The following is a 115,343-nucleotide window of genomic DNA, read 5'->3' as shown; positions in this document are numbered from 1 at the left end:
TTCTGCTCTATAAGGATGGTGAAATGAAGGGTATTATTTTAGCTGGTGGTTCTGGTACACGTCTTTATCCCCTAACTCAAGTTGTCAGTAAACAGTTAATGTCTGTCTATGACAAACCGATGATTTACTATCCTTTATCGGTCTTAATGTTGGCTGGAATTAGGGAAATTCTGATTATTTCTACTCCCACAGATTTACCTCTTTTTCAGCGACTTCTTAAGGATGGTAGTCAATGGGGGCTAAAGTTTAGTTATGTGGAACAGCCGAAACCAGAAGGTTTAGCTCAAGCTTTTATATTGGGTAAAGATTTTATTAAGAATGAGCCAGTATGCTTGATCTTGGGAGATAACATATTTTATGGACACGGTTTTACTGAAGTCCTGACTCGTGCGGCTCAACTCCAACAGGGAGGGTTAGTTTTTGGTTATAAGGTGACACAACCTCAACAATATGGTGTGATTGAATTTGATGCTGATGGAAAAGCAATTAGTATCGAAGAAAAACCAAAATTTCCTAAATCAAAATACGCTGTACCTGGTATTTATTTTTATGATGCTCAAGTGACGGAGATTGCTGCTAGTCTTAAGCCTTCTCATCGTAACGAATTAGAAATTACTGATGTGAATTTAGCTTACCTATATCAAGGTGAATTACAAGTAGAAATTTTAGGACGAGGATATGCTTGGTTAGATACTGGTACACATGAATCTTTACATCAAGCTTCAAACTTTATCCAAACTTTGGAACAAAGACAGGGACTGAAAATAGCTTGTATTGAAGAAATTGCCTACCTTCAAGGATATATTGATTCTATTCAGTTGTCTTATTTAGCTGAATCTATGGGCAAAAGCAGTTATGGTCTTTATTTGCGGCAAATTCTAGAGGATGAGATTATTTCTGCTCTAGAAAAAACTGAATAATTTATTGATGCGAAAAGGATGAATTTATGAAGATTTTAAAAACGGATATTCCTGATGTGCTGATAATTGAGCCGCAACTTTTTGGAGATGAACGTGGCTTTTTTTATGAAAGTTATAACGAAAAAGCTTTTTTAGATAAGGTAGGAATATCATCTCACTTTGTCCAAGATAATCACTCTCTTTCTATTAAAAATGTTCTGCGTGGTTTGCATTACCAAATTGATCAGCCGCAAGGAAAACTTGTCAGAGTTGTGGTAGGTACTGTGTTTGATGTGGCTGTGGATTTGCGAAAAAGTTCTACAACTTTTGGTCAATGGGTTGGTGTGTATTTGTCATCTGAAAATAAACATCAATTGTGGATACCACCTGGTTTTGCTCACGGTTTTCTGGTGCTATCTGAATATGCTGAGTTCTTGTACAAAACTACTGATTATTATGCGCCGCAGTATGACCGCACTATTTTTTGGAATGATCCTGATTTAGCTATTTCTTGGCCTATTGAAGATGAACCAATTGTGTCTGCTAAAGATAAAGTTGGTAAGTTACTGCAAGAAGCTGAGGTTTACTCATGAAAATTCTATTAACTGGTGTTTCTGGCCAGGTAGGTTGGGAAATACAACGGACTTTGATGACTGTGGGTGATGTGATTTCTGTGGGGCGCAGTCAAATGGATCTAGCCCAACCAGACACAATTCGTGAGACCATTAGGGATGTAAAGCCCGATTTAATTGTGAATCCTGCTGCTTACACAGCGGTAGATCAGGCGGAGTCAGAACCAGATTTGGCTATGGCTATTAATGGTATTGCGCCTGGTGTAATTGCTGAGGAGGCCAAGCGTCTGGGTGCAGCTATGATTCACTATTCTACGGATTATGTTTTTGATGGTACTAAAAATACTCCTTATCAGGAAAATGATCAACCAAACCCCCAAAATATCTATGGAAAAACAAAGTTAGTGGGTGAGGAAGCGATCGCATCTGTAGGTGTTAATTATTTAATTTTTCGCACTAGTTGGGTTTATGGTTTACATGGTAAAAACTTTTTATTGACGATGCAAAGACTGGCGAAGGAACGAGAGGAAATTAGGGTAGTTGATGACCAAATTGGCGCACCTACTTGGAGTCGAATGATCGCAGAAATTACCGCCCAAATAGTTTCTCAGTCTCAGGAAAATACAACTGATTTTTTCGCTAGTAATGGTGGATTATACCATTTATCTGCAAGTGGAAAAACTAGCTGGTATGGTTTTGCTAAGGCGATTTTTGCCAAAGACATTTTTGAGCCTGATTTGCAGCAAAATCAACGCAAGTTACAGCGGTTAATTCCTATTACTTCTCAGGAGTATCCAACACCTGCAAGTAGACCGGCTTTTTCTTTATTAGACAATCAAAAATTATCTCATACTTTTAGTTTGGTGATGCCAGATTGGGAAAAGATGTTAAAGTTGGTGCTTGCTATTTCATAGATCCCCGACTTCTTTGAGAAGTCGGGGATCTGGTTATTCATCCTCTTCATCGTCGGTTTCTAAATCTATATCTTCCAAAGATTGATGGGGTATAGCAGCAATAATCGCATCTATGACTTTGGAAACTTGTAAAATTTCAATGTTAAGATCGGGAAATTTTTGTCCTTTGGGAACTATGGCGCGTTTAAATCCCAGTTTTGCTGCTTCTTTTAACCGTAGTTCCATTTGGGAAACCGATCGCACTTGTCCCCCTAAACCAACTTCTCCAATTAATACTGTGCCAGGATCAACTATTCTGTCACGGAAACTGGCTACAATGGCGATCGCTATTCCTAAATCTACTGCTGGTTCTTCTACGTTCAAACCCCCAGCTGATGCTACATAGGAATCTAATTTGGACATCGGTATCCCTACCCGCTTTTCTAATACTGCTAAAATCTGCACTAATCTGTTATAATCTATGCCTGTTCCTGCTCGACGGGGTGAAGGGTAACTAGTGGGACTAACTAAAGCTTGTAATTCTACTACTATTGGTCTTGTTCCTTCACAAGCTACAACAATAGCTGTACCTGGGGCGGGGTCGTCGCGGTTTCCCAGAAATAACTCTGAAGGATTGTCTACTTCCCGTAATCCTTCAGATACCATTTCAAATATACCAATTTCGTGGGTTGCTCCGAAACGGTTTTTAACAGTTCTTAATAATCGGTGGGATGCAAAGCGATCGCCTTCAAAATACAATACTGTATCTACTAAATGTTCTAATACCCTCGGTCCTGCGATTGTCCCTTCTTTGGTGACATGACCGACAATTAACATAGTAATATCTTCATGTTTTGCTACCTTCATCAAAGCTGCTGTACATTCCCGTACCTGTGCTACTGAACCGGGTGCAGATGTTAACGCCGGAAAGAATACTGTTTGTATACTATCGATCACTGCCAAATTTGGTTTGAGTGAGTCTATTTCCCGGAGAATTTCTTCTAAATCCGTTTCTGGCAAAACATATAAGTCGGCTCCGATACTGAGAGGATTTATTGGTTTATCTGTATCTTCTAGGAGGTTATCAGTTTCTCCTTCGTCATTTTCTTGACTTTTATTTTCTTCAGTAACTACATTTATAGGTTTGGACATTCCCAAACGAGAAGCGCGTAATTTTACCTGTTGTCCTGATTCTTCTCCTGTGACGTAAAGAATGCGGTATTTTTGCGCCAGTTGGTTGGATACTTGTAGCAATAAAGTAGATTTGCCTATACCGGGATCACCACCGATTAGCACCATCGAACCGGGGACAACTCCCCCACCGAGTACCCGATCTAATTCTCCATAACCAGATTCCCATCGAGCAATTTGGCGATCGCTGATTTGATCGAAAGTCAGAGAAGCCCTTGGTTTAGCTGGTTTAGTAGTAGATTTAGCACCAGTTTGAGCCGCGTGCCAGTTACCCACGCCGCCCCGACTAGGTATATCTACTCCAAAAGGTGTTGCATTTTGTTCTACCAAAGAGTCGTAAGTATCGCAATTTGAACACTTTCCAAACCATTGGGAGAATTCGGCGGCACATTTGCTACAAATGAAAACGGTTTTTGGCTTTGCCATGCTTAATTTTTATTTAAAAATCTTAATTCTTCCTTAAGTTTTACAAAAAACTAAAGTCGAATAAGAGTAGTAGTTACAGCTTTTTTCCAATTAACTGATGGAATGATATCTTAATATTATGGTATTAAAATTCATAATGTAAAATTTCAGTTAGGGAGCTTAGGGAAACTTGGAAAGTCATAAAGAAAAAATCCTGGTAGTAGACGACGAAGCCAGCATTCGCCGGATTTTGGAAACACGCCTTTCCATGATTGGCTACGATGTAGTAACTGCTGGTGATGGGGAAGAAGCTTTAGAAACTTTTCGCAAAGCTGAACCAGACCTGGTAGTTTTGGATGTGATGATGCCAAAGCTCGATGGCTATGGTGTTTGTCAAGAATTACGTAAAGAATCCGATGTCCCCATTATCATGCTAACAGCCTTGGGGGACGTAGCTGATCGCATCACTGGATTGGAATTGGGTGCTGATGACTATGTAGTTAAACCATTCTCCCCCAAAGAATTAGAAGCGCGGATTCGCTCAGTTTTACGACGAGTAGACAAAACCGGTGCAACTGGTATTCCTAGTTCTGGGGTGATTCATGTCGGAAATATCAGAATTGATACAAATAAGCGCCAAGTCTACAAAGGAGATGAGCGCATTCGCTTAACGGGTATGGAGTTTAGCTTACTGGAGTTATTAGTAAGTCGTTCTGGAGAAGCTTTTTCGCGGTCAGAAATTTTGCAAGAAGTTTGGGGATACACACCAGAACGCCATGTAGATACTCGCGTGGTGGATGTGCATATTTCCCGTTTACGGGCAAAATTAGAAGATGACCCCAGTAACCCAGAACTGATTCTCACAGCCAGAGGTACAGGTTATCTTTTTCAACGCATCCTAGAAGCAGGGGAAGAGTAAGAAGCAGGGGAGCAGGGGAGCAGGGGAGATTTACAATCCAATTACCCATTACTCATTACCCATTACCCATTACTAATGACTAAATCTGATCCTAATCGAGTTTTGCGGCGTTTACCCTTGGTAGTTGGGGGTTTAGGTGCTGTACTTTTGCTAATTAATCGGTTGTTAACACCGGAACTCACGAATTCTCAAGCACGGGGGGATGTGTTGGGAGTTATTTTGAGTGCGGTGTTAATTTTAACAGGTTTAATTTGGCAGCAAGTACAACCAAAAACGCCTGATACAGTAGAACTAATTGGAGAGGAAGGTTTTGTTTTAGCACCAGATTTACCAGAAACCGTGAAAACAGAATTAGCTTGGGCATCGCATTTATTATTGACGAATACAGTCACGCGATCGCTCATCGTTTATTACCAAGGTAAAGTTCTGTTACGTCGCGGTATTCTGGCATCTAAATCAGAAGTAATACCAGGAGCGATATTAAAAAGAGTTCTGGAAACACAAAAAGCAGTTTATCTAGTTGCGTTGTATGTATATCCAGGCAAAATTGAATTTGATTATTTACCAGAAAACACACAAGGAGTGATTTGTCAACCCATTGGTAAAGAAGGTGTTTTGATTTTAGGGGCTAATGCTCCCCGTAGTTACACCAAACAAGATGAAAATTGGATTGCGGGTATAGCTGATAAATTAGCTGTAACTCTTCAAGAGTAGGTTATAGGCAAGAAAATAAATTATTACGAATTACGAATTATGCAAATTCTATACTGGTTATTAATAGCTCTTATGCTCGTGGGAGTGATTGGATCTGTAGTTCCCGCCATCCCTGGAAGTAGCTTAATTTTAATTGCCATTATCATTTGGGGGATAGTCAGTAGTTCCTTTGCAGCGATTAAGATTCCCCTAATTATTACAGTTATTGTCCTACTGCTGAGTATGGCAGTGGATTTTTTAGCTGGCTACTTGGGAGCAAAACAAGCCGGTGCGAGTAAATGGGGTCAAATTGGCGCTTTTGTCGGTTTGTTAGTAGGCTTCTTCGGTTTATTGCCAGCATTACCATTTGGTGGTCCATTATTGGGAATGTTAATTGGTCCTCTTTTGGGCGCAATTATCGGTGAGTATATTTATCAACGAGACTTGGGTAAAGCTGTCAAAGCTGGGATAGGAATAACTGTAGGAACCTTGGTAGGGAATTTGCTTCAGGGTTTACTAGCAGTTGGGGCGGTGATAGTTTTTATCTGGACAACCTGGCCACAGGTATATGGGGGGTAGTGTTGTAAATATTTTCACTCCAAGTTATAGTTTCAATGGCAACTTCTTTATCATAACTTTACATAACTACAAACACTGTAAACTGGGTTTATTTAAGACTATTTACTTAGAATCACCGTTTACCAGATTGACCGATGCAAGAAAAACAACTAACTACTTGATGAAGATTCTATCAAGATAGTCAGTATATATTGCTAGTAAACCACTGACTATGTAATTATTCTAGTGTAGGGAACACACAAGGAACTCAAGCAAACAGCTACAGTCTCCTAACCGTGTTAAAACAGCAATCCTAGTCTAGTTTTTAAACAAAAACCAGAAACAACTTCATTTAGGGTATAATTGCATATTTATTGAAATGTTACACAATTTATAGGATTGCTGTACGACAAGCCAAATAATTATTTTTTTCTCAATTTCCTCACAGGAGCTAAGGAGTAAAATGTTCAACTTCAAATCTAAACTTTTAGGCGCTGCTGCTGTACTACCCATTGCTGTTGCTGGCTTCTTTACTTGCGCTGGTTCTGCTCAAGCATACGAGGGTGCATTTACATTTGATGGGGATGGAACTACAGCTACTATAGACAATACTGGTTTCGACTTTACTGCTCCAAATAAAATCGAACTAGGACTGACAGATGGTGATTTTTCGGGTGATACAAGTGGTAGTATTTTTGACATCTCATTTCCTGGATTACCTACACTGTTTATAGATATCGATGGTGCTGGTAAGCAACTTACTGTCAGCAGCTTTGCTAATCCTGTGTTTACTGCAATATCAGGTGGAGTAGACATTAGCTTTAACTTCATAGGTAGCTTTGAGGAAGGAAGTCAGGCAACAGGAAACATTGATTTCACTACTTTTGACTTTCCAGGAGTAAGCAAACTTGCTCCCGGTAACGCCACAGCAGCGCAAACTGCTTATAATGCAGGCAGCAACATTAACGCAGTATTCAAAGGTGTGACAGTAGCTACAGCTACCCAAGCAGTTCCTGAACCTACCACAATGCTAGGTTTAGGTTTAGTTGCTGCTGGAATGACCGTAGCTCGTCGTCGCAAACTTGTAAGAGCATAATTTGACAGACTGTTTCTAATATCAAAATTCTAATTTTCGATCTGGCTGGAATGCGACATTTTACCAACCAGGTCAATTTTTTTATTTGTAGAGATATTAAATGCAACGTCTCTACATTCTTTTTCAATGGATGTCTATTGCAAAGCTCTTTTTGCTTCTTTACCAATAGCTTCCACCTCATCATTAACCAGAGTTTCCAGAATAGATTTAGCTTCCGCACCACCTAAATTACCTAAAGCTTGGACAACTCTGTAACGTACTTGCCAATCTGGGTTAGTGCTGTATGGGACTAACAAAGAAACTGCTTGGACATCTCCCAACTCTCCCAGGGAGCTAATAGCCGCAGTTTGAATTAAGCCATTATCTGAAGAAAGTGCTTGTTTGAGTAATTCAAAACCCCGTGGATCACCTAATGCTCCCAATGTAGCAATGATGCTAAACTGCACCAACCATTCTGGGGTTCTATGATAAAGTTGCTCTAAATCTTCAAAAGCTGTGTGTAATTTGAGCGCACCTAAACAATCTGCTGCTGCTGCTTGCACATCTGCTTCAGGATCATTAAGTAGCTCCCGTAATATCCGTAAAGATAAATCTAAATCCTGACCTCCCAGGGTATCGAGTTGACTTACCGCAGAATAACGCACACGAGAATTTTTATCACTAATAGCGATTTGTAAGAATTCAAATGCGGTTTTGGGTTCCAGTCCTCGAATTTGGTTGACAGCACGCAAGCGATCGCCCAAATTTTCCGAACTCAGTAATTCTTTCACAGATTCAGCAGAAACACTCATGATAACTATCCTAATTTTTTAGTAGTCATTGGTAATAGGTAATGGGTGGTTATTTCTCCCTATCTCCCCTTGCTTTTCTGTCACCTGTCACCTCATCTTCTACTCAGCAGCCATAGCGCGAACAATATCACCACGAGTCAGAATACCAATGACTTTTCCTGTCCCATCAAGCACAGGTAAACGATGCACTTTATGTTCTTGGATAATTTTTGCAGCTTCTCTAAGGGGTTTATCAGGTGTAATAGTCAGAGGGTTTTTACTCATAACTTCCCCCACAGTTTGCCCTAAAGCCTTATGTAAATCCCGTTCATAAGCGCCAGGATTTTGTAAATAAATCACACTATCCAGAAACATGATGTAAGCAGGAGGTGTTACACCAGTTTCTTGCCACATCAAGTCAGTTTCTGATATAATTCCCACCACTTTACCCGCATTATCAATTACAGGTAAACCGCTAATTCGCTTTTCTGCCAAAATTTGTATAGCTTCTTTTAAGGGAGTTTCAGGATGAACCATAATCGGATCATGGCTCATCACGTCAGCAACGGTTTTAGGCATTTTTTTACTTACACCTTTTATAAAAGTCTTTTTAATTATTGTAGGTAATTGGGGGATAATAAATGAATATTTTTAATAGATTGTTACTTTTAATCTTTAAAATAAACGTTGTTTTTGTTGAAAAAGCACTTTTAGTAATGCCATTATACCGTAAAAGCCTAATTTTTTAATTAATTGTAACCATTCGACTAAGGAAGCAGATTTTTTTATATGTATTCTCACCAAATGCACACCAGCATCAGCAATAGTATTCATAGATTTGAGATTTTTACCTGTTTCTAACAACTCGGAAAAAGCATCAATAGCGTTATTCCAATTTTGTAAATATTCATCTATTCGCGCTTTATTTGCCAATATATTAGCTAATTTCTTCTCTTTAAAATCTATTTGTTCATAAAAATTTTCAGCTTTATTTAGATAAGTATATGCTGCTGAAACATCGTGTTTTTCACCTTTCATGGCAACAGCAGCAGCTAATAAATAAATATTACCTTTTGATTCAGGATATGCAGCTTCAATTGTTAAACTTGTTGATTAGACCTCTTGCAGAATCGTTTTTATGGTATGATGAGAGGTTTTACTTGAATACCAATGAGGTGGGATAATTGAAAAAGTTGATACCTGGGAGTTGGGTAGGAGCTATCGCCAAAAAAAGCAATTTTACTCAGGAAAGAAAAAACGTCATACCCTCAAAAGCCAACTGATTATTAATCAAGAGACAGGGGAAAGTATTTATACTTTTTTTGGTAAAGGTCGTTGCCACGATTTTTCCTTATTTAAAGCGAGTGGGATTCATTTTCATCCCGAAACACAAGGTTTATACGATAGTGGTTATCAAGGAATTGATCAATACCATAGCAACAGTTACACTCCCAAAAAGAAGCCTAAAAACAGAGAACTTTCTCTCTTAGAAAAAGACTATAATCGGGTTCTAGCAAAAGCGAGAATCAGCATTGAACACATTAATCGTCGCTTGAAGATTTTTAAAATATTTGGTGATAGATATCGTAATCGCCGTCGTCGTTATGGTCTGCGTTGTAACTTACTGGCCGCCATTTACAACTACGAGTTAAGTTTAGCCATACCAAAATCGCAAACCCCCACCATAACATAAAATCAATTTTGCAAGAGGTCTACTGATAATTAATCATTCATACCATCAAAATATTCATCTTTCTTCAAAGCAGCAATAATTTCCATATTCGCTTCTGGGAAAGTAAAATCATCTAACTCATTTAAACTTACCCAACGAATTTCTGCACACTCTATAGCTTGGGGAATACCTACTAAATGACGACAATGATGCACAGTCAAAGTTACTCGTAAATGAGTATAAGTATGGTCAACAGTAATCAAATGTTCTCCCACTTCAATTTTAATTCCTAACTCTTCTAAAATTTCCCTTTCTATACATTCTTCTATAGTTTCCCCTGATTCAATTTTTCCCCCAGGAAACTCCCATAAATTAGCCATTGTACCTTTGGGAAGACGACGATCAATTAAAATTTGCTTTGCTTCGTTCCAAATAACAGCAACACCAATGATTTTATGGGGTATAACAGATATTTCATTCATGACTATAACTATGACAATTAAAATCCGGTTCGTAGTTAGCACTTTATTACTGTAAATTCTGACATATACCGATAAATCGCTGACTACAAACCAAATTCTTATTTTACAATAAGAGATCCCCGACTTCTTGGTTAAGCTGGGGATCTCATTGATAATTAGGAAATAATAACATTTATTAAATAAAAAACACCAATTATTAAACTTCTGCTACTGTAATGATGGAGTTGGCAGAGAATTTATTTAACTGGCGTTAATTCATTTCTTTAATCAGCAATATCACTGCTGTTTGCTTCAGTGCCTTGTAAGGCCATATCGAAGTCCATTCTCTGTTCTGCGTTCCGCAAGAAATAACCGCTGATCATAGCAGAGGCCAATAACCGACCTAAACTTTCGCGGCTGGTGGTGATGGTAACACCAAAGTGTTCTGAAGGCAGATTTCCCAAAAGTCCAACTATATTACGTTCCATCACTTGAAAAACTTCCGAAGAAGTGGGTTTAGATAACTGAGTGACGGTTTCTGGACTTAAAGATTTAACGTACTGCCATAATAAGTTGCTATTTTCAGATTCACTGTTAAAAAATTCTGAGACTCGATTGGATTGGTTACTCACTTTTTATCTCCTTTACTACAACTACTAACTGTGTAATTGTGACTGAAATAATCAATAACCTGTTGTGTATTTGATGAAGACGAAAATTAATTGTGTATCCATGTCAACTAATGTAACAGGTTATTTCAGTCGAGGGAGTCGGTTTAACCGTACCAAAAGCAGCGTAGTTTTGCGAATAGGGAATAGGTGACAGGTGACAGAGGGTAAGAGTCAAGAGTCAAAAGTTGAAAGTTGATTAATTGTTCCCAGTCCCCAGTCCCCAGTCCCCAGTAACCTAACTAGCCAAATACTCATTAATGCTGGTTTTCGATTTGCGAAGTTTTGTTAAGGCTTCGCGTTCAATTTGTCGGACTCGTTCCCGGCTGATATTGAGGATTTCGCCTATTTTCGCTAGAGTCAAAGACTGCCCATCTAATAAACCAAACCGCAGCTTAATGACTTCTTTCTGCTGTGGGGTGAGTTCTGCCATCATTCGCTCTATGTCGTAAGATAGAGAAGATTGCATCACAAAATCTTCTGGTGATGCGCCTGTATCCTCCAACATTTCTCCCAGTTCGGTATCGTAATTATCTCCTAACCGTAAATCGAGAGATAAAGGCAGACGGGCTTTTTCTAAACACTCCCGCACCTGTTTGGTTGTTAATTCTAATTCTTGAGCCAGTTCGGAAACTGTGGGCGCACGTCCCAGTTCTTGGGAGAGTTGGCGTTGTGCTTTCTTAATTTTATTTAATTTTTCAGTAATATGAATAGGCAGCCGAATTGTGCGAGCCTTTTCGGCAATGGCGCGGGTAATAGCCTGACGTATCCACCAATAGGCATAGGTAGAAAATCTATACCCTTTCGTGGGGTCAAATTTTTCTACACCCCGTTGCATCCCAATACTACCTTCTTGGATTAAGTCGAGTAAATCGACATTGCGCTTAATGTACTTTTTGGCAACAGATACCACTAGACGTAGATTGGCTTCTACCATTTTACGTTTAGCAATTTCACCTTCAGCGATCGCTTCATTTAACTCTGCTGGTTCTAGCTGTGCTGCTGTTGCCCACTCTTCTAAACTTGGTTGACGATCTAACTGATTAGCAAGATTATCTCTCACCTCATACAATGCGGTACATTTTTGCACCTGTTTCCCATAACGAATTTCTTCTTCATGGGTGAGGAGTGGCACACGGCCAATCTCACGCAGGTAAGTCCGCACGAGGTCTGTGGGTGTCTGAGCCGTCTTCATGGCGCTACTCTTTGGTAATGATGGGTTTGCTGGTAGTGTCATTAGCTGATAAATGCCTTGGTAGGTTGCTATCCAGGTATGCTGGAAAACCACGCTAGGGTTTGGGATTTACACGCCCGATCAACTCGGCTGCTTATATTTAGTCAATATTAGGCTTCTTAACTGCTAGACGTTACAGTTGTTTCCTAGTAATTACAAGTACCGATAGTTAGATATAAGGTAGTATGTCGAACATTTTTGGTTTTATGAGAATATTAATAATTGTAACATTTATGAGAAACTTCTGACTACCGAAAAACCCGAATTTTCCTGGTCGCTTCAGGGGTCTTAATGCCGTAATTCTACTTAAAACCTTATGTGTGAAGCTCTTGGACTCAATTCTCTAGGGAAGAAATCGCTTCCTCATATTTGTTAAAATATCTCAATGTTAACTATAATGTTTCTCCTATAATAATTGCTTAATGTTTCGGGGGACTGGGGAGCAGAGGTGCAGGGGAGCAGGGGAGCAGAGGGGAAATTGTTTCTATTCCCAATCCCCAATCCCCAATCCCCAATCACCTAAGTCATGGGGCAGTATTCTTGAATGACTTTTACATCCAAGGTTGTGTTTTGCAAAGAACGGATAGCGGCGACTGTGGCTTTAGCGCCGGCGATAGTAGTAATGATGGGAATTTTGTAAGCTAAAGCTGTACGACGGATTAACCGCCCATCAGTATGAGCTTCTTCCCCAGAAGGTGTATTGATGATAATTTGGATTTGTTGGTTTTTGATAGCATCGAGGACGTGAGGACGACCTTCATGGAGTTTGAGGATTGACTCAATTTTTAACCCTTGTTCCTGAAGGACTTGGCGTGTACCTTGGGTAGCTATGATACTAAAACCAAGGGTGATAAATTCTTTGACTACATCTACGGCCAGGGCTTTATCGCGATCGCTCATGGAAACAAATACAGTACCCTTGAGAGGTAGCTTTTCTCCTGCACCCATTTCCGCTTTCGCAAAAGCGCGGCCAAAATCGCTATCAATCCCCATCACTTCCCCAGTTGAGCGCATTTCGGGTCCTAAGATGGTATCTGTACCGGGGAATTTACCAAAGGGTAAGACGGCTTCCTTCACCGCAATATGAGAGGGAATGACTTCTTGTGTAAAGTTCAATTCCTCTAAGGTTTTACCCGACATAATTAAGGATGCTAATTTTGCCAGTTGTACACCTGTGGCTTTAGAAACAAAAGGCACAGTGCGGGATGCTCTGGGGTTAGCTTCCAAAATGTACACTTGGGGAGAATAACCATTTGCACCCACGACTGCAAATTGAATATTCATCAAACCCACAACAGACAAAGCTTGTGCCAGTTGGATTGTCCAAGTGCGGATTTGATTTAGCACGGCTGGAGATAGGGAAATAGAAGGTAAGGAACAAGCCGAATCTCCTGAGTGAATACCCGCTTGTTCGATGTGTTCCATAATGCCACCGATTACGACTTTGCCAGTATGGTCAGCGATCGCATCGACATCAACTTCGATGGCATTTTCTAAGAACTTATCAATTAAAATCGGGTGATCCGGTTCCACCAGCACCGCAAAAGTCATGTAGCGTTCTAACTCAGCATCAGAATAGACGATTTCCATCGCCCTTCCTCCCAACACATAGCTAGGACGCACCACCACAGGATAACCAATACGTTTAGCGACAATTAAAGCATCTTCATAACTTCTGGCTATACCATTAGGAGGTTGAGCAATATTCAACTTGTTGAGAATCTTTTCAAATCGCTCCCGGTTTTCTGCCATGTCGATAGAATCGGGGGATGTACCCCAAATTTGGGGAATAGGGAAATCAGGACTAGGAACAGGACATTGGTAAATATCACCATTGGCTAGTTGCTCTAAATATTTCTGCAAAGGAACTGCTAATTTTAATGGTGTTTGTCCCCCAAACTGGACAATTATCCCCACCGGGTTTTCAGTGTCGATGATATTGAGAACGTCTTCTTTGGTTAACGGCTCAAAATACAAGCGATCGCTCGTATCATAATCTGTAGAAACCGTCTCAGGATTAGAATTGACCATAATTGTTTCATATCCTGCACCATGTAAAGCATAAGCAGCATGACAACAACAATAATCAAACTCAATTCCTTGCCCAATGCGGTTTGGTCCTCCACCCAAAATCATTACCTTGGGTTTCGTTGTGGCTAAAACTTCTGTTTCTTCTTCGTAGGTAGAATAGTAATAAGGCGTAAGAGCTTCAAACTCAGCCGCGCAAGTATCCACAGTTTTGTAAACTGGAATCACGCCTAAACTCTTGCGGTATGCCCGGACTTCATCTTCATTGGTTTTAGTAGCATAGGCTATTTGGCGATCGCTAAACCCGTCTCTCTTGATAGCGTACATTTGCTCTTTTGTCAACTGCTTTAAGGGCGTGCGTTTCAGGAATTTCTCGACTTCCAGCAGTTGCTGTAATTTATCTAAAAACCAGGGGTCAATAGCCGTCAGTTCATAGATTTCTTCATTACTCATCCCTAGTTGCATCGCATGACGCACAGAAAAGATGCGTTCTGGGTTTGGTGTCCGCAATTGGGCGCGAATTTGTTCACCACTGGGCAATTTTTCGGCTTTGTCACAACCCCACCCAGCGCGACCGGTTTCTAGAGAACGCAAGGCTTTTTGGAAAGATTCGTTAAATGTCCTTCCAATGGCCATTGCTTCCCCGACAGACTTCATTTGGGTAGTTAGTACAGGTTCAGAACCGGGGAATTTTTCAAATGCAAACCGGGGAATTTTGGTGACAACATAGTCAATTGTCGGTTCAAAGGAAGCGGGGGTTTTCTTGGTGATATCGTTTTGCAGTTCATTCAAGGTGTAACCCACAGCTAACTTAGCCGCTATTTTGGCAATGGGGAAACCTGTGGCTTTGGACGATAAAGCAGAACTGCGGGATACACGGGGGTTCATTTCAATGACGACTACATCCCCGTTAACGGGATTCACGGCAAACTGAATATTAGAACCGCCGGTTTCTACACCAATTTCGCGGATAATTTTAATTGCCATATCCCGCAACCGTTGATATTCTTTATCGGTGAGGGTTTGGGCAGGGGCAACAGTGATAGAATCGCCTGTATGAATCCCCATTGGGTCGAGGTTTTCAATGGAACAGATAATAACAACGTTATCTGCTAAGTCACGCATGACTTCTAATTCATACTCTTTCCAACCTAGCAAAGATTGGTCAATGAGAATCTGAGAAACGGGACTGGCATCAATCCCTACTTGTGCCATTTCTTCAAATTCTTCTTTGTTATAGGCAATACCGCCCCCAGTACCCCCCATTGTGAAGGCAGGACGGATAATGAGAGGATAAGAACCAATACGTTGTGCGATCGCTTTTGACTCTTCTAAAGTTGAGGCTGTACCACTGGGACACACAGCCACCCCAATCTTAGCCATTGCTTCGTTAAACAGTTTTCTGTCTTCGGCCTTTTCAATTGCTGGTAACTTAGCACCAATTAACTCAACGTTGTATTTTTCCAAAACACCATTTTTCGCTAAAGCTACAGCGAGGTTGAGGGCGGTTTGTCCTCCCATTGTTGGTAGTAGGGCATCAGGTCGCTCTTTAGCGATGACTTTTTCTACTATTTCTGGTGTCAGCGGCTCAATATAGGTGCGGTCTGCTGTTTCCGGGTCAGTCATAATGGTTGCAGGATTGGAGTTCACCAACACCACTTCATAGCCTTCTTCTCGTAAGGCTTTACAGGCTTGAGTTCCAGAGTAGTCAAATTCACAGGCTTGGCCAATTACAATTGGACCTGAACCTAACAGGAGAATTTTTCGGATATCTTGGCGACGAGGCATAGTTGTTACCTTGAAGTATAAAAATACAAATCTTGACTATTTTAAGGGTCTTTACCCTTGATCATCTTATTTATTATTAAGTTTTCCTGGTTCCGATGGCTGGGTAGGGTGTATAACGATTTTCCTGCTATGGAGATGTTGCGTTGGAATTTCTTCAGGACTTACGTTTCGCATGAGTTATGGAATATCTAACCGCAGAGAAGCCAGTGCGTTGGGGTTCCCCCCGTTGTAGCAACTGGCGCGACGCAGAGAACACTGAGGAATTAGAGTTTCGGAGAGTTTTTGTGTAATTCCTAGTCTATACAGACCACTGCTGTATAAGTTTGCAATTTACTAAATTGACAAATTTTCCTGCTGTATTTTACTCAAACAAAAGTTTATTTAATACTCATCAGAGTATATGCCGAAGCTTTTGGAAAATATTTCTATATATTTCTATTTACTGAATAATTTTAACTAAAATTAATTGTCAATAAGCAGTCGTTGGCGTTTTTTCATATCTCTATTAAGAGATTATATAAATAATATATTTATCAGTTGAATAAAAATTAATTTTCAGTTTTTAATGATAAATATTTTTATTAGTTAGTTATTTAAAATTTGATTTTAACATAAATGATCCCTATTGGCTGATATAAAAAATGGCAGACAGGCATAAACTTTCCTATCTGCCACAATTTGTTATTCTGATGTAGCCTATACAGCTAAATTTTGCATCAGTCTAAATGAAGAATTTGAGATGATGTGAAGTTTAGTTTTGAGCAGGTTGGACAAAACCCAATGTCAAACTATCCTTAGCCAAGAAGTGGGCTAAATGGTAAGCTCTTTCTTCAGTTTTTAACAGGATTTTTTCGTAGAGATAGCGTGTACCCCGGTCGCCCAAACTCTCGGCTTGAGCGGCTTGACGGCGAATTAAGTTAATCATAGCCTGTTCTGCAACTAGGTCATTTTCTATCATCTTCCGGGAAGAAAATGTCCCATCTGCTTCTGGTTCAAAGCAGCATAATTCGGCTAATTTGCTAAATGAAGCAGCGGGTACACCACCCAATCCATTTAAACGCTCACCAATCTCATGGATGTGATCTTGAACTTCTTGGTAGCTTTCGTTAAAAAATTCATGCAATGAATGAAATTCTGCACCCTCAACTACAAAATGGTGTTTTTGGTACTGTAAGTAAAGGGCTTGAAAACTAGCTAATGCAACGTTAAATCCTTCAACTACTGGAGCGGTAACACTGCGATCCAGCAATACAGGATTGTCATATACTTGACCAAAATTTTGTAACAGAGTTTGAGTATCGGACATTGTTCTCCTCGCTTTTTAGCAGTTACAGTTTTTAACCGCTTAATTCTTATATTTTAACATTGAAAAAAATCAATGCAAGTCTATTAAATCTTACAGAATTTTTAATTTTTAACTGCTGGGAGTGTCCATTTTTGTTCTCAGTCTGGTGCTAACTATTTAATTTATTGCTATTGGTTTCATATCATTCTTGACTAAAGTAACAAAATATGCTCAACCGTTGAAAAAAGTTTCCTGCAAATATTTTGCAAATTTAATGACAATTATTTGCACTTACGCTATTCTTATTTATGAGGTTCAACTCAGACAAACTCCCAAACACAGGGAGTTAATATCTTGTGTTTACTGCAAGTTTGTTGCACATTGAGGGCAATTCGCTTGAAATCTTCTAGTTCAGAAACAGGAATAAAGTACGTTGTTGAGGTTAATTGGGCAGACCGTTGGCAGGTTTATCAACGCTTAAACGAATTAGATATTCCTTGTCGCTGTGAGACTAACCAGCCATTACAGGTAGAAATTGCCAACCCTCAGATAGCTGTTCAACTTTGGAGTGTGGTGCGACAATTTACGGCTTCTCGTCAAGACTTAATTGGCAGTCTTGAAGATTGTTGGCGCAGTCGCTACCAAAAGTTTTAGTCATCTGAAAGCTTGTGTTGTTTAGAAATAGGTAAAAAAAATGAGTGGATATCCCAGTCTAGAAGTAGCGGAATTTTGCTTTGAGGGCAGGTTTTTAGATTTTGTGATTAAAGACGGCTATAAGCTCAAAGGCTTATTGTTAGCGACTGCTGAGGGTGAATACTATGTGAAGTTAGCTAAACATTTACGGGTAGCTTTTGATTTGCACCTACCGCGCGGAACTTGGTTACAAGTTGTAGGAACTAAAAAGTATGATTCTAAAAAGGAACAGGTGACACTAAAGGCTGAACAGGTAATGGCTGCACGTTCTCAGATGGGGGGAGTTTCACCATCTTCATCGTCAGGTAAACCTCAAGCTAAACCAGCGAAGACGCAAACTATATTAGTTTGTCAAAAGTCAGATTGTATGAAGCGCGGTGGTAAGGCGTTGTGTCAGGCTTTAGAATCTGAATTGAGCGATCGCGGTTTGCAAGATACAGTAAATATTCAAGGTACTGGCTGTATGAAAAATTGTAAGGCAGGACCAAATTTAGTAATGCCAGATAAAAACCGTTATAGTCGCATTCAAGCCCGACAAGTTCCAGCGTTGATAAATAAGCATTTTCCTGATCAAAGTCGGGAACAATCAAAAGATGTAGAGGTAAATATATCTCACTTTGCTGAAGTTTAGCGAATAGTTATGAAACGAATCAAAATAATACTTTAACATCACTACATTATAAGCCTTAATGTGCAAGCTTCTTGTGGAGACGTTGTATATAACGTCTCTATATTTTTTTCTATCCTAAACTATGCCAAAATAAATACCCTTATTAAGTAAAGGTAAAAAATGGTGCTTTATTATGGACAGGTTTGATTAGGGGGAACTGCGGGTCATAAAAACCCTGAGACAAGAAATTTTGGTTCTTCCGTACCTAATATACAAAATCTAGACAAAAAAATCTCAGGAAGCTTAGTATGTATAGGAACTAAACCATAATTTTTAACATTAGGGAAAAATATTGTCTCTTCCCCCTGTTCCCTGTTCCCTGTTCCCTGTTCCCTTTATACACAATTGGTAATTTAGCATAACAAGTACCGAAGAACCGAAATTTTCAACCGTCCAGATTGGATACAACATCAAGATAAATTAAAAATAACATCCAACTACTCACCTTTTAACTTCAAAGCTTCAATTGTTGACATCCCCTCGCTCTGAAGACCAAAATACGATAAAGCCGTACCAGCTTCAGCGCGAGTCACAGCTTTTTTAGGTTGAAAAAGTGTCGTATAACCAAACACTCTTCTAATATTTGACTGTTCAGCATTTTGAAAATCAGCTAAGATTGCTCTTAATGCCTTGGGGTCGATTTTTTCTGTATCTTGAAAACCCCAGGTTTGCTTGACTGCTTCCAAATTGGCCGCAGGTAAGGCTTGGCGAGTATCTAAAGGCACTTTCCACATTAGCAACTGTTCCCGTGTTAGAGGTGCATCAGGACGAAATAAAACGGCTGTAGCATCTCCAGACAAACTACTAGGAATTAATCCCGCTTCTGCTAATCCTTGAATAGCTGGAAAATCAGGATCTTTAGGTAAAACGTCTCTAAAAGTCGGGTTAATGCTTGCTGATGCCAAACGAATTTTTTTAGCTGGATTATTAGCATACATAACATTATTAGCAGCTACTAACCAACGAGCATATTCTCTGCGGGTAATGATTTTATCTGGTTCAAATTGATTGTTTCTAACATTAGTAGAATTATTGTTAATTGGCTGTGATTCAATTGATAAAACACCCAATTTTGCTAAATTTTCAATCTGTTTTCGCCATTCTGGTGGTACTTTATTCAAGTCGTTAAATTCTTGAGATTCTGATATTTCAACTCCGCTATTTGGCTGTTTGAGGACATTAACACCGGGTGACACAGGACCAAGAGATTGAGGATCAACTGATGGGGAAACTGTACCAGAATTTGTATTTAAGTTAGGTTGATTTGTGGCAACAGTATTCGGTGTATATTCAATTAGCAATTCTGTTGCTGTTTGCGGTTGATTGGGTGCAGATTTGGTGACTGTTTTTGGGTTAATGGCTACCTTCAATAACAAATCATTACGCTGCACTTCAAAAGCGCCTTCTACATCATCTTTTGGTTGTTGTAAAACTTGCCATTTGTTAGATTGAAACTGGCTGCGATAAAAACTGGCAATAATATTGCTGGGGTCAGAACTTTGCCAACGAGTTAAAATTTTATTGTCTGAATTATTAGCACGTTTAATTTCTTCTAATTTGGCATTAGGATATATAGGAATTTCTTGAGGAAATTCAGCAGGTAATTGAATTTTAGGTGCAGTTGATATTTCTTGATTCTTGGTTGCACCCAAAACCGCAGGGTTACTTTGTAGTAAGGGATCTGCCGCTAAAGACTGTTCTAAATTTTTAGCAGCAGAGCCGTTAGTACAGGCTGTTAAGGAAGAGAGTAAAACAGCCATACTGAGAAAGATAACTGGACGTTTAAAAAGCACCACAGGAAATCACAAATCTATTTACTGTCAATTTCTACCCTAGCATTTCAGGGAGCAGGTGACTGGGGATTGGGTACTGGGGACTGGGGACTGGGGAGATTGATTCTTTTCCATTACAAAGTACATACATATTTTCAAGGATTAATTTCCCAATCACCAATCACCAATCAATCACCTATCACATAATTCTCTAAATCTTCAATTTGCGGTGCGGGTAACTTGTGGAGAACTCGCCACAGAATAGTGTAGCTGCCATCTGGACGGCGACGCACGGCGCGGAAGGCTATGATGTTATCACTACTATGCACTTCTGTTAATTGCTGTCTAATACGGCTATTTTGGCGGGAGATGGGTTGACGATTTAAAATGATTTCTGGGAGTTGGAATTGGAGCGATCGCACCAGGTAAGTATGATTTAACTTGGCTCTAGCACTACTTAAGTAAATTTGCGACTGCTGCCAATTTTGGTTTTTACCTGTGATCAAACGTCGTCTGTCTATTTGTAAGGCTTTTAACTCTTTCGGTGGCTGGTAGTTGAGAAAAAAGTCTCGTGTGGATGAATTCACAGCTTGTAGTCTAGCATCCAATTTTTCCAAGGGTATATCACCTATATTGATGATGAAGCCATAATTTATTCCTTGAGGGACTAACTGGAAGTTATCATCAATCATCTTCAGTGCTAAACTAGGAATGAAATTTCCCTTAACGTCACCCACAGAGGGAAAAGGATATCGCTCACTAACACTGGGTTGTAGTCGATTCTGGAGAGTATTCGGCTGACGACGATAGGCTGAATCAGGTAACACTCGAAAAATTCCCGTGTTAGGCAAGTGCAAAAACTGAGCGTAAATTTGTTTTTCTTGGGAATCAATGTCGTAAGCAAAACGGTCAAGACTCGCTGCGTCTTCCTGTGGATTGATAAATTTAATGTTAGCGGGAAATGCTGCTTGGGCTGTTTGCAAGATTTGATCAGCAGTTTTCAGCGTAGTGATAGCTTCCTCTGGTGGTGCGATCGCAGGCTGCATGGACGGTCTATAATTAGTTATGGCTGTTTTCGCAGGGCTGCCAACTACTGGTAATGGGGATGAATTTAAATTTGGTTCTCTACTGGCATAAGGTGTTGATGGTTTACCAAGATCAGGACGCTGTAAAGGTGCAATGGAAATTACAGGATCTGACTGTCGTTCTCCAGAAACTAAGGGTAACGGTTTCACCAAGGCTAACTCACCTCGTCGAGACAACAACCGATCTATAACTGGGGATAATTTTAATAATTCCTGGCTAGAAGCATACAAAGAGCAGTAAATTTGTAATTGAGCATCAGTTAACTGCAAAGGTAAAGCAGACTGTGGGGATAACTCTCCTTTTTCAGTACACAAAGTTTTCGGACTTGGGTGCTGACGCTTGAGAAAAGTTTCTACAGAATGCGTATGAACAATTAATTGTCCGCCAACGGATCTCATTTTGTTGGCATCTGGACTGGTCAAAGCTTGCTCAAGTCGAGCAATTAAATAAATCTGCTGCTGTATAAGCCGCATGGTTGTGGTATAAAATATATTGTTTCCTTCTACTGAATCAAGACTTTGACTCAGGTCTAAAGTCGACTTATATTCCTTAGCTAAGGCAAAGCTGGGAGTAAAAGTTAGTGTCAAAGGAAGCAAAAATCCCAAAAAGATTTTTCTCATGTCAAAAATGCCGATTTGATGGGTGTATGAAAAATCTAAAATAGATATTAAATTGGAAGAAAACAACGACCATCGACAAACGTCAGTCTATTTTATTTTCTGCAAAGCGTCGCCAGGTTGTTACCAGTGCTGAAACACGATTACATGCAAGTTTCCCAGGATCAGCCTATCTATTCTGAGGCTCCACTCCAGCTGTTACTGTTTGTCGATGGACGGCCAAAGTCCCGGCAACAAGTACAGCGAATACGCTCTTATTTAAGAGAATTAGAAGCAGAGTATACTTTTGAACTGCAAATTATTGATGTCGGGCAACAACCGTATTTAGCGGAACATTTTAAATTGGTAGCAACGCCCGCTTTGATCAAAATCCATCCAGAACCTCAACAGACTCTGGCTGGAAGTAATATCATAGCCCAATTGCAAAACTGGTGGCCTCGTTGGCAAATATCTGTAAGTGCTTGCTTAAAGTTACAGGAAGACTTACAAGAAGTTAGAGAAGACTTACAAGAAGTCAGAGATGAGAATGTTCGGGTAACATCACCCACATCTACAATACATTCTGTCGCTGTTTCTGTGGAGTTGATTAAGCTTTCAGATGAAATTTTTAACTTGAAGCAGGAAAAAGAGAAACTTCAAGAACAGTTACAATTTAAAGATCGGGTGATGGCAATGTTAGCACATGATCTCCGCAATCCTTTAACTGCTGCTTCAATAGCCATAGAAACGCTTCAAGCTAACTATAATCCGGAAAAAGGAGAATTTCAACGTTTAAAACCAGCAATGGCGGAACATTTATTAAAACAAGCCCGTAGTCAAACACGGATAATTGATCGCATGATTGCCGACCTGCTGCAAGTCGGGCGTGGTAATGATACAGAATTCCCGATTATACCTCAAAAGCTGGAATTAGGTAAACTCACTTATGAAGTATTGGAAGAATTACGCGCTCGCTATCTTGCCAAAGCTCAAAAAATAGAAACAGATATCCCCCAAGACTTACCCTCTGTATATGCAGATCCAGAACGCATCCGCCAAGTTTTGGTGAATTTGTTGGATAATGCTATTAAATACACACCTGCAGGTGGCATCATTAGTCTAGCTGGACTGCACCGTACTACCCAAAAAGTGCAGTTTAGTATTGGTGATACTGGTCCTGGTATTCCCCAAGAAAACCGCGATCGCATCTTTGAAAATCATTTCCGTCTACAACGTGATCAAGGAACCGATGGTTATGGAATTGGGTTGGCTTTATGCCAGCGTATTATCCTAGCGCACTATGGTCAAATTTGGGTAGACTCAACCCCTCAAGGTGGCGCATGGTTTCATTTTACTTTACCAGTTTATCCATCTTAGGTAAGCTATCAGCTTTTAAATCCTCTCACAAATTAAACTAATCTTTAATTAGCAAATTAATAAATGCCACATCCATTAATGTATGAACAAGACAACTTTGTTGTTCTAGAAACAAACCAACCAGAACGATTTCTGACAACATCAGAGTTATTAGAAAAGTTGGCAAATACTTTGCAGCAACTTACATTTGATGACTTGCCTCCTGATGTGCAGAAATTTCAGTCAGTCACAGAGCAAGCACAATATTTAATTAATACCAGTTGTGAGTTAGATGTTGGTGCTGGAAAATATTTACAGTGGTATGCAGTGCGATTAGAAAAGTAAGCAATTGGGGATTGGTAATTGGTAATTGGGAAAAAAAATTTATTACCTATTACCTATTACCAGCAACTACTGTTGAGTAGTAATTAACTCCAGTTCAATTCTATCTTCAGCGGGCTGGGTGATTTTCACCTCAACATTAGGAGCAAAGTATTTGGTCATTTTCTCCAGCTTTTTTTGCCAAATATCCAGAGGAATGAGAGGCGAATCAAATTCTAAAATTAAGGCATAAGCGCCCTGAACCTCTGTTTCTCTTAAGCCAGTCACTACTGGACGTTCTTCATCGCTGGGACTCAGACCCAAGTAAGCCAGCGCCCGATCTAAATGAGCTTCTTGACCGTAGCAAAATCGTGTGATGTCCTTGCGGATTTTATTTTGAGTCACAGTTGCTTGCTGTGTTCTGAGCGCCAATACTGATGGTGTAGTAGCTTGGCTAAAGGGTATGGGCTTGAGTTCATTGGCTTTGAGTGCTAGACCTCCCAACAAGAGAGGAAAGCCATAAAAAAAGCCGACCAGGTTGAGAGTCGCATTATCAGCAGCATAAGCCACAAAGCCGACTATGGTTAATATGCTACCCAAGGTTAAACCGAGTGTTCCCAAAGAAATGATGCCCAGCATGATTTGAAGTATGTATAATTTCTTAAGATCTTAGTTTTATTATCATGGTTAATTGGCAATAGGATCATCTATGCCTTACTAATACCCAGAACCCCGATTTTTCCAAGAATTCTGGTATCTATCTCCTTACTTATGGGATTCAGACCATTTTGCGTTAAGTTTAATTAAGAATAATCAAAGATGGGAATAAAATAATGGATTTGCAAACAATCAAACAAAGAATTGCCTCAGTCCAAAGTAAACGTGAATACCTGCTAAGTCTGTTGGAGCAACCCAATTTAGGCACTTTGAGAGTTGACGTAAATCAAGCCTTGGAAGAATTAGATGATTTAATTGATGAATTTAGACGCACTATTCCAGAGCCAGAAGCTAATTAAGCCGAAATGAAGCTAACATACAGCAGGAGTCAGGAGTCAGGAGTCAGGAGTAAAACGGGCTTTGTGTATAGGTTTCAATTTAGATTCTGTACATCATTGATCTGCAATCTGCTGTAATAACATACATCGGCAACCGTTAAATTACGGTTATATTATATTTGGCTAATCAAGCATGATGAAGAGACGCTGTATGCAACGTCTCTTCATTGATCCGCAATTTTTTATCAGACATGATATAAACAGGCGCTGATTATAATTCAGCCTATAACAGAATTTTCAGCAGCACGCTGGCCTAGCTGTCTAACTAAAGCAATGAGTTCATTTGTAGGTGCATCTTTTGTGCAAACTTCATCAAAACTAGACATTGCCTTTGTCTGCTGTAAATGTGCATCTTCTACTGAAGAATAAGCCAGGATTTGAGTATTTGGAGATATGGACTTAATATAACCGGAAGCTCGCCAACCATCCATAACTGGCATATGTAAATCCAGAACTACTACATCAGGTTGGAAACATTTGACCATTTCTATAGCTTCTTGACCATTACGGGCTAAACCTACCACATGCATATTTTCTTGGCAAGAAAAAGCTAATTGTAGGCTTAAACGAGTTAGGTCGTGATCATCGACCAATAGAACGCTCAAGGAAGAAGGCTCACAGGACAACATCAACATTTCTGGAAACACAACATTACATATAAATCTTTCTATAGTGTATGGGAATAAGTGCCGTTCTTAACTCTATCCTACGGTTGAATAGGTGGTGTTTTCTGATGAAGTAATGATGAAGTAATGATGAAGTAATGAGTAAAAGTTCCCGAAAAAATAAAATTTTATAAAGAAAACCAATTTGATGCACATTTTAAGGTATTACAATGCTAAATCTTGTGTGAACAGTGACGATCCCCAACTTTTACAAGAAGCTGGGGATCTTAATGATGAAAGTAATGAGATTTTAGGTCATGCTTGTGGAACGCAATGCCATAGACATGAGAATTTTTTGGGAATTAGCTTCTGAACAATCATCGCAGGGTCGTCTTTGAATATAACTACCATCAGGTTGTAAATCCCAAGCTTGACGGTTATCTGCCAACATAATTCCCAGAATTTCTTGCAAATCTTTAGCAATATCTTGGTCTTTAATGGGAGTGATAACTTCGACTCGGCGATCTAAATTACGACGCATCCAGTCAGCACTGCCAATATATATTTCTTCTTGGCTATTGTTGTAGAAGTAAAAAATGCGAGAGTGTTCTAAAAATCGGCCAATAATGCTGATGATGCGAATATTTTCACTGATGTCTTTGAGTCCAGGACGTAAGCAGCATATACCCCGGATAATTAGATCAATCTGCACACCAGCGCGGGAAGCGGCATATAAAGTGGCGATAATTTCCGGATCGACAAGGGCATTCATCTTGGCAACAATGCGCCCAGAAAATCCATTTTGGGCATTTTCAATTTCTCGCTTAATAAGTTCGAGAAAGCGATCGCGCATATTCACAGGTGCAACTAATATTTCTCGATAAGTTTTTTGGCGAGAATATCCCGTCAAGAAGTTAAACACATCTGTTAAATCTGCACCCAATTCTTCCCGACAACTCAACAATCCTAAATCTGTATATAGTCGTGCTGTTTTCGGGTTATAATTTCCAGTTCCAATATGCACATAACGGCGCATCCGATCTTTTTCTCGCCGTACCACCATGACAATTTTGCTATGGGTTTTCAGACCGACTAAACCATAAACAACATGAACCCCAACTCTTTCTAAACGTCTAGCCCAGTAAATATTATTTTCCTCATCAAACCGTGCCTTTAATTCCACTAACACAGAAACTTGTTTACCATTTTCTGCTGCGGCAATTAAAGCATTAACAATGGGTGAATCACCAGAAGTCCGGTAAAGAGTCATTTTGATAGCTAGTACATTCGGGTCCCAAGCAGCGTGGGTAATAAAACGTTCTACTGTGCCGGAGAATGATTGATAGGGATGATGTACCAGCAGATCTTTTTCACGAATTACAGAGAAAAAGTCCTTTCCTTCTTCTACTTCCAAGACATCTGGATCTATACAGGGTTCTTTAAGGCGTTGTAAGCGGGAAGGGACTACAGACTGACGTGGTGGTTCTTTGAGTTCTGGCAATGGTAAAGCCATAAAATACATCAAGTCTCGCAGTCCCAATAAACCATCTACTTGATAAACGTCGTTTTCGGTTAATTCCAAATCTTGCAATAACCGCGATCGCAAAATTTCTGGTGTTTGGGAGCGAATTTCTAGCCGGACTGGAGTTCCACCCATGCGCCGTTTACGCAGTTCTTGTTCAATGGCTAATAACAAGTCATCGGCTTCGTCTTCCTCTAGTTCTAAGTCAGCATCGCGAGTAATGCGGAAGGGGTGATATTCCTGAATATTCATCCCTGGAAACAGATATTCTAGATTGTGAGCGATCGCCTGTTCCAAAGGCACTCCTATCCAGTTAATCGGTTTTCCGTTGTTTTGAATTCCTAACTCTGATGGTAAAGGTATAAATCGGGGTAAAACACTGGGAACTTTGACTCTGGCAAAAAATTCTTCTTCCGTATCTGGGTTTTTCACCACAACAGCCAGATTCAAGCTGAGATTAGAGATGTAGGGAAAAGGATGACTGGGGTCAACAGCTAAAGGAGTCAGTACCGGAAAGATTTGTTCTTTAAAGTAGTTATCTAGATAACTCCGCTGTTTCGCATTCATTTCTATGTATTTAATGATATGAATACCGTGATTTGCTAACAGCGGTTGTAGAACCTGCTCAAACTGTTGGTTGTGTTTTGTTACCAAAGGATTTAGGTGCAACCGAATATCATCTAGCTGTTGTTGCGGTGTGCGACCATCAGGAGTTAAGAGGTTGACTTTAGCTTCTACCTGTTGCTTTAAAGCTGCAACCCGCACCATGAAGAACTCATCTAAGTTAGAACTGAAAATAGCCAAAAATTTGAGGCGTTCCAGTAGTGGGGTGCGCTCATCACAAGCCTCATGCAACACTCTACTATTAAACTCTAACCAGCTTAACTCGCGGTTGATATAGTATTGTGGATCACTGAGATTAATGGTAGGGTTGCTCTTTTTGGTTTTTGGCATGATTACTTAAAGGCTAGTAGATGTCGCGCAGCAAACTGGAGAAGACTTACAGCAGAATTAATTCAGGAGTCAGGAGTAAAACCCCTTTGATACTTAATTTTTGATGGAAATTTTGTACTTCATTTACCTGCAATGTGCTGTAACTTAATTAAATTAATTTAATTAATATAGTAAGTTTTGGTTAAGAGATATTTAACAATGCGGAAATAATGTTTCAAGCCACTCGTCGCCGTCTTGCCCTTTGGTACACTGCTGTTACTGCTATCTTACTACTCTTATTTGCCACTGGTGTGTATTTATATGTTCGTAGTACACTTGTAGAACGGGTGGATGATACTTTAAATCATGTGGTGGAAGTTGTAGAGCGTTCATTAGTCATTGAACCCGTTAATTTTCAACCTAATAAACTCCGCGTCAATGTAGAAGCTAGTTTTCGCAATAATGCTGATGCAGCCGAAGATGACCACATTGACCTAGAATGGTTCAGCCCTACTGGTGAATTACGGTGGTCAACTTTTTCCGAACCTTTAGATATTCCTATTCATGGTAATCGCATTGGTGAAACTGTGCGTGTCGTGGGGATGGGGGGATGGGGAGACTCAGAACTGCTATTGCGACAAGTTACCCATCGGGTTGAAATGGGAAGACAGGTTTTAGGCTATCTGCGCGTCAGTCATCCTTGGTTTGAAGTCACTAAACCCAGTCGTCAGTTGATTTTTGATTTGGCTTTGGGTACATGGTTAATGGTGCTGTCGGTAGCTGCGAGTGGTTGGTTTCTGTCAGGTAAAGCTATGGAACCGGTGGGGGAGTCTTATCAACGTCTCAAGCAATTTACAGCTGATGCTTCCCATGAGTTAAGAAGTCCGATTGCTTTGATTCAAACTAATGTGCAAGTGGCGCTGGCTGATTTAGACTTGGAAACTAATAGTATTTCTCATTATCGCCAACAATTAAAATTAGTGGAACGACTCACCCAGCGTTTGGGTAGGTTGGTGAATGATTTATTGTTTCTCGCACGACAGGATAGTGGTATTAGCAAGGTTGTATTTTCACCTTGTCCTGTAGATGCTTTGTTGATGGAAGTTTTGGAAGAACAACAACTTTTAGCTACAGAAAAGCAAATTACTCTAACTCTGAGTATAGTTGATCCGCCGGGGGAAATTGACCCAGAGTTACAGGAAAATTGGTTTACTTTGATGGGTAACTGGGATGAACTGGTACGGTTATCTACGAATTTGATTGGCAATGCTTTGCAATATACACCAACTCAGGGAAATGTGCAGGTGGAGTTAGCAAGGCTTTCGGGAATTCGTTATGGTGTTGCTTCTTTACAAATTAAAATCACTGATTCGGGAGTTGGTATTCCTTCAGAGTCTTTACCACGACTGTTTGATAGATTTTATCGTGTAGATCCAGCGCGTACTCATCAGAGTCGGGAAACTACCACTGGTTCAGGATTGGGATTAGCGATCGCTCAAGCTATTGTTGAACATCATCAAGGCCAAATTCAAGTTGAAAGTGTTGTCGGTAAAGGTTCTACCTTCATCGTCATTTTACCAATCAGTCTTGAGTATTAAATTGTAGATTAAATATTTATGCAAAATTCCTGGAAATTTAGGCAACGTTTGTTTCTTGTGATAGATGAAGAACGCTAATTACATTATTTATTATTGATTTGTAGTGATAAGCAAAATGCCGCAAATCTGATTAGCACAGGCAAATTCACCTGTGTGTAATCAAAATTATGCCAATAAATAATTTAATTAAATTATTTTCCATTAATGATTTCCAATTTTTTCTAGAAAATTAATTGGTTCAGTAAATTTTATTTCATATAGTTATGGGTTTAAATGCCTGTTGCTATGAATTTCTGCTCGTTCATACATAGGATTCTGGAGGATGAGATGCCGATTACAATCAGACAAGATGTTACTTACACTTTACTCAAGAAAATTAACGAAACCGGACAGGGAATGCACGAAGTTCACTTTAATGAATCTGACTTTCCTGGTCATAGAATTACAGTATCTGAATTTTTGGGACATTTAGATTACTTGAATCAAAATCATTATATCAATGCTGAGTTTACAGGCAATACTTACGCTACTCAAGAAGATGTTCCTGATTTAATTCATCCCCAGGAATTCGATTTGCGGATTGCTAATACTCTTGGCGCACCGGATGGACCTTTACCGCATTTGATTACTTTCAAAAAAGCGGAAATGACGCAGAAAGGACAGCAGCTATTAGAGAAGTTAGAAGTTAATCCCCCAACAGTAGCCCCGGAAAAACAATCAGTAACTATTGCTGACAAAGATTTACCTTTTCTAGAAAGGGTTATGGCTAAAAGTGGGTTGACAGACGTTTTTGATGCGAGGGATTTAACGGAAGTAGTCTTTCGGGTGATGCGGGATTTAATGACAACAGCCGCTGCTGACAGAGTTGAGGCGGAATTGCATGAAGCAGCAGAGATAACTAAAGATAAATCCCTGCAACTAGAAATTGCAGATTTGTGGCACGATACCAACCCAATTGTTGCATTTTTAAGTCGAGTCCGTCAACCTTTGCAACCGACAGGGATTTTTAGAGGAATTGATAGTGATCGCTTTTTATTTCGAGTTGCTAATGAAGGCGGAATGCCGCCCAATGCAAATGCAGAACAAGTAGTTAAGGCTGTATTTTCTGCCACAAAAGAGGAATTATCACCAGCACGAATTCAAGAAATTTCTACCTGGTTGCCTAATAAAATTCGCCAACTTTGGGAAGAAGCATAATCAGGTGACAGGTAACAGGTAACAGAAGTTATTTAGTTTTGACTTTTGACTTTTAACTTGTTACCTATTCTTAATATTTTCACAGGAGCAAAAATGATGAATCTTCAAAAATCTGTTCAATTTATTGGGACTGTTTGTAGCGGTTTACTGATTAGTTTACCAGCCATTCCCCAAGTTGTAATGGCACAAGCAACGACTTCTAAAATTAACCCTTGTCCCAGTATTTTCTACGAAGAACCACATAACAATCGGATATTAGCTCCTGCTGGATGTCCTCCCAATGCTTTAACTCTTAAACTTATGGAAGTAGGAATCATCCCACTCCCTATCAGTCCATCGTCATCTCTAAGCAGTTCAGGTGTTGATGCTGAAGCATCCTCAGCACTTAATCCCAATCCTACTATTCTGAATGAACCGCCTTATAATCGTGCCGAACGGAGGCTTCAGACAGGAGATTCTACACAAACACTCCCAAGTAGCACCCCATCCAGTAGCGTACAATCACCACAACAAGGACAAAATCGCAGTACCATGGGAGAAGATTCTACACAAACACTCCCAAGTAGCACCCCATCCAGTAGCGTACAATCACCACAACAAGGACAAAATCGCAGTACCATGGGAGAAGATTCTACACAAACACTCCCAAGTAGCACCCCATCCAGTAGCGTACAATCACCACAACAAGGACAAAATCGCAGCACCATGGGAGAAAACTCTACACAAACACTCCCAAGTAGCACCCCATCCAGTAGCGTACAATCACCACAACAAGGACAAAATCGCAGCACCATGGGAGAAAATTCTACACAAACACTCCCAAGTAGCACCCCATCCAGTAGCGTACAATCACCACAACAAGGACAAGATGGCACTACAAGAATTGCTCTCGCAAATGGCAAAGCAAATATCAGGTTGATGAATGAGACAGGGGCAATTATCACTTATCAAGTAATTGGCGATACAGCCCCACGCACATTACAAGGTAAATCAGATATAACTCTACAAGGTTTAAGCGCACCCGTAACGATAACATTTCAACGCCAAGACGCTGGACTTTTGATGGTGACACCGAAACCTGGTGAAGAAGGAGGAAGTTTAGAGGTGACATTAAAAGAAACCACTAATGTCAACCAGGATAGAAGTGCAATGAGAATTGAACCAAACGGATCAGTTTTCTTTAATTAGTCATTAGTTAAATATAGCAGTGGACAGGGTGGTTAGGACATCTATTGATAGTAAAACTCTGAGTACAACAGGGTTTTACTCCTGCCTCCTGATTCCTGATTCCTGAATTTTTACAAAAAAAGGGAACAGGGAACAGGGAACAGGGAACGGATAATAAAGTTTAGTTATGAGTTTAAAGCTCAGTCAAAAAAAAGACGTTTTTTTGAGATGCGTTGCCAGAAAAAAGACAGTGTCATTATTTCACTCTCATGTTTTTAAACATGATTTTTTTCTGTTAAGAGTTGCCCGTTCCCTGCTCCCTATGAAAACTTAACGTCCTTTCAATTCGTTAAGATTATTGAGCAATTTTGCTTCTTGTTTGATGTCTCCTAATTTTCGTGCTAGAGAAAGAGCCTGTTGGTAAAAACTACGTGCTTTCCCATAATCCTGGAGTTTTTCATAAAGTTCACCAGACGATACTAAATATTTTAATTCTTCCCTGGGGTCATTTAAAAATTTTGCGATCGCAAATCGTTGTTCTAGTAATTCTAAAGCACGTTCATAACGACCAACAGCAGTATGAGCCGTCACTAAACCATCAATTGCTCGTAATTGGTTAGGGCGATTAAAATTGATTTTAGCTAAACGCATTGCTGCCCCATAATTACCTATAGTATTTTCATAATCTCCTGCTAGAAGGTAGGCATCACCTAAATTATTGAGAGTATTTATTTCACCAATCGCATCACCTGTTTTCCGGCGAAAATCTAAGGAAGTTTGAGCTAATTTAATGGCTCGGTTATAATCACCCAATCGTGTATATACAAGACTTAAATTACTGAGTGAAAGTCCTTGTCCTTCAATATTTTCAAGATTGCGAGCCATGACTAGGGCATCTTGAATAGTCTGTCCTGCGGCTTTTGGTTCGCCTTTTTGCAGAAACAGAGTACCAAGATTATTGAGGGCAAAAATCTGATTTTGAAAATCTTGATTATCACGAGCTATACCTAATCGACGGCGAATAGCATCTTCTGCATCTTTGAGATTACCTAATTGCAGATAAGCACCAGCCAGCAAATCATAAGTTAAACCCTGTGCTTTCATATCACCAAGAGAGTGATAAATCTCTAGTGCTTGTAATCCAGATTCAATGGTTTTATCTACAGTTCCAGAGGCATATTGTTGTTTACCTAGACGCAGTAATCTATCAGCTTCTTCCCTAGTTTGTCTGGTATTTAATTGTTTGCCGATAGGATGATTTAAAGGATTATGGATTTGTTTGGTAATATCAATAGCATTGGCCGCTGTAGGTATGAAAAAATAAGTAAATAATAGGCTGTATACAATCCCTTGTGGCAATTTACTAAATTGCCGTAAAATCAGGAAAAAATTTAAATTGAAAATAGTAGAATGCGATAAAAAAAGCGGCTGTTTCATAACACTTAACCGTGAAATTTTGGATCTAAATCAAAGGTGTAAGCAAGAAGGTTAATTTTTAGGTACAAAATAGATAATTTCACGTTGATACTTAAGTTTAACTTAAACAGTATCTTCACCTAAGTAAATAGCGCGAATATCAGCTGGTAATTTGTCTTCTAGCATACGATAACCTTCTTGGAGAAAATTGGCTACTTCGTCAGGAGAAATTTTTTCGCCTTCAGCTTGCAGATAAGCAGCAATTCGAGTTTCGCTCCAGTGGAAAGTTTGAGCCATCAAGACAATTAAGCGTAATATTGGTGGTAGTTGGTCTAATCCCTGTTCTATATAACACCATAGCGGCGGAGAAGTGTCTGTGAGTGAATAATGAATAGCCTCTGTTGGCGGTAGTTTAATTTCATTAATGCAGAAAGCAGTCATGTTGATTAACCAGTTTTGCAGGGTTAATATTTCCTGTCCTGTTTCTGGGTTAGTTAAATAAAGTCCACCGAGTTCATAGTAAATATGTCGCCAAGTGAGCGCAAATAGATAATCTGCCTGGACAGGCGATCGCGCCGAATGTTGAATCAAGGTGTAGACTATAGGGCTATAACGGCAAAAAATGACTGTAAAATATTTGCCATGATCGGGATAGCGCCTAAACAGATTCAGTAGTTCTTGGTCACTGTTATGAAACAGCGACTGCACCAGAGGGTGGTTAGCTTCAGGAAAGGAAGGAATTTGCACAAGCTTTTTAGTAGATTTTTTTAAAATATACAGAGTAATGGCTGGTAAACAGTAATTGGTAATGGGTAATTGGTAATTGGTGATTGGTGATTGCTAAAAACTCTTAACTGTCACCTGTCACCTGTCACCTGTCACCTGTTCCCTGTTCCCTGTTCCCTGTTCCCTGTTCCTGCGATAAACTGAAGAAGATGACAGTATGCTAGTCTTTATCGACAATACTAAAAGCGGCTCCCTTATACAATCTTTGTTTATTCATGGTTATAGCAGCTAGTTTGATACCTTTTCTGCTGAGTCCATTTACATTAGGCTCTTTTTTACCTTCCCTGCCTTTAGATAGTCTTTTCTCCACCCAAGGCATAATGATTATGCTGTTGGCTGCTTATGCTGGCGCTATGTGGATGTTTCTGACCAGCGCCCCCAAAGTCTACACTGTGATGGTGTCAGATTTGGAAATTGCCCGACAGTTGTATGAAGGGTTGCTAGATTTGCCAGCAGCAGAAGTACCTTTGCACTATTACTACAACTACGAACAAACCATTGGTGCAACAGGGATTGACCCGCTTTATATGTCATCTAGTCCCAGTTGGTCCAATAAGATGATGAGTAATGCCAACGATGGACTGTGGTATCAATTAAAGAAAAATACTCAACTGCACATCATTACTGGTGCGAGTATTGGTACTAAAAATCAACAGCGTCATGTTTGTTTTGACCATGACTGCTTGGAGTTAATTTTAATGCGTGTGGAAACACGGGGTTTGAAGTTTAAGATTCGCAATCAAAAGCCTTTGAATTTTTTGGTTAAGGATTATGAAGGGCGCGTGATTGAATTGGCTGAAGTTGCGAATTAGTTATTGCTTATTAGTCGTTAGGGTGTGTTGGGATTTTTCCTGATGCACCCTAAATTTTTCAAATTTATTAATTACTCATACCAAATTGATATGAAGTTGCATAGAATAAGATATCAATAATAATTGACCGCAGATAAACGCAGATAAACACAGATAAAGATGGACAAGTCTATTGATGTCATCATTCTGTGCAGCCTCACATAAAATTGGTATAAGACTAAAAAACTCTGTACCTCACTAGCTTGGTAAATGCTATATGTAACCATTTAGAAGTTTTTTTAAAAGGACGCACCCTACAAGAGATATTTGATGTGACACTTGCGTAAGTCCTATTATTACTAAATCACCACTTCTAAAAATAATCCTATTGTTACAGCAGATTGCAGATCAATGAGGCTTCCGTGAGCGTCAGCCGATAGCTGGCGTGGCGTAGCCATACGGTACAGAATCTAAATTGAAACCTATACACAAAGCCCGTTTTACTCCTGACTCTTGACTCCTGACTCCTGACTCCTGCTGTATTATTGCCAGTTGCTCAAAATGCAAAAACTCCCACAACTGGCATAATTTATCATTGTCAATTCCTAAGTTTTATTTATGACTATCAATTAAGGCATGATGAGAAAAAATCCCCTTCAATTTCAAATTAGTAAAATCAATAGCAGCATTGATTAAATCCTGTTGTTCTGAACTTAAATTTAGTGCTTCTAGGGCTTGATTAAAGTCACTACCAGTATGCAAATTGTGAGCAAGTTGTTGACGTTGGGAAGAATCTAAAGCAGCAAGAATTTCCTTGTTGCGGCGCTGACGGACTGCTTGAAGTTTTTGGCGTTCCTGGGGAGTCAAATCATCCTCAGAAAAAGTAATTGTATCCTGAGTATCTTCGCCTGGTGAAGTGAAAATTACTTGAGGAGAACTAAAAAAATTATTTGCTGATGCTACCGTAATTTCTGGAAATAACAAGGTACAAGTAACAACAAGTACCAATGCAAGCAACCGTTTTGTCAATTGAATCATCATGTTGAGAAAAACCTAAATCAGATTTAAGGCTGGGGTATGGTCAAACCCTTATAATTTTCCTACCTATAGGTAATATCATTTCTCTTAAACCTTGATACATATCATTTATCTTGGCCTCTATTTTTCAGGAAGTAGGGACAATTTTATATGTTTCAAAGTAAAGGAAAATGGGTATAAGCTGATTAGACACTGGGTTAAATTTTACCAATAACCTATGACAATAACCAATAACCAGCCCTCAGACTGTCTCTATATTGGAGGTGAGGTCAAGGATATTATGTTTTCTCTATGACTAAACTCAGGAATTGATAATAAAGAAATATATATCAGACATATTAGAATTACATTCTTTTATATTTCCCAACTTGCCGCTATCATCAGAGTCATTGCCAAAGGAGATAGTCATGAGTGAACAGGTTTTGAAAACAGCAGCATTTACTACCATTACCCAAGATAGCGAAATCGATTTAGAGGCAGCTTTTCAGGAATCTCATATCCAAGACATTCTCGATAAGTTAGACCAGGAGTTAGTCGGTTTAAAGTCCGTCAAAAACAAAATTAAGGAAATGGCCGCCTTGTTGTTGGTTGACCGTATCCGGAAAAGTTTGGGTTTAACTGCTGGTGCGCCAAGCTTGCACATGACTTTTTTAGGCAACCCAGGTATGGGTAAAACCACTGTAGCCATGCGGATGGCAGAAATTCTCTATCGTTTGGAATACATCCGCAAAGAAAATGTCATGTTGGTAACACGAGATGATTTAGTTGGGCAGGGGATCGGACAAACAGCACCGAAAACTAGAGAAGTTTTAAATAATGCCATGGGTGGTGTTTTATTAGTTGATGAAGCTTATACTTTATACCGCCCAGATCATCCAGGAGATTTTGGGTTAGAAGCAATTGAAATTCTTATGCAGGTAATGGAAAACCAGCGTGATGATTTAGTTGTCATTCTAGCTGGTTATAAAACCCAAATGGAGCATTTTTTCCACAGTAACCCTGGTATGAATTCGCGCATTGGAATTCACATTGAATTCAACGATTACAGCGTTGATAATTTGCTGATTATTGCCCAATCTATAGTCAAAGCCCAAAACTATTGTTTCAGCCCAGATGCAGAAACAGCTTTCCGCGAGTATTTAATTAGACGTAAGACAATGCCTCATTTTGCTAATGCTCGTAGTGTCCGTAATGCCATAGACAGAGCGCGTTTGCGTCAAGCTAATCGTTTATTGAGCAGTGGCAAAAAGTTAAATAAACAAGATTTAATTACCATCGAAGCAGTAGATATTCTCGCTAGTCGAGTATTTAGAGAAGGTGTTCCCGACTGTGAACCGGAAAGCTGATTGGGAAGCAAGGGAGCAGGGGGGCAGAGGAGCAGAGGGGAAATTTATTCTCCTGTCTTCTGCCTCTTGCCTTTTGCCTATTCTGACTTTTTCATTCTGTCAATTTCTTTTTGTAATTCTTCAATTTGTTGTCGTAGTTTTTCTGCTTCACTTTCCGGCGTTTCAACTTTGACATTCACTGCTCCGGTAGCTGGTGTTTTTTGATAGTTACCTTGGCGAATTTGCTGATATTCTTCTGATACTGCCCAAGTGCGTAAATAATGCAAGCGTTCAACGGGGAAAGGATGGGTAAGCATCATCCCTTGAGCGCCATTGTACATGAGAAATTTATATACTTGATTGAGTCCATCTTCATCCAGTGCTTGATACTTTTCTGACTGCTGGATAAATTCTTGTAAACTACATTCATTGGCATATTTGTTACTACCGCCAGAGATTTTCATCATTGATGACATGACTGGATTTAAGTCATCCATGACTAACAATGCTGCGCGATCTGCGGTTAGTTCAGCTTTACGCCGCCATTCAAAAAAGGCATAAATTAAAGCTTGACTGACAAAATTTCCCAAACCGAAGGTTAATTCGCCAATGGCGGAAGCGGCGCTCATTGCCCACATCGCCATTTGAATTAAAATAGTATGACCACATTTAATATGCCCCAGTTCATGGGCTAACACAGTCCGAATTTCGGCTTCATTGAGTAAGTCTAGTATGCCTGTGTTAACGACTATGTAAGGATTTTCTTGGCCCAAAGCGTAGCTGTTGGCTTGGGGGTTGTGTGAGATAAACAGTGTAGGTTCGGGGTAAATGTCCAAATCTCGCACACATTCCCGAAATATTTGGTAAATAGTGGAATATTGGCGCGGTCCGACTTGGATGCTGTTGCCCATTAAATAGACTAATTGAGGGCGTTCATAGACAAATTCCACAAATTTACGAGCGATTAAATCAAATCCTGGTAAACTTCGCAAAGCTTGCTCGGCTTGGCGATCTAGTGGATGCCTAAAGGCTTCGCTGGAGATTCCTTTGTAAGTTGGCATAATTTAAGGAAGTTGGTAAATGGTCATTGGGGACTGGGGACTGGGGACTGGGGACTGGTAAAAGGAGGAAGTTTACCAACTACCCATTACTAATTACCTATTACCAATCACCAATCACTAATGACAACATAATAGAAATGGGGAAGTTCGGAAAAAGTCACTTGTTATGGGATGAAAAGCGTGTGATTGAGGCAGAAGTTCATTTATCACTACATAACTTCCTGCGATCGCAGGCGGGTTTTCCAACTTGGCCGCATCATTTGACGATGGCACGGTTGGTAGCACGGGCTTTGCGGTTAGGACGTAGTGCTTTAATTCAAGTAGGGGCAGTTTGTGGCTACCAAGGGCGATATCGCACAAGTTTTATCGCATCTGCCTTGATGTGGCATGGACCTGTAATTATTGTGGCATCGGTAGATGTCCAGCAACGCTTACTAAATATAGAAATTCCCCGGTTACAGCAATGGTTATCAGCTAATAAACCGATCAGAACTGGTGAGGTTTGGCCTGGTTCTGATTTCCAAGGATTGCTGTTAACATCCCCGGAAGCTTGGTTGAAAGGTCAGTTGGCTGATAATGATAGTTTCCCCCCAAATATTCCCACTATTATTGATGGGGTTGATGATTTAGAAAATTGGGTACGTGATCAGCTAACCCAAGATATTCAACCTCATGACTGGGATCAACTTATGCTGGCTTGTCCCTACCAAGCTGAGGTTATTCGTGAAGCCAGGGTAAAACTGACACATGAATTATTCCAGCATCCAGAAAATCCATACCACTGCTATCTGATTTCTCAAACAGAGATAGAGATTTTACAAGGTCTGTATTCTAGTTTAGATTCCATCAGAGACTTACCAAAAACCTGGCAAAAATTTTGGCAGATGTTCCAAAACTTTGCAGATGATTTTCCCCCCGTCTCCCCATCTGCCCATCTGCCCATCTCTCCATCTCCTGCTCTCTTCTGGGCGACTATTTCCCGTCGTCAAGGGTTATTTTCTTTACATTATGCCCCGATTGAATTAGCCAAAAGACTGACACCAATTTGGCAGCGTCAACCTGTAGTATTGATTGGCAGTGCTTTAGAACCAGAAACGGAAGCTCCTTTATTCCGGGAGCGTTTGGGTTTGGATGATGTAACTTGTTTGAAGTTTTCCGCTGATCATCAGGGGGAGGCTATCCAACTGTATGCACCTTATAAGTTGCCTCTACCGAATACACCGGAATTTCAAGGGGCGTTTATTCACCAAGTCCGCACGCTGGTTTGTTTAAGTGCAACAGCACCAGGGATGACTGTGGTGTTGGTGGGGGATGTACCTCTCAAATCAAGAGTGGGGACAATTTTGGCTTCGGAGTTTGGTTCGCGGGTGCAGGTGGAAAAAACTTGTTTGGATGAAAATGGTATTTTGGTGACAGGTTGGGAATATTGGCGATCGCATCAAGGTGTTTTACCAGCACCCCGGTTGTTAATGATTGCGACTTTGCCTTTACCATCTTTGGAAAATCCTTTGGTGGCTGGTAGGGTAGCTCATTACAAGCGATCTCACCAAGATTGGTTTCGGTTATATTTATTACCCACTGCTTTGAATGAATTGCAACGAGCGATCGCTCCAGTCCGGGAAAATCAGGGTATTGTGGCTTTACTTGATAGTCGTGTTGTTAACCGGAGCTATGGCGCTCAAATTCTCACTGCCCTTAGTCCTCTAGCACGCTTAACCTATCTCGATCCCAGCTTGTTTTCTCAACCTAATGAAGAAAATTCTGCTTAATCACAGGCATCGGAACAATTCAACATTCAAAAACTTCTAGCTTGGAGCCTTCTAACTCCTGCCTCCTCTCTAAAATAGCCGTGATTCCTGCGAACATATATTAAGAACCTAAACCGAAATTTAAATTACTGATTATGGGTGAAGCAAAACGTCGTAAAACCACACTAGGAGAACAATACGGTCAAGATACTCGCATCTTACCCTGGATTCCCATCACCAAATCTCAAGCTGAACTATTTGTGAGTTTGACTACTCGTGGAGCCTGGATTGGCATTGGTGTTATGGTCGTAGCATGGGTGACGATCCGTTTTATCGGTCCTGCTTTTGGTTGGTGGCAAGTAGTCTTTTGAAGCAGGGTGTAGGGTGTATGGGGACTTTGAAGAATTTAGCTCCCCCTTTTTTAAGGGGGTTGTTATCAGGTTGAAACCTTAACCCAGGATTATTGCTTCTACTCCCCTGTTTCTGTTACTTATTCAATATCTCGAAACTATTGCCTAAATGGCTACCGCCCAATCCTCAATTCAGCTATGTTTTAGAGGATGTATGTAGGCTTGGGGTTTTCCCGGTTCAAGCATTCAGTATAAAATTTAGCAAAATTTATCTAACTCTGGCTGAATAAACATAAAAGCATTACAGGGAGAAGGTTTCAGCCTTTTTTATTTTCAAAAAGTGGCAAGTTTTTTGGGGTAAGAACTTCAAAACCGTGCTTTTGAGTCCTACTCAAAAGAAAATTTTTCCCTACTAAACACTTGAAACTGTTCCCTGTTAAGAGTTACCTGTTCCCTATCTCCACGACAAGACTTTTATGGCTTACGCCACGCTACGCTATCAGCAAACCCTATTTAAATTCTGGCATCGGTCTTAAGACTGAAATCTCCAACTTGCCGTTTTACAAGGCATGGCTGCTTTTTCTTGTGTGGCTATCAATACTAGACTAGATCAAAAATAGATTAACCAAAATAGAGATGGCAATAAAAAGGCGAAAAGTTACGCTAGAGTAAAGAAATACTGCTAATTCGGTTAACCACTACCTATAACAGTGTAATATGCAACTGTTCCCAGGTTGACTAGCAGGAGATTTGAGTTAGGCTGAAAGCTGATTGCTTACAAAACTAGGAGATTAGAGCTAAACATCTAAAGACAATATTAACTTTACTGGTTTGAACGGATATTTATATCTTGCAAATTGAATAGTTTGATACGACATACAGAATCGTTATCCACTACCCTAAGCAAGATAGCTAATTACAGACTTAACTATTTTTTGGGAATTGTAATGGATAGTTTACAATACCAAAGGATGGGAAAATCTAAAGAAAATATAAAATATACTCAAATGACTGTGGTGTCTGGAGGAAAAAAGTGTTTCTGAGACTGGCACATCAACATAGACAATTTGTCCAAGACTTGGTAATGAACCTACAAGCTTTGGCAATAGTACTGGAGCGGAACGGCTATCCAGCTTCCTGTTATACCTGTGGCGACCAAATGAACAGTGCTTCGTTTATGGTTAGCTTAGGAGACAATCATCTTATTCGCTTTTTGGTATCAGATTACGGAATCACGTGGACTGAAATGCGAGATGACCGCGAATTAATGAAATTAGAAGGTGCAGAAGCAATTAACCAATTGCAGGAACTGGCTAATCTTGTCAAGCAATCTATACAAACTTCTACAAGACATAAAACCCTTGTCAAGAAGTGATAACTTGCCCAAGACGAGGGCAAATATGGCCTTGTTTTTCGGTAATTGGTAATTGGTGATAGCGGCTTTGTTTGTTTAACGCTTAACACCTATTCACCATTACCGTAAATAGCTCGTCTTTGTACTGTTGTGTCAAGTGTTTCGCGGTGTCTGTTAAAATCTGATGGGTAACAATTAAAGTCAATACTCACAAGATTGAATATGACTCAAAAAACACCAAGCCAACCAAAACTACCACCAACTAGCGCCATTGATAAGGTGACAAGGGCTGAATTTGACAATTGGTTTGAATATCCTATCAGAGTGCAGCCTCACCACACGGATTATGCAGGAATTGTTTGGCACGGTACTTATTTAACTTGGATGGAAGAAGCGCGGGTAGAATGTTTGCGCTCTATAGGTATTGAATTTGCTGATTTAGTGGCTTTAGGTTGTGATTTGCCAGTTGTAGAATTGTCAGTACGCTATCATCGTTCACTTCAATTAGGGATGATGGCGCTGGTAAAAACCCGGATGTTGGAAGTAACGGGTGTCCGCATTAACTGGGATTATAAAATTGTTTCCACGGATGATCAAGAATTATATGTCACTGCTCAGGTGACACTAGTGGCATTAGACAGGGAAAGAGGTAAAATCATGCGTCAGCTACCTCCTGCTGTTAAAGATGCACTGGCTAAAATTTCGGCATCCAACAAGTAATACCAAATTGATATGAAGTTGCATAGAATAAGATATCAAGAATAATTGACCGCAGATAAACGCAGATAAACACAGATAAAGATGGACAAGTCTATTAGACCTCTCCGGAAATATGGTAGAGACGTTCCGCCGGAACGTCTCTACAAGGGTTTCAAACCACGCACATTTAATTACCACCAGATGTCTATTGATGTCATCATTCTGTGCAGCCTCACATAAAATTGGTATAAGATGATGAGATGGGGAAGTGGGGAGCAGGAGAGAAAATCAATGATTACGAATTACGAATTACTTACCAGCTGGTGTTTGTGAGAAGGTTTGGGCAAATTGAGTGACTTGATGCAAAATATCTTGGGGTGTAATCCCAAAACCAAAGTATAATAAAACCACTATAGCTGCAAAAGTCACGGCAGTTTTGATGGTGGTTTTTACTAATTTCCACAGAATGACAAATATTATCCACGCGACTAATAAAGTAATGATCATGACATCTGATGCTTAAAAATCATGGTTGTTAAATAAGCTATCTATTATATTTTAAAATGACAATATAGTTGTTTTTTTTAATAAAATTTAAATAAGAATATGAAAATTATTTCACTGAAACTCAAGAATCATTTTTTAGGTTGGGATTTTGATGAAGTTGATTTTGGATCTTTAAATTAAAAAAAATCAAAAAAATCATTTGACATCTGATGTGAAAGTATATAATTTAGAATTTTTGACTGCTTTACTAAATTTTAAGTTATTAGATTGGAGATTTAATCTAACTAGCACAAACAATAATATCAATGGTTATGAAATTAAATCTCTACCAGTTCCTAAAATATTCTTTACAACTCCCCCAGAAAAACGTCAAGAATATCTACAAAATCTCATTAATATTTACCAACAATATCAAATCAATCATAACCCTAATATCCTACTTACCCAAATTGATCACCACCTTAACCAACAACCATCTCAAGCGGATGTAATTCATGATTTATTAGCATATTTAGCGGAATAAATGATAGAATTAAATAAACAAAAACAAACAGAAATCAAAGGATTTATCACATGGTTAGAAAGATTTATTGGTACTGATATTGATAACCTAACCAATAAATCAAAAATTCAGAATTATTTAGGTGATTATCATAAACAAAAACAAGGAGATAATCATTTAACATTAGATGAATTAATCGATATTCTCAAGAACAATAAGAAGAAAATCAAAATTGATATTACCACCAGAAAAGAACAGGAAACATTAGGTAAAGAATATCAATCAAGTTTAAATATTCTCTTACCAATCAAACAGCAACTGCAAAGATGTGATTGTTTAATTGATGAAATAGTTTATTTGTTGTATGGGTTAACAGAAGCAGAAAAAGCGATCATTGAGGGTAATCTGTAGGTTTTGCATCTGCAAGTGATAAGTTATTGATTGTTACCATAAGCTTTTTCTAATAAGTTAACAGGAGCATCCCAGCGACGTATAATTTGATAGGGTGATACTGTGCGTCTTTGTTCAATAATTCCCAAGGATTCTATACTATTTAGATGTTGCTGTAATGTTTCTGGTTGAATACCTAAAACCGGGACAATTCCCATTTTTTGATTGATGATATCGTCTGTTAAAACAGAAGTTTGTTTATTAAAATCTCGTTCCCAAAGTTTAGCTAGGAAATAACCAATTAAATGAGAATTGGGAAGTTTGGCTTTTCCTGTTTGATAGGTGTTTGTTTTGATTTCTTGGATAATTTGACAATTAGCTAATGCTTGCGGTTCGGTATAAGCTCTTAAAATATATTTGAATCTTTCAGGAATTACTTTAGCTGGTTCTTCAAATATAGGAATACTATTTTGAAATAAGTTATCTTTAGTAAAAGTGGGATTTTCTGGCAAAAATATATAAATAAAATAAGTCCATCCTCCCCATTCAGAAGGATTTTCTGGTATTTGCTTTAAACCTTCATTACCAAAGCTTAAATAAAAGTGCATTAACCAATCGGTAATGATTGATTGTAAATAAGGATCATGTTTTAATACTATTCTTCCCTCTGGACTTAAATAATTGTCTTTGACTAAACCAGATCTAATTGCCCAACTTTTGATTTTGCCAACTTTGGCATTACCTAAACCTGTTTTTGTCATTAGGTTTTCTAAGGTGTCTTTTAAACCTTTTTCTCCTGATGCTGCTTCTAGTATTCTTTTAATTTCTTCTTTTTTGAGGGAGAAGTTACCGTTGAAATGCAGTTGCATTTTAGCCATAGTTTATCAAGTAGCGAATAATTGTAATTTTTCAGTGTTTTTACTTAACGCAAATCAATTGCACTCGCAAATAAAAACTGCTATTTCATTGTGACTGAGGTTTGAATATTCCCAGACTTGTTTGAGTGCTTATGCTGATTTTATTATAGTGTATAATATCACGTGATCAGAGTTTAAGATCCCCGACTTCTGACATAGTTGAAAATTTTTTGACAATAGCAAAGATGAAGTCGGGGATCTAGTCCTAACGTACAGAAATAACTTGCGGCTGAGTTGCTAACTTTTCAGTAGCTGTGAAAACTTCTTGTCTAGCCCATTGATCTGCTGCCAAAATGTCATCTAAAGAGGGATTTTCTTTGTTATGATTTTGATGGCGATCGCACACCCATTCAATACACCGAGCAATATCCAAATAGCTAATTTTCTCTTCTAAAAATAGCGCCACAGCTTGCTCATTAGCAGCATTTAAAACCGCTGGCATAGAACCGCCGGCTCTACCTGCAGCATAAGCCAAGCCCATACAAGGATATTTTTGATGATCTGGCTCACGAAAGGTTAAATCACCAGATTTTACTAAATTCAGTCTTTCCCAATTTGTGTAAATTCGCTCTGGCCAAGATAAAGCATAAAGCAAAGGTAAACGCATATCTGGCCAACCGAGTTGAGCTAAAACTGAAGTATCTTGTAACTCAATTAAAGAGTGAATTATACTTTGAGGATGAATGACAATTTCGATATCATCATAATCCACCCCAAACAAATAATGAGCTTCAATTACTTCCAAACCCTTATTCATCAAAGTTGCAGAATCTACGGTGATTTTTCGCCCCATTGACCAGTTAGGATGTTTAATAGCATCAGCAACTTTTACTTGCGGTAAATTTTCCACAGGCCAATCTCGAAAAGCACCACCAGAAGCAGTCAGTAATATCTTTTTTAAACCACCTTTAGGAACACCTTGCAAACATTGAAAAATCGCCGAATGTTCGGAATCTGCGGGTAATAGTTTCACCCCGTATTTTTCTACCAAAGGTAACACCACAGGAGCGCCGGCAATGATAGTTTCTTTATTTGCTAAAGCAATGTCTTTACCCGCTTCAATAGCAGCGATAGTGGGAAGTAAACCCGCGCAACCCACAATACCAGTAACAACCGTTTCCGCATCGCCATACCGTGCAACTTCTATCACTCCCGCTTCTCCAGCCAGTAAAATAGGTTGAGGGTTGAGGTCTTTAATTGCTTCCTGAAGTTCTGGTAACTTATCCGCCGCAGAAATTGCGGCAATTTGGGGGCGAAACTGGCGAATTTGCGCCGCGAACAACTCCACATTGCGTCCAGCAGCCAGACCAACTATGCGAAACTTATCAGGGTGTTCAGAGACGATATCTAAAGTCTGAGTACCAATAGAGCCGGTAGAACCAACAAGAGTAATAGCTTTCACAATGATTTAACAATTTACGCTTACTCTTAACTATAAATTGTTGAGGACTCACTCTTGACACTCACCACGCTCAAGGATCAAGGATTTTTTCGTCCAAAGGCGCACTTTTGTGGAATTTTTGCTGTTAAATTTGATATTTCAAACTGATTTGATTCTAATTTTCACAAAAATAATTAATCAAAAATGATTTTCAAAAAATGGATAAATCTATGGTAAAATCGCAGATTCTAAATATAACAAAATTCTTTTGTAAAGATCATATATATTTTCCAGCCGCAGTATGGTTAGGTAGTCGCATTCTAATTTTTATAGCTATGTTTTTGATTACACCAAAATTGGTATTAGCAAATCAAGAAGTTACCAATTTTGGCTTTGGTACTTTTAATGTTTGGGATAGTATACATTATCAAATGATAGTGACTTCTGGTTATGAATTTGTCAATGACGGTAAACAGCATAATATTGCTTTTTTCCCTCTGTTTCCTGTGAGTATTTGGATATTCATGAAATTAGGTTTATCCTTTGAAAAAGCAGGTGTATTAATCAATAATTTAGCATTTGGCGGCGCACTTTACTTTCTGTATTTTTGGTTAAAAAAACATTATGGAACAAAAACAGCACAATGGGCAACTTCTGTACTTTCTTTTTCTCCCATGTCCATTTTTACAGGCATAATTTACACAGAAGGATTATATTTATTTTTGAGTATAGCCGCTTTGCGTGCCTTTGATAATAAACAATATGGTGGGACTGCCCTTTGGGGGGCTATGGCCACAGCCACACGTCCCACAGGAATGGCACTAATCCCCGCCTTTTTACTAGCTGCATGGAAGCAAAATAAACCACCAATTGCCTATATTGCAGGTTTAGTAGCTACCACCGGACTATTACTATTTAGTTTATATTGTGCCATTACTTTTAATGATCCTTTAGCTTTTATAGCTGCTCAAAAAGGATGGCGAACCTCATTAGGTTTTGACTGGCAAGGTTGGTTAAATATGCTCTTGCAAATTCCTTTTGGTAGTAATTGGTCTGATGGTTGGGCAGCTAATAAAAATGGAGGTGTTTTAGATATTTGGCATCCTCTAATATTTAGTATCATTGTAATTAGTTATTTTTTTGTAAGGATGTTTCGTAACTATTCACATCCTGCGATTATCAATTTCATTATCTACGCGGGTTATGTTGCAGTCATAGTTGTATTAATACTAGCAGATCAACAGATAATCAATAACTTACTTAATGTTTTCATGGTTTTGGGTAGTAGCTATCTTTTGTGGAGATTTCGTCAGCAACTAACGCCTGTGATGGTAATTTATGGCTTTTGTGGAGTGGGTTTACTATTAGCTTCTGGGGCAACAATATCTTTAAGTCGTCTTGCTTACGGAATTGTGCCTTTAAATATTGCTATTGGTGTATGGTTATCTCGTTTTCCCCGTCAAGCCTATTTAATTCTTGGTTTATTTATGATCTTATTGATTAAGTTAGCAATAGGTTTTGCCCAGCATCATTGGGTAGGGTAAAGAAATGAATTTATTTTTATATGTTGTTTTCTGTTTTCGACCTAATAGGGATGATTTTTCCTTCAATATATTGGTTTTTATAGTCCGCAGTTGCTTTTAATTCCAGATATTCTTCTGGGGTGTAATATTGCTTTTCTGTTAGTTAATATTATAAAAACTTATTATTGGGTTGGGTTGCATATTAATTTTCTAATATCTCTAATTTGTTATATCTCTGATGCAACAGAAGTATGGTATCTGTTAATTACATTATCAGGGTAAAAATTTTAGCAAGTAGATGATGGTAATATATTACCTTACTTCTATTAGTAGAAAATTTACCAGGCTAGAATTATAAGTTTTATGATAATAACTGCAAACAAGAGATTATTAAAGTTAGTTAAACATAAGTTTGATAGGATTCTCAACTATCTGCGATCGCCAATTCCTAGATACTTATTTATTGGTATTATATTCGCTGTGATATTGAGATTAGTTTGTGTTCCTAATAAATCAGTAGATTATAAATATTTTTTAGATCCTTGGTATGATTTCATTGCCTCTCATGGCGGATTTAATGCCTTAAAATATAGTTTTGCTGATTATACCCCTTCCTACCTTTACTGGCTTGTAATTGCCTCTACCATGCTTTCTGGATTGCCGAAAATTCTGGCAATCAAACTTTTTGCTATGACTGTTGATTTTATTTGTGCATTTTTCACCTATAAAATTGTCAAACTAAAATATCCAGTAGGTAAAAGAGCAAATTGGGCATTTTTAGCAGTTATATTAAGTCCCACTGTAATTTATAATAGTTCTCTTTGGGGACAATGTGATGTTATTTATACAACAGGATTAATTGCTTGCATTTACTTTTTATCAATTCATAAACAAATTCCGGCATTAATTAGCTTTGGTATAGGAATTTGTTTTAAGTTGCAAGCCATGTTTTTATCACCTTTATTATTAATTTTATTGGTAAAAAAAAGAATATCTTGGTATTATTTACCAATAGTTCCGCTAGTATATATAGGGGCAATATTGCCAGCTTGGTTTGCTGGTAGACCTATGAAAGAATTGCTATTGGTGTATTTTGATCAAGCTAATAAATATAAAGAACTAGCTAAAAATGTACCTAATCTTTATCAATGGATTCCTAACGAGTTATATAATATTGTTGTGCCGATAGGTTTACTATTAACTGTATTTTCTATATTTTTGTTAGCATATCTTGTATATAGAAGTAACCTAGAAATAACTCAAGATAGACTCATATACTTAGGTACAATATCAGTTTTGTTTATGCCATATATCTTGCCTAAGATGCACAACAGATATTTCTATCCTGCTGATATTTTATCTATTATATTTGCCTTTTATTTTCCTCAATATCGTTGGGTTTCTATAGTTGTGCAAATGTCATCTTTTGTTAGTTATTTGGAAACACCTATCTATATAAAAATTGCTTCTATAATTTTAGGGTTAACAATTTTTGATGTTATGAGAAATTGTGAAATGATTTTTCCACAACCAATCTATAAAATCCCCTTAAATTTTAAATAATATTGTTATGATAATTGATATTAAAAAAATAATAGAAAACCTTCCAAATAATAACAGTTTAGCTTTAATTATTCCCATTAGTACATTGCTCTTATTTATATCTAGTATCCTCAGACATGAGTTATTTAATTCAGGTGGAGATTTAGCATTTTTTGATCAATGTGTTTACTTAATTAGTCAAGGTAAACAGCCAATTTCTTCTATACTCGGTTTTCATGTTTTAGCTGATCATGCTGCTTGGATTCTATATTTTTTGGCTTTATTGTACAAAATTTATCCTAGCGTTTATTGGCTATTTGCAGTCCAGTCTGCTGCTTTAGCTTTAGGTGCTTTACCTACATATTTTTTGGCATTGCAAGCGGGTTTGGAAAAAAGTCAAGCAATAGTAATGGTAACAGTGTACCTACTCTATCCTCTGATATATAATGCTAACTTACTTGAATTTCATCCAGATACAATAGCTGTTCCTGCACTTTTGACGGCTGTTTTAGCTGCAAGAACGAAAAAAATTGTTTGGTTTTGTGTAAGTGTTCTGATAGTGTTGGGATGTAAAGCTGTACTTTCCTTGACAGTAGTAGCTATGGGGGTTTGGTTGCTATTGTTTGAGAAGCGACGGTTATATGGTGTGATCGCTATTACGAGTGGTATAGCATGGTTTTTGATTGCTAACAAAATCATTATTCCTTTTTTTGGCAATGAGGCAGCATTAATTAACCGTCATCTTTATCGCTATAGCTATTTAGGAAAGTCATTTTATGAAACATTACAAATTATCCTGTTTCAACCAAAAATTGTTTTTAGTAACATTTTTACACTGATAAATTTAGAATATTTATTTTATTTATTAGTGCCTGTAATATGGGCTTTAAGACCCAAATATATGATAGCCTTGATAGGCGCAATTCCTTGTTTAGCTTTAAATTTGATTGCTGATCATCCCTCCCAAAAAAATTTGATCTGGCATTACTCGTTACCAATAATTCCATTTTTAATATTAGCCTTAATTTCCAGTCTAGCAGCAGGTAAGGCTTGGATACAAAAAAAAGCAATTATTTTATGGTCGTTATTTTGGTTCTTAGTATTAGGTAAATTTGGCTTTTTTACCTCAAAATATCTTAAAAATTTATATAATTGGCAAGCTACCAAGGAAGCAATATCTTTAATTAAAACTCAAGATAGTGTTTTAACTACAGATATTATTACTCCACATTTAACCCATAGAGAATTAATTACTTTTCACTATAATCTTAATGAATTAAATAAGTTTAATTACATATTGATAAATGTTCGTAACTCAGATCGGGCTGCAAGTGCAGAAGATTATGATAATTTAGTCAAGCAATTAAAAACAATTTCACTATTTGAATTAAAATTTAAAAAAGATGATGTATACTTATTTATACAAAAATAGAAACATCTGGAATTAAATTCATCCGCGAATGTGATTAAATGACATGAAACCTAAGTCTAAGATCAGTCCTATTAGTTTGATTATTGGCATAAGTGCCTTAGTTTTATTTATCTCTGGTAGTTTAAGACATGAATTGTTCAATTCCACTGCTTTTGATTTAGGAATTTTTGACCAAGCAATTTATTTAATTAGTCAGGGAAAAGAACCAATTACTACGATACAAGGATTTCACATTCTTGGTGATCATGCTGCTTGGGTTCATTATATTTTGGCAATACCCTACAAAATTTACCCTAGCGTCTATTGGCTATTTATTGTGCAAGCACTGGCTTTAGCTTTAGGTGCTTTACCTACATGGTATCTAGCTATTCAAGCAGGATTAAAAGAAAGTCAAGCTATAGCAGTTGCTACTGCTTACTTGTTGTATCCAGTGGTATTTAATACTAATTTATTTGATTTTCATCCTGAAGTTATTGCTGTACCATTGCTTTTATCCGCAGTTTTATTCGCACGATTGCAAAAATTAATTTGGTTTTGTGTATGTTTAATTTTCATTTTAGGATGTAAAGCCGTATTATCTTTAACAGTCGCAGCGATGGGACTGTGGTTGATCTTATTTGAAAAACGCCGTTGGTTTGGGTTATTAGCTATTATTCTTGGTGTGGCTTGGTTTATTATCGCAACTAAGTTAATTATCCCAGTTTTCAGTGGTGCCGAAGCAGCAGCCGTAGGACGTTATAGTTATTTAGGTAACTCTGTTTTTGAGATTGCTAAAAATTTAATCTTTCAGCCTGGATTAATATTCAGTAAAATCTTTTCTCTTGATAACTTGGGATACTTACTATTATTATCAGCACCAATAATATGGGGTTTATCTACTGCTAGTTTAATTCCCTTGGTTGGCGCTCTTCCTTGTGTAGCAATCAACTTAATAGCTGACTATCAACCTCAAAAAGATTTAGTTCATCAATATTCATTACCAGCTTTACCATTTTTGATATTGGCCGTCATTGCTAGTCTTGCTGTTGGTAAGGGATTGCTACAAAACAAACGTGGGATTATTATCTGGTCTTTAATTACATTTCTGTGTTTAGCTAAATTCACCCATTTTACAGGTAAATATTTAGAGTCTATAGATAATTGGCAAGCTACAAGAGAAGCAGTGTCTTTAGTAAAAAAACAAGGCAGTGTTTATACAACAGCGCAAATTACCCCACATTTAAGTAACAGGGATTTAATAAAATATACCAACGTTGGTTATCAAGAACAAGATTTAAATATTTTTGATTATGTTTTGTTAAATGTTCGTCATCCTGGATGGGCAAGTAATCAAGAATTTGCTCAAAGCTTAGTAAGTCAATTAAACAATAATTCAGAATTTAAATTGAAATATGAAAAGGATGATGTCTACTTATTTGAAAATCAATAAATCTTTGCATATATGTTGATATTCAAAAAGATTAATTTCACTACAAATGATTTATTTTTCATCATGGCAATGTGGCTATCTAGTAGACTTCTAATAGCTGTTGCTATGTTAATCATTGCTCCATTCTTTCCGACTCCATCAACTGGCGTTGCTGCCACTTTTAGTTGGGATGTTTTCCACGCTTGGGACAGTGTTTGGTATGAAAAAATTGTCACTAATGGCTACGATTTTTCTAGTGATGTAAAACAAATTCATACAGTAGCTTTTTTCCCGTTATTTCCATTGTTATGTCGTGTATTAATGACAACTGGTTTACCTTTTAAAGTGGCAAGCACTTTGGTGAATAACTTAGCATTTTTAGCTGCCTTGATACTACTTTATTTCTGGGTAGAGGAGCTTTACGGCACAAAGGCAGCAAGATGGGCAACAGCAACTCTAGCATGGTGTCCTTATTCTCTGTACGGGACTATCATTTACACTGAAGGTTTGTTTTTATTATGTACCACAGCCGCTTTACGATCTTTTGATCAAAAACAATATATTTGGGCAGCTTTCTGGGGTGCATTATCTACGGCAACAAGATTACCTGGAATTACACTCATACCGACTTTTTTGTTTGTTTCTTGGAAATATCACAGAGGTATAAAAGCCTATATTGCCAGTTTAACTACTGGACTAGGTATTATTCTTTATAGCTTATATTGTCACATTCAATTTGATGATGCTTTGGCTTTTATCCATGCACAACAAGCATGGAGAGGAGATGCAAAGGGTTTTGCTTTGCAAGGTTGGTGGCAAATGCTAATGCAAGTAGTTATAGGTTTCAATAATTGGAAGTATGGATATATTAAAGAACCTTGGCATCCATTATTTTTTTTAATAATTATTGTCAGTGCTTACTTATTATGGCGCTTTCGCTTACAGCTAGGCTTGATGAAAGTAGGTTATGGTTTTTATTTTCTGTGGTTATTAATTTGGTTGTTAGCTGGAGATGAATTGTTTAAAATTGTAATCATTTTCGGAGGAATATATTTACTCTGGTTTTTTCGGTCTAAAATTCCTCTTGTTACCTTTGTTTATGGGATGTGTTCCTATGGCTTAATTTTAAATACTGGAATTACTGTTTCTGCTGAACGATACGCTTACGGTATTGTATCCCTATCTATGGCCTTCGGTTTATTGCTTGAACGCTATCCTCGTCTAAGATACCCAGTTATGTGTTTTTTTGCAATACTAATGGTGACATTTTCTATACGATTTGCACGAGATTTATGGGTGGCTTAGAGGAGCAAATTAACTAAATATTATGGCTTATTTATTTTGTGATAAAATCAAAGTAAAATTTTCAGCATTACCTAAAACTTGACTCCCAGATAAATCTATTTTATCCAAACTCTCATTATCCACCAACAAATAAGACTTATTAGACAACATTTCCTGTAACACTGAAATAGGTACAGCCATAACTTTACAATCACTATAAAAATCTAAACTAGGACGATTATAAGCAAAAGAAGTATAGATTGTTGTTCCCGGTGGAATATGTTGACGAATTAATGCAGCAACTGGTTGAACTGGAAAAGTTTCGTTTAACTCCCAAATCCAAGATTTGGAATTCATTAACAGTAATAAAACTAGATACATCCCCGCAAATAAAACAGGGATAAATTTACGGTTACGCTGATTAATTAACCATGTTGTTATTCCCATCGTTATAGCTAAAACGATGCTCATTAAAACTAACAATAGCTGTTTTTCAACAATGCTAAAATAAACACAACCTCCTAAAGCCACTGTAGTTAAAAATGCAAAAAATCCCATCAGAAATTTTGTTTTAAAATTGCCTTTTTGCCAAAATAAACTTAAATTAGCCCCAATTGCTAAAGCTAAAAATGGATAGATAGGCATTACATACCAGGGCAGTTTCGTACTCATTAAAGACACTATGGCAAAATAAACAATTGCGCCAATTAGAGTTAAACAACCCCAAGCAGTATGACGGTTTTTCCAACTTAAATATAAACCTCCAGGTAGAAATAACAACCAGGGAAAACCATATTTTATTACCTCCAGTACATAATACCAAATAGGACCCGTATTACCTTCAACAGCTTTTCCTAGTCTATCAAAAGCTTGGGATTGAAAATGCACCTCTAAGAAAGTATTACCATAATGTTGCCATTGGGCGAAATACCAGCCAATAGCAGGTAAATTTCCTAAAAGCATTCCTATCCATAAAAATGGATTTTTTAATAGAGATAATTGTTTATTAGCAATTAAAAATAAACCTGCTATTCCTGCTAAAACTACCACTAACATTCCCTTAGTTAGAGTAATTAAACCCAAACAAAAACCTATACCAACAGAATATTTTTTATCATCACGGGTTTTGAGAACACAAAATAACAATAATAGAAAAAATGAAATACTCATACCATCTAACATTGCCAGTCTACCATGACGCACCACAGGCAATAATGTTAAATAAACCAAAGGAGATAATAAAGATGGTAAAGTTTCTGAAAAAACTAAACGCCCAATTAAGTAAAGTAAAGGAACTCCTAAAGCTGTTAAAAATGCTCCAGGAAATCTGGTAGTCAATTCCTGCACTCCTCCTATGTGATAGCAAACGGCAATTAACCATTGCATCAATGGTGGTTTTAATAAAAATGGCTCTCCTTGTAGAGTAGGATAAAGCCAGTTACCAGTTCGGTAAATTTCTCTAGCGACTATTGCATAAGTGCCTTCATCCCAGTCTCGTAAAGGTAAATTACCTAAACCTATCAGCCATAAAAACAGAGATGCTACCAATAACCTTAGTAACCATTGTTTATTGTGCATACTTAGAAATGAATTAAGGGCAGAAATTTCATGATATTTGTCACAGTTTTTAAGGTTTTTAATTCTGGTATATCTGGTTTTATTTGTTCTGCTATAACTAAATTTGCTTCAGCTTTTCTTGGTTGAAATTCATATAAATAGACAACCGCTAAGTAAACCCAAGTGTAAGGATTTTTAGCATCATATTTAGTTAATTCTGTTAAATTCTGAATCAAGTCTGGTGCTTTGCGCTGTAAAAGTTGTGATAAAACTAGAGTATAACGCCAATTAAGGTTATTTGGTTCGTATTGCAGGTAATAATTAGCTGCAAATTCAATTTGTTTTAAATAATCTTGCGTGGGATCATATTGATTAAAATTATCTATCTGCTCAAATATATTTTCTAACTTACCATTTCGCAATTCCGGTGCTAATTGTGATATGCGGGAAACTAAATCTAAAGGTGGTGAGTTTTCTATGTTTCCTTTATCTATCACATTCACAGTAATATTTTGAATATTTAAAGGTGTAATTTTACCACTTCTTCTATCTAAATAAAGTGCTGATAGTTGATATTTACCTAAAGGTAGTGTTTTAGGTACAAATGTGGATATATTTTCAATTACTCTAAAATTTCCTTGGGGATGACATTTAAAGCCACAGTATAAATTTCCTAATGCAATGGCATGATCATGATACCAAGAGCCTTGCGGATTTTGCCATTTTAATAGTAATAAACCATTTTGTAAATCATCCCATTTACCTGTCATTTGATAAATAACAGGGTTATTTTTTTCTCTAATTAATTCCTTGGCAATCTTAACTATTTCTAGAGTAAATGGTTCATTACTATAACTTAATTGTTTAATTACAACGTCAGAATTTTTCCGATGATATAATCGTAATTTATCATTATTCGGTAATTCCCAATCAGCCTGTAATTTTAAATCAGGAGAAGATTCGACTAAATATTTTAATTTGCGTTTAATTTCTCCTTTTTTTCCTGCTTGTTCTGGTTCATTATCTCTGGTGATGTACCAGGAAAAATAGTCTAAATCTTGGTTGACATCAGCTAGTTTTGTAGTTAATTTTCTCCCATGTACGCGAAAATCTGCTAATTTACCAAAATAGTCGAAAGTAAACTCGTTTATTTGCGGTGTCGAAACCGGAATTATGCCTAAAGTTGAGCGTAAATAAGGAGTTGTTTGGTTAATTTCCTCTATCAATTGAGAAAGTGGATATTTTTTAGCGTCATCATTGGGTAAATGCTTTCCTCCCCATGCTTGAATTAAGGGTAAAGGAAACAGGTTATTAAGTAAAACTATGATACTTAATACCAGACTCGCTAACCTTAGTTTATCAAACCTGATATTTTCTATGAGATTGAAAAAGTGAGACAAAATTAAACTAATTACAGGAAAGCAGGGGAGAATAAATCTAATATCTTTATTTGTACCAAGGGTGCAAAGTATATAACTGCTGACCAGAGAAATTAATAACCAATTTAATCCAGACTTTTGCAAACTGATTTTAATTGCATCTTGAGAAAAATCATGTTTAATGAGATAAACAAATAAAATGCCAAAACTCACAGATAATATTGGCAAACCGACAGTTTCGGGTATAAGTTGCGGATAAAATAACCATCCAGCAATAGTCGTAGCAGCAGGATCTCCTTCCCCTTTTCCGACACTGTTAGCATTTAAGGCAGAAGTGATAATTGTTAACCAATTTAAACTATACCAAGAACCACAAATTAACCAAGCTACAATTAAAGATAAACCTGATTGAATTAGTTTAATAAATTTCCGGTTTTTGATCAAGGTAATTAATGTCCAGATACCAGGAATTAAGATAAAAATAAATCCTGTTGGTTTTGCTAACATGATTAACCCTATTCCTAATCCCAAGCTGATAGTTAACACCCATGATAAAAATCCAGCATAACTATCTTTCCAAATGGTTAAAATGGTAAATGTGAGAATGACAACTGCTGTTAAACCATAGTCTAATAAATAATCTGTTCTGTTAATTCCCAAAATAGGCAATAACAAACAGAATGTACTGGCAGTTATAGCAATCTTTATATTTTTAAATAAATATTTTCCTAGATGATATACAGACAATATAATTATTGCTGAGTAAAGTAAATTAACTAAACTTGCTTGGTCGTATCCCTTGCCAAATAGAAACAAAAAAGGTACAGTACAAATATATACAAAAGGAGCGCGATAACTAGGGGTTAATTGCCACAGAGATAACCACCAATCACCTGAGAAGATATTAAAATTATTAAAGATGTGATAATGACTTAATGCTCCTGTTAAATGTGCGCTTTGATCATGGGCAGGGATGGAGTCATCTAATAAAAACCAAGTTCTATCTATAACTAATCCCAGTAACCAAATTATTAATAAGATAAGATAATCTCTCTGCCATTGATAATGTCTATTATGGTTCATATTTCTAGCCAAAAAAATTATTTTGTCAATATGCATGAATAGTTGAATTTTAAAATATTGATTTGATTGATATATATGTCATAAAATCAAAAAAGCCTGATCAAGAATTTACACTCGATCAATAATAACTGTGAATTAGCCCATCTACTTACTTGTTATCCCAATTGACAGCAAAAAAAACATTACAGAAATGTACCACCGTCTCACTCGTGTGATGGCATAGTTAGACGGTGAAGCTGAACTGATTTTAATTGATGATGGTAGCCGCGATAGCTTGGCTCTCTTCGAGACGCTCCGCGTAGCTTGCTTCCCCCAAAGGGTAAGCCGCAGGCATCGCTCTTTGAGTATGATCCGCTCCCCAATCATAATAATCGAGTGCGTTACCTGAGTCTAGCTGGAAATTGTGGTCATCAAGTCGCAGTCACCGCAGGTTTAAACTTTGTCCAAGATAAAAGCATTATTGTCATAAATATTGACTTACAAGAGTTAACCTCAGCATTGCTGCTCCTGGGGTATTGTAAAACATGAGTTGGTTATATATTTTCCGTATTACTAGGGTACTTGATTTGGACTCAATTACTTTGGCCTAATTACAAGTATTGTGACTCCTGACCTTTTTACTGATACACATAATGATTATTTCCTAATTCTTTATTAATAATTTCATTTTTCCAGCATTCTTGAAGAGTATCTATCTTAACAATTAACTCAGCCTCGATCATGGGAAACTATGATCAGTTGTTTTCTGTCTATCTATTTCATAGACTTATAAAAACAACAAAATGCAGTTAAAAATTAAATTTTTCTTTAAAAAGAAGGAAGGAACTTAAGCACTAAAATATACATCTCCAGTAATGTTACTGATAGTTTGTGCCGTTATTTTGGCGTAGATACTCTATTCCTAAAGTGTGGTTATGTGGAATAATCATTGATTCATTATCCGACGATGTTGACAAAAGTACAAAAGTCACAGATTTCATACTTAAGAAGGTAATTGAATGGTAAATGCTAAACTTTTGGGACAATAAGTATAAATTATGGTGCTAAATTTCGGAATTTCTGTAACTTTGTATCACGCTTTTGATAATTACCAGTAAATAATTGAATATCTAATATCTGGACAAAATGTGTTATAACCTACCGTCAGAAACCTGACCGATGGTTCAACCCTTGAAGGAGCTATGCAGTGGAAAATAAGAAGTCATTTTTTTGGCCGCAGGGAATATTAATTGTATTGCTTTGCTTAACTGGTACTGTGGGCATTGGTTTGATGATGCTTGTCAAGCCAAATGCCTCTGAAGCTCAAAATAGCCAGAATATCAGTATAAATGATATTGTAACTAACATAGGAACTCAGGAGCGTATTGAGCAATTGAAGGCAACAATGCTCACTACTTGGCAGCGGGAAGCACAAGCAAAAGGTATTGCTGCTGATGTGCCATCAAGTTTTCAAGGGGTAACAATTAAGGCGGCTACACTTCCTCCAGATCAGAAAGTGATTGCACTCACCTTTGATGATGGTCCTTGGCCGAAAAGTACAGCCCAAGTGCTGGATATCCTCAAAAAAAATAATATTAAAGGCACATTTTTTGTCCTTGGGCAAAATGTAAAAAATTACCCTGATTTAAGCAGACGAATAGTTGCTGAAGGTCATTCTATTGCTAATCATACCTGGCATCATTGGTATCATCACATGAACCCGCAAACGGCAGCCTATGAAGTTGCCAATACTACAGATATTATTTTTAAGACTACAGGTGTAAAAACCGGTTTGTTTCGCCCACCAGGTGGCAATATGACTAATGGGGTAGCAGCTTACGCAAGAAGTAATAAGTATGCAATTATTATGTGGTCTTCTGACTCAATAGACTATTCTCGTCCTGGTGTACCTAGATTAATCAACAATATATTCAAGGCAGCAAAACCTGGTGGTATTGTATTAATGCACGATGGGGGTGGCGATCGCACTCACACGGTCAAAGCCTTACCAGAAGTTATCAGTAAATTCCGTAAGCAAGGCTATAAGTTTGTCACTATCCCAGAAATGTTAGAAATGCAAGACAAACAACAACAGTTGGTTGCTAAGAAGAAATAGTCAGGAGGCTGAAGAAGCAGGGGGCGGGGTGCAGGAGAGGAGAAAAGCTTTCCCCCTTGCTTCCTGCTCCCTGCTCCTTGTCTTCTTCACTGTCACCTGTCACCTGTCACCTAACTAAACAGAACTTAACTGTTTACTTGCTGTCTCAGATTCAGCATTAGCTTCTGGACTATCAGCTTCTGAAGGTGGCACAACTTGCCAGAATTTGGGTAGATATTCTGCCCAATTTTGTAAAATTAGCTGTGCTTTCGGTGAACCTGTGCGATCGCTATGGGCTTGAATTAACTCATGCAGTTGTTTAGCACCTGCTTCCGTCACCACCCGCTGAATTTTGACAATAGCCTTATTCACTAACTCAGGGAAAGCACCATCTTCATCTAAGAAGTAACTCAGTCCCCCAGTCATACCCGCACCTACGTTACGGCCGACTTTACCCAAAACCACAACCACACCACCAGTCATATACTCGCAGCAGTGATCCCCAGCCCCTTCAATTACCGCCGTACCTTTAGAATTACGTACAGCAAAGCGTTCTCCGGCTAAACCGTTGGCAAATAACACACCACCAGTCGCACCATAAAGACAGGTATTGCCAACAATCACATTTTGTGATGGTTCGTATTGAGCATCAGATGGGGGTTTAATGATAATCTCTCCACCGTGCATCCCCTTACCTACATAGTCGTTAGCTTCCCCTGTCAAAGTCAGAGTTAACCCAGGCAGGTTAAACGCGCCAAAGCTTTGCCCTACACTACCTTGGAAGTTCAGGTTAATTTGCCCTTCAAAACCGCTATCACCGTATTGAGATGCTATAGCCCCCGCTAACCTTGATCCCACCGTTCTATCAGTATTGACAACAGCATAAGTCTTGGTGACAGTGGATTGATTTTTGATCGTCTCTTGAATATCCACATCAGCTAAAATCTGGTCATCTAAAACAGATCCATTGCTGTGGACTTCTTCATGTAACAACCAGCTACGTTCTTGTTTGGCATCTGGTAGCTTAGTTAAGCAGTCCAAGTTAATGGACTGAGTTTTAAGTAGCTTACTATCAGAACGCACAGTTAACAAATCCGCCCTACCAGTCAATTCTGTTAAGGAACGATAACCGAGTTTAGCTAATAGACTACGGACTTCTTCAGCCACAAAATAGAAGAAATTAACCACATGGTCTGGTATACCAGTGAACCTGAGCCGCAATTCTTCCTTCTGAGTGGCCACACCCTTGGGACAGGTATTTAAATGACACACCCGCGCCATAATACAACCTTCAGCAATCATGGCAATAGAACCGAAACCAAACTCCTCAGCGCCCATTAATGCTGCAATTAGGATATCCCAGCCACTCTTGAGACCACCATCGACCCTTAAAGTTACGCGATCGCGCAATCCATTATCCATCAACACCCGATGCACTTCACTCAATCCGAGTTCCCACGGACTACCAGCGTGTTTAATAGAACTCAAAGGAGATGCACCAGTACCGCCATCATGACCAGAAATTTGGATAATATCAGCATTAGCTTTAGCTACACCAGCCGCAATCGTACCAATACCGATTTCTGCAACCAGTTTCACAGAAACCTGTGCTTTCGGGTTAATTTGATGCAGGTCAAAAATCAACTGCGCCAAATCTTCAATCGAGTAAATATCATGGTGGGGAGGGGGAGAAATCAAAGTTACACCGGGTTTAGAACGGCGCAACATGGCAATATAAGGGCTAACCTTTGGACCCGGTAACTGTCCACCTTCACCCGGTTTTGCACCTTGAGCGATTTTGATTTCAATTTGTTTAGCACTGGCTAGGTATCCAGGTGTGACACCAAAACGACCGGAAGCCACTTGTTTGATGGCGCTAGAAGCGGTATCACCATTTCTCAACCCATTCAAATGTGGCAGAGTGGGTGAATGTCCATTTTCGTCAACATCATTTAATATATTGTAACGAACCGGATCTTCTCCACCTTCACCAGAATTAGATTTACCACCAATGCGATTCATGGCGATCGCTAAAGTTTCATGTGCCTCCCTTGACAATGCACCTAAAGACATCCCGCCAGTACAGAAGCGTTTAGCAATCTCGCTGATTGACTCTACTTCTTCGATGGGGATAGATGGGCGATCGCTTACAAAATCCAACAAATCGCGCAAAGCCGTCGCAGGTCTACCTTGCAAGTGCTGTTTATAAACTTCATAATGGTCATATTGCTTACCATCCACAGCCTTATGCAGCGCCTTAACCAGTTCTGGGCTATTGCTGTGATATTCACCACCGGGACGGTACTGAACAAACCCCAGATTTTCTAACTTCTTCGCTGTCAGTTCTGGGAAAGCCTTACTATGGAAAGAAAGCACTTCTTGAGCCAGTTCAGCACAACTCAGTCCACCAATACGGGAAGTTGTGCCTCGAAAACCCAAAGCCAACAAATCGCCACCAATGCCGATAGCTTCAAAGATTTGCGCCGCTTGATAGCTAGAAAGCAGCGAAATTCCCATTTTGGACAGGATTTTCAACAAACCTGATTCTACAGCTTGGCGATAATTAGCGATCGCCTGTTCCAGAGTCAGAGTATTGATTTTACCCCTTTCCATAAACTGTTGCGTTTTCGGATCAGCCCACCAATCCCGCACAGTATCCAAAGCCATATATGGACAAATCGCACCCGCACCATAGCCCAACAAACAAGCAAAATGATGGGTACTCCAACATTGGGCGGTATGCACAACCAAAGAAGTTTTCATCCGCACACCTTCGCGGATCAAGTGATAGTGAACAGCGCCTACAGCCAACAAAGGTGGAATATAGGTAAATTCTGCACTTACTCCCGTGTCGCCACCTTGCTCGGTTGGGGAAATCTTATCACTCAAGATTAAAATTTTCGCACCAGCCCGCACCGATTCCGCTGCTTGTCTTTGTAAAGATTCCACTGCTGCTTTCAACCCATTAGGACCAGCAGCAATAGAAAACAAAGTTGATAACTCAGCAGTAGCAAAACCTGACAGCTTAATTGCTTCTAACTCAGAATCGGTCAACACTGGCGAATCTAGCTTCAGTCTGCGGGCGTGTTCTGGTTTCGGGTCTAATAAATTACCTCTTTCACCCAGTTCTACCGTTAAGGACATTACCAACTTTTCCCGTAAAGGGTCAATCGGTGGGTTTGTCACCTGAGCAAACCGTTGTTTGAAATAGTCATAAAGTAAGTGGGGTTTTTCTGATAACACCGCTAAAGGAATATCATCACCCATACAGAAAGTCGGTTCTGCACCAGCGTTAGCCATCGGCTGAATCACCATTTCTACATCTTCTGTGGTGTAGCCAAAGGCAATCTGTTGTTGAAGTAAAGTTTGTTTATCTGGTTTTGCAACCGTCAGTTGTCCGTTGTCAGTTATATGATGACCGTTACCATTGCCATTACCGTTGACATCTGTGGATTTTACTAACTGTTTCAGTTCTTGGCGGTACTGTTGCAACCAATCGCCATAGGGATGTAACTTAGCAATACGTTGTTTAATTTCCCAGTTCTTCAAAATCTCATTGCTGCTTAAATCCACAGCAATCATTTGTCCTGGGCCTAGTCTGCCTTTTTCCACAATGTCGGCTTCGGGGAATTCTATTACACCCGCTTCGGAAGCAACTACAATATAGTCATCTTTGGTAATCACATACCGAGCCGGTCTTAAGCCGTTGCGGTCTAAAGTTGCACCAACTCTTTTGCCATCACTAAATACCAACAGCGCCGGACCGTCCCAGGCTTCTTGCAAACCGCTGTAATATTCATAGAAATCAACAATCTCAGGATAATTCTGCAAAGAAGGTTGATTTTTGTATGCCTCTGGAACCATCATCATTAAGGCTTCCAAGGGGCTACGTCCTGAACTTACCAGTAACTCTAGCACATTATCAAGGGTCGCTGAGTCGCTACTGTCAATATTTACCAGTGGCTTAAATTCATCAGCGCGACCATTCCAGATTGGATGATCCAAGGTGGCTTCTCGCGCCATCATCCAGTTAATGTTACCCAACAGGGTATTAATTTCCCCATTGTGACCCAGTAACCGCATTGGTTGAGCTAAAGGCCATTTAGGCATCGTATTGGTGCTAAAGCGGCGATGATAAACAGCAAAAGCACATTTGAAAGCGGGATTTTTTAAATCCTGGTAAAATTCTCCCAGCACCGCCGAACGCACCATGCCTTTATAAACAATTGTGCGGCTCGATAGGGAGCAGACATAAAATTCTTCAGAAATATTTTTCGCAGCTTTAACAATGCGACGACGGGTAATATACAATTCTCGTTCTAATTCATCACCGCTTTTATCGGCCGCAGTTAGAAAAACTTGTTCTATTTGGGGTTGGTTTTCTCTGGCTTGCACCCCTAATACTTCTGCACGCACGGGGACTACTCGCCAGCCCAGTACAGTCAATTTTTCCTCAGCCGCCACTTGCTCAAATACGGCTTTTGCTTTTTTGGCTGATTCTTGGTTTTGGGGTAAGAATATCATTCCTACGGCCATGTTGCCAGGACCTGAAACATTAATACCTTCTTGTTGAAACAAATCCCAAGGAATCGCTGTCAAAATCCCTGCACCATCTCCAGAGTCTTGGTCTGCGCTGCAACCTCCTCTGTGTTCTAAGCACGTAAGAGCAGTTAAAGCCTTTGCCAAAATTTCATGGTTGGCAAGATTTTGGCGATGGGCGATAAACCCTACACCACAAGCGTCTCTCTCTTCGACTAACCATCTTTGTCCTTGATAAGTTTCCGTAATTTCCATATCTGACATTGTGATGTTTTGCCCCTGATTCAATGATTGATGATTCATATTCTAATTCCTGAAATTATGGAGTTACTAATTTTGCCACTGTTGCTACTGCAAAGAAAAAAATCTAAATTTAGCGGTCGAAAAATACATAATCACGAAAATTTAGGGAAAAAAAATTTTAACTTCAGGTTTACTTTTTTGCTCACCCGTGTTAAAATATCCGCGTTATTTTTTTAAGTGTTTATGCACTGCACTTTTATAAAAAGTACCTTTATCTGGACAATCTGCTTTCCCTGACATTATGTTTATTTAGATGATGAAGCTAAGTATTTTTCAATCCCCTTTTAGCCAGATAAAGGGTATTCATCAGGATAACCTGCTTTGCTGTGCCTGAAATTCCATTTCAACTAAACACTCCCCTGTCTCGAAAGCTGCAATTCTCCTATTGCGTCAACAAATACAGCGTATTACACTATATTTTTATTATACCCATTTGACGATCCCTAAACTATATCTGTTGTGTATATTTTCGCTGGTTGTCCATTACCACCTTTCTGGTTGCTAACTAGAACTCACTGAATTCGCAAAAATAGCAGCCAAGATCCCAGTCCACGCTGCGCTATCAGTGAAGAGGGAATATTTGGATTTTGTGGAAACACCAGGACTACTATGATCATAGCCTGTTTGTGCCAAGGTGTTATTTAGAACAATTAGCCTTAGTAATTTCGGCGGTAAAGTTGCTTGCCAATTTTCACAGGATATAAATAGCCAATATATATAGTATCACCTTTATGGACAAGAAAAATAATAATTTTTGAAGATTTCCTGATAATTTAGTCAGATATCCTCTGGGATGGTAACTTTAGTTGAAGAGTCAGGGAACAGGGGACTGGGGATTGGAGACTGGGGAAAATAACCTATTGCCTATTAGACATCTTCAGTAAAAGATGTAGAGCCGAGAATCCCTACCCATGGAACGTCTCTACAAGAGTTTCACGTCACGCATATTTAATTTTCACCAGATGTCTATTGCCTATTCCCTATTGCCTATCCTCTGACAACTGACAGTTAAGGATCATAAAAATGCCGAATCTTTGCCGACAAGCATACTTCAATACCATTGACCTAATTAGCAATCGGCGGTTTTTTCGCTATTCTGTGTCGCCCATTCTTTCGACGGCATTGTGCTTAATTGCTACCTGTGCCACTAACGCCAAACAGCCGCCGACAACTCCTCAAACTCTCCCCAATTTGACTTCTCAGCTACCAACACCATCATCAGGTACTCAAATTACCCTCAATGGTCGTACTTTAGTAGGAGGATGGTTACAGCAACAGGGAATAGCTGGTACAGTGATAACTCATCTCAGTGATGGGGCGCTGAGGCAATTGATGGGAGTAGATTTATTAAATACCACTAATCCTCAACTACAACCAGTAGAGTGGTTTTCTTCACTCACACCACCACTAGCTTTAAACGCCAAACTGTTGGGAGGATATCGCTATTTAGATATTTCTAGTTTTGCTCAAACAGCAGGCTGGCAAATGCAAGCGAATGGCAATACTTTGGTAATTTCTACCCCTCAAGCAAAAATAAACAATATTCGTCAGGGAAAACAAACTTGGGGCGATCGCCTCGTTGTTGATTTAGATCGTCCCACTCCCTGGAAAGTTACACAAGGTCAACCGATAAAAAGACCCGTAAACCCCAACGCGCCAACTTCCCAACCCCCTGGACCACCAAATAGAGAGTGGCTCATTATCCTAGATAGTACGGCTGATAATGCCTTAATTCAACGCTATACACCCCAGCCACCAATATCACCACCAGACCAGTCAAAACAATTAACCTTAGAAGTAACCCCTGAACCCCTGATTCAACAGGTGGAGATGGTCAGTAACCAAACTAATATTCGTCTGAGTGTCCCCTTTGGTTCATCTCCCCGAATCAGCACCCTTGCTAATCCTAGTCGCTTAGTTATCGATATTCGACCTGATGCTTTAGTAGCACGGGATATTACCTGGTCTAAGGGATTACGCTGGCAACAAAGATTTATAAATTCTGGTACACAAAGCTTTCCCGTCGTTTGGTTAGAAATTAATCCTCGCGTGCTTGGGTTAACATTAAAACCAATGTGGGCAAACCCAGAAAGCCAAACAGGTACTGCTCCCTTGATGCAAACAGCACAGCGTTATTTAGCCGTAGCAGGCATTAACGGGGGTTATTTTAACCGCAATAACAAATTACCTTTGGGCGCAGTACGTCGAGATAATCAGTGGGTATCAGGACCTATTCTCAACCGAGGTGCGATCGCTTGGAATGATTCTGGAGAATTTTATTTTGGCCGCCTCACTTTAAACGAAACTTTAATCAGCACCAATAACCAGCCTTTACCAATTCTTTTTCTTAACAGCGGCTACGTACAAAATGGTATTGCCCGTTATACCCCTCTTTGGGGGTCTACTTACACACCCCTCACAGATAATGAAATCATCCTCCTCGTCCAAAAAGACCAAATTACCAACCAGCTATCAGGTGGTAAAGTAGGTGTAACCCCCATTCCTATTCCTAAAGACGGCTACCTTCTTACCCTACGCGGTACGGCTACCAATAACGCACCTAAATTACCTGTTGGCACAAAAGCCACTATTTCCAGTTCCACCACCTCTGCTGATTTTAGCCGTTATCCCCACATTATCGGCGCAGGTCCACTTTTGATCCAAAATCGGCAAATTGTCCTCGATGCTGAAGCCGAAAAATTCAGCAATGCCTTCATCGCCGAAAAAGCTGTTCGCAGCGCCATTTGCACCAATACCGCAGGTAATTTGATGATTGCAGCCGTACATAATCGCCCTGGAGGACCAGGACCTACATTAGCCGAACACGCACAATTAATGCAGGTTATGGGTTGTGTGAATGCCCTGAATTTGGACGGTGGTAGTTCTACTAGTTTATACTTGGGAGGGCAATTACTCGACCGTTCACCCAATACAGCCGCCCGTGTCCATAACGGTATTGGTATTTTCCTTAACCCACGGTAGATAACCTATCGATTCAAAACTAAAAATGCAAAATTAGAAACAATATTTTTAAAGTTGAGAACAAGCTGACATTCTCTTTAATGAAGAGTTAGTGTAGACCCAGGACTTTTGCTAGTAATGGGTTAGTCCATGACCTTTCATTTTGCTATGGTTAGCAAAGTGAAATTGAATTGCTCATTTTCCCGTTAGCGATATCAATCACCATCGTTTCAGTAAATATTAAGAATAATAACTTCTTGGTATGTTTCCAAATGAGGTAACTATGACTCAATTTACACAAGCCGTCCCCAACAATACTCTCACCCTCAGCGCCACCATTAATACTAAAGGCGTGGCTGCCGGTGAACTACGCCCTTGGGGTTCTTTTACAGTTTTAGAAGAAGGAAGAGGTTACAAAATTAAACGCATCGAAGTTAAACCAGGACACCGCCTCAGTCTACAAATGCACCACCATCGTAGTGAACACTGGATCGTCGTTTCCGGCACTGCCAAGGTAGTTTGTGGTGAAAGCGAAGTTTTACTCAGTAATAATGAGTCTACTTATGTACCACAATGCACTGTTCATCGCTTAGAAAATCCTGGCGTAATTCCCTTAATTTTGATTGAAGTTCAAAATGGCGAGTACTTGGGCGAAGATGATATTATTCGCTACCAAGATGACTATGCTCGTAGTGACAAGTGACTGGGGACTGGGGACTGGGAACTGGGAAAGAATTTTCTCCCCTGCTCCCCTGCTCCCCTGCTCCCCTGCCTCCTAAACTCCTGTAATATTGAATATGGATGTTCTGATTGCTACCAAAATTCCATGATTCATTTGAGTCCAGCCGCCACGAACGAGATCGGGCGATTAAAATCCAAACAACAGCCAAATATACTGTTTCGCTTGCGGGTGAAACCAGGTGGCTGTTCGGGTTGGTTATACGATATTTCCTTTGATGAAGCCGTCAAAGTTGAAGATCAGGTTTTTGACGTTAATAACATTCAACTGGTCATAGACAAAGAAAGCATAAAATATATCCACGGTTTGACCCTAGACTATTCAGAAGATCTTATGGGTGGAGGTTTTCGCTTCTACAACCCCATCGCCACCGCTTCCTGTAGCTGTGGTAATTCTTTCTCTATGGCATAGGCAACAGGCAAAAATGAATTTTCACCAGTCCCCAGTCCCAAACCTCCTGAACGGCAGTTAGTTGCTCCACTTGGGGAGCCACCCCATCACAAGGGTAGGTATTTTACATTGTCCTGAGGGCAAGACTTGGGGGACAAGGTAGACAAGGGAGGAAAACCGTACAGGATTATGTTTTTTTGGTAACGATAACACTCCGTTAAAAGACTATTTCGCATCTAAAATCTTCCTTGTCTACAATACCTCCTTGTCTTCCTAGTCCTGCCTTCACAGATAATATTAAAAACCTACCCCTGTGAGGGAGCCACCCCGCCCTTGCAGGTTTCCCGATTTGTAGGGAGTGGCGTGAGACCCCAAGACTGTACTGCCTCCTCCTGACTCCTCAAAAAAAAATTGACGTAAAAACCTAAAAAACGCTATAATCAGGATTTGTTAAAATAGAACATAAGCAGCTTAACGCGCTGTAACTCATGCCAACAATACAGCAGCTAATCCGTAGTGAACGCGAACTAGCGCGTCAGAAAACCAAGTCCCCTGCTCTGAAACAATGTCCTCAACGTCGAGGAGTATGTACCAGAGTATATACAACCACTCCCAAAAAACCAAACTCAGCCCTCCGCAAAGTAGCAAGGGTCAGACTAACTTCTGGATTTGAAGTCACAGCTTACATTCCAGGTATTGGCCACAACTTGCAAGAACACTCTGTTGTGATGATTCGTGGTGGTCGGGTAAAGGACTTACCAGGCGTGAGATACCACATTATTCGTGGCACCTTAGATACAGCCGGAGTTAAAGACCGGAAACAAGGGCGTTCCAAATATGGAACTAAGCGCCCAAAAGAAGCCAAAAAATAGGAACTAGGCGATTAATCGCATCAATAACGATTAATCGTCTGATTTCAGTCCCGATAAAACACAGAATCTAGCGGCGTATTCTTGTTTAAGAAATTAAGCTGTAACTTGGACTAAGCAAGCAAGTGTAAGAGTTTAAAAGCAGAATACACAGAAGCGATGGCAGCACTTTAATGTCAAGATTGAAGTTAATAATGTTGTCGCCTGGCGTTTCTGGTCAAGGGTTAACAGGTCAATTAGTTTAGCTTTATTGCAATTAAAGCCAAAACTCAGGGAAATTTAAGCGGCTGTTTAGACCGCTTTTAGCTTCCTATGTTCTGATAACATATAATTTCGTTGCCAAATTCCGAATTCAAGGATGAAGTATGTCTCGTCGTGGTGTTAGTCAAAGGCGCTCAGTTCCGCCTGACTCAGTGTATAACAGTCGCCTCGTTAATATGATGATGCGGCGGATAATGCGTCATGGCAAAAAGTCACTTGCCGCCAGAATTGTTTATGATGCTTTAAAAACTATTGAAGAGCGCACTGGTGGTAGTGCTTTGGAAACATTTGAAAGAGCAGTGCGTAACGCAACTCCTTTGGTGGAAGTAAAAGCTCGACGAGTAGGTGGAGCAACTTACCAAGTACCAATGGAAGTACGTTCTGATCGGGGGACTACCCTGGCATTGCGTTGGTTAGTACAATTTTCTAGGTCTAGGCCAGGGCGCACCATGGCCAGTAGATTAGCAAATGAGTTAATGGATGCTGCTAACGAAACAGGAAGCGCCATTCGCAAGCGGGAAGAAACGCACCGCATGGCTGAAGCGAACAAAGCATTTGCACACTACCGTTACTAAGTGGAGCAGCGATATATCGCTTGATTGAAAGCGGTATATCGTCAGTTCTTGCAAAAGACGGTTTTCCGTAAAAGTATAGAATCTTAACAAAGAGTAATATACAAGATATCATGGGGCAAAAATTATAGGAGGTAACTGTGGCACGCATAAACCCGCTGGAGAAAGTACGCAATATCGGTATTGCGGCGCATATAGATGCGGGCAAAACGACGACAACAGAGAGAATATTGTTTTACTCTGGGATAATTCATAAAATTGGTGAAGTTCACGAAGGAACTGCTGTAACAGACTGGATGGATCAGGAGCGGGAGCGGGGAATTACCATTACTGCTGCTGCGATTAGCACCAGCTGGAAAGATCATCAAATTAACATTATTGACACTCCAGGCCACGTTGACTTCACAATTGAAGTTGAACGTTCCATGCGTGTGTTAGATGGTGTAATCGCCGTCTTTTGTTCCGTAGGTGGTGTTCAACCTCAATCTGAGACAGTATGGAGGCAGGCAGATCGCTATAAAGTGCCTCGAATCGCTTTTATTAACAAGATGGATCGCACAGGTGCGAACTTCTTTAAAGTACACGAGCAAATGCGCGATCGCTTGCGGGCAAATGCCATTGCTATTCAACTGCCAATAGGTAGTGAAAACGACTTTAAAGGCATCATTGACTTGGTGCGGATGTGTGCATATATTTATGCCAACGACCAAGGAACCGATATTCAGGAAACAGAAATTCCTGACGAATTACAAGCACAGGTAACAGAATACCGCACTAAGCTAATAGAAGCCGTAGCGGAAACCAGTGATGCCCTGATGACTAAGTACTTCGAGGGTGAAGAACTTACAGAAGCCGAAATTCGTACTGCCCTGCGTAAAGGTACAATTGCCGGAACAATCGTACCCGTGCTTTGTGGTTCAGCATTCAAAAATAAAGGTGTGCAGTTGATGCTGGATGCAGTTGTAGATTACCTGCCAGCACCAATTGAAGTACCACCAATTCAAGGCTTATTGCCAAATGGCGAGACTGTTGAACGCCGGGCTGATGACAGCGAACCTCTAGCTGCTCTGGCATTCAAGATCATGGCTGACCCCTACGGTCGCCTAACCTTCGTTCGTGTTTATTCTGGTGTATTGAAAAAGGGTAGCTACGTCCTTAACGCCAGTAAAGACAAGAAAGAACGGATTTCCCGCCTGGTGCTGATGAAAGCAGATGATCGACAAGACGTGGATGAACTACGAGCAGGTGATTTAGGCGCTGCACTGGGATTAAAAGATACCTTGACAGGTGATACCCTTTGTGATGAAGGATCACCAGTGATACTGGAATCCCTATTTATTCCTGAGCCTGTGATCTCGGTAGCGGTTGAACCCAAAACCAAGAACGACATGGATAAGCTGTCAAAGGCACTACAATCTTTGTCAGAAGAAGATCCTACCTTCCGTGTCCGTGTTGACCCAGAAACTAACCAAACCGTGATTGCGGGGATGGGAGAGTTACACCTGGAAATTCTCGTAGATCGGATGTTACGTGAATTCAAGGTAGAAGCCAACGTGGGTGCGCCACAAGTAGCTTACCGGGAAACAATTCGTAAAGCTGTAACCAGAATAGAAGGTAAATTTATCCGCCAAAGTGGTGGTAAAGGCCAGTACGGTCACGTTGTGATTGATTTGGCTCCAGGAGAACCTGGCACTGGCTTTGAATTCGTCTCCAAAATTGTCGGTGGTTCTGTACCTAAAGAGTATATAAACCCCGCAGAACAGGGAATGAAAGAATGTTGTGAATCTGGTGTTGTCGCTGGATATCCACTCATTGATGTCAAAGCTACCTTGGTAGATGGCTCCTACCACGATGTAGACTCTTCAGAAATGGCTTTCAAAATCGCTGGTTCAATGGCGATGAAAGAGGCAGTATCGAAAGCTTCTCCCGTACTGTTAGAGCCTATGATGAAAGTAGAGGTAGAAGTTCCTGAAGACTTTATCGGGAACGTTATTGGCGACCTCATTGCCCGTCGGGGGCAGATTGAAGGGCAAAGCACTGAACAGGGACTCGCTAAGGTGTCATCCAAAGTCCCACTAGCGACTATGTTTGGTTACGCCACAGATATCCGGTCTAAGACCCAAGGCCGGGGTATCTTTACGATGGAATTCAGCCACTACGAAGAGGTGCCTCGCAGCGTGGCTGAAACTATCATTGCAAAAAGCAAAGGGAACGCATAATTAAAAAAGGAAACGAGCATTCATGGCACGCGCAAAGTTTGAAAGAAATAAACCCCACGTTAATATCGGTACTGTTGGCCACGTTGACCACGGTAAAACTACTTTAACAGCAGCTATTACCATGACTTTGGCAGCTATGGGTCAGGCTGTAGCTAAGGGCTACGACCAAATCGATAACGCTCCCGAAGAAAAAGCACGGGGTATTACAATCAATACCGCTCACGTTGAGTATGAAACCGAAAAGCGGCACTATGCTCACGTAGACTGTCCCGGACACGCTGACTATGTGAAAAACATGATCACTGGTGCGGCTCAGATGGATGGCGGTATTCTGGTAGTTGCTGCTACCGACGGTCCTATGCCCCAAACCCGCGAACACATCCTGTTGGCAAAACAGGTAGGTGTTCCCAGCTTGGTTGTCTTCTTGAATAAAGAAGATTTAATGGATGACCCAGAACTTTTGGAATTAGTAGAATTAGAACTCCGGGAACTGCTGACCAGTTATGATTTCCCCGGTGATGATATCCCCATTATCAAAGGTTCTGGTCTACAAGCTTTGGAAGCAATGGCCAAGAATCCTAAGACCCAACGGGGAGAAAACCCCTGGGTAGATAAAATCTATGAACTGATGGATGCTGTAGATTCTTACATTCCTACTCCTGAGCGTGCTGTTGACCAGCCCTTCCTGATGGCTGTGGAAGACGTGTTCTCCATCACAGGTCGTGGTACGGTGGCTACCGGTCGGATTGAACGCGGTATTGTCAAAGTTGGTGATAACGTTGAATTGGTAGGTATTAGAGATACTCGCGCCACCACCGTAACCGGAATTGAAATGTTCAAGAAGAGTCTTGAACAAGGTATGGCTGGAGATAACGCAGGTGTACTACTCCGGGGTATTCAAAAGGCTGATATTGAACGGGGTATGGTAATTGCCAAGCCAGGTTCAATTAAGCCTCACACCAACTTTGAAGGTGAAGTTTACGTTTTGACTGAGAAAGAAGGTGGTCGGAAAACACCATTTTTCGCAGGTTATCGTCCTCAGTTCTATGTACGGACAACTGATGTAACTGGTACCATTCAAAGCTACACCGCTGACGATGGTAGCGCCGTAGAAATGGTAATGCCAGGCGATCGCATCAAAATGACAGTAGAACTAATCAACGCGATCGCGATTGAGCAAGGTATGCGTTTCGCTATTCGTGAAGGTGGCCGGACAATTGGTGCAGGTGTAGTATCCAAGATTCTGAAATAGAACTCACCTTTTTGCTCTGATGATCAGGGAGCAGGGATGCTGAAAATTCATCTCTGCTCCTTTTATTTCCCACAAATGATCTGAGATTTTGGATTTTGGATTTTGGATTGAATCTAAAATCTCAAATCTTAAATATAAACATCTAAACATCTAAAAATTCACAGAACCTGGAAAACTGAAGATGGCAACTTTACAGCAGCAGAAGATTAGAATTCGCTTACAGGCTTTTGACCGACGTTTATTGGATACATCTTGCGAGAAGATTGTAGACACAGCTAACCGGACTAACGCTACAGCTATAGGACCTATTCCTTTACCAACAAAACGGAAGATATATTGCGTGCTGCGCTCACCTCACGTAGATAAAGATTCCCGCGAACATTTTGAAACCCGCACCCATCGTCGGATTATTGATATTTACCAGCCTTCTTCTAAAACTATTGATGCGCTGATGAAGTTGGATTTACCATCTGGTGTAGATATCGAAGTCAAATTGTAATTACTCAGCAGTCATTGGTCAGTGGTCATTGAGAACAGGGAACAGGGAAGAGGAGAAATAAATATTTTTTTGCCTGTTGCCTGTTGCCTTTTTCCACTCATAACTGAGCATTGACAACGGATATTTTTTTGGTATGAATATTAACTCAGCCTTGAGAAAATTTATCTCAGGGCTTTTTATTAGCGATAAAACAAATGATAAAATATAAACAAAGTACGGGAAAAGCAGGAAAAAAATATTTTAAGAATAAAATTTATACTCAAGTAACAATGACATCCTCTTCTAAAATTGCCGTCCGCGAACTACCTCTGTTCCCGTTGCCCGAAGTGGTTCTGTTTCCCACCAGACCATTACCCCTACATATATTTGAATTTCGCTACCGAATCATGATGAACACGATTTTGGCAGGCGATCGCAGGTTTGGAGTCTTGATGGTCGATCCCATCAAAGGCACAATAGCTAATGTTGGATGCTGTGCGGAAATTATTCATTGTCAGCGGTTGCCCGATGACCGGATGGAGATGTTAACTTTGGGACAGCAAAGGTTTCGGGTTTTAGAGTATGTGCGTGAAAAGCCCTATCGCGTGGGTTTAGTAGAATGGATCGAAGACCATCCACCATCTCAAGATCTGCGACCTTTAGCTACTGATGTGGAACAGCTACTACGAGACGTTGTCCGTCTTTCAGCCAAGTTAACTGAAAAAGATATTGAACTACCAGAAGATTTACCCGATTTACCCACAGAGCTATCTTACTGGGTGGCAAGCAACCTTTATGGTGTCGCTCCCGAACAGCAAGCATTGTTAGAAGCACAAGACACATCTGCTCGTTTGCAAAGAGAAGCCGAAATTTTGACTTCTACTCGCAATCATCTAGCAGCACGTTCTGTTCTCAAAGACACATTTAAAAATATGAGTCAATAATCAACACTCTGTTGATGCAACGAATCATGCTAGTTAGGTGCTAATTGTTAAGACACTATAGCTGCCAAAAATTTTTAAAACTTCAGTGCAAGTGTTTAATTCCGCTAAAGCTGATTCCATGAGCGGTGAGTTTACGGCTGCTTCCACATCGAGAAAAAATAAGTATTCTCCCAAAGAACGCTTGGTAGGACGAGATTCAATGCGGCTGAGATTAATTCCCAGATGAGCAAATACTTCCAGGGCTTTGACTAGTGCGCCTGGTACATTAGCAGGGACGCTAAAAGCTAGGGATGTGTGAGTGGGGGTTAACAACTCTTCCCCCTTACTCGCTTGACCCACTACCCAAAAGCGTGTGCAGTTTTCGGGATAGTCGTTAATTCCACTGGCGAGGATAGGTAAATTATAAAGTTCGCCGGCTCTGCTAGAAGAGATTGCCGCTGTTGTAGGTGCTTGTGGGAGTTGCTCTAGTGCTTCTGTGGTGGAGTTACTAGAAATTAAATTGGCATTGGGCAGAAATTTTGCCAACCATCCTTGACATTGTGCTAATGCTTGAGGATGAGAATAAACGGTTTCAATGTTATCTAAGCTATTGGCACAGGAAATTAAAGCATGATTAATGGGCAAAACCAAAGCCTGTTTGATACGCAAGCTATCTAACTGCCAGAGGCTATCCATTGTCATGCTTACACTGCCTTCAATGGAATTTTCCACAGGCACAACAGCTATATCAGCTTGTTGTGTAATTACAGCTTGTAATGATTTAGCAATTGTGGGGTAAGGAGATAAGGTGGCTTCTATCTCTTCATTGCTTTTTAGCCAGTTGAGATAAAAAAAAGCTGCTTGTTCGGAGTAAGTTCCTGGGGGTCCTAAATGTGCGATCGCTGTTCCCGTAGCATCTCGCTGATCAGGTTGAGATTTTGCCATTGTTAAACTCTTTTGAGTGATTATGAATAAAGTTGTTGATTTTATGCAAATCAATTTAGGTTATTAAAAAATATTACAATTAAAACATATTGCTTTAATTTACTCATGGCTACCAAGTTTACTGCCTCTCAATCGGTCGAAATTGCTGTCCCCAAGCAGCCTATTCCCATTCAGCACTACTTGCGTCAGCCTCAACGTTTGGTGAAAACTTTGGCTGACAACAGTAGGATTCAACAGTTGTCTGAGGAAGTGTTTCGCTTAAAAATGCGTCCTCTGACTTTTCTGTCGTTGAGTATTCAACCTACTGTAGACATGAGAGTTTGGGCAGATTCCCAAGGAACGATTTATCTACGTTCTGTTGGTTGTGAAATCCTGGGTTTTGAGTATATTAACCAACGTTTTGCTCTCAATTTAAAAGGATATTTGTCGCCCTACCACATCAGTAATGAGACTCGGCTACAAGGAAAAGCCGATCTAGAAGTGCTGGTAGATATTCCCCAACCATTTTCCCTAACTCCAAAGTCGATTTTGGAGGCCACCGGCAATGGGTTGCTTAAAAGCGTATTATTGACGATCAAACAAAGATTATTACATCACCTCCTAGCTGATTATCGCACTTGGGTAATTTCACAAACGCAAACAAATGAGATTGTCGATGATAATACAGAGTTACCAATTCTGAACTTTGAGTAAACTTTTAGGTGATTGGTAATTAATTACTATTGCCTTCTGCCTCCTAGCTTTTGCCTGCCTCATAATTCAATTTGGCAAGGACGAAAAGAGAGACGATGTAGGGGTGATGGACCGTATTTTTGCAGAGCCAGCAAATGTCGCTGGCTCCCATAACCCTTATTACGCTCTAGTTCATACATAGGATACTTGGATGCCAAGCGCAGCACTAGATCATCACGCCAAACTTTTGCCATGATACTAGCAGATGCAATGTTGAGCGATCGCTCATCACCCTTAACAATAGTTTGTTGTGGTATTAGTAAATCTTTTACCATCTGATTGCCATCAACTAAGCAAAGCGTAGGCTGTACCTTCAGCTTCAGTACAGCCCGCTTCATTGCTAACAGCGTTGCTTGCAAAATATTTAACTTGTCAATCTCCGCAGTTGAAGCATAACCAATTTTCCAGTCTAAAGCCAGCCCATCAATTTGCTGTGCTAACTGAGTTCTGCGAGAACTAGACAACTTTTTGCTGTCTTTAATCTTTGCTGCCATGAGTATTGGCAAAGCTTGAGTCGGTAAGATCACGGCTGCGGCAACCACAGGTCCGAATAACGCACCTCGTCCCACTTCATCTACACCTGCAACCAACCCATGAATATCGGAGCAACTGGAAAGCTCCAACCAGCTTGATTCTTCCCAGGGTGAAGTTGAAGACACAGATGCAGATGTTGGCTCTGTCTCTACCATAACAGCCGTTAACTGTCCTCCAGTGCTGAAGAACGACGACGACGGCGGCGATTAGGAATAGAAGTGTTATTTAGTTCCTCATCATCGGTCAAAGAGTCAAATCCCGTGGATTTAGAATCTTCCAGAGGAGGCTCAATGATTGATTTTGGGAAGGATGGTTCTTCTACCTCAACCTTTGGTGTAGGCATTTTGACTCTGGTAAATTCAGACCTAGTTATCTCGGGAAATGCGGTTTCTGAGGTCGATTCAGTTGTGGTATTTGGTGTTTGTCCAGGTTGAACAATGTTAAAAATCACAGATTTGGGATTTTTAGCCTCTGACTCTAACTTGACACCGGGAGAAATTCCCATCAAGGCAAACATATCTTGTTCCTGGACTGTCATTTCTACAGACACAATCTGTGGCGGTTCTACGACCGGTTTGACTGGGTCTATCTTCACTTTAGTCCGCTCTGGTCTTTCAGTCCAACCAGATTTGCCCAGAGTAGGTGTTCGTGAAGTGTCTCGTTCCCGCAGGTTATCGGAGAGAAGAGAGGGAAGTTCTGGTGTGGAGGCTAGTTCACTGTCACTATCCAAGTCTAAATCTGAATCATTGCCAAACCCTAATGGATTGCCTAACCTGACTTCATCTTTGCCGTTGGTGCCATTGATGCCAATTCGGCTGCGACGGGTGCGGGTGCGACGTTTGTTATCACCCAATTCTTGATAACTGGGATGGTTGATCAGATTGATAGGACTGATTTCAGCATCACTTTCAAATCCTTCCCCAAAGCCATCATAAGTTTCCCTGGTTTCCCTGATTTCTGGGATACGTGCAGCTGGTGTTCTGACTTCTCTTTGCGGCATCGGTGTAAACCGATCAGGTATATCTGCTGCGGGGATAGGCATCCGGTTTTCTAATTCCCCTGGTAAGCGCACAGTATGCCCTAAACCGCCACAGGTGGGGCAAGTTTCGCCAAACAATTCATAAATATTTTGACCTTGGCGTTTGCGAGTGAGTTCTACTAAACCTAACTCGGTCAGTTGGGCAATTTGCGGACGAGCTTTATCAGCTTTGAGGGCTTTGTTAAAGTGTTCTAAAACTTGTAATTGGTCGCGCCGTGATTCCATATCAATGAAATCTACTACAATCACACCAGCAATGTTTCGTAGTCTTAGTTGGCGGGCAATTTCTGTAGCCGCTTCGCAGTTTGTCCACAGGACGGTTTCTCTAGCTGTTGCCGATCGCGTGAAGGAACCGGAGTTCACATCAATTACCGTTAATGCTTCCGTTGGCTCGATAATAATGTAACCACCAGAAGGTAAGTCTACTCTAGGACGGAGAGCTTCACGAATGGCGGCGTTGATGCGGAAGTATTCTAAAATGGGCGAGCGATCGCGATGGTGGTCAATGAGTACACCTTGTGGTGTTTGACCTCCACTCCAGTTCTGTAAATACTGCTTGACTCGTCGCAAACCAGTACTGGAATCAACCACAATCCGATTGACATCCGCACCGTACATATCCCTCAAGACACGCTGGATAAAGTCATCATCACGGTTGAGTAGGGCAGGAGCGCGGGTAGATTGTGCTTCTTGCTGAATGACTTCCCATTGCCTTTGCAGCACTTCTAAGTCTTCAATAATTGCTTCTTCTGGTTTGCCTTCGGCTTCTGTTCGCACCAGCACACCCATACCAGCTGGTTTAATTAAAATTGCCAGGGCGCGTAGGCGGTTGCGCTCACTTTCGCTCTTAATTCGCCGGGACAGATTCACACCTCTACCATAAGGCATCAGGACTACGTAACGTCCAGGTAGGGTGATGTTACCTGTGAGCCTGGGTCCTTTTGTTCCCGTTGGCTCTTTCATCACTTGCACCAATACTTTTTGCTGTGGTGTGAGCAGTTCAGTAATGGCTGCGGAACTACGCTTGAGTTTCAGTGGTCCCAAGTCAGTGACGTGAATAAAACCGTTACGTTCTGGATCGCCGATATTGACAAAAGCTGCGTCTATACCAGGTAAGACATTTTCTACTACACCTAAGTAGATATCACCAATTTGATGATGACCAGTGGCAACAACGAGTTCTTGTATTTGATCTTCCGAAAAGACAGCAGCAATTTGATGCTGCTCTGCGATAATAATTTGTTTTGGCATTCAAGTTCCTCAAAAATTGGCAGCACCAATGGGGATTAGAAGGAGCTTATTTTATAGCTCTAGCCCCTACTGGCAGCCCTACAAGGCGCTACTGGTAATAAAAATTCCTTTCTCTGACATAGCTTCCCACAATTGGAAGCTGTTAACAAGACTGTAATTGCGTTTACACGCCTGATTATTCCAGAACGGTTGCATATGTTTTCAGTAATTAAATCAACCGTCTGTGGTTGATTTCTGAGCCAATACCTTTACCATCTAGGGTGTCGGTATTAGTGCAGGTGTTGTAAAAAGCATAGAGCTAGAGATCAGGCGTAAAGCTATTGTTAGTTACTGATTCACAAGGTAGCTATAGAGAGAGTGTTCTTTAATCTGCCTCAGTTTGTCTGGGATACAATCCTAGAATTGCCACTCTAATATGTTTGCTTGCTGTCCCTGATTATCAGGGTAGTGAACCAGTTCATTCAACGCAGCGCCAGAAAATTTCTCTTCACTTCATTCTAGCGCAACCTTGCTAAAAATCAATTCCTATCACTATGCTCATTAGGGGTAACTACTAGCAAGTTGCCCTTGAGGAATTATGTTCCTAAAACTAGCCGATTGCGGTGAATATGCAAGAGGTGAAATTCTGCACAAGCCACTATTTCTAGTATAGACAATATTTGCTCAGGACGCAAGTTTACACCGTCATGACGACAGCTACCCAAATAACGCAATATAGCTTTAGACTCGGCTGGGGAGTTTTCGGCTTGTAGTAATTCGATTTCAAACAAGCGATCGCGCAGATTTATGATTTGCTGCTTGCCTGATTTAGTCGTATGCTCTGACAAAATCTCGTTTTTGGCTGTAATAGCCGCAATCCAATCTTGCCATTGTCCTGCTTCTATGTTTCTCGGTGTGGACACAGTGAGTATATACTCTGCTGCTTGCATAGATTGGTTAGCTGCGGGTGCTTTCAAATCTATCTCTTCCACTTGGTATATGGGTATATCTAAAGGCAGTTGACTGACTAGTTGAGTACGAAAACTCCCTACATCCATTGGTTGAGTTAACTCAATATCGACAATTTCACCGCTGCTGGTGCTTCCCAAGGATAAAGCACTAGCCAGAGCAATTCGCGGATGGGGATGAAATCCACCAGTAAAGGCCACTGGTAAACCTGCTCTCCGCATCACTCTGTCAAACAAACGCATTAAATCCAAGTGACTTACCAGAGCGAGATCACCTTGTTTGCCAAACCAAACCCTAAAGCGTTGTGCTTTGGTGGTATTGGGGACAAACTCGCCGGCAAATTTAGGAATTGCAGGTGGTTCGATGACGATATTGTGACCAAAATCAGTACCACAGACACCGCAATGAGAACAACCTTCAAACGAGCAATCGGGAACAATTGCTGCTTCTAGAGCGCGTTTTAAGTCCTCTTGCAGCCACTTTTTATCAATCCCGGTATCAATGTGATCCCAAGGTAAGGGAAGATCGAGAGGTGAAGAAGGTGACAGATGACAGGTGACAGGTGACAGTGTTTCCTCTTTTCTGTTCCCTGTTCCCTGTTCCCTGTTCCCTACAGAGAAAAGATTCCATTCCCCATTTTCCACCTGACGGTATTTCCAGTCTAGATCAGCTTCGGATATGGCATTTTCCCAAGCGTTAAAGGCTGTTTCTACACTGTCATACCAAGAATCCATCCCTGCACCCAATTCCCAAGCACGTCTCAATACTTTACCTAAAGAGCGATCGCCCCGTCCTATAAAGTCTTCCATCGCTGAAAGGCGAATATCAGTAAAATTCACCTTCACATTGCGAATACGTCGAAATTCTTGCCGCAGCAAACTTTGCTTGCGCTTAAACTCAGATGTAGAAACCGAATGCCATTGAAAAGGTGTATGCGGCTTGGGTGTAAAATTGGAAATCGTCAAATTAAAGCTAAGAGGTTTTCTTCCCCTGCCTCGACATTCTCGCTGTAACCAGCTTACGGTTTCCGTAATGCCCAAAACATCGGCATCTGTTTCCCCCGGTAAACCAATCATGAAATACAGCTTGATTTTATCCCAGCCTTGTTCCCAAGCTGTTTTTACTCCCCGCAATAATTCTTCATTTGTCAAGCCCTTATTTACAATGTCCCGCATCCGCTGGGTGCCGGCTTCAGGAGCAAAAGTCAAGCTACCTTGTCGCGTACCTCCCAAAATATTGGCAATATTTTCATCAAATCGGTCTACTCTCTGACTGGGTAATGTTAGGGAAATATTTTCGTTTTTTAGGCGATTTTTGATTTCCATCCCCACTGCGGGTAAGGATAAATAATCAGAACAACTCAGCGATAATAGGGAAAATTCATTGTAACCTGTTGCCCGCATTCCCGCTTCGATAGCTTCTACCACCTTTTCTGGTTCTACATCTCGTGCGGGACGAGTTAACATTCCTGGTTGACAAAAGCGACAGCCACGAGTGCAACCGCGTCTAATTTCAATTGTCAGGCGATCATGCACTGTCTCGACATAGGGAACTAAGCCAATAGAATAAGCGGGAATTGGTGTTGCTACTCGCCTAAGAATTCGTTTTGGTACATCTGGACGCAGGGGATGTACTGCACCACTCTCTTGCATTTCATAAAACTGAGGCACATAGACACCGGGAATTTGTGCCAAGTCCAGTAATAGTTCTTGACGACTCAAACGTGATTTTTTCCCTTCTTCTACTACTAAACCAATTTCTGGTAATAGTTCCTCACCATCTCCCAAAACAATAAAGTCAAAGAAATCCGCGTAAGGTTCTGGGTTAGATGTTGCAGTCTGTCCACCAGCGAAAATTAGGGGGTATTGGTGATTGGGAATAGTCGCTTCCCCTGCTTCCCCTGCTTCCCCTGCTCCTCTTTCCTGCCTCTGTTTCCATGTAAGAGGAATTCCTGCTAAATCCAACATTTCCAAGATGTTGGTTGCCCCTAGTTCATAACTAAGGCTAAAACCTAAAATATCAAATTCTGTCAGCGAGCGTTTCGACTCTACCGCAAACAAGGGTGTTTGGGTAGCCCGAAGTTTTGCCCCTAAGTCTGGTCCTGGTAGATAAGCGCGATCGCATAACTGATTTGGTTGGGCATTCAAAATATTATAAAGAATAATATGCCCCAAATTAGATGCACCGACTTCATATACTTCCGGGTAGGTTAACACCCAGCGTACAGTTGCCGTATCCCAAGGCTTATGTACTGCTAAACGCTCGTTACCCAGGTAACGGGCAGGTTTTAAAATATCCGATGTTATTAATTGCTCAACTAAAACAGCCACTTTGCTATCTTCTAGCTAACTTAAATTACAACTTATCTCCTTCAACTTAGCATTGATTCGGACTTTCACCCGGATTTCTCATGGTAAATTAGAACTTATTTACACAATTTTACATGAGTTGGCAGTCCAAAACCCATTTATTCATCTGCCATTCGTACAGAATTACTCCTGAATCCTGATTCCTGATTGATAACTGTTTTTTCTGAGATTGACTATCACCAGAAGTGTCTTTACTGAATCTTTATTGCTTTGGTGCTGTTGTTTAAAGATTGTTATAATTGCATGGTAAAATGTATTGATATATACATTTTTTTTACGAGAGTTAAAAAACAATCTACATAGACAGCCAAAATGCAGATTCATCTTCTGTCGTGATGATCATAAACCTTGGTATAGCTCTAAATCCAAGGATTTAAGCCAAAATAACCGCTGATGCTCACCCTGGTTTTGACTTAATTGAGGGTAAAAATCTGGGTCGAAACAGAACTATGTATCTAAAATTGCGCCGTGATCCAAATCACTAAATTCCAGATACCTGGATCACTTTTTATACCGATGCTAATCTTGGATAATGGGTAATAATTAAAGTTGGTTTATTCTTTATGAACACACAATACGCCATTCGTCAACTAGTAGAAAAAGCGTTGCACATAAAAAAATTAACGCCAGAAATAGAAAATGAGATCAATTCAGAACTGACTCAACTAGGTTACATATCTGACGTTGACTACGAAGCTCTAGAATTGTTAATGGCAGAGATGGATGCGGGTCGAGTGCAGTTAGTCCCACGCTGGGGGTAATCATCCCCAATAACTTCTAAATTGTTAAATTCTGCCTTGATAAATTCACAATTCTTTACCATCTTGGGAAGCTTGCCACAGTTGGTGAATAAACTGATTGAGTTGCTGTTGAGCAACCGTATCTGTGTCAGCTTTTGGTTCTTTGGGTAAAAGTTGGCTCAATAAACTGATTACTTCTGTATCTAAAGCAGGCCGAAATAAATTTACAGGCCATAACAAGTCGGACGCATCTCGCAGATCAGTGATTAGGGGTAGTTCGTGGGTGAAGTTAGCCAATAGCAAAGGACGCACCCAGCATAAACCACGAGAAGTCACAACTTGTACGACTTCAGTATAAAGATTTCTGTTGCCATAATCCAAAGACACAATTTGTCCCGGTTGAAAGTTGGGGCTAATATCCATAGCAGCAGAAGAGGAAGCAAAGATTTTGTGGTATTTTTCTTAATTTTAGAAGTAACACTGCTGTAGTATTATGATTATGCTGAAAATTTTCTGCTCTTCAATGCTAGTAACGGCCACACAGTCGGATTTTTCTGGCTGGAATGGGAACGGAAATGTTATAGAATTAAGTAAACAACTGTTAAGCAAATGCTAAACAGAAACTCTATTGTAGTAAGTCAACGATAAAAGAGCAAAGAGCAGTGTCAGTCGAAACTATTGAAAAGCCTTCCACAACCCGCAAGCTCGCGCCTCGGTATCGCGTTTTGCTGCATAATGATGACTATAATTCTATGGAGTATGTGGTTCAAGTTCTAATGACCACTGTACCGAGTATTACCCAGCCCCAGGCTGTTAGCATCATGATGGAAGCCCACAGTAACGGATTAGCTTTAGTAATTACCTGCGCTTTGGAACACGCTGAGTTCTATTGTGAAACTTTAAAAAGTCATGGTTTGAGCAGCACTATTGAACCTGATGAATAGTTATTGGTCATTAGTCATTGGTCATTAGTAGTATATTGTTCACTGATGATAGTTGACTAATCCATGACAAAAATTAATCTAGCTCAAATCGCCCAAAGCCCTGCCCCTTTAAGGCTGGGTTGCTTTATTTCGGCTTTGTTAGTTCTATGGTTGCCTTTTGCAGCACCTATATATTTACTTGTGGAAGATACTAATTTAGAAAGTATCTTAACAATGGTGTTACTTTATATACAGTTTATTTTTCTGGTCAAGCTATGGGGTAAGCGAGTCTATCAGCAACCTCAGATATTAACTCATTATGGTTTAGAGTTTTCACGCCTAAATGGTGTAAATTTTGTCCAAGGTTTGGCTCTGGGATTAATTAATATTTTAATTGTATTTGCTTTACAAGGTTTGTTAGGTTGGTTGGTATGGCAACAACCGAAAGTTTTTTTGTTGAAAATAATTTTAGAAGGGTTACTGGTTGGTTTCGGTGTAGGTTTTGCTGAAGAATTATTATTTCGTGGTTGGTTATTGGATGAGTTGAAAAGAGATTATAGTATAGGTTTAGCAACTTGGATAGATACCATTTTATTTGCTGTCGCACATTTTATTAAACCTTTAGAGGCTATTATTCATACTTTGCCACAATTTCCGGCTTTAGTGTTGTTAGGATTAACGCAAGTATGGGTGAAACACTGGAAAAGAGGGCGTTTAGGTTTACCTATTGGTTTACATGGTGGTTTAGTTTGGGGTTATTATATTATTAATGTGGGAGAATTAACAAAATATTCCGGTGTAGTTCCTGACTGGGTAACAGGTGTGAATAATAATCCTTTACAGGGAGTGATGGGAGTGCTGTTTATGGGTGGACTGGCTTGGTGGATGAGGGGCAAAGCATTAAAAGTTAATTATGATTAAATATCTTGTTATCTTACTGTTATTAATACTTTTTTGCTCTTTCACCTCTCCAGCTTGGGCTATTGTCTGCCGCCATTATGATATACATGAAATTTGCATTCTTACGATTAAACGCAGTGCTAAAAAATATTGGGAATACAGTGCTTCTGTAAGTGTAGATGGTGTAAAAATACCTGTGGAAATTTATAACTGTCGTGCTAAGTTTAAGGTGAATAAAGATGGAACTGTTTCCCAATTTAGAGAAAATAGTCCTGGTGAAATGATTTGCAGTTTTTTTAAGAAGTAAATAATAATGGTGGCGGGCAGGATGCCCACCCTACAATACACCCCAAGATAGTTGTAGGTTATTAAGCAGTGTATTTATTAAGAATTTGAGCTAAACCGGGTACAGCTTCTTCTACGTGGTTTTTGACTGAATTGCGAAGTTTATTATAGATACCTTTTAAAGTTGAGTTGCTACTTTTCTGAATACGGACATCAGTAACACTTAACAGTGCATCTGCTGTACGAGAACGGTTGGCGATCAGGTATCGGGCAGGATCGTCTGTTTTTAAGCCTTCCTCCCATATAGGTTCCAGTGCAGCGAAAGATTGTGGTAAAAGACGTTCAATCGCACCAGCACAATATCCGGGACTAATTCCTTTAATAGCACCATAGCCAGCTTTGATGGCCAGTCCAGAAATTCCACCTATGGAAGCAACTTGTGTTTCTAATAAATTGGTGCAATCAGCCACCAGTGTTTGTCTTTTATTATCATCTGCAAGACCATCAATCAGCGCCATGTTGATTTTCCTCAATACCAATGTGTTGATATTATATTCAAAGTGGGTTGTGTCACAAACAGGAAACTACAGCAAAATCTTATTTATTATTTATTTGGTGCGGTAAAAACGCGCCAAATAATAAACACAGTAAATGTTAAATAAGCGAATACTGTGAACCATTCTTGGGTGCGACTAAAGGCATCATTCATAAGATATCTAGAATTATAGGACTCCTTCCATCTGAATTATCTGAAACCCTTTTCCCTCTTGCCTTTTGCCTACCTACGCAAATAATTATGGCTACACCTCCCGTAAGGGATATATATCAAACCGGATTCCTATATATCTTCTGGCTAGTCATTGGTGAGTCAGAGGGGAGGCTTACCTGAAATTAAATTTGTATGGCAAAATATCAAACTAAAATTATTCAGGAAAAACTTCCAGTATTGTACCTACCACACAAGCTTGTTCTAAATTTGCGCCGATTAAATTTGCAGCTTCTAACTCTACACAAAGTAAATTAGCTCCGGTTAAATTCGCCCCGGCTAAGTTAGCTTCTCGTAAGTCTGCTTCTTCAAGATTGGCTTGAGTTAATAATGCCCCTTGCAAATCAGCGCGACTCAAATCTGCACCTTTAAGATTTGCTCCTATCAGGTTAGCACCACGTAAGTCAGCACCTCGAAAGTCAACTCCTTGCAAGTTAACATTCATTAAATTAGCACCATTCAAGAAAGCACCTGCTAAACAGGCATCGGTGAGTATAGCACCCATGAAGTTAGCACCACGCAAATTAGCTCCCCGCAAGTCCGCACTGGTTAAATCCGCTTGCATCAAGTTTGCTCCCATCAGGTTAGCCCGCAAGTCAGTTTCTTGCAGGTTAGCCCCCATTAAATTTGCGCCTTCAAAATGTGCGCCTTCCAGCTTTGAACCAGCAAAGTTAGTACCAACAAGGGTAGCACCGGCTAAGTTGACGCGGCTTAAATCGATTTGGGATAGTTCCTCGTCTTCTAAGTCTGATCCTGGGAGTTCTTTAATTTTTCCTAATCTTATGGCTTCAATATTCATTGGGGATAACTGGTTGTCTCACTACTTTTGCTGTGGCTGTCCCATCGGGAATCAAGTAACCACATACTACTACTAACTTTGGGTGTCATGATGGATAAATTGAGTCCCTGTTGTAAACCCATGACTAACAAAGTTAGGGTATCTATTAGTTTAGGATCAAAGCGGGTAGATTGTTGCTGTCGGCATTGATCCAGGGCTTGAGTTAATATATCTTGCCCACTTGTGTCTGAGTATTTTTGCTGACTCACTCGCCATTGGAAGTCTGCTGCTAATGCCAAAATTCTTGATTCTAAGGGAATTTCATCCCCAGCTAAACCTGCTGGTTCTCCTGTGCCATTCCACCACTCGGTTTGATGGGTGATAATTTGGGCTACGGCTCGTAGTCGGGGCATTGTTCGCAATACCTGCACCCCTGGAATTAGAAGACAGCTAGGTGCTTCTTCGTCACCTGTGGGTGCTGAGAGGATGCTTTCAGTTTGTTGAAGTGGGTCGATGCGGTGTAGTAACCCTGCTAGACGTAATCTTTTAATTTGCCATGCGGGTAAGTCTAGCAGTTGTCCCATTGTTTCGGCGATCGCTGCTACTTCTGCTGCGGCCATGGGGTTGTGGATATCTGCTATATCCATCAGTTGTGCCATCCGCAAAAATGCCTGGACTTCGTTAGAAACTAAGTTGCGATTCAGAGTATTTTCGCGTGTGGCTGTGGATGAAGATAAAGTATTTTCACCCGTCTTTAAGTAGTCAATGACACGGGAGACAACTGCACCTATCTCTTCTGGCGCAGCCATTTCTGTCTGAATGGCTTGTTTATGGTCTGTGAGTTTTTGGGCTAGTTCTGGGTTGTATTTGGCGATGTGAGCGATCGCTAACTCTGCGGCTTTTAACACCAAATCCGGCTCAAATGTCCACATTCCATAAAATTTACGCTCCAAATCCGACCCTGGTAGCCCTCCAATCCCATAATCCTCATCTGATAATTCTTGACAAATTACCATTGATGTGTATTGGGGAGAAAGAATAATCAAGTGCCATTCTTGGGCTAACGGATCAGCTGTTTGTAGTTCCACCAAATCTACATTTGCTAGTTGACTAGTGGAATGTTCTCCAAAACCAGCATCACTAGTAGCAATAATCGCAATATCCCGGCTACATTTAGCAATCTCTGCATATCTTTCGGCTTCTTGCAGATACCATTTGCCCCGTTGGAAACAGGTAATGACTATCGGCTGATCTTCTTTATTTAAAATATGGTCTTCCAAAGCGTGACACAGAGCAACTAAAGTGTTTTTGTAATACACTCCAAAGCGAATAGGTCTGGTACTATGGCGATAAGCTATTTCTAATTGTTGGAGAATTGAACCTTCTAGCATGAGTTTTGGTAAAAAAAAACGCAGATGGAAAGGGGTAAATTCAAAATTAGACTTATTGCAGAAGTTGGGGAAAGGGTAAAGGCGGAAAATTTTCCTTTACTATTTAACCTCTCACCTTTTCCCAACTCTTACAAAAAATACTTTGGCAATAAGTCTATTGAAAATGTACCATCTTCCTTTGTTTCCTATGATACACCAGCTAACTGTTTCTGTGTCTTTTCTATTGGCGCTGAAAGTGCTGTTTCTAAGTCAGCACAACCCAACCGTTCTTCTAAAATCTTCATCACTTCACGTCCGAAGTCATTAGGATTACGTCGCCAAGCTTGTAAACAGACTTCCCCGAAAAATGAACCGAGTGGTTCCGGGTTCCACAAGAGTTTTTTAGCTGTCCAGGGCATTAAACTCATAGGATCATAGCCTGGTTTGAGGATACCCTCTTTAAAGGCATATTCTTCTAAGTGGGTATGGGGTTGGAGTCCAATAAAGAAAATGGCAGGTTCGACTTTATCCGCGCCAAAAATTCTTTCCAGTTCCCGGTGATAAGCAATAGTTTGGCGGATGGTTTCAGGACGCTCGTCAATAACGTTAAATGAGTAATTGACAGAAACCATATCATTGAAACCAGCTGTTTTCAAGTCACGGCAGTTTTGCAAAACGGTCCGCAGGTTGTAACCCATCCGCATTTTCCGCACTAGTTCTTGAGAACCGCTAGTAATACCGATTTCAAAGTAGTTCATCCCTGTTTTCGCCATCAAATCACACAACTCTGGTGTTAAGTTGTCTGCTCTGATGTATGCTGCCCAGTTTATATCTGTCATGCCAGAATCGACAATCTTTTGTAATAGTTCTATAGCATCGTCGATATATTTGCGAGCGGGGATAAATTGAGCATCAGTAAACCAGAAGTTGCGAACACCACGATTATATAATTGGCGGATCTCAGCCACAACTTCATCAGCAGGATTAATGCGTACCTGCTTGCCTTCAACTACAGTGTAAACGCAATAACAGCAGTTATGGGGACAACCGCGTTTAGTTTGCACACCAATATAGAAATCTTGATCTTGCAGGTAGTAGTTAAATTCTGGCCAGATGGTTTCGATGTAGTCGTAGTTACAAGCGGTTTTCTCTAAGGGTGTTGGTTGTTCATGAATCAGGCGTTTACGGGGTTGGTTTTCTCCCACTACATAACAGCGTTCATCCCGAAACTCTTGGCCACCTAAGAATTTTGTCAGTAAGGTTTCTCCTTCACCTACAGAAATAATTGTTCCTGTTGGTAGGCTTTTACCCAACTGTTCGTAAAATACGCTGACTGCACCACCACCGACAACTGCACGCGCTTGGGAGTGATATTTTTGGGCGCGTTTCAAACCGCGTTTAACTAATCCCAAGTTACGCCATAGCTCTACATAGTAGGCGATAAATATTCTTAAACCGCCTAATGCACCCCGTAATTTGATCAAGGGGTTTTTGGCATAGTAAAACTCAAATGCGTTCTGTAGCGGGTTTCCGCCCCGTCCACCTACAGGAGCATATATTTGAATATCTCGCCAAGAAAAGACTAGGAGTGTGGGTTTAAATTCATCAATACAGCGGTCTAGAGCAGTGGCATAATCTAAAGGTGGCACTGTGCCTAAGTCAAAAATCCGCTGTTCGATGTGGGGAAACATCTTGTGGACGTGATCACAAAGGTAAACAACCCCAATGGGAAAGATGGGGTTACAGGGAAGGCGAACGTAGAGAATTCGATTTTCCATCATAGTTGTTTGAACTGCCATCTTGCCAATGTTTAGGGGGAATTTAGAGAAATATCCAGTTTGAACTTGTGCGTTTGTTTGGTTAATCTTAATTTACCAATATTTGGCTTGACATTTGCGCCAATTCTTGATATTCGCAAATTTACTTTTAGTTAAGAGTGAGAAAAGGTAAAATTGCTTGGCATCAAAATTATTAGTGGTTGTTGATGGATAGAATTTATAAGAAAAGTTTCATATATCTTTACCATAACATCGAGTTTATTCATAAAGCGATGATTTGAGCCTGTTAGTCCGCAGATAAGTAGGTCAACATAATTAAACATAGAAGGTTCAGGAGGTAGATCCCCAACTGCTCAAAGATGTTGGGGAACTGGGGATGACATTTTTAGTCGAAGTGCTGATCAGCAAAAAAGCTGAAAAGATTGCGTTTATAATGTATAAATTTGCAAAAAATCAGATATAGTCAGGAAATTTTTATAAATAAAACATAACTTTAGATAGAAATAATGCAGAAAATTCCAGTTGGTAGTCGGAGTTACAGCAACTGGGGATCGTGCGATGTTAGTTTTGCTTGTGTAATGTAAAATTGTGGCGTAAAAGCTCCTCAGCAGTTATGGCTCAAATATTAGATTCTCTACCACCGGAGCAATCGGGGAAAATTCTCTGCTGCTACGTCAATGCCACGAGTAAGATACAGGTGGCTCGTATCTCCAATATTCCTAACTGGTACTTTGAAAGGGTTGTGTTTCCTGGACAACGGCTGGTTTTTGAAGCTTCAAAAGAAGCTCAGATGGAAATTCACACGGGGATGATGGCAAGTGCCATTTTATCGGATACTATCCCGTGCGATCGCCTTGCACTCAGCGAACCCAGTAGTGATGAGGGTGATCCAGACTCAACAGCAGGAATAGAAGCTACAAACACCAATGTGATGGTGTCCGAAATTAATACAAAAATTGAAGATACCACAAAACCTTTACAAAATATCACAGCCAGCATGAAAACCTACCAGTCACAGCATGAGTTTTTATTAAACCTGGGGGCATGATATTTGGGAAGGTTTGAAATCGGCAAAGGTTCAAAAATTGCTGGATTAGTATCTGTTGATTTAAAAAAACAATTTTTCCTAATTTAAGGGTTGCTGAACTCAGCAGCCTTTTTTTTGTCGTTTGTCATTTCTGCAAGTGTTTAAATTAAAATCAAGTATCTCCGTACTTGGAATATGAATAATGCTTCCGTCAACTGGTTCGCTAAAACATTTGCAAAATTGCCACTGCAAGTCCTGCTGATTGTGCCGTTTGTTTTGCAAACAGTCGGAGTGGTGACACTGGTGGGCTATTTTTCTTCCCGGAGCGGACAGGAGGCTGTAGAGAAATTAGCAGATCAATTAATGATAGAGGTGAGCGATCGCATTGAGCAACATCTAGATAGTTATTTGGGGAAAGCCCAAAAAATCAACCAGATGAATCTGGATGCCTTCGAGTCGGGAATCTTAGACTTGAATGATTTTAATACCTTGGGAAAATATTTTTATCGGCAAATGCGATCGCCTACGGCAGTGCGCTCCGCGCAATCGCTCAATTTTGCTTATGTTAACTTTGGTAGTGTGGAGGGAGGATTTATTGGTGCGGGTTATGGGCTGGGTAATAAGTTAGAAATTGGAGAAATTCCCATATCTGATCGTAGTTACAGTCGCAGCTACGCAGTAGATAATCAGGGAAATCGGCTCAAGTTAGCAGCTACTCTGAAAAACCCCCAGTATAATAACGCTGCCTGGTACTGGGATGCAGTTAAAGCTGGTAAGCCTGTCTGGAGTTCTATTTATACATGGGCAGATGTACCTGATCGCATCTGCATTTCAGCCAGCACTCCTGTCTATGACAAACAGAAAAAATTGCTTGGTGTACTCGGTATAGATTTAGAATTAAATCAAATCAGTCAATTTCTGAAAACACTAGATCATAGAAGATCCGGTAATATTTTCATCATCGAGAGATCAGGATTAATTGTTGCTAGTTCAGAGGATGAATCTCCAGCCAATATCATCAATGGTAAAGCCCAACGACTCAAAGCTTTAAATAGCCGTGAACCTTTTATCCGTGAAGTAACACAGGATTTGATGCAACGGTTTGGTAGTTTGCAAGCTATTTCCGGTTCTCAAAGTTTCCGCCCTGCTTTAGAGCAAAAACCCTTTGTGAGAGTTACGCCCTACAGTGACGATTACGGCTTAAATTGGCTTGTGGTGACAGTAATTCCCGAAACGGAATTTATGGCAGAAATTCATGCTAATGACCACAAAACCCTTCTCATCTGTGGCTTGGCGCTGTTAATTGCTATTAGTACAGGTGGACTCACAGCATATTGGATAGCTAAACCAATTTTGCAATTAAGTCGAGCTAGTCAAGCAATGGCTAAGGGAGAGTGGCAAGATTCTTTATCTGAGGATATAGCCATAGCAGAATTGAAAGTTTTAGCAACATCCTTTAACCAGATGTCCGCTCAAATCAAACAAGCCTTTCAGGAATCAACAACCAAATTTTCAACTATTTTTCATACCACACCTAACCCTGTTTGGATTGCCACATTAGCGGAAGGAAGATTTTTGAATGTTAATGAAAGTTTTTGCCAATTTTGGGGAGATAACCCAGAAAATCTCATTGGCAAAACTTGTATGGAATTGGAATTGTGGGAAAATATAGAGGATTTTCACCACTTCAGACAAACGCTAGTTAATAAAAGAATTATCCAGAATTTTAAAGTTGTAATTCGCACTTACTCAAAGCAAATCAAGACAGTTCTCATGTCAGCTAGGGTGGAATGGTTGGATGGGCAAGATTGTGTCATTGGCGTAATGAAAGATGTTAGCGATCTCTACGAGGAGCTTAAATTACGCAAACAAGCCGAAGATAAATTGCGCGAGAGCCAGCATTTTATTGAAAAGATTACATATCTAACGCCAAACCTACTTTATATTTACGACCTTACCGAGCAGCAAAATGTTTACATGAATCGTTCTGTAGGCGAGATTTTGGGCTATTCTGCCGCAGAAGTTCGGGAAATGGGAGCTAACTTGTTTCCCACTATCTGTCATCCTGATGATCTAAATCGGGTTTATCAGGCGATACAACAGTGTGAAAGTCTACAAGATCATGAGTTCATTGAAATAGAGTATCGCGTTAAGGATGCTCAAGGTCAATGGCGTTGGCTTTATAGTCGAGATACGGTATTTTCTAGAACTGGGGATGGCAACGTTCAGCAAATTTTAGGAACGTCTCAAGATATCACTGATCGCAAACAAGTAGAGTTAGAACTTAGGAAAAGTCGAGATTTTAGAGAAGCCATCTATAACGAATCCACCGATGCAATTTTTTTGGTCGATGTTCCCAATCCGTTAATTCTTGATTGCAATAACCGCGCTGTGGAAATGTTTGAAGTTACCAGCAAAGAAGAACTAATTGGTACTGATGGGCAGAATTTCCAAAAACAACGATTTACCGATGATGAAATGGTCATGATTGTTGACGATATAGCCAAGTTAGGCTTTTGGAGTCGAGAAGTAGAATACATTACTAAAAAAGTCCATAATTTCTGGGGTAATTTGGCAGTAAAACGCATTAATATAGCGGGTCAAGTTATTGATTTAGTGCGAGTGACAGATATTAGTAAGCGCAAAAAAGCAGAATTTGCCTTACTTGAAAGCGAAAAACGCCTCAAAGAGATTTCTGCATCTTCACCAGGCGTGATTTATATTACGGTCAGGCGGTTAGACGGCTCTTGGTATTACGAATATATGAGTCGTGCTTTTGAAGATATTCATGAAATTACTGTTGAACACATACTTAAAAACCCCCACCTCTGCTTTGAGCAGTTTTATCCTGACGATTGTGTCGGTTATGAGGAAGCGGTGACTCACAGCCTAGAAACTATGTCTCTTTTTGAGTATGAGTGGCGCATTATCACCCCTTCAGGAAAACTCAAGTGGATAAAAGCCAGGTCTAGACCAGAACTGCGGGAAAATGGAGAGATTGCATTTTATGGTGTTGTGTTAGATGTGAGCGAACGCAAACAAGCAGAATTAGCTTTGCAGCAAGCAGAATATAACCTCAGACTGGCAAATCAAGAACTAGAAAAGCTGGTAAATACTGATGGGTTAACGCAAATTGCCAATCGTCGTTGTTTTGACAATCGTTTAGAGGAAGAATGGCAGCGACTAAACCGAGAACAGCGACCTCTATCTTTACTGTTATTTGATGTTGATTATTTTAAACGCTATAACGATTCCTACGGTCATCAACTGGGGGATGAGTGCCTGAGCAAAATCGCTCAAGCGGTGCAACAGGTAGTGTGTCGTCAGGCGGATTTAGTAGCTCGCTACGGTGGTGAAGAATTTGTGGTTATTTTACCTAATACTAATATTGAAGGGGCGATCGCGATCGCTAAACGCATACATACTGCCATTAAAGCTCTAGCAATTCCTCACGAAGCCTCTGAGGTAATCGATACAGTCACTATTAGTCTTGGTATCACCACCATGATCCCAACTTCTGAATTATCATCTGCTACTCTGATTGAGCAAGCGGATCAGGCGCTCTATCGTGCCAAACAACAGGGGCGCAATCAGTCCGTGATCTTCTACTGCTGAAGGAGGCAGAAGGCAGAAAGTAATATATTATTCTCCCCAGTGTATCCCTTGTAACTTGCTATAAAAGCGAAAAAATCCCTATAATCAACATCAAGATTCGTGTTTTTATGATGACTCATAACATTCTCCTACGGAACAATGTCACCGTTTTCGGACAAGGTACACAGCCCATATTGTTCGCACATGGATTTGGATGCGATCAGAATATGTGGCGTTTTGTAACGCCGGCTTTCGAGAAGGACTACAAAATTGTTTTATTCGACTATGTAGGCTCAGGGAAGTCTGATCTTAGTGCCTATAGTGCTGAACGCTACAGCAACCTTAAAGGTTATGCCCAGGATATCCTCGATATCTGTACAGCATTAGAGTTGACGGACGTGTTTTTTGTCGGGCATTCTGTCAGTAGTGTAATAGGTATTCTCTCCTCTATCCAAGCGCCTCATCTGTTTGACCGCCTCATTCTTGTCAGTCCTTCACCCTGCTACATTAATGATCCACCTGATTATGTGGGAGGGTTTGAGCGCCAAGACATTGAGGATCTGTTGGATATCATGGATAAAAATTACATTGGTTGGGCAAGCTTTTTGGCTCCTGTGATCATGAAGAATGAGGATCAACCAGAACTAACTCAAGAGCTTGAGGCTAGTTTTTGTTCAACTGATCCCGTGCTTGCCAGTGTATTCGCTAAAACTACTTTTTTTTCTGATAACCGTAGTGATTTACCCAAGGTGACAGTACCTTCTCTGATTTTACAATGTACAGAGGATTCGATCGCCCCCACAGAAGTGGGACATTATCTGCATCGCCATTTGTCTGGGAGTACGCTAAAACTTATGAAGGCTACCGGACATTGCCCACACATGAGCCATCCAGGAGAAACTATTGATCTAATTAAGGAATATCTGACAGCGGCGGATATTAACTGATTGCCATTGCCAACATGAGTTACCAAATAGACGAGTTGGGCAAGGTAGCAAATTTACAGTTACTCTACCCTTTCATGTTTTGACTAGCTTAGTCCATGCTCAACCAAATAAACCTGAATTAGTAGAGTTGTTGCTAAGGGACTTCCAAATAAAAAACACTCAACGACCTAACGCGAAAAATCTTTCAAACCCTTATTTCTCTGTGTCGCGCCAGTTGCTACAAGTCGGGGAACCCGCCCACGGCGCTGTCTCCCCAACGCACTGGCTTCTCTACGCTTCTGCGGTTACGCTGCGCGCACGCTACGCCTTAGCGGAGCTTTCGCTTTAGCGATACGTTAATCGGGATCATTTATTTCTTGGAAGCCCCTAATCCTGCTAATATTCCAGCCCCACAACCAGTTATTTTATTAGCAGAGGATAATCTAGCCAATCTTGATACATTCTCTGAATATCTCATTGCTCGCGGGTATTGGATGATTTTGACAACAAATGGACTAGAAGCGAGATCGCCCTTACCAATGCCCAAATTCCCAATTTGATTCTCATGGATATCGCCATGCCAGATATGGATGGACTAGAAGCGATCCAAAAATTACGTACCAATCCCCAATTAGACCAAGTACCAATTGTCGCACTGACTGCACTAGCCATATTAGGATTAGGAGATCAGAAAAAATGTCTAGCCGCAGGTGCTATTGAATATATAGCAAAACCAGTCAGAATGAAACAATTGGTGACAGCATCTAACATCTTTTAGGAGGAAAATAAATTACGAATTACGAATTACGAATTAATTATGATCTATTAACGTTTAATGCCTAAGATAGACGCGCTACTTAACAATGCGCCCTGTGGCTTCCTCTCATTTATTGACGATGGCACTGTGGTGATCGTCAATGCCACACTACTGGCATTACTTGGGTACGAACCCGATGAATTATGGGGCAGGAAAATAGAATCAATTTTACCGATTGCCAGTCGTATTTTTTATCAAACTCATTTCTTCCCAATGTTGAAGATGCACGGGAAGGTAGAGGAGATATATTTCTCCTTAAAATCAAAACAGGGAATTAATATACCTGTGCTTGTTAATGCCGTGCGTCGAGAGAGCGCAGGTAGCTTTGTCAATGACTGCATCTTTATCCCCATCCATCAACGTATCCAGTATGAAGATGAAATTCTCAAGGCCAAGAAAGCAGCAGAGGCAGCCATCCGCGCTCAACAGGAAGCGGAATTAGCTCTGCGACAACAGTACGAAAGGACGTTATTCCTAAAGCAAATTACTCACAACATTCGCCAAAGTCTCAATAGTCAAGAAATTTTTGATACCGCAGCTTACCAAATTGGTTTACTCTTTCAAGTTGATCGCTGTTTGATTCATTCTTACACTGATATGCCTACACCTGGGCTAACTATTGTTGCTGAATACCTATCTTCTGAACAAACATCTTTAATGAAATGGGAAATTCCCGTTATTGGTAATGCCCATGCAGAAAAGATGATGGCTGAAGATCAGGTGCTGGCATCTCCTGACGTATTTGCTGATCCACTTTTAAAAGCTGTGGCTCCACTCTGTGAGAAAATTGGTTTGAAATCTATGCTGGCTGTGCGTACTTCCTATCAGGGAAAGCCTAATGGAGCGATTTGTTTACAGCAATGCGATCGCTTTCGTAATTGGGAAGATTGGGAAATTGATTTATTGCAACGTCTATCTAACCAACTTTCTATTGCTATTCAACAATCTAATTTATACTCGCAACTTCAACTTGAACTTAGAGAACGCCAACGCGCCGAGCAAATTATTCGCCAACAAGCAGATCGAGAAATTCTGCTGCGAAAAATTACCCAACGGATTCATCAATCTCTTGATTTAGATGACATTTTTGATATTGCTTCTGTGGGTATCTGTCAATGCCTTAAAGCTGAACGCGTTGGTATTTTTAAGTTCCATCCCGACTCTAATTTTCACATGGGTGAATTTATTGCTGAAACTGTAGGGACTGGATTTGACTCGGCCATGGGTACTATCATTCAAGATCATTGTTTTGCCGAAAAATACGTCACCTTTTATCAGCAAGGTAGAATCCAGGCTATAGCAGATATCTATCAGGCTGGGTTGCAAAAATGTCACCGCGATATCCTGGTGCAATTTCAGATTCGGGCTAATTTAGTTGCACCATTGCTCAAACTTGGAGATTTATGGGGCTTACTATGTGTCCATCAATGTTCTGCACCTCGTTACTGGCAAGAGTTTGAGATTGATTTTGTACAACAGATCGCTAACCAATTAGCGATCGCTATTCAACAAGCTGATCTTTTTGAGAAGTTGCAGAAAGAATTGGTAGAGCGGAAACAGGCAGAAGCTAAACTGAGAGAGACCAATGAAGAATTGGCTGCTGCTACTCGTCTGTTAGAAAAGCTAGTAAATACTGACGGGTTAACTCAGATTGCCAATCGTCGCTGCTTTAATCATCGTTTAGAGCAAGAATGGCTGCGGCTATATCGGGAACAGCAACCTTTATCTTTGCTATTATTTGATGTTGATTATTTTAAACGCTATAACGATCATTACGGTCATCAATTGGGGGATGAGTGCCTCACCAAACTGTCTCAGGCCGCGCAACAGGTGGTGTGTCGTCCAGCAGATTTAGTAGCTCGCTACGGTGGAGAAGAATTTGTGGTTATTTTACCTAATACTGATGTTGAAGGGGCGATCGCAGTTGCACAAAACATTCACGCTGCTATTCAATCATTAGCCATTCCTCATCAAGCCTCTGAAGTCAGCAATATTGTTACTATTAGTCTTGGCATCTCCACCATGATACCTACTTCTGAACTATCAGTAGTCGCCCTCATCGAGCAAGCTGATCAAGCGTTGTACCGTGCTAAAAAACAGGGACGCAATCAGTCTATAACTTTCATTAATAACTGAACTTATGCATCTACCTTCTTTCTTATGGTTGTGGAAAATAGCCGCATGGTCTATGGGGTTGTCAATCTTAGCTTATGCTTTCTTAGGTATGACAGGTTTCTGGCTGTGGCAAGTAAGAAACACAGGACGTTCTCCCATAGGTGTTCTATTACCAAGGGTCAATAATATAGTAAAAACATTTCATTATACAATCGGCATCACGATGGTTAGTTTAGTGCTGCTACTTCTGGCCGTTGGCATTGTTGGCACTTTAGGACATTTTGGTTCTTTAGGTCACTCTTCACATCTAGTCGCTGGCTTGATAGTGGTAGCTTTGGTTTTAGTGTCCGCTTTCAGTGCAACTCAAATTAGTCTGGGAAAACCTTGGGCTAGACCTTTACACATTAGTTTGAATATTGTTTTATTTGTCGGTTTTGCTTGGGTATCTCTAACTGGTTGGACTGTGGTGCAAAAGTATTTACCATAGGTTGTCACTTGTCAGTGGCAAAAAGCAAGAGGTAAGAGGCAGGAGTTTTTCAATTATGAATTATGTATTCCTAGCGGGACAGGAGGCATTATTATGAGTTGATTTGTCCCCAATCCTAAAAAATTGGATAATTTTACCAACCAAGCCATACTCAGGCTAGTTTACGCTGATTTTGCCACTCGTTTCCAACGTAAACAGGTAACTTCCACTAACATAGATGTAATCATGGCAATAGCGGCGGCTATTGCCCCATTCATGCCTTTGTTAATTGCATAAGTGGCGATTATTAATAAAGTTCCTGTTCCTAACCATGTAGATAAATTTACATGACCTGTACGATTTTCACTCACCAAAAAACCCTGAGTTGCATTTTGTAAAGCCACAAATAATGGCACAATTGTACAGATTAAAAGAACTGGTTTAATGCTTTTAGCGAGGGTGAGATCATTACCGATAAAACTTTGAACAATGCGATCGCCTATTGGTGTTAAACTCATCAATAATAGTAAGCTAGAACAAGCACCACCAACACTGATAGCAAAAGTCAATAGTTGGCGATCGCTCACTTGATGACGATATTTAATCACCATTTGCTGTACCATGCGGGTAGAATTGGCAATTACCAGAACTAACCCCCAAGCCGCAGACCAAGCAGCAATAGCAATTGTCGCATCTTCAGCACGAGCAAGAATGCTAATTAATATCGCCCTTCCGCCCCAAACAACCATCATAGAATTAGCTAAGGGTAAATAGAATTTCCACACCTGTGCTAAATTGCGGGGTAAATTAGGTTGTTCTATTTGTGGTGGTAAAGTTGCCCCACTACGATGAGCAAAAATTGTTACAGCGATGGCTTCCACTATCACCCCACTTATAAGGGCAAATCCAGCAAGTATACCCCCAGATATTTGTAATAAAAATCCGGCGGTGAGGACTATTGCTAAGGTGAATAACCTGAAAATACTAGCTTTGGCAACAGCGCGAGACTGACCATGATAAATTAATAATCCTTGAAAATAACGCCGCCATGCGATCGCAAACGGCCAACCACCCATTAGTAATAATACTTGACTAACTGTAACTAACATGGCTGAGGGTATACCCAACAGACTCACACCCACAAAATTAAAAATGATCGGTAGTCCCAACAAACTTAACAAAAAAGTCAGTCCACCACCTACTAATAATGTAAACCGCCACAATGCTTTGCGTGAATCTTGAGAACCAGCCAAAGCATTAGCAGCGTGCAGAATCATAATAATCGGACTTTCAAAAAATATCGCCAAAGATTTGGCAATACCTACAGCCGCAAGGTTAATTTGAGCATCAGGAAGATGAGCTAATGTCGTGGTCATCATCGGATCACCACAGGCCATAGTCACATCACTGAGGGATAAAGGCAGAAACTCCCGCCATAAAGTCCCTAAACTAACAGGTTGAGATTGTGGTTCTTGCAGTTTCACTCTTAACTCCTACCGACGATATCCAAGGGTACAGGTAGCAGGTTAGCAATTGCTTCGGTGAGATGTGAATTTTGCAGGATGTTGATATTTTGTTCTTTTAACCAATCGACATTGTAAACTGTTTCTAAATAGCGATCGCCCCGGTCAGGATTAAGTAGTAACATAGTTTGGGTTTTAGTAAATCTTTGGGCATCCGCTAAAGCTGCGGCCACAATTGCACCAGTGGAAGCACCTAAAAGCATTCCTTCTTGTTTAGCCATAGCATGACAAACTGAAAACGCCAAAGCATCATCAACGCTATAAGCAGCGTCTAACACTTGCGGATCAAAATTGGGGGGAACGAAGGATAAACCCAGTCCAGTCATCTTATAGGGGTGTCTGGGTGTACCAAAAATCGCTGATCCTGCTACATCTACGCCAATAATTCTAGTTTGGGGATAATACTTTTTAAAGTAGCGACTGATACCGCCTAATTGTCCGGCTGTGCTAACTCCAATAACTATAGCATCCGGCGCACCACCAAAAGCTGCTTCAATTTCCCGCGCAGTCCAGATTGCATGGGCATCAGTATTACTAGGATTTTTATGTTGACAAGGATACCAAGCACCAGCAATATTTGCAGCTAATTCCTGAGCTTTTGCCATTCTTGCTACCTGCATCGAACCTTGAGCATCAGCAGCACTCAAAGGAACTTCGACGAGTTCTGCACCATAAGCAGTGAGCATTCTTCGCATGGTGACAGGGGTTTTAGCATCAATGACAATTATCACCCTGTAACCCTTAGTTGCACCGACAATTGCTAACCCAATGCCAAAATTACCAGAACTAGATTCAACAATTGTACCTCCTGGCAGCAATAAACCTTGTTTTTCGGCTTCAGCCACAAGATAAGCTGCATTTTTTTCTTTAATACTACCACCGGGATTACAAGATTCTAGTTTCAAATAGAGATGATGATGTTGACAGCTTGGGTGAATTTGATTTAACCGGACAATGGGAACTTTACCTAATGCTTCTGTCACCGTTGCATATAGCGGTGATGTTGGTAAGCTGCTTCTAAAGCTTGGTTCTGGAGAGTAAATAAGCATTTTTATTAGCTCAATACTTTTCAACTCTCAAGATGCCAACTCAAAATGAAATCAAGATGAAATAGATAGGTAATGGGTAATGCAATTTTGGATTTTGGATTTTGGATTGTTTTTGTTTAGAATAAGAAAGAAAAAGCATGAAAATCGAGCCGTGACAGCAAACTCAAACGATACCTCAACTTCTGTTTTCCGCTTGTCTCCCTTGATTAGAATTACTCTGTTAACTCTATATGTAGCCTTGACAGTCCCCTTACCCTTTTTGGCGGAAGTTACCAAAGCACCTACACCACCAGAATTATTATGGGCAGGGATTAGCATCGGTTTTGTGGGATTATATGCGGTGTTGACGGAAAGAGTGATGATAGATGACCAGGGAATTAAAGTTACTTACCCAGTTTGGGTTCCGCGCTTTTTTCGCAAAGGTTGGTCTTTATCTTGGTCAGATGTTAAAAGCTTAAAACCCCGCACCACTGGTCAAGGCGGTTTAGTTTATTATTTTCTCAGTCAAGACGGAAAAGCCTATTTACTACCCATGCGTGTAGCTGGTTTTAATAGGTTGGTAAATATTGTGCAAGCAAAAACAGGTATTGATACTACAGATGTCCGTCCTTTAGCCCAACCTTGGATGTATGTGATTTTATTTTGTTGTACTCTGTTACTGTTATTGGTAGATGCTTGGACTATTAATACTGCTATTTTGGGTAATGGGTAATTGGTCATTTGTCATTAGTTAATCTCCCCTGCTCCTCTGCTCCCCATCACCCCACAACCTTATTTTCTATGCTCAGGCTAGAGCAAGTTAATCTGTTTACGAGGCTGAAAAGTCAGGCTCAAAGTAATTTACCTGGATACCCGATTTTACAGGATATTTCTTTTCAGGTATTTCCTGGTGATCGCATCACTATTGTTGGTTCTGCTGGTGCTGGTAAAACTTCTTTGTTACGTCTCATCAACCGTTTAACGGAACCTAGCAGCGGTAAAATTTATTTAGAAAATCAGGAGTATCACCAAATTCCTGTCATCCAGCTACGTCAACAGGTGACGCTTGTACAGCAAGAATCTAAGCTGTTGGGGATGACAGTTGGGGAAGCCTTAGCTTATCCTTTAATTTTGCGCGGCTTGTCCAAACAGCAAATTCAGGAACGAGTCGGTTATTGGCAAGAACAACTGCAAATTCCTGATCTATGGTTAGGACGCACTGAAGTACAACTTTCAGCCGGACAGAGACAATTAGTAGCGATCGCTCGTGCCTTGGTCATCCAACCCAAAATTTTACTTCTAGACGAGCCTAATTCAGGCTTAGACCCTGGTAAAGCTTCCCGTTTGATGAATATCCTCACCCAACTAACTCAAACCCCTACACAAACCCCTGCAACCGCGATTTTGATGATTAATCACCAACTTGACCTAGCCCAAAAATTCAGCACCCGCTTATTACATCTTCAGCAAGGTCAAATGTTGGCAAACCACCCAGCCCCTGAGATAGACTGGGATGACTTAAAAACCAGCTTGATAGCAGCAGAACATCAAGCATCGGAGGAATGGATTTAAAGTGGTAATGGGTGATTGGTAATTGGTAATAGGTGATTGGGAAAAAATTTCTCCCTTGCTCCCTACACCCTGCTCCCCTGCTTCTTAACTGTCACCTGTCACCTGTCTCCTCATCCTAAGTGCTTTGAGTAGCAAGGGTAGAACGTGGATTGGTGAATCTCTCTTTAGCTAACTTTGTTTGTGATTGTGGAACATTGGCGTTTAAAATTTCCATGTTAAATCTGTATCCGACATTGCGGATAGTTTGAATTAAATTGGGTTGACGCGGATCAAGTTCCACTTTTTTGCGTAGTGATAAAACATGGGTGTCAATGGTACGCGGATTATCAATAGCGTCCGGCCAAGCACGCCGCAGTAATTCTGACCTACTCAAAGGTATTCCACCTGCTTGCGCCAAAACATACAGCAAACTAAATTCCTGGGGTGTTAAATCGATAAACTCCCCTTGAAAACGGACCCGGCGCTGTACCAAATCGATTTGTAAAGTGCCATAATCCAAGTAAGCCGGTGCAGTTGGTGTCCGCTTGCGGCGAATTAGTGCTTCTACCCTAGCTAGAAACTCTTGCATCCCAAAAGGTTTACTTAAGTAATCATCTGCTCCGGCTTTTAAACCGGCAACTATATCAGCTTCATTGTTGCGGGCAGATAACATGAGAATTAAAGGCTGTTGCTGACGATGCAACCAACGGCAAAACTCGATACCGTCACCATCTTGTAAGTCCGCATCTAGAATGACTAGGGTTGGTTGATGGCTTAAAAACACTTCCCTTGCTTGATATATACTGGCGGCTTGATGTACTCGGTATTCCAGTTGTTGCAAGTGCCAACCCAGCAACGACCTCAGATGGGGATTCCCCTCAACGATTTCAATACAAACCGATCCCACAGTGGCAAGACCCCTTAGCGTCGATGACTCTCAAATTAACAAGCTCAAGCTCAAGGTTTTGTAGTCTTTGTTACTTCAATTGATATTATCTTTACATTTCCTCAAAGAAAACCTGTCCATAAATTTAAATAAGCTTAATTTTGGTTAATTTTCACTTTCCTATCTCTGATTAGTTAAGGAAAATTTTTTTTCGGTTAAGCATCCTCCTAATGGAGTATGGTAAAATAGGTAGACTATCTTTAAAGAAGATGGTTTTTACCTTTGTTGATTCTGTCACCCTGATGGTGCAAGCAGATGAGATTTTGTTGTGACTAACTTGCTCTATCTGCCCATAAGCAAATCAACCAAATTTGGAGGCCAAATCATAAAATTAGTTTACCAAATAATCCTATTCTACGTTTTCTAGAATACGATCTAATTAAGTTTTCATCTGTTGAGGGGTCAGACCCAACGTCAATATCTTAACTTTGGGTTAATACTTAAGAAGGAAGTCATACTTCACTTTCGAGCGTGAATCATATACAATTCTCATTCCCAAGAGATTAAAACAGCAGTTATGCTCCAAGACACACAAACCATCCGTTATTACCAAAGACTCACCGACGCCTTCGTCGAGTTATGGAATCGCGGTTATCGTATGGATGATATGCGGATGTATTTGGATGGATATCTAGCCGCACTGCGACAAAGCAACGCCATTGAGGCTTATCTGATTCATCGCCTGGAGGAAGAAGCAAGCCGCTACTTGTACGATGGATCAAACTTCGCTGTGGTACAGCCAGAGCCAGAAAGACAACACGGGTACTACTAAAGACCGTTCACTGGTTTCTTTGTTTCTACCTTGTATCGCCGCAGATGATCATAGCATAATTTTTGCATTGGTCAACTGTATCCAACGGTATGAAATTTTGTAAATACTGTATTGAGAAAGTGCATCCCCTTGGTGTTAAGCGACTGAGGGGACTTTTGGCTGATATGGTGAAGCAGAAAGTTCCACTAAATTGCTTGCGAATTTAGTATCAGCGGACATTAGAAACGTTCAGACTAAAATTATTAGTACGTATTTTTGTTTGTATTTGCGGTAATCTGCACTAGTGTGTATATTTTGCTCTTATATTTTTAATAATTTATGTATAAGTTTTTGTGGCTTTATGTAAAAAGTTACCGAAATGTCAGGATATTGCGCTAATAATTACTTAGTTAATTTATCCTAAATAAATAAGTTAGGTAGGCAAAAATTTATTTTAAGAACGAGGAGATTAATTAATCCTGTATTAACCATTATTTGTATTTTGGTATATTAAAATGCAAAGGTCATCAGGTTAAATCTTTGGTAAATTTTTGCAAATAATTTTCCTAAATTGATAGTAGACATGATTAAAATCCTTGACTCGACTTTAAGAGAAGGAGAACAAACTCCTGGAGTTTATTTTTCTCCTAAAACAAAGTTAGTAATAGCCCAGTTTTTAGATCTGATTGGGGTTGATATTATCGAAGTTGGTAATCCGGCTGTACATAGTGAGATTGCCTTAGCTATAAAGCAAATTGCCCAGGCTGGACTTCAAGCTAAGATTGGCGCTCATTCGCTTTGTAGAATAGATAATGTACAGATGGCTTTAGACTGCAACGTAGATTTTTTAGGTGTATTTTTTAGTGTTTCCCAGAAAAGATTACAACAGGATTACAACATCTGTTTAGAAACAGCAATTGATAAAATTGTGGAAGTAATAACTTATGCAAAAGAGCAAAAACCCGATTTATTAATAAGGTACACACCAGAAGATACGGTGCGATCGCCTATAGAAAATGTGATTGAGGCAGCCACCGCAGCGATCAAGGCAGGAGCGAATATAATTAGCATAGCTGATACAACTGGTTATACAACACCTTTCCATCCCCATCGCAGCATTTATTTTTATGTAAAAACTCTGAAAGAAGAACTAGAAAATCGTGGTTTATATCCACAAATAGAAGTACATTGCCATAATGATAAAGGGTTAGCTTTAGCAAATGCCTTGGATGCTTATAGAGCAGGCGCTAATATTATTGATGTTGCTGTGATGGGATTAGGAGAGAGAGCAGGAATTGTTGATTTAGCAGAATTACTAATAAATTTAATAGATATGGGCGAAGAAGAAAAGAATTGGCAACTTAACTATCTCAAAGATTTATATGATTTTGTCAGTGAGCATTCTCATATTTTGATTCCTCCTCACCAACCTGTGACGGGGAAAAATGCTTTTACTCACTATGCAGGTGTTCATGTTAAGGCTGTCACAAAAAACGACAGGCTCTACCAAAGTTTAAATCCAGAAATTCTGGGGATAAAAAGTAGCGTGGCTTTAGGTATGCAGTCGGGATGTAGTGCTGTCGAACTAGCGATGAAGCAGATAGGTAGAGAAGACCTGGCTAAAAACAAAGAGATAGTGGCTAAGATTCTCCAAGAGATTAAAGAAATTTCTAAAAGAGGCACACCAATCCATATTGAAAAGGAACTACCAGAAATTATCGAACGTTGTACTATTAAGCAACTTATGAGTAAGATGATTTCAGGTTAATAAGTAATTTAGTTAACTAGAGGACATGGTATTAATTTCAGAAACCCAGGCAGAACAATCTAAAAATACAGGAGAAGCAACAAAAGCATCGGGAAAATGGTGGGCTACACTGGGTATTAGTATTGGTGTGTTCATTTTTGCCTTGGATGTCTACATAGTCAACCTGGCCTTACCAATTATGGTGGAATCACTCCACACAAGCTTTGCGACCATTCAATGGGTGGTGTTAAGTTATCTGTTAGCGATCGCTATTTTTGTCCTCAGTGCGGCCAAATTAGGGGATATGTGGAGCAAGAAACGGCTTTACATTACCGGACTAATAGTGTTTACTCTCAGTTCTCTCTTGTGCGGACTTGCACCAAATGTAGGTTTTTTAATAGCTTTTCGCGCACTGCAAGGATTAGGGGCAGCGTTTATCTCAGGACTGGGAACAGCGATGATTGTAGAAGTATTTCCAGCAGAAGAGCGAGGACTTGGCTTAGGTATTAGAGCCGGAGTTTTTGGACTGGGAATTATGCTAGGTCCGACAATAGGAGGACTGCTAATTACTTTAGGAGACTGGCCTTTAATATTTTTAATTAACGTGCCGATTGGGATTATTGCCTGTTTAATTGTGGCTTATCTTGTTCCATCTTCTGCTGTTGATATAACAAAACAAAGCTTTGACATCATTGGGACATTAATTCTCACCATAACTTTAACTTGTTTTACACTTGGCATCACTTCATTACAAAGTGAAGGATTTGGTTCTAGTACAGCATTAATTTTGCTGATTGTATCCATGCTCAGTTTGGCAGGGTTTTTAGTAGCAGAAGCCCATTTATTACAGCCAATGTTAGACTTGAAGATATTTAAATCTTTAGAGTTTAGTCTTGGTTTAGCACTGCGGTTTTCAGGTAACTTCGTGATGGCGGGAGTCATCTTTATACTACCTTTTTTCCTGAAATTGGTTAAACAATATCCCACTGAAGAAGCAGGTTTATTGTTAGCAGTACCGCCAATTATAATTGTTTTGACAGCACCGATTGCTGGAATTCTTTCTGATAGGTATGGCTCGCGGATTATTAGCTTAATTGGATTATTATTGATGGCGATTGGGTGCTTAGTAGTTAGCACCTTTGATACTGAATTATCTGTAGTCAGTTATATTATAGGCATTGTCCCCTATGGCTTAGGGGTGGGAATGTTTCAATCTCCCAATAATAGCGCCATTATGGGGGCTGCACCAAAAGAGAGTTTAGGTATTGCTTCAGGTTTGTTATCTTTATCGCGGATATTAGGACAAACAGCAGGTGTACCGTTAGTAGGGGCTGTATTTTCTTTTATAACACTCACCAGTGCTAAACTAAGTTCGACTATGGATGTGACCAATGCACCGATTGAGGCGTTAGTTTTTGGTACACAGATTACCTTTCGTGTTGTATCGGCTTTGTTGTTAATGTCTATAATGCTTGCCGTTTGTTTATGGTCGCTAGAAAAAAAGAATTGGATATTATCATCAAATTTTAATCCCCAAAAAAGCTCATGAAAATGGAATTTTTTCCATTCCCACGAGCCATAAAAGTATCACAAAATTAAATTTAGGAAGCTAGTGCTACTTCCACTAGTTGCTGTAATTCTCCTTTTTGATACATTTCAATCAAAATATCAGAACCGCCGATAAATTGACCATTAATATATACTTGGGGAATTGTTGGCCACTCAGAATATTCTTTGATGCCTTGACGAATTTCATTATCGGAGAGAACGTCAACTGTCTCAAAAGGAACTCCCAAGGTATTGAGAATCTGGACAACATTGTTAGAGAAACCACATTGAGGCATTAACTTGTTTCCCTTCATGAAAACCATAATTTTGTTTTCTTGTAGCAAGTTATCAATTTTCTCTTTGAGTTCTGGGGTCATGTTTTTTTACTTCCTTGTTGCTGATATTCAATAAAATCTTAGATTTCGATTTGTGAATTGAAGGTTTTTTATTCTCACTTCAAAATCTAAAATCTAAAAATCTAAAATTAGTTTGTTGCTTGTGAAGCTTCGGGAGTAGATGTTTTGAGAGCCAAGGCATGAATGGCTTCAGTTGACATAGCTTGCCGCAACGCACCATAAACTAACTGGTGTTGTTGTACCAGTCCCTTGCCTGCAAACTGCGATGAAACTACTGTCACCTGATAGTGATCACCACCACCAGTCAAGTCTTGCACCTGAACTTGTGCGTCTGGCAGTTCCGCCTTGATCATTTCCTCAACCTGCTGCGGAGTAATCATCGCAATTCCTGAAAAAAAGCTTACTTCTCTATTATTAACTTAAGTTGCTATTTAGTAGTTCATGAGTTACAGGAGTCAGGAGTCAGGATGAAGAATAAACTTCCCCTCTGCTCCCCTGCTCCCCTGCTCCCAGCCCAGCCCCCAATCCCCTATTTTGCGCCTTGTCGGGGATAGGCTGTATCGACAAAACCTAATTCAAAGAGTTGTTGATAAGCTTTTTTACCTAATTCCCGTGTGGGGTTTTGACTCTTAATAATTTGAATCAATAATGGCACTGCTAATTCTGGCTGATTTAAAGCTCGATGTACTAAGGCTAACTGATAGGTTGCTTCGTCTCGCTTTTGGGCAGTTTCTAGGGCTTTTTTGCGTTGAGAATCGGATACTCTGATGTCAATGCCTGAAAAACTAGCATTTAACTCTTGATAAAAATTAGATAGTTGGTTATAAACTTGGCGTGCTTCTTGGAGTTTTTTAGCAGCCAAAGTGTAGTTTTGACCTGAAACAGCTTGTTCTGCCTCTTTCATCAAGCGATCGCCACCTGCCATGCTCAATAAGCTGTTGCTTTGGCTATTAGGACTGAGGATATTAGGTTCGTTACCATCAATAGGTTGTGCTTGGTTATTGGAGCCTGGTAGCTGTATTACCTGAGCTTGCACAGGTGATAGCAGACTAAGGATTGCTATAATTGATAAAGAAGTAGCAGTAAGGTTCATGGGGTCAATTAGTGTAACAAGTCTATAAAAAAATTATGGAAACTTCGGGTATCTTAACTCGGTTTGTGCTTCAGATACAGCAAAACTAGATCACAACTTTCTCTGATGTAGACTGTACATCAGTTGAATAGAGTTCCTATAACCCTGCATATTCAGTAAAATATTCCATGATGAGCGATACCTACGGTGGGCTACCCCAACGCCTTAGTTCCTCTAATTCTCAAACCACAGGTGTACCCGCAAGCAGCCAAGGAGTGGTTTTGCAACGTGGTGGAGAAGAGTTGATGTTAGAAAAAGCTTGGGAACGCTTTACCATCCGTCCGACTGCTGACTTTTCTCGTGAGCAATTATCTCAAGTGTCTGGGGGAGTTTGGCGGCGCACTATTCCCAGAGCAGAACTAGAAGTATTCACTGTTGAACCTAGCCAGTTAGAAGCAGCTATGTCTCAAGCACGGGCTGACGAAAAGGTTGCTTTTGCTAGTCATGTTTACAAGTTTAAAGATAATCCAGGCACTTATGTTTATTTAAGTGATCAAATCACAATTCAATTTGCTACTTGGGTGGACTCTGCCAAGATTAATACCATAGCTGCCACATTTGGCTTAATTGAAAATCAACCAGTTCCAGGGCTACCTAATACATTCATCTTTATCCTTAGCAAACAAGCCACAGAAAATCCCCTCAAAATTACTAACCAGTTGCAAGGACTTTCAGAAGTTTTAGCTGCTGAACCCAATATTTTTATTCAACAGGAACCACATTATAAACCTAGTGACTCTCTATATCCCCAGCAATGGTATCTCAACCATAATAGCGGTAATCATTTGGGGATTGGTTCACATATTTCTGTAGAACAAGCTTGGGATATTACTCGCGGTGTGCGTTCTGTGGTAGTAGCAGTTGTGGATGATTCTTTTGATTTGAATCACCCAGATTTTCAAGGTATGGGTAAAGTTGTTGCTCCTAAAGATTTGAAAGAAAATGATTTTTTACCTTTACCTGGGGAAAAAGAAACTAGTCACGGTACTGCTTGTGCGGGGATAGCTGTGGCTGAAGAAAACGGCACAGGAATTGTTGGTGTTGCTCCTGGTTGTGCCTTAATGCCAATTCGCACAACTGGATTTTTAGATGATGAATCTATTGAGGATATATTTAATTGGGCAATTGATCAAGATGCAAGTGTCATTTCTTGTAGTTGGGGAGCTTCCGCTGTTTATTTCCCTTTATCTTTGCGCCAAAAGGCAGCCATTACTCGTGCTGCTACCCAGGGACGTAATGGTAAAGGATGTGTGATTGTGTTTGCTGCTGGTAATGCTAACCGTCCCATTGATGGGACTATAAATGAGCAAAATTGGCCAAAGAATATTTTACAAGGAAAGACAGCTTGGTTAAGTGGTTTTGCTCTTCATCCAGATGTAATTGCGGTTTCTGCATCTACAAGTTTGAATAAAAAAGCTGCTTATAGTAATTGGGGAGCGAATATTTCTGTCTGCGCTCCTAGTAATAATGCTCCTCCGGGAATGTGGTTTCAAGAAACAGGTTTTGTTTACACACAACCGACAATTACTACTTCTCTTTCTGGCTTGGGAATGTTTACTACGGATCAACTGGGAGCAGCTGGTTATAACCCTGGTAATTTTACTAATAACTTTGGTGGTACTTCAAGTGCGACTCCTGTAGTTGCAGGGGTAGCAGCTTTGATTTTATCAGCTAATCCTGATTTGACGGCTCAACAAGTGAACCGCATTTTACAAGAAACGACTGATAAGATTGTTGATCCTGAAGCCGATCCGCAATTGGGTTTGCGTGGGGGTACTTATGATAGTAATGGTCATTGTATCTGGTTTGGTTATGGTAAAGTGAATGCAGCGAAAGCTGTACGTGCAGCGCAACAGTTAGGTAAAGTCATATCAAGCGTCAATAAACAACTCAGGGGTGAAAATAAAAGCCAAGTTCCGATTCCTGATTATGATAAAAGGGGAATTAGCAGTGCGATCGCTGTTAATGAAAATGTCACTATTGCAGATATTCAAGTAACAGTTAATATCTTTCACGCTTTTTTAGGAGATTTAGAAGTTTATTTAATTTCTCCTCATAATCTTCAAGTTTTATTACAAAGTCGAACTTTGGGAAGACAGACTCAGTTAGAAAGGACTTATACAGTGCGATCGCATCCCGTTTTAAAACAATTACTGTCTTTAGGAGCTAGGGGAAATTGGCAATTACAAGTTATTGATTATTCACCTCAAGATGTGGGTAAATTGAATGGTTGGGAATTGCTAATAGGATATGGAGCATAAGAAAAATTAAAAACCAAGGGTATAGATCCCCGACTTTTCAAAAAAGTCGGGGATCTGGATTGTTAATATGTGCTTCATTTACCTGAAAATGCAGAATGGTACACAAGGGTGGGCAGGATGACCACCCCACAATATTTATCCTATTAAGATGTGTACTTTATTTACTTGCAAAGTCCTGTATTTCAAATTAAGAATTGGGCATTTCTGCAAAGGAATGAGAGGTTATTTCTGATTGTTGATGGCTTAATTGTTGTAATTTATTTGTTAAATCTGCGGTCAGGTGTTTAGCGTTTTGTTTTAAACAACCATTGATATAATCTGCAACTTTGATAGGTTCGCCAATGTGAATATTCACATCTGTACCCCAATTGGGATAAGGTTGACTGTAGTTGATGCCAACGGGTATAATTTTTATCTCTAACCCAGGGTGAATAGATTCAGCATTTAAAGCTAAACGAGAAATACCCGACTTCAAGGGTTGAACTTTTCCATCCCGATAAATGCCACCTTCGGGATAAATAACTAACATTTCTCCTTGTACCATTAAGTCTACTGTATGGCGCAAAGTGGCGATCGCTGGACGTTGAGTATCTACCGGAAAACCCCCCATGCGGAGAACAAACCAGCCTTGTATCCCTTGACACTCACTACTTGTCACCATAAATCGCATATCTCGACCAGTGACATAACGACCTGTAGCGTAGGGTAACAGTAAAGAATCCCAACGAGAACGGTGGGTAGGTGCAAAAATAACAGGTCCATTTTTGGGGATATTTTCTTGACCCCTGATGTCAATATTACCAAAAAACAACGGTATAACTACGTTATGTCCCAAACAATAGGCCAAAGGAGTTAACCAAGGAGAAACCCGCGACGTGCTAGAAGCCACCTGGGGATTTACTGAGGTATTTGTTAATTGGGATTGAGATTTGGTAGAAGCAGAGTAAAATTCCATCATGACGGTGGCTGACAGTTAGCGGGTAAAATATCAAGCAAACTTGATTATGTCCACCGTAGATTTTCTTGAGTAATTTGTGTTTTGCTATCTGGACAGTTTTACCTCTGTCTGTTATTTATGCTTATGCCTTTTAGCTGCAAACCAAGTCTGTAATTGTTGACGACAGACTGATTCTAGAATACCTCCTACCACTTGTAAACGGTGATTAGAAGCAGGGCTATTGGGTATGTTGATAACAGTACGAATTGCGCCAGTTTTGGTATCGTCCACTCCATAGACAAGTGTCCCCAAACGTGCATGGACTATGGCACCGGCACACATCGGACATGGTTCGAGAGTTACATAGAGGGTGCATTTATCCAAACGCCAACTTTGCCAGGTTTTCGCAGCTGACCGAATCGCAATCATTTCAGCGTGGGCGGTAGGGTCTTTGTCCCGTTCTTTTCTATTTTCCCCTTCGGCAATTAAGTTGCCCAATGAGTCAATAATCACTGCACCTACAGGAACTTCACCAGCATCACCAGCCACTTGTGCTAATTCTAGGGCGCGATTCATCCATTTTTGGTGTTTTAGATATTCTGGTGGTAACTGGTCATTGGTCATTGGTCATTTGTCATTTGTCATTTGTCATTTGTCATTTGTCATTAGTTATTCATCTCCCCCTGCTCCCTGCTCCCTGCCCCCCTGCCCCCCTGCCCCCTGCTCCCCTGCCCCCCTGCCTCTTCGCTGTCACCTGTCAACTGTCACCTGTCACCTGAATTAACAAAGGATCGAGTTGACCTTTGGTATCCAACTCATACAGGTCATCACAACCGCCTATATGTTGATTATTGATAAAGATTTGGGGGACACTGCGGCGGCCGTTGGCGCGTTCTGCCATATTTGCTCTCGCTGCTTCGTCACCGTCAATTTTGTATTCGGTGAATCTGACACCTTTCCACCACAGCAGCATTTTGGCGCGGATGCAGTAAGGGCAGGTTTGCCAAGTGTAAATTTCTACGTTGGCTTTGATACGCTCTGGGTGGCGACCTAAAAGGGGGTTGAGAAAGTCCAGCATATTCTGACTTAGAGATTTTTGTTATTTATCTCTAGCCTAGATCATTTACCGCGTTGATACAAAAGCACTGTTATTTTCTTTCATTCTGTGCCAATTAGATTTTCACAGCAGTAAAACTTAACTTTTTTCTATATGTATCCGTACTTTGGTAGACTTGAAAACTGAAATGGCCAGATAAAACGACGCTAAGATCAGCAATTGAGAGGGCAGTCCTGTGGAAAATACACTTGGGTTAGAGATTATTGAAGTAGTTGAGCAAGCAGCGATCGCCTCCTCGAAGTGGATGGGTAAAGGCGAAAAGAATACTGCTGACGAAGTAGCAGTAGAAGCTATGCGGGAACGGATGAACAAAATCCATATGCGTGGTCGCATCGTTATCGGCGAAGGCGAACGCGATGAAGCTCCCATGCTTTACATTGGTGAAGAAGTCGGTATCTGTACTCAACCAGATGCAAAAAATTTCTGTAACCCTGATGAATTGGTAGAAATTGACATTGCGGTTGACCCTTGCGAAGGTACTAACCTGGTTGCTTATGGTCAAAATGGCTCCATGGCAGTTTTGGCAATTTCCGAAAAAGGCGGTTTATTTGCTGCTCCTGACTTCTACATGAAGAAACTTGCAGCACCAGCAGCTGCTAGAGGTCATGTTGATATCAACAAGTCAGCTACAGAAAACCTGAAAATCCTTTCTGAGTGCTTAAACCGTGCTGTTGAAGAATTGGTAGTAGTAGTGATGGATCGTCCCCGTCACAAAGACCTGATTCAGGAAATTCGCACCGCTGGAGCAAGAGTCAGACTGATCAGTGATGGTGACGTTTCTGCTGCTATCTCTTGCGCTTTCGCCGGTACTAACATTCATGCCTTGATGGGCATTGGTGCTGCACCAGAAGGTGTAATTTCTGCTGCGGCTATGCGTTGCTTGGGTGGACACTTCCAAGGACAATTGATTTACGATCCAGAAGTGGTACAAACAGGTTTGATTGGTGAAAGCAGAGAAGGTAATCTTGCCCGTTTGGCAGAAATGAACATCACTGATCCAGACAAGATATACAATTCTGACGAATTAGCTTCTGGTAATACAGTGCTATTTGCAGCTTGCGGTATCACCCCCGGAACTCTGATGGATGGTGTGCGTTTCTTCCACGGTGGTGCTAGAACTCAAAGCTTGGTTATTTCCAGCCAATCTAAAACTGCTCGCTTTGTAGATACAGTTCACTTATTTGAAGAACCCAAGGTTATCCAACTCCGGTAGTAACTGGTGATTGGTGACTGGTGATTGGTGATTGGGGAAAAACTACCACCAATTACCAATTACCAATTACCAATTACTAATTACCAATTACCCATTACCAATTACCAATTTTAAGAAATGAATATTGCAGTGGTGGGGTTAAGCCATAAAACAGCCCCTGTAGAAGTTAGAGAA

The 115,343-nt window shown here is 40.1% G+C and carries 101 protein-coding genes (1 of these 101 cut by a window edge); 58 read left to right on the top strand and 43 right to left on the bottom strand.

Going from position 1 to position 115,343, the window contains the following annotated elements:
- Nucleotides 1-23 precede the first annotated feature (23 nt).
- The 3 genes from rfbA to rfbD are packed head-to-tail and all read left to right on the top strand — an operon-like array spanning nt 24 to nt 2,385.
- Nucleotides 24-920 carry a glucose-1-phosphate thymidylyltransferase RfbA gene (rfbA, locus tag H6G06_RS10160; RefSeq protein ID WP_190559627.1) on the top strand — a complete coding sequence of 299 codons (897 nt, stop codon included), beginning with the start codon at nt 24-26 and terminating at the stop codon, nt 918-920.
- Between the two features lie 26 nt (nt 921-946).
- A complete protein-coding gene (gene rfbC / locus H6G06_RS10155) occupies nt 947-1,492 on the top strand; it encodes a dTDP-4-dehydrorhamnose 3,5-epimerase (RefSeq protein ID WP_190559626.1) in 546 nt (181 codons plus the stop codon).
- Entirely contained in the window at nt 1,489-2,385 is an 897-nt protein-coding gene (gene rfbD, locus H6G06_RS10150; protein WP_190559624.1) for a dTDP-4-dehydrorhamnose reductase, read from the top strand. Before rfbC ends, rfbD begins: the two co-directional genes overlap by 4 nt.
- Before the next feature lie 33 nt (nt 2,386-2,418).
- Here rfbD and radA read toward each other — a convergent pair whose 3' ends face one another.
- Complete coding sequence (gene radA / locus H6G06_RS10145) at nt 2,419-3,981, bottom strand: DNA repair protein RadA (protein ID WP_190559622.1); 1,563 nt, start codon at nt 3,979-3,981, stop codon at nt 2,419-2,421.
- A gap of 169 nt (nt 3,982-4,150) precedes the next feature.
- Here radA and rpaB point away from each other — a divergent pair, with 169 nt between their 5' ends.
- The 4 genes from rpaB (at nt 4,151) to H6G06_RS10125 (ending at nt 7,226) form a co-directional block, all read left to right on the top strand.
- Nucleotides 4,151-4,879, top strand: coding sequence for a response regulator transcription factor RpaB (rpaB, locus tag H6G06_RS10140; RefSeq protein ID WP_190559621.1), 729 nt, complete (start codon nt 4,151-4,153; stop codon nt 4,877-4,879).
- A 75-nt stretch (nt 4,880-4,954) separates the two neighbouring features.
- The gene (locus H6G06_RS10135; protein WP_190559619.1) at nt 4,955-5,593 is read left to right on the top strand and encodes a cofactor assembly of complex C subunit B; all 639 of its coding nucleotides are present in this window, start codon (nt 4,955-4,957) and stop codon (nt 5,591-5,593) included.
- Between the two features lie 39 nt (nt 5,594-5,632).
- A complete protein-coding gene (locus H6G06_RS10130; protein ID WP_190559617.1) occupies nt 5,633-6,151 on the top strand; it encodes a DUF456 domain-containing protein in 519 nt (172 codons plus the stop codon).
- Between the two features lie 442 nt (nt 6,152-6,593).
- Nucleotides 6,594-7,226 carry a PEP-CTERM sorting domain-containing protein gene (locus tag H6G06_RS10125; RefSeq protein ID WP_190559615.1) on the top strand — a complete coding sequence of 211 codons (633 nt, stop codon included), beginning with the start codon at nt 6,594-6,596 and terminating at the stop codon, nt 7,224-7,226.
- Between the two features lie 134 nt (nt 7,227-7,360).
- On the opposite strand, the gene nblB is transcribed toward H6G06_RS10125, so the two are convergent.
- The 3 genes from nblB to H6G06_RS10110 form a co-directional block, all read right to left on the bottom strand.
- On the bottom strand, nt 7,361-8,017 hold the full coding sequence (gene nblB / locus H6G06_RS10120; RefSeq protein ID WP_190559613.1) for a phycobilisome degradation protein NblB: 657 nt from the start codon (nt 8,015-8,017) through the stop codon (nt 7,361-7,363).
- Nucleotides 8,018-8,116: 99 nt separating this feature from the next.
- On the bottom strand, nt 8,117-8,575 hold the full coding sequence (locus tag H6G06_RS10115; protein WP_190559611.1) for a CBS domain-containing protein: 459 nt from the start codon (nt 8,573-8,575) through the stop codon (nt 8,117-8,119).
- A gap of 96 nt (nt 8,576-8,671) precedes the next feature.
- On the bottom strand, nt 8,672-9,034 hold the full coding sequence (locus H6G06_RS10110; protein ID WP_190559609.1) for a hypothetical protein: 363 nt from the start codon (nt 9,032-9,034) through the stop codon (nt 8,672-8,674).
- Between the two features lie 142 nt (nt 9,035-9,176).
- Between H6G06_RS10110 and H6G06_RS10105 the strand changes: the two genes are divergently transcribed.
- On the top strand, nt 9,177-9,689 hold the full coding sequence (locus tag H6G06_RS10105) for a transposase family protein (RefSeq protein WP_338422931.1): 513 nt from the start codon (nt 9,177-9,179) through the stop codon (nt 9,687-9,689).
- A gap of 29 nt (nt 9,690-9,718) precedes the next feature.
- Here the strand turns inward: H6G06_RS10105 and mutT are convergent, their stop codons facing one another.
- The 5 genes from mutT to dpsA all read right to left on the bottom strand — a co-directional run bounded on the left by mutT (nt 9,719) and on the right by dpsA (nt 17,153).
- The gene (mutT, locus tag H6G06_RS10100) at nt 9,719-10,150 is read right to left on the bottom strand and encodes an 8-oxo-dGTP diphosphatase MutT (RefSeq protein WP_190559607.1); all 432 of its coding nucleotides are present in this window, start codon (nt 10,148-10,150) and stop codon (nt 9,719-9,721) included.
- 263 nt (nt 10,151-10,413) lie between these two features.
- Complete coding sequence (locus tag H6G06_RS10095; RefSeq protein ID WP_190559605.1) at nt 10,414-10,761, bottom strand: DUF760 domain-containing protein; 348 nt, start codon at nt 10,759-10,761, stop codon at nt 10,414-10,416.
- A gap of 274 nt (nt 10,762-11,035) precedes the next feature.
- Complete coding sequence (locus H6G06_RS10090) at nt 11,036-11,992, bottom strand: RNA polymerase sigma factor, RpoD/SigA family (RefSeq protein WP_190559856.1); 957 nt, start codon at nt 11,990-11,992, stop codon at nt 11,036-11,038.
- A gap of 558 nt (nt 11,993-12,550) precedes the next feature.
- On the bottom strand, nt 12,551-15,847 hold the full coding sequence (gene carB, locus H6G06_RS10085) for a carbamoyl-phosphate synthase large subunit (RefSeq protein ID WP_190559603.1): 3,297 nt from the start codon (nt 15,845-15,847) through the stop codon (nt 12,551-12,553).
- A gap of 751 nt (nt 15,848-16,598) precedes the next feature.
- Nucleotides 16,599-17,153 carry a DNA starvation/stress protection protein DpsA gene (gene dpsA / locus H6G06_RS10080; protein WP_190559601.1) on the bottom strand — a complete coding sequence of 185 codons (555 nt, stop codon included), beginning with the start codon at nt 17,151-17,153 and terminating at the stop codon, nt 16,599-16,601.
- Between the two features lie 375 nt (nt 17,154-17,528).
- Here dpsA and H6G06_RS10075 point away from each other — a divergent pair, with 375 nt between their 5' ends.
- Nucleotides 17,529-17,786, top strand: coding sequence for an Asr1405/Asl0597 family protein (locus tag H6G06_RS10075; RefSeq protein WP_190559599.1), 258 nt, complete (start codon nt 17,529-17,531; stop codon nt 17,784-17,786).
- A gap of 40 nt (nt 17,787-17,826) precedes the next feature.
- On the top strand, nt 17,827-18,456 hold the full coding sequence (locus H6G06_RS10070) for a (2Fe-2S) ferredoxin domain-containing protein (protein WP_190559597.1): 630 nt from the start codon (nt 17,827-17,829) through the stop codon (nt 18,454-18,456).
- Between the two features lie 476 nt (nt 18,457-18,932).
- Here the strand turns inward: H6G06_RS10070 and H6G06_RS10065 are convergent, their stop codons facing one another.
- Both H6G06_RS10065 and H6G06_RS10060 read right to left on the bottom strand, forming a co-directional pair.
- Nucleotides 18,933-20,291 carry an S-layer homology domain-containing protein gene (locus H6G06_RS10065; protein ID WP_190559595.1) on the bottom strand — a complete coding sequence of 453 codons (1,359 nt, stop codon included), beginning with the start codon at nt 20,289-20,291 and terminating at the stop codon, nt 18,933-18,935.
- Between the two features lie 164 nt (nt 20,292-20,455).
- Complete coding sequence (locus H6G06_RS10060) at nt 20,456-21,973, bottom strand: hypothetical protein (protein ID WP_190559593.1); 1,518 nt, start codon at nt 21,971-21,973, stop codon at nt 20,456-20,458.
- Nucleotides 21,974-22,099: 126 nt separating this feature from the next.
- On the opposite strand from H6G06_RS10060, the gene H6G06_RS10055 reads away from it, so the two are divergent.
- Nucleotides 22,100-23,326 (top strand): histidine kinase, encoded by a 1,227-nt coding sequence (locus tag H6G06_RS10055; protein WP_190559591.1) that lies wholly within the window; start codon nt 22,100-22,102, stop codon nt 23,324-23,326.
- 63 nt (nt 23,327-23,389) lie between these two features.
- Nucleotides 23,390-23,650 (top strand): CRR7 family NDH-1 assembly protein, encoded by a 261-nt coding sequence (locus tag H6G06_RS10050; RefSeq protein WP_190559589.1) that lies wholly within the window; start codon nt 23,390-23,392, stop codon nt 23,648-23,650.
- A gap of 66 nt (nt 23,651-23,716) precedes the next feature.
- Here the strand turns inward: H6G06_RS10050 and H6G06_RS10045 are convergent, their stop codons facing one another.
- Nucleotides 23,717-24,265, bottom strand: a complete 549-nt coding sequence (locus H6G06_RS10045) for a DUF2854 domain-containing protein (protein ID WP_190559587.1) — start codon at nt 24,263-24,265, stop codon at nt 23,717-23,719.
- A 194-nt stretch (nt 24,266-24,459) separates the two neighbouring features.
- Here H6G06_RS10045 and H6G06_RS10040 point away from each other — a divergent pair, with 194 nt between their 5' ends.
- Nucleotides 24,460-24,642 carry a hypothetical protein gene (locus H6G06_RS10040; protein WP_190559585.1) on the top strand — a complete coding sequence of 61 codons (183 nt, stop codon included), beginning with the start codon at nt 24,460-24,462 and terminating at the stop codon, nt 24,640-24,642.
- Between the two features lie 257 nt (nt 24,643-24,899).
- On the opposite strand, the gene H6G06_RS10035 is transcribed toward H6G06_RS10040, so the two are convergent.
- Entirely contained in the window at nt 24,900-25,316 is a 417-nt protein-coding gene (locus H6G06_RS10035) for a response regulator (RefSeq protein WP_190559854.1), read from the bottom strand.
- A gap of 280 nt (nt 25,317-25,596) precedes the next feature.
- Nucleotides 25,597-27,762, bottom strand: a complete 2,166-nt coding sequence (gene ppk1, locus H6G06_RS10030) for a polyphosphate kinase 1 (protein WP_190559583.1) — start codon at nt 27,760-27,762, stop codon at nt 25,597-25,599.
- A gap of 209 nt (nt 27,763-27,971) precedes the next feature.
- Here ppk1 and H6G06_RS10025 point away from each other — a divergent pair, with 209 nt between their 5' ends.
- From H6G06_RS10025 to H6G06_RS27985, 3 genes are all read left to right on the top strand, one after another.
- Entirely contained in the window at nt 27,972-29,339 is a 1,368-nt protein-coding gene (locus tag H6G06_RS10025) for a sensor histidine kinase (protein ID WP_190559581.1), read from the top strand.
- A 327-nt stretch (nt 29,340-29,666) separates the two neighbouring features.
- Nucleotides 29,667-30,536 carry a DUF2267 domain-containing protein gene (locus H6G06_RS10020; protein ID WP_190559579.1) on the top strand — a complete coding sequence of 290 codons (870 nt, stop codon included), beginning with the start codon at nt 29,667-29,669 and terminating at the stop codon, nt 30,534-30,536.
- A gap of 93 nt (nt 30,537-30,629) precedes the next feature.
- Entirely contained in the window at nt 30,630-31,724 is a 1,095-nt protein-coding gene (locus tag H6G06_RS27985; protein WP_190559577.1) for a hypothetical protein, read from the top strand.
- A 309-nt stretch (nt 31,725-32,033) separates the two neighbouring features.
- On the opposite strand, the gene H6G06_RS10010 is transcribed toward H6G06_RS27985, so the two are convergent.
- The 3 genes from H6G06_RS10010 to H6G06_RS27340 form a co-directional block, all read right to left on the bottom strand.
- Nucleotides 32,034-33,140 (bottom strand): tetratricopeptide repeat protein, encoded by a 1,107-nt coding sequence (locus tag H6G06_RS10010; protein WP_190559575.1) that lies wholly within the window; start codon nt 33,138-33,140, stop codon nt 32,034-32,036.
- A gap of 102 nt (nt 33,141-33,242) precedes the next feature.
- Nucleotides 33,243-33,866, bottom strand: coding sequence for an RNA polymerase sigma factor (locus H6G06_RS10005; RefSeq protein WP_190559573.1), 624 nt, complete (start codon nt 33,864-33,866; stop codon nt 33,243-33,245).
- Nucleotides 33,867-34,065: 199 nt separating this feature from the next.
- Nucleotides 34,066-34,224 carry a hypothetical protein gene (locus H6G06_RS27340; protein WP_242039656.1) on the bottom strand — a complete coding sequence of 53 codons (159 nt, stop codon included), beginning with the start codon at nt 34,222-34,224 and terminating at the stop codon, nt 34,066-34,068.
- Between H6G06_RS27340 and H6G06_RS10000 the strand changes: the two genes are divergently transcribed.
- Nucleotides 34,151-34,717, top strand: coding sequence for a glyoxalase-like domain protein (locus H6G06_RS10000; RefSeq protein ID WP_242039654.1), 567 nt, complete (start codon nt 34,151-34,153; stop codon nt 34,715-34,717). The genes H6G06_RS27340 and H6G06_RS10000 overlap by 74 nt on opposite strands.
- A 591-nt stretch (nt 34,718-35,308) precedes the next feature.
- On the opposite strand, the gene H6G06_RS09995 is transcribed toward H6G06_RS10000, so the two are convergent.
- Nucleotides 35,309-35,737 carry a hypothetical protein gene (locus H6G06_RS09995; protein ID WP_190559569.1) on the bottom strand — a complete coding sequence of 143 codons (429 nt, stop codon included), beginning with the start codon at nt 35,735-35,737 and terminating at the stop codon, nt 35,309-35,311.
- Nucleotides 35,738-36,141: 404 nt separating this feature from the next.
- Here H6G06_RS09995 and H6G06_RS09990 point away from each other — a divergent pair, with 404 nt between their 5' ends.
- Nucleotides 36,142-37,080: an AAA family ATPase gene (locus tag H6G06_RS09990; protein ID WP_190559567.1), complete on the top strand. Its 939-nt coding sequence runs from the start codon at nt 36,142-36,144 to the stop codon at nt 37,078-37,080.
- A 77-nt stretch (nt 37,081-37,157) separates the two neighbouring features.
- Here H6G06_RS09990 and H6G06_RS09985 read toward each other — a convergent pair whose 3' ends face one another.
- Nucleotides 37,158-38,120: a M48 family metallopeptidase gene (locus H6G06_RS09985; protein WP_190559566.1), complete on the bottom strand. Its 963-nt coding sequence runs from the start codon at nt 38,118-38,120 to the stop codon at nt 37,158-37,160.
- A 182-nt stretch (nt 38,121-38,302) separates the two neighbouring features.
- Here H6G06_RS09985 and H6G06_RS09980 point away from each other — a divergent pair, with 182 nt between their 5' ends.
- The 4 genes from H6G06_RS09980 (at nt 38,303) to H6G06_RS09965 (ending at nt 42,292) form a co-directional block, all read left to right on the top strand.
- Nucleotides 38,303-39,889, top strand: coding sequence for a helicase C-terminal domain-containing protein (locus H6G06_RS09980; protein ID WP_190559852.1), 1,587 nt, complete (start codon nt 38,303-38,305; stop codon nt 39,887-39,889).
- Between the two features lie 134 nt (nt 39,890-40,023).
- Entirely contained in the window at nt 40,024-40,239 is a 216-nt protein-coding gene (locus tag H6G06_RS09975) for a DUF2839 domain-containing protein (protein ID WP_190559565.1), read from the top strand.
- 1,012 nt (nt 40,240-41,251) lie between these two features.
- Nucleotides 41,252-41,593 carry a DUF1815 family protein gene (locus tag H6G06_RS09970; protein WP_190559564.1) on the top strand — a complete coding sequence of 114 codons (342 nt, stop codon included), beginning with the start codon at nt 41,252-41,254 and terminating at the stop codon, nt 41,591-41,593.
- A 201-nt stretch (nt 41,594-41,794) separates the two neighbouring features.
- A complete protein-coding gene (locus H6G06_RS09965; RefSeq protein ID WP_190559563.1) occupies nt 41,795-42,292 on the top strand; it encodes an acyl-CoA thioesterase in 498 nt (165 codons plus the stop codon).
- Nucleotides 42,293-42,580: 288 nt separating this feature from the next.
- Here H6G06_RS09965 and H6G06_RS09960 read toward each other — a convergent pair whose 3' ends face one another.
- A complete protein-coding gene (locus H6G06_RS09960; protein WP_190559562.1) occupies nt 42,581-42,778 on the bottom strand; it encodes a hypothetical protein in 198 nt (65 codons plus the stop codon).
- 211 nt (nt 42,779-42,989) lie between these two features.
- Here H6G06_RS09960 and H6G06_RS09955 point away from each other — a divergent pair, with 211 nt between their 5' ends.
- Nucleotides 42,990-43,301: a hypothetical protein gene (locus tag H6G06_RS09955; protein ID WP_190559561.1), complete on the top strand. Its 312-nt coding sequence runs from the start codon at nt 42,990-42,992 to the stop codon at nt 43,299-43,301.
- Entirely contained in the window at nt 43,302-43,691 is a 390-nt protein-coding gene (locus tag H6G06_RS09950) for a hypothetical protein (protein WP_190559560.1), read from the top strand. It begins immediately after the preceding gene.
- Between the two features lie 23 nt (nt 43,692-43,714).
- On the opposite strand, the gene H6G06_RS09945 is transcribed toward H6G06_RS09950, so the two are convergent.
- Nucleotides 43,715-44,548, bottom strand: a complete 834-nt coding sequence (locus tag H6G06_RS09945; RefSeq protein ID WP_190559559.1) for a DUF4007 family protein — start codon at nt 44,546-44,548, stop codon at nt 43,715-43,717.
- Nucleotides 44,549-44,792: 244 nt separating this feature from the next.
- A complete protein-coding gene (gene dxr / locus H6G06_RS09940; protein ID WP_190559558.1) occupies nt 44,793-45,989 on the bottom strand; it encodes a 1-deoxy-D-xylulose-5-phosphate reductoisomerase in 1,197 nt (398 codons plus the stop codon).
- Between the two features lie 209 nt (nt 45,990-46,198).
- On the opposite strand from dxr, the gene H6G06_RS09935 reads away from it, so the two are divergent.
- From H6G06_RS09935 to H6G06_RS09915, 5 genes are all read left to right on the top strand, one after another.
- Nucleotides 46,199-47,512: a mannosyltransferase family protein gene (locus H6G06_RS09935; protein WP_190559850.1), complete on the top strand. Its 1,314-nt coding sequence runs from the start codon at nt 46,199-46,201 to the stop codon at nt 47,510-47,512.
- Nucleotides 47,513-47,854: 342 nt separating this feature from the next.
- Nucleotides 47,855-49,054: a hypothetical protein gene (locus H6G06_RS09930; RefSeq protein WP_190559557.1), complete on the top strand. Its 1,200-nt coding sequence runs from the start codon at nt 47,855-47,857 to the stop codon at nt 49,052-49,054.
- A 7-nt stretch (nt 49,055-49,061) separates the two neighbouring features.
- Nucleotides 49,062-50,465: a DUF2079 domain-containing protein gene (locus H6G06_RS09925; protein ID WP_190559556.1), complete on the top strand. Its 1,404-nt coding sequence runs from the start codon at nt 49,062-49,064 to the stop codon at nt 50,463-50,465.
- Between the two features lie 43 nt (nt 50,466-50,508).
- Nucleotides 50,509-51,894, top strand: a complete 1,386-nt coding sequence (locus H6G06_RS09920) for a DUF2079 domain-containing protein (protein WP_190559555.1) — start codon at nt 50,509-50,511, stop codon at nt 51,892-51,894.
- A gap of 12 nt (nt 51,895-51,906) precedes the next feature.
- The gene (locus H6G06_RS09915) at nt 51,907-53,178 is read left to right on the top strand and encodes a mannosyltransferase family protein (protein ID WP_242039649.1); all 1,272 of its coding nucleotides are present in this window, start codon (nt 51,907-51,909) and stop codon (nt 53,176-53,178) included.
- Between the two features lie 27 nt (nt 53,179-53,205).
- Here H6G06_RS09915 and H6G06_RS09910 read toward each other — a convergent pair whose 3' ends face one another.
- Nucleotides 53,206-54,735, bottom strand: a complete 1,530-nt coding sequence (locus H6G06_RS09910; protein ID WP_190559554.1) for an ArnT family glycosyltransferase — start codon at nt 54,733-54,735, stop codon at nt 53,206-53,208.
- Nucleotides 54,736-54,737: 2 nt separating this feature from the next.
- On the bottom strand, nt 54,738-57,176 hold the full coding sequence (locus H6G06_RS09905; protein WP_190559553.1) for an ArnT family glycosyltransferase: 2,439 nt from the start codon (nt 57,174-57,176) through the stop codon (nt 54,738-54,740).
- 1,186 nt (nt 57,177-58,362) lie between these two features.
- On the opposite strand from H6G06_RS09905, the gene H6G06_RS09900 reads away from it, so the two are divergent.
- Nucleotides 58,363-59,271, top strand: a complete 909-nt coding sequence (locus H6G06_RS09900) for a polysaccharide deacetylase family protein (protein ID WP_190559552.1) — start codon at nt 58,363-58,365, stop codon at nt 59,269-59,271.
- Between the two features lie 114 nt (nt 59,272-59,385).
- Here the strand turns inward: H6G06_RS09900 and H6G06_RS09895 are convergent, their stop codons facing one another.
- A complete protein-coding gene (locus H6G06_RS09895; protein ID WP_190559551.1) occupies nt 59,386-64,092 on the bottom strand; it encodes a glutamate synthase-related protein in 4,707 nt (1,568 codons plus the stop codon).
- A 1,023-nt stretch (nt 64,093-65,115) separates the two neighbouring features.
- Between H6G06_RS09895 and H6G06_RS09890 the strand changes: the two genes are divergently transcribed.
- The 9 genes from H6G06_RS09890 (at nt 65,116) to H6G06_RS09850 (ending at nt 74,777) form a co-directional block, all read left to right on the top strand.
- Nucleotides 65,116-67,074: a phosphodiester glycosidase family protein gene (locus H6G06_RS09890; protein WP_190559550.1), complete on the top strand. Its 1,959-nt coding sequence runs from the start codon at nt 65,116-65,118 to the stop codon at nt 67,072-67,074.
- A gap of 262 nt (nt 67,075-67,336) precedes the next feature.
- Nucleotides 67,337-67,756 carry a phosphomannose isomerase type II C-terminal cupin domain gene (locus H6G06_RS09885; protein WP_190559549.1) on the top strand — a complete coding sequence of 140 codons (420 nt, stop codon included), beginning with the start codon at nt 67,337-67,339 and terminating at the stop codon, nt 67,754-67,756.
- Between the two features lie 123 nt (nt 67,757-67,879).
- Nucleotides 67,880-68,203: a HesB/IscA family protein gene (locus H6G06_RS09880; protein WP_190559548.1), complete on the top strand. Its 324-nt coding sequence runs from the start codon at nt 67,880-67,882 to the stop codon at nt 68,201-68,203.
- A gap of 467 nt (nt 68,204-68,670) precedes the next feature.
- Nucleotides 68,671-69,054: a 30S ribosomal protein S12 gene (rpsL, locus tag H6G06_RS09875; RefSeq protein WP_096570169.1), complete on the top strand. Its 384-nt coding sequence runs from the start codon at nt 68,671-68,673 to the stop codon at nt 69,052-69,054.
- A 362-nt stretch (nt 69,055-69,416) separates the two neighbouring features.
- Nucleotides 69,417-69,887: a 30S ribosomal protein S7 gene (gene rpsG, locus H6G06_RS09870; RefSeq protein ID WP_190559546.1), complete on the top strand. Its 471-nt coding sequence runs from the start codon at nt 69,417-69,419 to the stop codon at nt 69,885-69,887.
- Nucleotides 69,888-70,024: 137 nt separating this feature from the next.
- On the top strand, nt 70,025-72,103 hold the full coding sequence (gene fusA, locus H6G06_RS09865; protein ID WP_190559544.1) for an elongation factor G: 2,079 nt from the start codon (nt 70,025-70,027) through the stop codon (nt 72,101-72,103).
- A gap of 22 nt (nt 72,104-72,125) precedes the next feature.
- The gene (gene tuf, locus H6G06_RS09860) at nt 72,126-73,355 is read left to right on the top strand and encodes an elongation factor Tu (RefSeq protein WP_190559542.1); all 1,230 of its coding nucleotides are present in this window, start codon (nt 72,126-72,128) and stop codon (nt 73,353-73,355) included.
- A gap of 181 nt (nt 73,356-73,536) precedes the next feature.
- Entirely contained in the window at nt 73,537-73,854 is a 318-nt protein-coding gene (rpsJ, locus tag H6G06_RS09855) for a 30S ribosomal protein S10 (protein ID WP_010998474.1), read from the top strand.
- Nucleotides 73,855-74,123: 269 nt separating this feature from the next.
- Nucleotides 74,124-74,777 (top strand): LON peptidase substrate-binding domain-containing protein, encoded by a 654-nt coding sequence (locus H6G06_RS09850; RefSeq protein ID WP_190559846.1) that lies wholly within the window; start codon nt 74,124-74,126, stop codon nt 74,775-74,777.
- Between the two features lie 33 nt (nt 74,778-74,810).
- Here H6G06_RS09850 and pheA read toward each other — a convergent pair whose 3' ends face one another.
- On the bottom strand, nt 74,811-75,701 hold the full coding sequence (gene pheA, locus H6G06_RS09845) for a prephenate dehydratase (RefSeq protein ID WP_190559540.1): 891 nt from the start codon (nt 75,699-75,701) through the stop codon (nt 74,811-74,813).
- Between the two features lie 105 nt (nt 75,702-75,806).
- On the opposite strand from pheA, the gene H6G06_RS09840 reads away from it, so the two are divergent.
- Nucleotides 75,807-76,394, top strand: a complete 588-nt coding sequence (locus H6G06_RS09840) for a DUF1997 domain-containing protein (protein WP_190559538.1) — start codon at nt 75,807-75,809, stop codon at nt 76,392-76,394.
- Between the two features lie 59 nt (nt 76,395-76,453).
- Here H6G06_RS09840 and H6G06_RS09835 read toward each other — a convergent pair whose 3' ends face one another.
- The 3 genes from H6G06_RS09835 to H6G06_RS09825 form a co-directional block, all read right to left on the bottom strand.
- Nucleotides 76,454-77,122, bottom strand: a complete 669-nt coding sequence (locus H6G06_RS09835) for a ribonuclease HII (protein WP_190559536.1) — start codon at nt 77,120-77,122, stop codon at nt 76,454-76,456.
- Nucleotides 77,123-77,130: 8 nt separating this feature from the next.
- On the bottom strand, nt 77,131-79,257 hold the full coding sequence (gene rne / locus H6G06_RS09830; RefSeq protein ID WP_190559534.1) for a ribonuclease E: 2,127 nt from the start codon (nt 79,255-79,257) through the stop codon (nt 77,131-77,133).
- A gap of 575 nt (nt 79,258-79,832) precedes the next feature.
- A complete protein-coding gene (locus H6G06_RS09825) occupies nt 79,833-82,535 on the bottom strand; it encodes a TIGR03960 family B12-binding radical SAM protein (protein ID WP_190559532.1) in 2,703 nt (900 codons plus the stop codon).
- 602 nt (nt 82,536-83,137) lie between these two features.
- Between H6G06_RS09825 and H6G06_RS09820 the strand changes: the two genes are divergently transcribed.
- A complete protein-coding gene (locus tag H6G06_RS09820; protein ID WP_096570148.1) occupies nt 83,138-83,335 on the top strand; it encodes a hypothetical protein in 198 nt (65 codons plus the stop codon).
- A 45-nt stretch (nt 83,336-83,380) separates the two neighbouring features.
- Here the strand turns inward: H6G06_RS09820 and H6G06_RS09815 are convergent, their stop codons facing one another.
- The gene (locus H6G06_RS09815) at nt 83,381-83,737 is read right to left on the bottom strand and encodes a hypothetical protein (RefSeq protein ID WP_190559530.1); all 357 of its coding nucleotides are present in this window, start codon (nt 83,735-83,737) and stop codon (nt 83,381-83,383) included.
- 239 nt (nt 83,738-83,976) lie between these two features.
- Between H6G06_RS09815 and clpS the strand changes: the two genes are divergently transcribed.
- The 3 genes from clpS to H6G06_RS09800 all read left to right on the top strand — a co-directional run bounded on the left by clpS (nt 83,977) and on the right by H6G06_RS09800 (nt 85,444).
- Nucleotides 83,977-84,258, top strand: coding sequence for an ATP-dependent Clp protease adapter ClpS (gene clpS, locus H6G06_RS09810; RefSeq protein ID WP_190559528.1), 282 nt, complete (start codon nt 83,977-83,979; stop codon nt 84,256-84,258).
- A 63-nt stretch (nt 84,259-84,321) separates the two neighbouring features.
- Entirely contained in the window at nt 84,322-85,158 is an 837-nt protein-coding gene (locus H6G06_RS09805; RefSeq protein ID WP_190559526.1) for a CPBP family intramembrane glutamic endopeptidase, read from the top strand.
- A complete protein-coding gene (locus H6G06_RS09800; protein ID WP_190559525.1) occupies nt 85,151-85,444 on the top strand; it encodes a hypothetical protein in 294 nt (97 codons plus the stop codon). Before H6G06_RS09805 ends, H6G06_RS09800 begins: the two co-directional genes overlap by 8 nt.
- Nucleotides 85,445-85,505: 61 nt before the next feature.
- On the opposite strand, the gene H6G06_RS09795 is transcribed toward H6G06_RS09800, so the two are convergent.
- The 4 genes from H6G06_RS09795 to H6G06_RS09780 form a co-directional block, all read right to left on the bottom strand.
- Complete coding sequence (locus H6G06_RS09795; protein WP_190559523.1) at nt 85,506-85,940, bottom strand: DUF6918 family protein; 435 nt, start codon at nt 85,938-85,940, stop codon at nt 85,506-85,508.
- A gap of 405 nt (nt 85,941-86,345) precedes the next feature.
- Entirely contained in the window at nt 86,346-86,987 is a 642-nt protein-coding gene (locus tag H6G06_RS09790) for a pentapeptide repeat-containing protein (protein ID WP_190559521.1), read from the bottom strand.
- Nucleotides 86,984-88,357 (bottom strand): DICT sensory domain-containing protein, encoded by a 1,374-nt coding sequence (locus H6G06_RS09785; RefSeq protein ID WP_190559519.1) that lies wholly within the window; start codon nt 88,355-88,357, stop codon nt 86,984-86,986. The genes H6G06_RS09790 and H6G06_RS09785 overlap by 4 nt, the downstream gene beginning before the upstream one ends.
- 185 nt (nt 88,358-88,542) lie before the next feature.
- On the bottom strand, nt 88,543-90,135 hold the full coding sequence (locus tag H6G06_RS09780) for a photosystem II high light acclimation radical SAM protein (protein ID WP_190559517.1): 1,593 nt from the start codon (nt 90,133-90,135) through the stop codon (nt 88,543-88,545).
- Between the two features lie 592 nt (nt 90,136-90,727).
- On the opposite strand from H6G06_RS09780, the gene H6G06_RS09775 reads away from it, so the two are divergent.
- The 6 genes from H6G06_RS09775 (at nt 90,728) to H6G06_RS09750 (ending at nt 99,080) form a co-directional block, all read left to right on the top strand.
- Entirely contained in the window at nt 90,728-91,162 is a 435-nt protein-coding gene (locus H6G06_RS09775; protein ID WP_190559515.1) for a DUF1830 domain-containing protein, read from the top strand.
- 174 nt (nt 91,163-91,336) lie between these two features.
- Nucleotides 91,337-94,756 carry a diguanylate cyclase domain-containing protein gene (locus H6G06_RS27325; protein WP_190559514.1) on the top strand — a complete coding sequence of 1,140 codons (3,420 nt, stop codon included), beginning with the start codon at nt 91,337-91,339 and terminating at the stop codon, nt 94,754-94,756.
- Nucleotides 94,757-94,863: 107 nt separating this feature from the next.
- On the top strand, nt 94,864-95,682 hold the full coding sequence (locus H6G06_RS09765; protein WP_277875192.1) for an alpha/beta fold hydrolase: 819 nt from the start codon (nt 94,864-94,866) through the stop codon (nt 95,680-95,682).
- Nucleotides 95,683-96,151: 469 nt separating this feature from the next.
- A complete protein-coding gene (locus tag H6G06_RS09760) occupies nt 96,152-96,439 on the top strand; it encodes a response regulator (RefSeq protein ID WP_206754713.1) in 288 nt (95 codons plus the stop codon).
- A 57-nt stretch (nt 96,440-96,496) separates the two neighbouring features.
- Nucleotides 96,497-98,614, top strand: coding sequence for a diguanylate cyclase domain-containing protein (locus H6G06_RS09755; protein WP_190559506.1), 2,118 nt, complete (start codon nt 96,497-96,499; stop codon nt 98,612-98,614).
- Between the two features lie 4 nt (nt 98,615-98,618).
- Nucleotides 98,619-99,080 (top strand): DUF4079 domain-containing protein, encoded by a 462-nt coding sequence (locus H6G06_RS09750; protein WP_190559498.1) that lies wholly within the window; start codon nt 98,619-98,621, stop codon nt 99,078-99,080.
- Between the two features lie 161 nt (nt 99,081-99,241).
- Here the strand turns inward: H6G06_RS09750 and H6G06_RS09745 are convergent, their stop codons facing one another.
- Together H6G06_RS09745 and H6G06_RS09740 are read right to left on the bottom strand one after the other, a co-directional pair.
- Nucleotides 99,242-100,543: a hypothetical protein gene (locus H6G06_RS09745; RefSeq protein WP_190559496.1), complete on the bottom strand. Its 1,302-nt coding sequence runs from the start codon at nt 100,541-100,543 to the stop codon at nt 99,242-99,244.
- 2 nt (nt 100,544-100,545) lie between these two features.
- Nucleotides 100,546-101,631: a PLP-dependent cysteine synthase family protein gene (locus tag H6G06_RS09740; protein ID WP_190559494.1), complete on the bottom strand. Its 1,086-nt coding sequence runs from the start codon at nt 101,629-101,631 to the stop codon at nt 100,546-100,548.
- 151 nt (nt 101,632-101,782) lie between these two features.
- Between H6G06_RS09740 and H6G06_RS09735 the strand changes: the two genes are divergently transcribed.
- On the top strand, nt 101,783-102,343 hold the full coding sequence (locus H6G06_RS09735) for a hypothetical protein (RefSeq protein ID WP_190559492.1): 561 nt from the start codon (nt 101,783-101,785) through the stop codon (nt 102,341-102,343).
- Between the two features lie 68 nt (nt 102,344-102,411).
- Nucleotides 102,412-103,182, top strand: coding sequence for an energy-coupling factor ABC transporter ATP-binding protein (locus tag H6G06_RS09730; RefSeq protein ID WP_190559490.1), 771 nt, complete (start codon nt 102,412-102,414; stop codon nt 103,180-103,182).
- 115 nt (nt 103,183-103,297) lie between these two features.
- On the opposite strand, the gene H6G06_RS09725 is transcribed toward H6G06_RS09730, so the two are convergent.
- A complete protein-coding gene (locus H6G06_RS09725) occupies nt 103,298-104,068 on the bottom strand; it encodes a response regulator (protein WP_190559488.1) in 771 nt (256 codons plus the stop codon).
- 556 nt (nt 104,069-104,624) lie between these two features.
- Between H6G06_RS09725 and H6G06_RS09720 the strand changes: the two genes are divergently transcribed.
- The 3 genes from H6G06_RS09720 (at nt 104,625) to H6G06_RS09710 (ending at nt 108,154) form a co-directional block, all read left to right on the top strand.
- Nucleotides 104,625-104,879 carry a DUF6761 family protein gene (locus H6G06_RS09720; protein ID WP_190559486.1) on the top strand — a complete coding sequence of 85 codons (255 nt, stop codon included), beginning with the start codon at nt 104,625-104,627 and terminating at the stop codon, nt 104,877-104,879.
- A 562-nt stretch (nt 104,880-105,441) separates the two neighbouring features.
- Entirely contained in the window at nt 105,442-106,626 is a 1,185-nt protein-coding gene (locus tag H6G06_RS09715; RefSeq protein ID WP_190559484.1) for a homocitrate synthase/isopropylmalate synthase family protein, read from the top strand.
- 25 nt (nt 106,627-106,651) lie between these two features.
- Entirely contained in the window at nt 106,652-108,154 is a 1,503-nt protein-coding gene (locus H6G06_RS09710; RefSeq protein WP_190559482.1) for an MFS transporter, read from the top strand.
- Between the two features lie 52 nt (nt 108,155-108,206).
- On the opposite strand, the gene grxD is transcribed toward H6G06_RS09710, so the two are convergent.
- The 3 genes from grxD to H6G06_RS09695 all read right to left on the bottom strand — a co-directional run bounded on the left by grxD (nt 108,207) and on the right by H6G06_RS09695 (nt 109,602).
- The gene (grxD, locus tag H6G06_RS09705; RefSeq protein WP_190559480.1) at nt 108,207-108,530 is read right to left on the bottom strand and encodes a Grx4 family monothiol glutaredoxin; all 324 of its coding nucleotides are present in this window, start codon (nt 108,528-108,530) and stop codon (nt 108,207-108,209) included.
- 107 nt (nt 108,531-108,637) lie between these two features.
- Nucleotides 108,638-108,889, bottom strand: coding sequence for a BolA family protein (locus H6G06_RS09700; RefSeq protein ID WP_190559478.1), 252 nt, complete (start codon nt 108,887-108,889; stop codon nt 108,638-108,640).
- 149 nt (nt 108,890-109,038) lie between these two features.
- Nucleotides 109,039-109,602, bottom strand: a complete 564-nt coding sequence (locus H6G06_RS09695) for a hypothetical protein (RefSeq protein WP_190559476.1) — start codon at nt 109,600-109,602, stop codon at nt 109,039-109,041.
- A 170-nt stretch (nt 109,603-109,772) separates the two neighbouring features.
- On the opposite strand from H6G06_RS09695, the gene H6G06_RS09690 reads away from it, so the two are divergent.
- Complete coding sequence (locus H6G06_RS09690; RefSeq protein ID WP_190559842.1) at nt 109,773-111,902, top strand: S8 family serine peptidase; 2,130 nt, start codon at nt 109,773-109,775, stop codon at nt 111,900-111,902.
- Between the two features lie 187 nt (nt 111,903-112,089).
- On the opposite strand, the gene H6G06_RS09685 is transcribed toward H6G06_RS09690, so the two are convergent.
- The 3 genes from H6G06_RS09685 to grxC all read right to left on the bottom strand — a co-directional run bounded on the left by H6G06_RS09685 (nt 112,090) and on the right by grxC (nt 113,917).
- A complete protein-coding gene (locus H6G06_RS09685; RefSeq protein WP_190559474.1) occupies nt 112,090-112,860 on the bottom strand; it encodes a lysophospholipid acyltransferase family protein in 771 nt (256 codons plus the stop codon).
- Between the two features lie 111 nt (nt 112,861-112,971).
- Nucleotides 112,972-113,463 carry a tRNA adenosine(34) deaminase TadA gene (tadA, locus tag H6G06_RS09680; RefSeq protein ID WP_206754712.1) on the bottom strand — a complete coding sequence of 164 codons (492 nt, stop codon included), beginning with the start codon at nt 113,461-113,463 and terminating at the stop codon, nt 112,972-112,974.
- 133 nt (nt 113,464-113,596) lie between these two features.
- A complete protein-coding gene (gene grxC / locus H6G06_RS09675) occupies nt 113,597-113,917 on the bottom strand; it encodes a glutaredoxin 3 (RefSeq protein ID WP_190559472.1) in 321 nt (106 codons plus the stop codon).
- Between the two features lie 214 nt (nt 113,918-114,131).
- On the opposite strand from grxC, the gene glpX reads away from it, so the two are divergent.
- Together glpX and H6G06_RS09665 are read left to right on the top strand one after the other, a co-directional pair.
- The gene (glpX, locus tag H6G06_RS09670; protein ID WP_190559470.1) at nt 114,132-115,169 is read left to right on the top strand and encodes a class II fructose-bisphosphatase; all 1,038 of its coding nucleotides are present in this window, start codon (nt 114,132-114,134) and stop codon (nt 115,167-115,169) included.
- 117 nt (nt 115,170-115,286) lie between these two features.
- Nucleotides 115,287-115,343, top strand: the start of a protein-coding gene (locus H6G06_RS09665) for a glutamyl-tRNA reductase (RefSeq protein WP_190559468.1). It continues 1,230 nt past the right edge of the window; only the first 57 of its 1,287 coding nucleotides appear in the window; the start codon lies at nt 115,287-115,289; its stop codon lies beyond the right edge, outside the window.

This window comes from Anabaena sphaerica FACHB-251 (assembly GCF_014696825.1).
Lineage (GTDB): Bacteria > Cyanobacteriota > Cyanobacteriia > Cyanobacteriales > Nostocaceae > RDYJ01.
This window is presented reverse-complemented; position numbering and strand designations above follow the sequence as displayed.

What these genes read in the sequence shown, in the direction of transcription:
- rfbA (WP_190559627.1), top strand. Translation starts at nt 24, where the DNA reads ATGAAGGGTATTATTTTAGCTGGTGGTTCTGGTACACGTCTTTATCCC.
- rfbC (WP_190559626.1), top strand. Translation starts at nt 947, where the DNA reads ATGAAGATTTTAAAAACGGATATTCCTGATGTGCTGATAATTGAGCCG.
- rfbD (WP_190559624.1), top strand. Translation starts at nt 1,489, where the DNA reads ATGAAAATTCTATTAACTGGTGTTTCTGGCCAGGTAGGTTGGGAAATA.
- radA (WP_190559622.1), bottom strand. Translation starts at nt 3,981, where the DNA reads ATGGCAAAGCCAAAAACCGTTTTCATTTGTAGCAAATGTGCCGCCGAA.
- H6G06_RS10135 (WP_190559619.1), top strand. Translation starts at nt 4,955, where the DNA reads ATGACTAAATCTGATCCTAATCGAGTTTTGCGGCGTTTACCCTTGGTA.
- H6G06_RS10130 (WP_190559617.1), top strand. Translation starts at nt 5,633, where the DNA reads ATGCAAATTCTATACTGGTTATTAATAGCTCTTATGCTCGTGGGAGTG.
- H6G06_RS10125 (WP_190559615.1), top strand. Translation starts at nt 6,594, where the DNA reads ATGTTCAACTTCAAATCTAAACTTTTAGGCGCTGCTGCTGTACTACCC.
- nblB (WP_190559613.1), bottom strand. Translation starts at nt 8,017, where the DNA reads ATGAGTGTTTCTGCTGAATCTGTGAAAGAATTACTGAGTTCGGAAAAT.
- H6G06_RS10115 (WP_190559611.1), bottom strand. Translation starts at nt 8,575, where the DNA reads ATGCCTAAAACCGTTGCTGACGTGATGAGCCATGATCCGATTATGGTT.
- H6G06_RS10110 (WP_190559609.1), bottom strand. Translation starts at nt 9,034, where the DNA reads ATGAAAGGTGAAAAACACGATGTTTCAGCAGCATATACTTATCTAAAT.
- mutT (WP_190559607.1), bottom strand. Translation starts at nt 10,150, where the DNA reads ATGAATGAAATATCTGTTATACCCCATAAAATCATTGGTGTTGCTGTT.
- H6G06_RS10090 (WP_190559856.1), bottom strand. Translation starts at nt 11,992, where the DNA reads ATGAAGACGGCTCAGACACCCACAGACCTCGTGCGGACTTACCTGCGT.
- carB (WP_190559603.1), bottom strand. Translation starts at nt 15,847, where the DNA reads ATGCCTCGTCGCCAAGATATCCGAAAAATTCTCCTGTTAGGTTCAGGT.
- dpsA (WP_190559601.1), bottom strand. Translation starts at nt 17,153, where the DNA reads ATGTCCGATACTCAAACTCTGTTACAAAATTTTGGTCAAGTATATGAC.
- H6G06_RS10070 (WP_190559597.1), top strand. Translation starts at nt 17,827, where the DNA reads ATGAGTGGATATCCCAGTCTAGAAGTAGCGGAATTTTGCTTTGAGGGC.
- H6G06_RS10060 (WP_190559593.1), bottom strand. Translation starts at nt 21,973, where the DNA reads ATGAGAAAAATCTTTTTGGGATTTTTGCTTCCTTTGACACTAACTTTT.
- H6G06_RS10050 (WP_190559589.1), top strand. Translation starts at nt 23,390, where the DNA reads ATGCCACATCCATTAATGTATGAACAAGACAACTTTGTTGTTCTAGAA.
- H6G06_RS10045 (WP_190559587.1), bottom strand. Translation starts at nt 24,265, where the DNA reads ATGCTGGGCATCATTTCTTTGGGAACACTCGGTTTAACCTTGGGTAGC.
- H6G06_RS10040 (WP_190559585.1), top strand. Translation starts at nt 24,460, where the DNA reads ATGGATTTGCAAACAATCAAACAAAGAATTGCCTCAGTCCAAAGTAAA.
- H6G06_RS10035 (WP_190559854.1), bottom strand. Translation starts at nt 25,316, where the DNA reads ATGTTGATGTTGTCCTGTGAGCCTTCTTCCTTGAGCGTTCTATTGGTC.
- ppk1 (WP_190559583.1), bottom strand. Translation starts at nt 27,762, where the DNA reads ATGCCAAAAACCAAAAAGAGCAACCCTACCATTAATCTCAGTGATCCA.
- H6G06_RS10025 (WP_190559581.1), top strand. Translation starts at nt 27,972, where the DNA reads ATGTTTCAAGCCACTCGTCGCCGTCTTGCCCTTTGGTACACTGCTGTT.
- H6G06_RS10020 (WP_190559579.1), top strand. Translation starts at nt 29,667, where the DNA reads ATGCCGATTACAATCAGACAAGATGTTACTTACACTTTACTCAAGAAA.
- H6G06_RS27985 (WP_190559577.1), top strand. Translation starts at nt 30,630, where the DNA reads ATGATGAATCTTCAAAAATCTGTTCAATTTATTGGGACTGTTTGTAGC.
- H6G06_RS10010 (WP_190559575.1), bottom strand. Translation starts at nt 33,140, where the DNA reads ATGAAACAGCCGCTTTTTTTATCGCATTCTACTATTTTCAATTTAAAT.
- H6G06_RS27340 (WP_242039656.1), bottom strand. Translation starts at nt 34,224, where the DNA reads ATGCCTTGGGTGGAGAAAAGACTATCTAAAGGCAGGGAAGGTAAAAAA.
- H6G06_RS09995 (WP_190559569.1), bottom strand. Translation starts at nt 35,737, where the DNA reads ATGATGATTCAATTGACAAAACGGTTGCTTGCATTGGTACTTGTTGTT.
- H6G06_RS09990 (WP_190559567.1), top strand. Translation starts at nt 36,142, where the DNA reads ATGAGTGAACAGGTTTTGAAAACAGCAGCATTTACTACCATTACCCAA.
- H6G06_RS09985 (WP_190559566.1), bottom strand. Translation starts at nt 38,120, where the DNA reads ATGCCAACTTACAAAGGAATCTCCAGCGAAGCCTTTAGGCATCCACTA.
- H6G06_RS09975 (WP_190559565.1), top strand. Translation starts at nt 40,024, where the DNA reads ATGGGTGAAGCAAAACGTCGTAAAACCACACTAGGAGAACAATACGGT.
- H6G06_RS09965 (WP_190559563.1), top strand. Translation starts at nt 41,795, where the DNA reads ATGACTCAAAAAACACCAAGCCAACCAAAACTACCACCAACTAGCGCC.
- H6G06_RS09960 (WP_190559562.1), bottom strand. Translation starts at nt 42,778, where the DNA reads ATGATCATTACTTTATTAGTCGCGTGGATAATATTTGTCATTCTGTGG.
- H6G06_RS09950 (WP_190559560.1), top strand. Translation starts at nt 43,302, where the DNA reads ATGATAGAATTAAATAAACAAAAACAAACAGAAATCAAAGGATTTATC.
- H6G06_RS09945 (WP_190559559.1), bottom strand. Translation starts at nt 44,548, where the DNA reads ATGGCTAAAATGCAACTGCATTTCAACGGTAACTTCTCCCTCAAAAAA.
- H6G06_RS09935 (WP_190559850.1), top strand. Translation starts at nt 46,199, where the DNA reads ATGGTAAAATCGCAGATTCTAAATATAACAAAATTCTTTTGTAAAGAT.
- H6G06_RS09930 (WP_190559557.1), top strand. Translation starts at nt 47,855, where the DNA reads ATGATAATAACTGCAAACAAGAGATTATTAAAGTTAGTTAAACATAAG.
- H6G06_RS09925 (WP_190559556.1), top strand. Translation starts at nt 49,062, where the DNA reads ATGATAATTGATATTAAAAAAATAATAGAAAACCTTCCAAATAATAAC.
- H6G06_RS09920 (WP_190559555.1), top strand. Translation starts at nt 50,509, where the DNA reads ATGAAACCTAAGTCTAAGATCAGTCCTATTAGTTTGATTATTGGCATA.
- H6G06_RS09915 (WP_242039649.1), top strand. Translation starts at nt 51,907, where the DNA reads ATGTTGATATTCAAAAAGATTAATTTCACTACAAATGATTTATTTTTC.
- H6G06_RS09910 (WP_190559554.1), bottom strand. Translation starts at nt 54,735, where the DNA reads ATGCACAATAAACAATGGTTACTAAGGTTATTGGTAGCATCTCTGTTT.
- H6G06_RS09905 (WP_190559553.1), bottom strand. Translation starts at nt 57,176, where the DNA reads ATGAACCATAATAGACATTATCAATGGCAGAGAGATTATCTTATCTTA.
- H6G06_RS09895 (WP_190559551.1), bottom strand. Translation starts at nt 64,092, where the DNA reads ATGAATCATCAATCATTGAATCAGGGGCAAAACATCACAATGTCAGAT.
- H6G06_RS09890 (WP_190559550.1), top strand. Translation starts at nt 65,116, where the DNA reads ATGCCGAATCTTTGCCGACAAGCATACTTCAATACCATTGACCTAATT.
- H6G06_RS09885 (WP_190559549.1), top strand. Translation starts at nt 67,337, where the DNA reads ATGACTCAATTTACACAAGCCGTCCCCAACAATACTCTCACCCTCAGC.
- H6G06_RS09880 (WP_190559548.1), top strand. Translation starts at nt 67,880, where the DNA reads ATGATTCATTTGAGTCCAGCCGCCACGAACGAGATCGGGCGATTAAAA.
- rpsL (WP_096570169.1), top strand. Translation starts at nt 68,671, where the DNA reads ATGCCAACAATACAGCAGCTAATCCGTAGTGAACGCGAACTAGCGCGT.
- rpsG (WP_190559546.1), top strand. Translation starts at nt 69,417, where the DNA reads ATGTCTCGTCGTGGTGTTAGTCAAAGGCGCTCAGTTCCGCCTGACTCA.
- tuf (WP_190559542.1), top strand. Translation starts at nt 72,126, where the DNA reads ATGGCACGCGCAAAGTTTGAAAGAAATAAACCCCACGTTAATATCGGT.
- rpsJ (WP_010998474.1), top strand. Translation starts at nt 73,537, where the DNA reads ATGGCAACTTTACAGCAGCAGAAGATTAGAATTCGCTTACAGGCTTTT.
- H6G06_RS09850 (WP_190559846.1), top strand. Translation starts at nt 74,124, where the DNA reads ATGACATCCTCTTCTAAAATTGCCGTCCGCGAACTACCTCTGTTCCCG.
- pheA (WP_190559540.1), bottom strand. Translation starts at nt 75,701, where the DNA reads ATGGCAAAATCTCAACCTGATCAGCGAGATGCTACGGGAACAGCGATC.
- H6G06_RS09840 (WP_190559538.1), top strand. Translation starts at nt 75,807, where the DNA reads ATGGCTACCAAGTTTACTGCCTCTCAATCGGTCGAAATTGCTGTCCCC.
- H6G06_RS09835 (WP_190559536.1), bottom strand. Translation starts at nt 77,122, where the DNA reads ATGGTAGAGACAGAGCCAACATCTGCATCTGTGTCTTCAACTTCACCC.
- rne (WP_190559534.1), bottom strand. Translation starts at nt 79,257, where the DNA reads ATGCCAAAACAAATTATTATCGCAGAGCAGCATCAAATTGCTGCTGTC.
- H6G06_RS09820 (WP_096570148.1), top strand. Translation starts at nt 83,138, where the DNA reads ATGAACACACAATACGCCATTCGTCAACTAGTAGAAAAAGCGTTGCAC.
- H6G06_RS09815 (WP_190559530.1), bottom strand. Translation starts at nt 83,737, where the DNA reads ATGGATATTAGCCCCAACTTTCAACCGGGACAAATTGTGTCTTTGGAT.
- H6G06_RS09805 (WP_190559526.1), top strand. Translation starts at nt 84,322, where the DNA reads ATGACAAAAATTAATCTAGCTCAAATCGCCCAAAGCCCTGCCCCTTTA.
- H6G06_RS09800 (WP_190559525.1), top strand. Translation starts at nt 85,151, where the DNA reads ATGATTAAATATCTTGTTATCTTACTGTTATTAATACTTTTTTGCTCT.
- H6G06_RS09795 (WP_190559523.1), bottom strand. Translation starts at nt 85,940, where the DNA reads ATGGCGCTGATTGATGGTCTTGCAGATGATAATAAAAGACAAACACTG.
- H6G06_RS09790 (WP_190559521.1), bottom strand. Translation starts at nt 86,987, where the DNA reads ATGAATATTGAAGCCATAAGATTAGGAAAAATTAAAGAACTCCCAGGA.
- H6G06_RS09785 (WP_190559519.1), bottom strand. Translation starts at nt 88,357, where the DNA reads ATGCTAGAAGGTTCAATTCTCCAACAATTAGAAATAGCTTATCGCCAT.
- H6G06_RS09780 (WP_190559517.1), bottom strand. Translation starts at nt 90,135, where the DNA reads ATGGCAGTTCAAACAACTATGATGGAAAATCGAATTCTCTACGTTCGC.
- H6G06_RS09775 (WP_190559515.1), top strand. Translation starts at nt 90,728, where the DNA reads ATGGCTCAAATATTAGATTCTCTACCACCGGAGCAATCGGGGAAAATT.
- H6G06_RS27325 (WP_190559514.1), top strand. Translation starts at nt 91,337, where the DNA reads ATGAATAATGCTTCCGTCAACTGGTTCGCTAAAACATTTGCAAAATTG.
- H6G06_RS09765 (WP_277875192.1), top strand. Translation starts at nt 94,864, where the DNA reads ATGATGACTCATAACATTCTCCTACGGAACAATGTCACCGTTTTCGGA.
- H6G06_RS09755 (WP_190559506.1), top strand. Translation starts at nt 96,497, where the DNA reads ATGCCTAAGATAGACGCGCTACTTAACAATGCGCCCTGTGGCTTCCTC.
- H6G06_RS09750 (WP_190559498.1), top strand. Translation starts at nt 98,619, where the DNA reads ATGCATCTACCTTCTTTCTTATGGTTGTGGAAAATAGCCGCATGGTCT.
- H6G06_RS09740 (WP_190559494.1), bottom strand. Translation starts at nt 101,631, where the DNA reads ATGCTTATTTACTCTCCAGAACCAAGCTTTAGAAGCAGCTTACCAACA.
- H6G06_RS09730 (WP_190559490.1), top strand. Translation starts at nt 102,412, where the DNA reads ATGCTCAGGCTAGAGCAAGTTAATCTGTTTACGAGGCTGAAAAGTCAG.
- H6G06_RS09720 (WP_190559486.1), top strand. Translation starts at nt 104,625, where the DNA reads ATGCTCCAAGACACACAAACCATCCGTTATTACCAAAGACTCACCGAC.
- H6G06_RS09715 (WP_190559484.1), top strand. Translation starts at nt 105,442, where the DNA reads ATGATTAAAATCCTTGACTCGACTTTAAGAGAAGGAGAACAAACTCCT.
- H6G06_RS09710 (WP_190559482.1), top strand. Translation starts at nt 106,652, where the DNA reads ATGGTATTAATTTCAGAAACCCAGGCAGAACAATCTAAAAATACAGGA.
- grxD (WP_190559480.1), bottom strand. Translation starts at nt 108,530, where the DNA reads ATGACCCCAGAACTCAAAGAGAAAATTGATAACTTGCTACAAGAAAAC.
- H6G06_RS09700 (WP_190559478.1), bottom strand. Translation starts at nt 108,889, where the DNA reads ATGATTACTCCGCAGCAGGTTGAGGAAATGATCAAGGCGGAACTGCCA.
- H6G06_RS09695 (WP_190559476.1), bottom strand. Translation starts at nt 109,602, where the DNA reads ATGAACCTTACTGCTACTTCTTTATCAATTATAGCAATCCTTAGTCTG.
- H6G06_RS09690 (WP_190559842.1), top strand. Translation starts at nt 109,773, where the DNA reads ATGAGCGATACCTACGGTGGGCTACCCCAACGCCTTAGTTCCTCTAAT.
- H6G06_RS09685 (WP_190559474.1), bottom strand. Translation starts at nt 112,860, where the DNA reads ATGATGGAATTTTACTCTGCTTCTACCAAATCTCAATCCCAATTAACA.
- tadA (WP_206754712.1), bottom strand. Translation starts at nt 113,463, where the DNA reads ATGACCAATGACCAGTTACCACCAGAATATCTAAAACACCAAAAATGG.
- grxC (WP_190559472.1), bottom strand. Translation starts at nt 113,917, where the DNA reads ATGCTGGACTTTCTCAACCCCCTTTTAGGTCGCCACCCAGAGCGTATC.